Below are 115,343 nucleotides of genomic sequence, written 5' to 3'. Positions count from 1 at the left end.
ATGTTCTTTCCAGTGTTTAACTGTTGCATAAAATATCTGATCTACTTTACATTTAATTTCTCGTGCATCTAATTTATCAACTAATTTTAAAGCTAATTGACCAAAACGATAACCAGTCTCAATGTCTCCTATAATACCACATAAGAAAAAACCATATAGAACATATCCATAAGCACCTATTGAAGAATTACCGTATTGAAGACAAAGATTTACCATTGTAAATATAATTGACGGTAATAAATGAGGAGCGACAAAATAAGCAGGAGGGAAAATGATGTTCAAAATTCTCATTGCTGCCAATTTACTACTGTCAGTCATTAATGGCAGATTGATTAAATCTTCAATAATTAGCTCTCCCGGTGGTTTTGTCTCTAAACCTACCCCTAACATTTCCAATACTTGCAACCCAGTATCTACTGCTACCTGTACCTGGTTTTGTGCAATATAAAATTGGATTAACACCTCATACAGCTTAACCTTTTCGCAAAGTGTTTTTGCTTTTTGTATTGCTAATTCAGCAAGATGTTTTGCCCGAGCAAAATTAGTATTTAAATACTCAGCCTCTACTATCTCTAGATGAATATTCAAAGTCAATTCATACTGATAATTCCAACTATCTTCTGCCAACAGTTCTAAACTCAGATTTAAATATCTAGCTGCTGGTTCATAAGCAGTTGCCACCTTTGCTTTTTTACCTGCAATCAAATTAAGAGAAGCTAACTCATATTTTTCGGAATCAGAGGTAATTGATTCAACACCAAAATTCAACTGATTGACAATATCAAAAATATTAGCTTCTCGTTCTTGTAGTGGTGTATTCTTTAGTAGTAGTTGACCAATTTTCAAATGAGTTTCTTTTTTCTGTTCTTCTGGAATCAGCGAGTAAGCAGCTTGCTGCACTCTATCATGTAAGAACTTGTAGACAATTGGGCGGTTATGAGAAATTAGTGATTGAGAATTACCTAATTCCCAATCCCAAAGTAGGGGAATCTTATAAGCATTATTCAGAGGCAGAATTAACCCAGCTTGTAATGCTTCCCACAAATCAGTAGCGGTTTCTCTTAGAGATTTTTCATGAACGATCGCCAGCACGTCTAAACTAAAAGTGTTGCCAATACAAGCAGCCAGCTTGAGAACTTGCTGCGTATCATTACTCAACTTTTGAATATTACTAGCGACTAATTCAACTACAGTTTTATCTGTAATGCCAATTGATTGAGTAAGCTGAATATTCCATTGCCACTGTCTCTTATTGAAATCAAATGTTAACAGCTTTTCCTGATATAGTGTTTGTAGTAGTTGAGTTAAGAAGAAGGGATTGCCAGCAGTTTTATGGAAAAGTAGAGACGCAAGATTTTGCGTTTCTGTAGTTTCTGTTTTTCCTAAAGTATCAGTAATTAATTGGTTAACATGAGCTTTACTTAAAGGTTTAAGGATAATATTATTAAAAGTTCCGCCCTCTTTTTGAAGATGAGCTAAAGTTTGGCTTAAAGGATGAATTGCATCAACTTCATTATCTCGATACGCGCCAATAAGTAATAGATATTGACTATCTGGAGCAGTAGCAAGTAACTGAATTAACTTAAGAGAAGCGGAATCTGCCCATTGTAAATCATCTAAAAATAAAACTAGAGGATGTTCTTGCTGTGTAAAAACATGAATAAACTCTTTGAATACGCGATTAAAGCGATTTTGCGATTCAGTTGCTCCAAGTTGTGGTAGCTCTGGTTGAGAACCAATAATCAGAGATACTTCGGGAATAACATCAATTATTACACGTCCGTTATTACCAAGAGCTTTGAGTAATTTTTCTTTCCAAATAGCTATCTGTGCAGAGCTTTCTGTCAGTAACTGCTGAATTAATACTCGAAAAGCTTGAATAATAGCAGCATAAGGTACATTACGCTTAAATTGGTCAAATTTGCCATTAATGAAATACCCATTTTGCTTAACTATCGGTTTATGTATTTCATATACTAAGGAAGATTTACCAATACCTGAGTAACCGGAAACTAACACAATCTCGAACCCCCCCTGATTAAGGGCAGGCAGGGGGGGTGCGGCAACTCGCTCAAATGCTGCTAATAAATTTTCTACCTCTTTTTCCCTACCGTATAGTTTTTGCGGAATCAGTAGTTGACCGGATAAATCTTGCGTTCCTACTATAAAATAGGGAATATTACCCGTTGCTTCTAATTGTGCAATACAAACTTCTAAGTCATACTTGATTCCTACAGCGCTTTTATATCTATCTTCAGCATTTTTTTCTAGTAATTTCATGACAATATCAGAAACCACAGCCGGAATTTCTGGATATAATTGATGAGGCGATACTGGTTTCTTGGCAATATGACAGTGAACCAACTCCATAGGATCGTTGGTTGGAAATGGTAGCTGACTAGTTAGCATTTCATAAAAGGTAACGCCTAAGGAGTAATAGTCAGTGCGGTAGTCAATTGCACGATTCATCCTACCAGTTTGTTCTGGTGAAATATAGGCGAGGGTACCTTCTAGTAAGTTGAGATTACCTAGTTTCTGATTTTCTTTAGATAAGCGTGAGGCAATGCTAAAATCGGTTATCTTTACTTGAAGAGTTTCTGGATTAATAATGAGATTTTGCGGTTTAATATCTTTGTGAATAATTTGCTTTTGATGCAGTTTATCTAAAATTTCGATAATTTGTAATAAGATATGTAAACAAGTTAATAATTCTAATTTTTTATTATTTTGAAATGCTTGAATAGATTGTCCGCCAAAATCTTCTAATATTAAAGCTAAGCCATTACCATAATTCAACAAATCTATTGCTTGCACAACTCCTGTTAAATTGAGGTTTTTGATAATTTCATACTCATGTCTTAATCTATTAATTTCCTCCAGTGAAGGATACACATTTGTTAATGTTTTGACAATAACTAGTCGCTCGTCTTGCTCTTTGATTCCTTGATAAAGTACTGTATTACTTCCTTGGTGAATTATTCGTATAAGTTTATAGCCGGCAATTGTAATCATTTACGAGTTTTAACTCTTGTTGTATAGTTCTTATATTATGAGCGCTACTCCAGCTTTATCTGTGATCTAGATCACAGTAAAAAACTACGTATATTTATCAGTATTAAAATCATCAACATAGGGTACTCATCATGACTGATTCACCTGTTGCTACATCGCTCACAGAGATTAAATTGCAACAAGCCAAGACAGTCGAAGCATCTCACAATTGTGCTTACTACTTTCCCCTGGAGAATGGACGATATGATGTTAAGCCTGGTTTGATTCGGTTCGGTTCTTGCTTTGGTAACGGTGATGCTGACAAAATGGTATTTCAATTTGATGAAAACTTTGCTCACTATCGTGAAGTTAAACTGTTAGCTCGTGCTGAAAGGTTAAACAAATACTATCTAACTAACAATTATTCTGATCCTGTTGCAGGTGCAGTTGCCCATTTAATTATTAACCGCCTCACCCAAGAACATCCACAATATTTTCAGTACGATCGTGACAATAACAACAAAGCATTTCACAGCCAGCTTACCAAAGAAACCCTTTACTTCAATGCAGATTGGCAGCTACAACAAGTTGCAACCCAAACTAACCAGATTGTACCACCATTAATCTCCACTCTCGATGCATTAGCTACACAGGTACAGGAAGACATCACCGTTGTCTGTCGCTCTGGTTGTGCCAACTGGTTAAGTGCTATTCATCTATGCTACCCCAACCACTGGTCAGCCGAGGAAAAAATTGGCAAAGACTTCGCCACAATTCATGCACCCGTCGCCGGTATGGAAAAAATTAATCAGCGTGGTAGTGCGATCATTAACACGATGATTGAGCGCAAACCGATGGTGCGCTTTGCTTGGGGTTTGAGTACCGACACCCGCTTAAACCATCACCCCAAACCGCCAAGAGAAGTACCAGTTAACGAGTGGCAAGGTAGAAATTTTGACTTAAACAACCCCCGGCTATTCCTGAGAATTGAACGCCAAGTAATTTGGGGACTACCAGAGTATAATGCAGGAATGTTCACAATTCGTACCTACTTTAGAGATTGTAGCATTATCAAGCAAGACCACATGCTGCGTTCTCAGTTATGCAGTGCCATTCAGTCTATGACTAAAGAATCTCTTGTTTATAAAGGATTAGCAGAAAGTAGAGACGATATTCTGACATGGTTGCTTTGATTTTCCACAGATAACAGAAATACGGCGTTGCTGAATTCGAGTTGCCAGCCGCTCCTGAGTAATGGTATTGTTTCTTAAAGGTAGGAGATATTATATATCCAATGAGCAATAGTATGACTTACGCCAAAGCCGTATAGATATTACTATGATTACCTCATAGTGTTGGCTGTTTTCACAAAACTCAAATGTTGCGCCTTCTTCTTATTGATGATAACGAAAATGACCGTACCTTGATTATTTACACATTAAGGCGTGAATTCCCTGACCTTAAGGTGGAAGAAGTTACAAAAGCTGAGGATTTTCAGCAAGCATTGGCAGCAGGTGACTTTGAGTTTGTCATCACTGACTATCGTTTGCGTTGGAATGAGGGATTGACTGTTTTGCGCGATATCAAGTCCCGCTACCCCAACTGTCCAGTCATTATGTTTACTAATAGCGGTTCTCAGGAGATTGCAGTCGAAGCAATGAAGCTAGGGCTAGATGATTATATCATTAAATCAGCAAAACACTATGTTCGTTTGCCCGTTGCAGTTCGCTCAATCTTACAACGATTGGAACAACAGCACAGAGCACAGAGAGCTTTGCAAGAAGCTAATCAGCGTTGTGTCGATATTCTTGAAAGTATTACGGACGCTTTGTGTGCTTTAGATGAACAGTTTCGATTTACTTATGTTAATCAAAAATCCGAGCAAATTTTGCTCAAAAAGCAGGCAGAGCTTCTCGGCAAGAACATTTGGGAAGAGTATCCTGAGATGGCTGGCTCTGTGTTTGAGCAAAAGTATCATGAAGCGGCGACAACAAAACTTCCTGTCCAATTTGAAGCGTTTTGTCCGCATCTTGATATATGGTTGGAAGTAAGAGTTTATCCCCGGACAGATGGATTAACTATTTATAGCCATGATATCAGCGAGCGCAAACTTACTGAATTAGAAAAACAGCAATTTCTTGCCCGCGAGCAAGCCGCCCGTGCTGAAGCCGAAGCCCAAGAAAGACGTTCCACTTTCTTAGCTGAAGCAAGCCGCCTTTTAGCTTCTTCGCTCGACTACCGTACTACGCTCACTAGTGTGGCAAGCATAGCAGTGCCAACTTTTGCCGACTGGTGCTTTGTTGATATTGTCGAGAACAATTTGACCGTTTTTAATGAACCAATCATCGTTGCAACCAACCCAGAAAAGGAAGCGCTGATCCGAGAACTCAGGCAAAGATATCCGCCCCCAACCGATGCAGATTTTGGCGCACCCAAGGTTTTACGAACAGGACAGCCGGAAATAGCTACTGAAATTCCAGAGTCACTTGTACTATCCATAGCACAAGATGACCGACACTTGAGCTTGATGCGCCAGTTGAATGCACAATCTTATATGATTGTACCACTGATTACTAATAAGCGTAAGCTCGGTACAATCGCTTTTGTGTCAGCACAGCCAGAACGCCGATATCAAAAGGCAGATCTAGCGATGGCTACTGAACTTGCTCAACGGGCTGCCATTGCCATTGACAATGCACGGCTTTACCGAGAAGCTTGGGAAGCTAACCGGATCAAAGACGAGTTTTTAGCGATAGTCTCCCACGAACTACGCACGCCACTAAACTCCATACTTGGCTGGGCGAAGATGCTTCGGCAAAGGAATTTAAATGAAGCTACTGCTACCAAGGCTCTAGAAACCATTGAGCGCAATGCCGAACTGCAAAAGAAACTGATTGAAGATATTCTTGATGTTTCACGAATTGTCCAAGGCAAAATCCGCCTGAACCTTTGCCCCCTTCACCTAACATCTGTGATTGAAGCCGTAGTCGAAAGTATACGTCCTACTGCTCAAGCCCAGGCAGTTCAGTTTGAGTTAATACTTGACCCCAATGTCGGTCAGGTTACAGGTGATCCAGATCGCTTGCAACAGGTTGTATGGAATTTGCTTTCCAACGCCGTCAAATTCACCCCTTCTGGAGGAAGGGTGGAAATTCGCCTCCAAAAGGTGAATTCAATGGCTCAAATTACGGTAAGCGATACAGGAGCGGGTATTAGTGCTGAGTTTCTTCCCTACGTCTTTGAACGTTTCCGTCAGGCAGATGCTACAACAACCAGAGCAAATGGTGGATTGGGATTGGGATTGGCGATTGTGCGTCATTTAGTTGAGATGCACAATGGCACTGTTTACGCAACGAGCGATGGGGAAGGCTTAGGCACAACTTTCACGGTGCAAATACCGATAAGAGAAGTACAAATAGTACAACCAAATAACTTACAATTAGCTCCTAATAATGAGTTTCCATCTCTCAATGGCTTACGGGTTCTCGTTGTAGACGACAACATTGATACTATCGAACTGATTGCCTTCATTTTGTCACAGTGTCAGGCACAAGTAAAAACTGCGACAACCGCAAGTGATGCGATCGCTACGTTCTCACAATTCAAACCTAATGTTTTGATTAGTGACATTGGTATGCCCGGTGAAGACGGTTATTCGCTCATTCAAAAAATCCGAATTCTTCCACCAGAGCAAGGTGGGCAAATTCCAGCTGCTGCTCTGACGGCGTTTGCTGGAGAATCCGAACACGTCCGTGCGCTTGCTGCTGGGTTTCAAATACACATCCCCAAGCCAGTTGATCCTACTGAGTTAGTTGCAGCTATTGTAAAGTTGACTACAAATTGCTAATTAGCTATAACTATATGAGTCAAATCAGCAATGCCTCTATTAATTAAATTCTCAACAGTAGAGAGAAACTCCTGCTCTTGATAAGGCTTAGTTAAATAAGCAGTTGCTCCCAATGCTTGAGCAAGTTGGCGATGTTTTTCTGCACTGCGCGAAGTAAGGATTACTACAGGTTTTTCTGCTAAATCTGGGTTTTTTCGGACATTAGACAAAAGCTCAAAACCATTCATGCGCGGCATCTCCAAGTCAGAAATTACCACCCGAACTTCAGGATGCCGTTGCAGTTGTTCTAACGCTTCTACACCATTTTGTGCCTGTAATACTTGATAGCCAGACTTTTGCAGGGTGAGAGATAAAGTTTGGCGCAAACTCATTGCATCATCTACTACCAAAACCATTTTTGATGTGTTATTATTCACATCATTAACAGCAGTGGGAGCAATTAAAGGTGTTGATGGCACACTAGATGACATCGGCAAGGCTTTTTTTTTGTCCCCGATTATTGGTAGTGGTATAGTATCAATTACTGCTTGCATTTCACTGTTGTCAAACAGCAGAGTACTATCAATTACCAAAATCAAAGTTCCGTTGGCTAAGTTACTGCAACCATAAACATATTTTGGTGCAGTAATCGTTTGACTTAAAGGTCTAATTACCAATTCTTGTTCACCAATGATTTGGTCAACTTCTAGAGCTAAAAGTTCCTGATTGCTGCGTAGGACAAGCACAGGATTCGTCATGGCTCCTGTGTCATGGGTTGTTGATTGATTTTGTAGAGTAGCTCCGCTCAGTTTATGATTATAGTGCATCAACTGCTTGAGTTGACGAATGCCGATCATGCGTTCATCATTGCCGATGTTCCAGTGCAAAACTTTTTTGCCGTCCAATTCCTTGATAGCAGCAGAAGGTAGTAATATTTTTTCAATACTATTTAATAGCAAGGCATAAACAATACCCCCTGCTTGGACAAGCATTAATTGATCGGTAGTCATAGAAAAAGGAATTTTGAGTACAAAGGATGTTCCTTGATTGGGAAATGATTGAACTGTAATTGAACCGTTGAGTGCTTGCAGTTGAGAACGAACAATATCTAACCCGATACCGCGCCCAGAAATTTCACTAACTTTACCTGCGGTGGAAAATCCTGGTGCAAACAAACACTCTAACAGTTGATCTTGAGTTGGGGTAGTATTGTCATCAGGTATGAAACCAAGCTCAACAGCTTTTTTGTAAATCTTGTCTAAATTCAAGCCTTGACCATCATCTCGGACTTCAATTACTGTTTGACTACCTCGATGATAAGCACAAATTTCTATTAAACCTTGTTCTGCTTTGCCAAGCTCACGCCTAACTTCCGTCCGTTCAATCCCGTGATCGAAAGCATTACGTACTAAATGCAGTAAAGGATCGTAAAGCTTTTCGGCGATCGCTTTATCCACTAGTACTTCAGTACCATTAAGTTTGATATCTACATGTTTGCCATACATATTACCGAAATTGTGTACCATCTGGGTGAAGCGATTGAGAATATTCCCCAAAGGCAACATCCTTGCTTCTACTAAATTATCGAGAATATCAGTTGCTAAACGCTGTTTTTTGTCGTGATTTTGAGCGGATTGCTTGAGAAGTAAATCAAGAGACTCCGTAGTTTCTTGTAGTTGCAAAGACTCTTCCATCGCTGAGTGCAATGTGAGATGAAATTCTGTATATTCATCCATTTCCAAAGAGTCAAAGTCCACCGATACAACCTTTTGTCCACGTTGAGACACAAAATCTTGAATCTGTAGTGGTAATTCACATAGTTTATTTAAAGTATTTTGTTGCCGTCGGATTTGCTGAAATAACTGCTCTATGATTTCCTGGAGTTGTTCATCTTGCACAGTCTGCTGTTTTTCGTAAATCAGCAATTCCCCAGCTAAATAATTAAGAACTTCTAATCCTTCTACATCTACGCGCACAAATGAACGCTGATGAGAATTTTTAACAGTAGAATGCTGAGATTTATCTTCTACTTGAATATTGAGTTTGTTTTCATAATCTGGTACGACTATATCAGTTATACCGCCCTGTTGGCTGACTGCTAATGATTTAGTTTCAGCTTCTCCAAATTCATTTGGAATAAATTCATTATGAGTTAATTGGACAATATCTTCTCCCCATATTGTCTCTACTAAATTATCATCTGATTGAAAAGGTATTGCTTTAATTTCTAAAAGTTTTTGTAGTTGGTGACTATCAAGCCAATTTTTTTCTTGTTCAGTTACCGGAGGATACTTTTTATATTCTTGTGCCAAGTACGTAATTTTAGTTTCCAGTAATTGGATATTCGAGAAACCCGGCTTCTCACATAAGCCGGGTTTCTGCTGCTGCTGAAACTTAGCTACAGCAAGCAAGATTTTTAAAATGACACCTTGGCGATAAAGGCATAAGCTTTGACTATCTCCTTTATCTTGTACAAACTCAAAAAATTCACTAAGCCAATCTAAATTGTCAAGCAAAGCTAGACACAATTCTGAATAAGATATTTCCTTGTAGTGATTAAACCAGCCGAAAATACAGCGGATTACTTTTAAATAAAAACCAGCTACAGTCGGTTTTAAACGCTGATTTTTATCGTTACCGACGTTAATTAAAAATTCATATAGTTCATATATTTCTCCTCGATCATCGGCTGGCGTGCCCTCCCAGGATCGGGGGGTTGGGGGGATATTAACGGTTGTGAACTCTTGCCAAGCAGAATTCGGTTCTCCACCACTAGTGCGATCGCCAGCCAACACAGCTATTTGAGCTTGCTGCAAATCAGAGAGAGCAAGTTCTGCAATCTTCAGCACTTGAGAGGGATAAGCATTTAGTGCAGCAATAATTGTTTGGGCAATTTTGCGAAAACCCGATAAGTTTAGCGATTCTGCCAAACCAAGAAATACCTCAGCCTGAGAACGTAAAAAATCAGCAAGTTCGGCAGGTTCTTGTACATTATTGATGGCTTCAACAATACTTTCTATCCTTTGCGTTATCCCCGTTTCAAAAATAGAAAGTACAATATCAAAACCCAATTCTTCAGATGTAGGAATATGAGCTTCAGAGTTTAGAGCACCACCCAGTTTTTCTTGTAGCTGTGCAAACACCGAAGCTGCTCGTTGGAGAATTTCCTCATCATTAATACTACTTTCTGTAAGTTCAGCCGTTAAAGGTAGACTGAGACACTCATAAGCTTGTAGTAAAAGCGTTTGCAATTCAGTATCAATCTGAACCTCTGGATTGTACAGCGCATTAAACACATCTTCTAAAGAATGAGCTACCTTGTTAATCACCTCTAGCCCAACATTAGCGGCTCCCCCTTTAATAGTATGAGTTGCCCGCATTAAGTTATGGACTTTGGCAGTGCTAAAATCTGTTGGTAAGCTAAAGAGTTCTTGCTCAATTATTTGTAATAATTCTGGTGCTTCACTCAGGAAGTAGATGTATCCTTGTTCACGAATTGAAGAAACGTCCATCATATTTAGTTGACTTTGAATTTGCTTGCACTTGCCAATAACTGTTGCACCATACTAGATGACTGTTGGAAAACAGCCGCAATTTCATTCGCTTCAGCAAAAGTCTTGTTAGCAAGTTCTGCTACATCGTTCATTGATGTTGTTACCAATACAGATTGCGACTTCTGTGATTGAGTAGCTGAAGTAATCTGCTGTAGTAGTTTACTAATTTCTGCAGTTGCAGTAACGATCGCATTCAAGTTTTGCCGCGTTTGATTCACTAGATTTGTACCTTCCACCACCTGTTGAATTCCCGTTTCCATTGCTACTGCTACTTCCCCTGTTTCAGCTTGAATCTCCTGGACTAATTTTTCAATTTCTATAGTGGCTGCGGCTGACTGGCGAGATAAAGAACGTACTTCATCTGCCACCACAGCAAAGCCCTTGCCATATTCACCTGCACGAGTAGCTTCGATAGCTGCATTTAGAGCCAGTACGTTTGTCTGTGTAGCAAAATTGCTAATCAAATTCACCACTTTGGAAATCTTTTGCGAGGATTCACTCAGGCGTTTAATTTTCTTACTAGTTTGAGCAACTGTTTCACGAATCCCTTGGATGGCTTCAACCGTCAGGTTCATTGCTGCATCACCAGACTCTACAGTTTGGTTTGCGCTTTTCACTGCAACTTGTACTAACTCAGCGCTAGTAGCTACCGCTTGAGTAGAATCTACCATCTGTTGTAATTCGCCTAAAGCTTCGGTAATTTCTTCAGACTGTTGTTGTGCTAAGGCAGTCAGTTTGGCAAGGGAAGCATCACTGCTACTGTTAGTTTGTGCCACTTGTTGTGCCGCTTGTTGTACTTGGATCACAATTTCCCGGAGCGCTTGCAACGTATTATTATAAGCATCAGCGATTGTGCCTAGCTCGTCTTCGGTAATTTCTACTCGTACCGTTAAATCACCGTTAAGAGCAGGTATTACTGCTTTGATAAGTTGAATACATCGTTGTTGCAGTAACTCTTTGGCTGTTTTTTCCCGTGCTGCTACTTCTGCTAGTTGTGCTGACTGCGCCTGTAGTTTTTGCAAATATTCAGCCTGTTGTAGTGCTAGCCCCAACTGATCGCCAATACGTGATAACATGCTAACTTCCCAAGCTTGCCATTCTCTGGTGTTGGAGTTTTGATAAGCTGCTAGCAAGCCCCACAATTTTTCCCCAGATAATACCGGAACAATCATGTAAGCTTTGATTTCAAACTGCTCTAAAATCTCAATATGGCAAGGAGCATGACCGACTTGATAGATATCATTAACAGCAAAGCTTTCTCCTTTGGCATACCTGCCTCCCTGAGTTTCTTGCAAGTGGCTATCTTCCCAAACTATCTTGATATCTTGCCCTACCAGTCGTACCCAACCACTTCCCACTGATTCCGTCACAAACTCTCCACCCCAGTCAGGGTTGAATCGATAGACGGCAACGCGATCGCATCTTAATAATTGGCGTACTTCTTGAGTGCTTGTTTTGAAGATGGTATCTATATTAAACGATTGTCTGATCCGATTGATTACCTTTGCTAAAGCTTTCTCTTGATCAGCTATATAAGCTAGTTGCTCTGATTTGAGCCGCAATTGTGCCAAATATTCTGCTTGTGATATTGCTACGCCGAATTGCAGCCCAATTTGAGACAAAAAGCTAACTTCCCAAGCTTGCCAATTTCTAGTGTTGGAGTTTTGATAAGCTGCAAGCAAGCCCCACAATTTTTCTCCAGAAAATACCGGAACAATCATGTAAGCTTTAACTTCAAACTGCTCTAAAATCTCAATATGGCACTGAGCATGACCGACTTGATAGATGTCATTAACAGCAAAGCTTTCTCCTTGAGCATACCTGCCTCCCTGAGTTTCTTGCAAGTGGCTATCTTCCCAAACTGTTTTGATATCTTTTTCTACCAGTCGTACCCAACCATTTCCCACCGATTCCGTCACAAACTCTCCACCCCAGTCAGGGTTGAATCGATAGACGGCAACGCGATCGCATCTTAATAATTGGCGTACTTCTTGAGTAGTTGTTTGGAAAACCTTATCAACATCCAATACACGTAAAATTTTGTTGATAACTTTGGCTACTGCTTTCTTAACTTGAGTCTGCTGTTGTAGTTCTCTTTGAATTTCAAAACTTTGCAATCTGTATGTCAGTTCTGTTGTAATTTGAGATAGTAGGCTAATTTCCTCCTCCTGCCACTGCTGTCCTGAAGAACAATTGTTTACTGCAAGTACGCCCCATATTTTACCATCAACTAAAATCGGGAGACTCAAGCTTGCTTTGACTTGAAATTTTTCTAGAAGTTGCTTTTGATATGGACTGAGTTCTATCTGATTTATATCATTGATAGCTGTATATTCTAAATCATCTTGTCTTGCATCTAAACCAAAAATAATACTGGGAAGATTTTCCCCCAACGTCGGTGTCCAACCTGTTGTTTTTGATTCTCCAATCACAACACCAGTTTTATCAGAATTAAAACGATAAATGAGGACGCGATCGCTATTAAGTTTTTCTCTAACTTCTTGTGTAGTTACTTTCAATAGCGTATCTAGATCTGATGCTTGGCGCATTTTAGTGACAACCTCCTGCAACTGCCGCCGCCAAGTTTTAAATTGCTGAGAAATTTTATTACCATTGTTTACTTCTAATCTTTCCACATCAGCAACTATATGTGTGTTTTCTTGCCCATTTTGATATAAAGTTGTCATAAAATAAACCTCAATTTTTTGATTTTAAATCTGGTTAATTATGAATTGCCCACATGGGCGAATGAATAATTTCTCTAGCATCCAAAGAGAGAATAGTCTCCTCGCTAGCATTAATAAAGTATCCTGGCAAGAAAGATGAAATTTCCGCATTAAACAATTGACTATCTTGAAATTTTATATATTTGGCATCCAGTGATTCAATATCTATAAACTGCCGCACTAATAGTCCCAAACGTTTTCCCTCATTATGTAGCACCATCACCATCATTTTTGCCAGTGAAGCCGCTTGATACAGCGGTGGATAACCCAGCATTTCCTCAGTATCAATCAACCAAAGCATCTCACCACGCCAGTTGTATATACCCAAAACGCAACTGGGCATTTGAGGGACACTACATATTTCCCCCCACGAGACTGGAAAAACTTCTACGATGTGTTGTAATGCAACTACACCTATATTTTTTTCACTCAAATGAAAACTTAAAAACTTTTGCTCTGTTTCCATAGCCAAAATGATTTTTTTAATTTTTACTATATAATTTCTGCAATACCATGAGTAATTCTTCTCTATTTACAGGCTTAGAAATATGAGCATTAGCACCCAACATATTTCCCCACATCTTATCTACTTCACTATTTTTAGTAGAGCAAAAAACAATAGGTATTTTACTGTTGGCTGGATTATTTCTGATATCTCGACAAATTTCAAAACCACTTTTACCTGGTAAAATTATGTCAAGAAAGATGAGATCTATCTGGTTTTTTTGAATCTTTTCCTGAGCTTCTTCGCTAGATTTAGCACTAATGACAGAATAGCCTGCCTGCTGCAAGTAACCACTGAGAATTTCCATATCTGTTAAAGCATCCTCAACGACTAAAATAGTATTCATGGTAATCACCTGATAACCTTTTACAAAATGTAAGCAAAAACTGAGATGATCAAATCAAAGGAAGTAAAAGTGAGTTTTTATCTTTGCACAATCTTAATGGATTATTATTTAATTGAGTTGCGTAAAACTACTTGTTTTCATCATTAGAACTAGCTTAAGAATGCCCATAAGACAAATTCTGTTTAGATCCGCTCTTAACGGAAGATGGATGCTGCAAGTATTTACGTACTACACCCATCACTTTATCAGCAGTTACGGGTTTGTTGATAAAATCTGTAGAACCGACAACCTTAGCACGAACTCTATCAATCAGACCTTCATTGCCTGTTAAGATAATTACAGGTATGTTAGCCAAAGCAGAAACTCGCCGTACCTGAGAGCAGATTTCATAACCGTTGGCAATCGGCATGATCAAATCCAAGAAAATTAGGTCCGGTTTATGTTGAATTAGGATTGGTAAAGCTTGTACTGCATCTTGAATCTTAATTAACCTCATTCCATTTGAATTGAGAATCTGCTCTAGCATTTGGCATACCTGTAAGCTATCATCAACACAAGCGATCAGTGGACCAGTTTCCAGTGTTGGTTTTGTGACGCTATTATTTTTGACATTAGTGTTACATAAGGGTAAGTCAGGAACTTCCACCAGTTCAATCATTTCTTTGAGAACATAAGGTTGCAACGAACGGGCGATTTGTAGCACGCTCTGCTTCATTTTGATAGCTAAATCCCGCAGAGTGTATTTGCCGTTCATCAAACTGAGGAAATTCTTGTAGACACCTGCACTAACATGCTGTTGCAATTGCTCTGGTTTTTGCAGCATTGGTGCTAAATTCGGCGAAATCTTTGCCAAACCTGCTTGCGCCCAAGCTGCCCACGAATCTTCCACCAGCTTCACAGACATATCTGTACTTGTGAAGCTTATTGGTGCTTCTAAAATGACTTGTTGATTGCGCTCGCAACTGATATTCGTAAAATTTGCCTGCTGATTTATGTCAAACAACACTTCTGTTATTGTGTTTTCGACGATGGCTTTAATTTGTTCTCGCTGAATATTTTGTTCTTGATGCAAAATCGCTAACAAGCGATAATCCCAGTAATCGATTGATAAGTTTTCTTTGCTTAACCGTATTTTATCAGCATTAATGGACGGACAATGTTGAGCCATCTGTCTACGCCAACGCCGCAACGGATGAGTTCCTCCGGTTGCCCAAACTATTCGTCCCAACCGATAGTATAAAGTCCATTTATGTCCCTTGGCACTCTCAATGTCTAACTTCCCACTGTATTGCAATTGCGTACATTGTTTCAGTTCGCTAAGCAGTTGATTCAATACAATCAGTTCTGGATGATTCATTAGTTTGTTCCTTTGATGAGTATATTTGTGCTTTTGAAGTCTAGATTGGCAATACAGTTGTCAATACACATTTCAATGAGTGCAGAGAATTTGACGAACAAATATTGATCGCTGCAATTTATTTCTTATCCATTGGTATTGAGCTTTCCTAATTCAGAACTAAGAATGACTGGGAATGCAAGGGAACAACAAATATCTTGCTCATATTAGAGTTGACTACAGCAGCATTTTTCCTTGGTTAACCGTGCAGTTATGCTCAGACTTCACCAACAACTGAGATTGCCATACTCCAAATATAAGATGTACTGATTGATATCTTATAATTTTAGGCACTTGCTGTCAGGATTAAATCAGTATAATTTCCGATATCAAGAGAAAAATTAGTTTGAGATGCCAATGCTTTTATTGCTTAAGTGCCAGTTACCAAGGCTTCTCTTTGTTTTCTACAAAAAGTTTAACTTTATATACGAAATGTAAACAAATGTAAATTTATTAACTTTGTTAAGGTTTTTGCTTGTCAACACCGGGACAATGTAAAACTAAAGATTCTTTATAACGGTTCTCACGGACGTAAGCTACAGGAAAAAGTAATTAACCACAGATCAACACAGATCAACACAGATAAATTTGTACCTGAGCAGACGCTTGAAACGCTATATTTTTACTTTTATCTTTTTGCTTCAACAGCTGCCCTAAGATTACCGTGGTACTCTGAGAGTAGCTTTAAACCCTCATCTTGATCCAAACCAGTCCAATGCATTAATAGCGCCAACTTTACTCGCTTTCCACTACGTTCTAGTAGTAAACTAGCATCTTCACGACTGATACCTGTGAGATCTTGCAAAATCCGCAAAGCGCGATCGCGTAACTTATCATTAGTCACCGCCACATCCACCATGCGATTGCCGTAAACTTTTCCCAGCTTCACCATCACACCAGTAGAAAGGATATTCAAAGCTAACTTTGTTGCCGTACCAGCTTTCAAACGAGTCGAACCAGCTAGCACTTCTGGTCCAGTTAATAAGCGGATATCAACATCAACATCAGCACTTACTTGTTCTGTGGGGACACAAGCGATAAAAATAGTAGCAGCTCCCCGCTCGCGGGCAGCTTGTAGTGCGCCGTGTACAAAAGGCGTTGTACCACCTGCGGTAATCCCTACTACTACATCTAGTTGAGTAACTTGTCGTTGTGCTATCGCCGCCTCACCATCTGCGCTCTTATCTTCTAAATCTTCTGAACTGCGTACCAACGCACCCGCACCACCTGCAATAATTCCTTGTACCAAATCTGGTGGAGTACAAAAAGTTGGTGGGCATTCAGCCGCGTCTAGCACTCCCAACCTACCACTTGTCCCCGCCCCGACATAAAACAGGCGTCCTTTATGGTGCAACCGCTGTGCAATTAACTCAATTGCTTGTGCCAACTGTTCTTTCGCTGCGGAAACCGCCAAGACTGCTTTTTCGTCTTCAACATTGAACAGTTCCACCAATTCCAAAGAACTGAGTTGATCCAAATTATGACTATTAGGGTTCACCTGCTCGGTCATCAAATGACCACGTTCTTGCAAATTTGTCATTTTTTATTTGTCCTTTGTCCTTTGTGACCAATGATCATTGACCATTGACCATTGACCAATGACCATTGACCAATGACCAATTACAACAATCCCTCTAATTTACGGCGAAACCGATCCAGTTCAGCATCAGAAAATTCTTGCTCTTGTTGTGAATCTTGATTCCCGGTTTTATCTTCTGGCAGTGCATCTGGTTTCCAGTCGGTTTCTTCTACGTTAATTTCGGGGGGAACAACTAAACCAGTGTCTTGGGGAACCAATTCCCAATCATAATCAGCCTGTTCGCAAAATTGCTTAACTTCCACATCATCTATTGCCTCTACTGTGGGGATGGCAAAATCTTGAGCTTCTAGCATCAAGGCAAAGCGTGTGGCATCGTCTTCTGACTCGAACATCAGAATTTTATTGCGATCGCCTGAACGTACAGTATGAATTCCTTCATTCTCGGTTCTAGCATTGAACAGTAACACAAAAACACGCATAGGTACAATTATCTATTGTTTTTTCTGGGATCTATTTTTAATTAAAGTTCCCAGTGGTGTCTAAAGCAAAGCATAAACAACAATTCTCACCTTCTTCATATTTCTTCAGCTATAAAACGATAATTATAAAAGTTTTATTAACCCAAGCGGCTAACAGTCGGTTATCCTAAAGTAGATACATAGTTTGGCAGCTAAGTTCGCTCTTGTCATCAGTGGTAAGACTAAATGGCTAACCCCTCAAATCCAGAGCCTAACTCTAATTCTCGCAATAGAAACCGTCAACTGTTGATGGTTGTAAGTCGTGGTGGCATTGCCTTAGGTGGGCTACTGCTGGTTGGACTCGTGGGCGGTGCTTGGCGATTATGGATGTTTGTTGACAAAGAGTTAACTCCATTAGTCGCTAAAAATCTTACCACAACACTTAACCGTCCCGTCCAACTAGGGGAAATTGAAGAAATTTCTCTGGTAGGAATCAAATTTGGTTCGTCCAGCTTACCACCAACACCTACAGATCCAGATAAGGCTACAGTAGATGGTGTCGAAGTGGGGTTTGACCCAATACAATTATTATTTACGCGCAGATTAAAGTTAGATGTCACCTTAGTTAATGCTGATGCTTACCTTGAACAGGATCAACAAGGACGATGGATCAGTACTAGCCTAGCAGCACCAGGACCATCCGGAATAGTAAAAATTGAATTAGACAAAATTCGTCTACGCAATGCCAAACTGGTACTAGCAGCGCGTCAAGCGGCGGCAAAAAATGCTGTACAGACGCCCCAGGCGGTATCACCTCCACTGGATACGCCAGTGGCTATTGCCCAACTTGATGGCACTGCCCAATTTCTGGAAAACAATCAGTTAGTTAGGTACGAAGTAGCAGGAAAACCCGTAAATGGTGGTAGCATTTCTATTCAGGGAGAAACACGAGTTAAGTCGCTAGATACTAATTTACAGTTACAAACTCAAGACTTTCTTGCCGCTGATATCACTCGGATAATTAAGTTACCTTTAACATTACAGGCAGGTCGAATTAATAACAGTAACTTGAAGTTACAATGGCGACAACAGCAAGACCCTTTGTTGTTTGGTAGTGCTAATGTACAAGGGGTTAGGCTTCAAGTACCTCAACTGCCACAACCTTTTTTGAATTCTCAAGGAAATTTAAACTTTCAAGGAACTCAAATTCAGTTACAAAACGTCGGTACTAGTTACGGCAAAATACCTTTGATCGCTAACGGTATCCTGGATACGAAAGCAGGCTTTAAGTTAGCAGCGCGTGTAAATGCAGTATCTTTAGCAAATGCCCAAGAAACTCTCAAAATTAATCTACCTGTACCTGTAGCTGGGGAAGTACAAGCTGATGTGCAGGTAGTTGGACCAACAACCAAGCCAGTTGTTTCTGGTACAGTTGTTAGCAATAAGCCTGCGAAAATTGACAAAGTTGATATTAGTAGCCTCCGCAGTAAGTTTGAGTTTAATACCGAGAAGAGTGAAATTAACATTAGCGACGTTCAAGCTCGCGCAACCGTGGGTGGCGAAGTTACAGGCGGTGGAAGAATTAAACTGGGTACAACACCTCAACTGAATTTTAATTTTGCGGCTGCTAATTTTGCCGGAGATGCGATCGCCACTGCATACGAAACCCAACTCCCCATTAAAATCGGTACTGTTGCCGCAACAGCCCAATTGAGTGGCACGAGTACCACTGTACAAACATCAGTACAATGGCTTGCACCAAACGCCACTTACCCCGCACGTGGTACAATCATCGTCTCCCCAGACAAAACCGTCTTGTTCCGTAACGTTGCTCTCCAAGTTGCTGGTGGAACAGTACAAGCTTCTGGTAGTTGGGCAAATCAACGCTATTCAGCAGTAGCAGATACGAATCAAATCCAAGTTGCCCGCCTAGTCAAACCAGAACAACTGCAAAATGTTTCTCTTGATGATGCTAGGTTTAATGGTAGAATTATAGTCTCAGGAACCACCGGACCATTCAAAATCGGCTCAATTCGTACCAGTAATGCCAGAGTGCAAGTAGGTGGAGGTGCGATCGCTATTTCTAACGTTCAGTTGAGTGACCAAAATTTCTCGGCTCAACTAGTAGCTAATGGTGTACAGTTAAGTCGAGTGTTGAAAACCAAGTTACCAATAACACCAGGACCATTAGCCGGAACTTTCCAAATAGCCGGAAATACAAGCGATATCAGTGTCAAAACCTTACGTGCTACTGGTAACGCACGTCTAGGTATAGGTGGCGGCACAGTTACCGCCTCAAACATCCAACTAGCCGATGGTATATATCAAGCACAAGTACAGGCAGCAGATGTAGCAGTGCAACAATTAGCACAAGTGCCTAAGCAATTTCAAGGAAGGTTAAATGGTCGATTTAATGTAGCAGGTTCGGCTGAATCAATCAGTCCACAAACCATCCAAGCCACAGGTCAAGCACGAGTCAACATCGCAGGTGGTACAGTAACAGCATCGAATATTCAACTAGCAAATGGACGCTATCAAGCGCAAGTTCAAGCAAATAAAGTGCAAGTGCAGCGTTTAGCACAAGTACCACCCCAGTTTCAAGGCGCTTTAACCGGTCAATTTAACGTTGCAGGTGCGGTAGATTCTTTCAGTCCAAAAAGCATTCAAGCCGCAGGTAAAGCACAGTTGAATGTAGCAGGTGGTACAGTAACAGCATCGAATATTCAACTAGCAAATGGACGCTATCAAGCACAAGTACAGGCAAATAACGTACAAGTACAGCGCTTAGCATCAGTACCACCCCAATTTCAAGGCGCTTTAAATGGTCAACTGAATGTAGCAGGTACAATTGATTCGTTGAGTCCGCAAAGTATCCAAGCTACAGGTGAAGCACAACTGAGTAATGTTGCTGGGGGTAAAGTTACAGCGTCGAATATTCAACTAGCAAATGGGCGTTATCAAGCTTTAGTTGATGCAACGGGAGTGCAATTAAGTCGGTTGTCGCAGCAGTTAAAGGGTCAGTTTGGTGGTAAGTTACAAGTTGCTGGGACATTAGAGCCGCAAAATTTAGCTTCTTTACAAAATATCAGCGCCGCAGGTGAGGTAGAGTTTTCTCAAGGTGTTGTGGGAATCGAGCAACCACTAACGGCTCAAATAGCTTGGGATGGACAAAAGCTGAATATCGCACGAGCAACTTCCCCTGATTTAAATGTCAGTGGTTATGTATTAGCTAACGCCAAAGGTGTGGGTATACCTGAAATTACTGAGATAAACCTCAACGTTCAAGCACAAAATTACAATCTACAAAAAATACCTTTTCAGCTTCCGAACGCAGTAGCGTTAGCGGGTATAGCAGATTTTAATGGACAAATTACTGGCAAACTACCTGTGCCAAATGTTCAAGGACAAGTCAATTTGCGCAACTTGGTGGTAAATAGACTGGCGTTTGAGCCAGTGTTGACGGGAAATGTCAAGTCGGTACAGGGAGAGGGTGTGAATTTTGATGTGGGAGGTACTAGAGATCGCATTGCGGTAAGCCTTAATAGTAATGATTCTCGTCAAGGCATTCCATTTAACGTCTCTTCATTTGTAGTCAGGTGGCAAGACGCATTGGCAACAGGTCAAGCTCAAGGGGATAATTTGGCAGTGAAAGTAGATAACTTCCCCTTGGCGGTGTTGAATATCAAACCACCACCAAAAACTCGCTTGGGTGCTGGTGTTGTGGCTGGATTGTTGACGGCGAATTTGCAAGTAAATCAAAAAACATTCGCAGCAGCAGGAGATTTGGCGATCGCCAAACCACAAGTAGGTAGAATTAAAGGCGATAGCTTAAATGCTCAGTTTAGCTACGGTGATGGTGCAGCGACAATCACCAGTAGTCAATTTGTTAAAGGTGAAAGTCTCTACGCCCTTGCTGGTACTTTCAATCAAACTGCGAATGGTCCACAAGTCAAAGGCAAAGTTAACATTACTCAAGGAAAAATTCAAGACGTATTAGCAGCAGCACAGTTATTTGACTTACAAGATTTACAAAATGACATGACTCAAGAGCCAAACTACGGCTCGGCTGCTGACTTAAAAACTACGACAGTAGGTTTGCCCAACCAAACGTTATACACCCAGCTTCAACGCTTCTCTGAAATTGATGCACTGCTAGCGCAGCAGCAAGAACAACAGCGTGATTCATCTATATTACCGCGCTTAGCAGAATTAACAGGCACTTTTAACGGTGAAATAGCAGTAGATACGACAACAGCAAGTGGATTGGCAGCTAATTTTAATTTAAACGGTCAAAATTTTGTTTGGGGTAAACAGAATTCACCTAACCCTCTTTATAGAGCCGATCAAATCATTGCTCAAGGCAACTTTGCCAACGGTGTATTAACATTACTACCTTTGCGGATTGAGTCGAAAGACAGGTTGATTGCTTTTACAGGTAATGTTGGTGGTAAAGAACAGTCAGGGCAATTGCGGGTGACAAATTTCCCCATACAAGTCCTGAATAATTTTGTCAAACTACCAATTAATGTCACAGGTAATCTCAACCTTGCTGCTGCTTTAGCTGGTAACATTCAAAATCCCCTAGCTAAAGGGGAACTACAAATCGTAGACGGTACTCTCAATCAAAAGAAAGTAGACTCAGCTACGGCTAGTTTTAGTTATGACAATGGACGCTTGAACTTTGGTAGTACTTTAGTAGTTGCCAGTCCAGAACCTGTTACCGTCACAGGTAGCATCCCCTACAAGTTACCATTTGCTGCAGTTGAACCAGCAAGCAATGAAGTTAACTTAGATGTGAATGTGAAAAATGAGGGATTAGCTTTATTAAACCTGTTTACTAACCAAGTAGCCTTTGAAAACGGAGAAGGACAAGTAAACCTTACCGTGCGAGGAACATTAAAAGAGCCACTGGTAACTGGAGTTGCTAGCGTTAATAATGCCACATTCTCGGCTCAAGCTTTGCCAGGACAACTAACAAATGTCACAGGCAGAGCGCTGTTTGACAGATACACAGTAAATGTAGAAAATCTCCAAGGTAATTTTAGCCAAGGTAAGATTGCCGCACAAGGGGAAATTCCCATTTTTAGTCAAGAGCAACAAATCACTAATCCCCTGAGCGTTACGTTAGACCAATTGGCAGTAAATATCAAGGCACTTTACCAAGGAGGTGTTACTGGCAAATTACAAATTACTGGTGCTGTCCTTAATCCCGTAATTAGTGGTCAAATACAGGTAGCTAATGGTCAGGTGTTACTACCAACTACAGGAAATACTACTACAGTTGCTAGCAACAATATTGATGTTGCCGGAGTGAAACAGCTTCAACCCCAAAGTCCTGACAGTAACAACACAGTCCCAGAATTTGATAACCTACAGTTAACTTTAGGCAATAACGTAGAAATTGCCAGTCCACCTTTACTTAGTTTCCGTGCTACTGGAGATCTTACCGTTAATGGTCCATTAAATGCTCCAGTCCCAGAAGGAACTGTCCGGTTACGGGGAGGAGGTGTGAATTTATTTACTACCCAATTTAACCTTACTCGTAATGCCGCGAATACTGCAACTTTTAGAGCCAATCAACCTCGCGATCCCGATTTGGATGTTAGTCTAGAAGCTAAGGTGCTAGATTCTGGTCCTAGACAAATTATTAACACGCCCCTAGCAACATCTGAAATTAACGAGCAAATTATTGCAAACATAGAACCTGTGAGAACTATTCGTGTTGAAGCTAGAGTAGATGGTCCTGCTAGTCAACTAAATAATAATCTTGAATTGAGAAGTTCTCCCTCTCGTAGTGAAACAGAAATTGTTGCCTTGCTTGGAGGTAGTTTTATCGAAACTTTAGGACGTGGCGACAGTACGCTGGGACTTGTCAATTTAGCAGGTTCGGCTCTAAATATTCAGCAAACTTTTAGTAAGATTGGCAATTCTTTGGGTTTGAGCGAGTTTCGTTTATTCCCTACTTTATCGTATCCAACTGAAGGAGATGAAAAGGGAAGTTCTTCCTCAAGTTCTACCTTGGATTTAGCAGCGGAGATTGGCGTTGATATTTCTCGCAATTTTTCCCTTTCAGCTCTGAAGATTTTGACAGCCGATAACCCGCCCCAATTTGGTGTTAACTACCGATTTAACCCCGAATTTCGTCTGCGTACTTCCACTGATTTAAATGATGATACTCGTGCTGTAGTTGAGTATGAAAGCCGGTTTTAGTTAGATGTTAATCATTGTTAGGTTAAAATTTTTAACCTGTAGACAAAGAATGAACAAGTATTTTGGTTACAATAGTCAGTAAAATTGAGATAAATAATGATTAAGCCTAAAAATGTATATCGTGGACACGCAATAGAAAAAGTAGGTCACGGTAAAAGAGCCTTATTTAGGACAATTATCAACGAAAAAGAGTGGTCTGCCATAACTGAATTAGAAGTAAAAACAGTCATTGATGTTTGGATTGATGAAGGAGTGGAGCCCCAACAGGACAAGTAAAGTACTCTTGACTAAACCCTGATCGGAAACTAGTAGATGAAATGTTTATTAGTAACATAAATTGCCGCAATTACCCCGATACCTTTTATAGTTAAGTTATTTTTTGTCAAGCTGCGATCGCCACCTAATCATAAAGTTTTGTAAATAATGGATGAATTTTAACGAAAACTATGCGTTTGAAACTGAGAAGTAAGTAGAGGTTTCTTTAACTTCCACAGACAAAGAAGAATTAGGGGTGCGACATATGAGGATAACAACATTATCTTTAGTAACGATTTTAGTTCTGACATCGGCTCCGACATCGGCACAACTACAAAAGCAACAAACTCATAACTTAACAGTAACAACCGAGCCACAACTAGAATCCGAAAAATTGTTACAAATATCTATTAACCAGCAACTGATCAAGTTTAATGTGCGCTTACCGCGTGTGCTTGAAGAAACACAAGCACTCAAGCAGTTTAGTACACCATATGAGGCCGAGTTTCAGAGGAGAAACGATCTAATCAGACAAAATCGAGATGTTCAAGGTTTGCCGCGCCCTTAGAGGAACGCTTGACAACTCAAGTTACAACCACAACAAACGGACGTTCCGTCACAGTTGTCCGCGCATAGGTAGTATTTCTACAATTGTAGAGACGTTCCATGCAACGTCTCTACAGATATCTGTTGATCGATGCATCAGTTAATTGGAGTGACATCTATTTAAATTCAAGTCCAAATTGTAGCGATTAGGTGGCAAGACAATATCTTTAAAGTTATCCTCAAACCAGTACAATTGAGTTGTATCCATGACTGCATCACAAAGTAATTTAAACTCAGTTACTGATAACTTAGACCCTATAAGGCAAGAATATCAGTACAACTACACGCGGATTCCACCGCTGGCGATGATCTCGGAGCTTCCTCCGAGCGAAGAGTTCTCCAAAGCTTGGTATCGTTTATTAGCCAAGGAAATACGGGTTCTTTTCCTCAATACCCTAATTACCAACCGAGGTAATCGCGGTTCCGCTTCGCTACGGGATGATGTGAGAAATTTTATCTTTGAGGTGGTGCGCGAGGAGGCTCTCACAGTTCAACTTACCATCTTTACTAAAATTCTGCAAATTGCTCCGCAGCTATTGCTCAAAAGACTATCCAATGATTACCGCGAAATTGATGAACTGTTGTTTTCAATTATTAAGGATGGTGGATTGTCAATTTTCCGAGATCTTTTCCGTCGAATTAACGATCGCCTCGACAGAGGACAACCTACGGGACATGCAACCAGCGTAGATGACTACAGAAAATTATACCCAAGAATAAATCTACCACCCATTGCTAAGACTTTCCAAGAAGACGAAAGCTTTGCCTACATGCAAGTAGCGGGCTTCAATCCAGTAATGATCGAACGGGTATATAGCTTGAGCGATCGCTTCTCACTCGAAGATACCCAGTATCAAGAGATCATGGGGAGTGACGATTCATTAACAACAGCACTCCAAGAAGGAAGACTTTACCAAGCAGACTATCAAATTTTAGAAGGTGCACTCAACGGTACTTTCCGACAATATCAAAAATACCTAAGTGCGCCAAGAGCGCTATTTGCAGTTCCCAAAGGCTCAGAGCCGTCACGGCTACTGCGCACGGTGGCAATTGAAATTGGGCATCCAGGCGCAAGCCAAATTTTCACTCCCAAATCTCCCAAATACGCATGGTTATTTGCCAAAGCCCTTGTGCAAATTGCCGATGCCAACTACCACGAACCCATCACCCACCTTGCTCGAACTCACCTGTTTGTGGGTGCGTTTGTGATGGCAACTCATCGCCAATTACCGAAAACTCATCCCCTAAGCTTACTGCTACGCCCGCATTTTGAAGGCACTTTAGCCATCAACGATGCAGCGCAAAGAGTTCTCATCGCTCCTGGTGGCAGCGTTGATCGATTGCTGTCATCGACAATCGATAACTCACGAATATTAGCAGTATTCGGAGTGCAAAGTTATGGCTTCAACTCTGCAATGTTACCCAAGCAATTCAAGCAGCGTGGAGTAGACGATCCCAACTTGCTGCCCGTTTATCCTTACCGAGATGATGCACTACTAGTTTGGGATGCCATTCATCAGTGGGTATCAGACTACCTGAACCTTTACTACTCAACGGATGAGGATGTTTACAAAGATACCGCCCTCCAAGCATGGGCAGCGGAAGTTCAGGCTTTAGATGGAGGGCGTATACCAGATTTTGGCGAGAATGGAGGGATTAAGACGCGGGATTATCTAGTTGATGCCGTAACGCTGATTATTTTTACTGCTAGCGCCCAACACGCTGCAGTTAACTTCCCGCAGAAAGATTTGATGAGCTACGCCCCTGCACTACCATTAGCTGGGTATTTACCGACATCAACGCTATTGGGTGAAGTAAGTGAACAAGACTACCTTAATTTGCTCCCACCCTTCGAGCAGGCGCAAAGGCAAATAAATTTGCTTCAATTACTTGGTTCGGTTTATTATAACACACTAGGCAAGTACTCAGAAGCACATTTTTCCGACCAGCAAGTAAAACCTTTGTTGCAGGCATTCCAAGAAAATCTTCAGCAGGTTGAAGATACCATCAAACAACGCAACGAAAACCGCCCACCTTACGAATATCTACTTCCTTCTCGAATTCCGCAAAGCATAAATATCTAAAATTATGGAAACGACAAAAATACTTAAAGCTCACGATCGCCAACTCCAGGTTTCACCTGAAATTGCCAAAGTTGGTTATGACTCTCCCAAGGGTAAGCGGCTACGCTTGCGGCTATATTACATGGATGCTTTCATCATACTGAGGGCGTGGACAGACTTTCTCAAAGTCCGTAAGCAACATATCGGTAATAAATATTACGCTGTAGACCAAGCGATTATGCATACCGATCACGCTGATGTGAAAAAACTGATGCACGTCGAGCCGCAACTACGGGGAAACGATTTAGGTATCATCAGAATATTAGCTCCCAGTTACTTGCTCAACAACCCATTAACCTTGGGAATGAACGGGAATGAACATACGGGAAGTCGCGCTGTCATCTTACAAGCTTTGCCGCAGCACAATGAAAAGACAGATATTTTAGGGCAGTTGATCGATCAAGCCTTAGTAAAAGCAGCAGGGCAAGGCAAATTGCATGTCGGAGACGATATACCTGGGATAATGGTTTGGGTATTGCATCAACTAATTTTCCAGATCTCATTATCTGACGAAGAAATTAAAGCATCGCGTGCATACATCAAAGGATTAGCTCTTGCATCCTTGCCAGATTTGATCAGTAAAATACTCTTGGCGATTAAAACTAGACCAAATATTCAACATCGCAAACGTTTAATAGAGAAATACAAACAATCACCTGAGTGGGCTGCTTATTTTGAAACAGGCGCTCAATATCAGTTGAACCCTGATCAAATTGCCAACTCTCTTTTTGATACGATTCACATTGCTGGCACAGCAGGGACAAGTGCGCTTCTGGGATCGGTAATTGGTGTTTTATGCTTGAATGACGCCTTAAGGAATGACGTAGTAGCAGAGATTAATGCTGCGTGGAATGGTTCGGAAACTCCAAATGGTTCTTTACTGGAACAGTTACAACTACTCGATAAAGTGATTTTGGAAACTGCCCGTCTCTACCCACCTGTGCGATTTGTCAGCCAACTTGCAACTGTTCCTGGTGAAGTCACAATTGGCAACCAGAAATGTCCAATCCTCAAAGGTACTCGATTGCTTGGCTCCATCTTTACCGCGAATCGCGATGCCAACAGATACGAGAATCCAGATAATTTTGACATTAACCGAGATTTTTCCGATATTTTATCATGGAACGGCAAGGATCATGAGCGTGCTTGTCCCGGCACATCATTATCAGTCGGCATCATCAAGATCTTCTGTTTGTATCTGTTCAAAAAATATCAGTGGAGTTCAATTACAGAAGTCAAGTGGGATTTCGAGAAAGTAACTGCTGTTACTCCAAATAACCTTGTTCTACAAGGCTTTACTCAGCAAAAGTGATTATACTACACCCCAATCAGAAAATAAGCCATGAGTGTATCAATTGAGATCAAGCAACTTGACAATATCGCAACTTGGATGATTTCTGTCATCCCAACCAACTTACCATCTGTTCTCAGAGGTATATTTTATATGGATGGCAATCCGCTTCCAGATGATTGTTTCACGTTCTACAACTTAGAATGGGACGAAAAGAACCTAACCTTATTTTTACCTGTATCTGCCCCACTACAATGGACTTTTCATAAATCGCTTTTGGGAGCGTTATTACTTCGTGCTGCGCAAATTTCTCGATTCACCTACAAAATCCAGTTTGAAGATGATGCTCTGCTGTCTGCCCAAATCATCCCCATTGGGTTTGGAATACCCGTACCAAGTTGGATTGTATATCCCACCTTGTGGCGAGACAAAAGTAGTCAGAATGGGAATACATGGCAACGTAAAAACGTTTGGTTTGGCGGAATTCCATATATCGGCGAATATACACTCCGCAAAATTGTGGATGAAAATGGTAATTACACGGATGCATTCAATGACATGCTTGCCGAGGTTAAAAACGATTGTTTAGTGATTGTTTGAGCAAACTAGATACCCGACTTCGTAAAAGTTGTCGGGCATCTTAAAGAGTCATGATTAAGTGCATAATTTGATTTTGTTTACACCTATTAATAATTAAATGGATCTTTTCACCTCACTAAAACTTAACTCATGATTATCAATTTATTTGATGTTGTCAATCGATATCGAGATGTCAATCTTGACGTTGCTACCGCTCCTTCAATCAAAGAACGTTCTTTTGAATCAAGTCTGATAAGTGGACTATTTAATGAAATTTATGTGTTTGGAGATAGTCTCTCAGATATTGGCAATGCTTTCGATGCTACGCGCAAAGGCTTCAAAGAGGGGCTTCCACCAGCACCACCTTACATTCAGGGACGCTTTTCTAACGGTGCTATCTGGGTGGAATATCTTGCACAATTATTAGGACTAACCTCTAAGCGAAAAACCAATTATGCCATAGGTGGTGCAAATACAGGAAACACTAATACCTTTATTCCGAACAATCCCCTGAATTTACCCGGATTGCAACAGCAATTCACCAGCTTTAAAACACAATATCCACAAGCGGATCGAGAAGCACTTTACATTATTTGGGCTGGTGCTAATGATTACCTCAGTGGTAGCTTACAGGATTCAACACAAGCGATCGCCAATCTTTCAAATGGTGTTAAGTTACTAGCTACACTTGGCGCTAAAAATATCATGGTAGTTAATTTACCTGATTTGGGAAAACTTCCCGCTACCAGGCAAGATCCTCAAGTATCCAAATTCCTAAGTGATATCACCCAGAAACATAACTCTGGCTTAGCTGAGTCACTCAAAGCTTTATCGCAATCTTTAGGTAATTGCGTCAACATCATTCAATTTGATGTGTATTCATTATTTAATCAAGTTTTTGCTTCACCACAAAAATTCGGTTTCACAGTAGTAACAAACTCTGAACTTGAACAGTTGTCTCAACTTCAGGGTTACACTGAAGAGTTTTTCTTTTGGGACGATATACATCCAACCACAGCGGTTCATAAACTTTTGGCAAAATATGCCTTTGAGGTACTTTCAGCCAAGAATAAATTATATCTGTTGGTTGAAAATTGAGACGGTAAAGGTACGTTTTTTAAACAAAGCCTAGAACTTCAGTTCTAGGCTTATAACTCAATTCGGTTAAAACCGACTAAACAGTTGCTTTTTAGTCCGTTTTAACGGACTTCAGCTATTAGCCATGTACTTGAGTACATGGCGTTCGTGTATAGAATGAAATAGCCCTGGTATTTAATTATTCCTAATTTGTTAACGGTTCTCCTGCTTTTTTGCTAAGTAATAATCTTAAAACTGATAGTCCGAAAATTATCAAAAACAACACCAGCCCAATTGTACAAGCATAGCTAATTTCTGAGTTTTTAAATGCTTGTTCATACAAATAATAAACAATTGTTTTCGAGCTATTTCTTGGTCCACCTTTAGTCATGATATAAACTTCTTCAAATACTTTTGTCGCAGAAATTGCTGAAATTACCGCAACTAATGCTAGATAAGGTTTCATCAAAGGTACGGTAATATCCCAGTGTTTGCGGATACCATCTGAACCATCGATCGCAGCTGCTTCATACACATCACTAGGGATAGATTGCAACCCAGCCAGATAAATCACCATATAGTAACCCAATCCCTTCCACACCGTCACAGCCATCACACTGTAGAGGGCAAAGCGCCTGTCGGTGAGCCAGGGAATTCCTTCCGGAACAATGCCCTTGAGTAGTTGATTGAGTAAGCCGTTTTCTGCATATAGCGATCGCCAAGCAATTCCCGCCACTACTATTGAAATAATCACAGGCACATAATAAGCAGCTCTAAACCAGTTGATCCCGCGTAGTTTCTGATTGACTAAAATTGCCAGTGCCAAGGGAATAATTACTAAAATCGGCACTACGCACACGAGATACAGCAAGGTGTTTACTAAAGTTTGCCAAAAAACTGGGTCACTCCACAAACGCTGGAAGTTGGCAAAACCTACCCATTGCGGTTGTTGAGTTATATCGTATTCGTAGCGCGTAAAGCTAAGTAAAAACGCTTGTAGAGCGGGTAAAAATACGGTTAAAACTAAGAGAACTAGAGCAGGCAATAAAAATAGATAGGGAGTTAGTTGTTGTTGGCTGGGAAGCCAATTTTTGGACGTAAATATACTCATAAAGGCTTTTTTTAATTCTGTGGACAGATGGTTTCTCTACTGAAGTTCCGCAAGATATAGTATGCGATCTAATTCATTTGTCGATCTTCATCATAGAACCAGGGTGGCATCTACAAAAAATTAGAGTTAAGGTAAGATTTAATACATTAGAAAAGCTATGATTGTTAACCAAGACCAGAAAGGTTGGGAAGTAATTTACCATCGCGCCCATGCTTTACTTGCGGCGGAAATTGCCGGACATTGGCATCCCAATCAACGTCCATTACGCTGGCTAGAGACAATCGCCGCAATTTCCCATCACGACGATTTGGAAAAAGAATGGGAAGGTAATCACCTGACAGAAGCAGGCGCACCACTCGACTTTACCCTACAGACGGAAACCGATCTAAAAAAGATACAGAATCTTGCGCACAACGCCCGATATCGCGGACGATGGGTAGCAATGTTGATTTCTATGCACCTCAGCTTTCTATTGGAGGGTAAACGCGGAGAGTCACCAGAATTGGATCGCTTTTTAGACGAGCAACTACAGCATCAAGAGCAATGGCGTCAGGGGTTGAATATTACAAAAGACGACGCAACATCCGCTTATGCGTTTTTTCAATGGTGCGATCGCCTCTCCCTGATCCTCTGCAACCGCATGTTACCTGCTGGTGAACGTGCTTTAGAAATTGCCAAGACAGGGGATGGTCAACGCTATGATGTGCTGGAGCGTAGTGATGGCACTGTCACTGTCATGCCTTGGCCCTTTCAAGAAGACCAGTTTACTGTCAAAGTGGAAGCTTGCTATCTAGAGCAATTGAAATTTGACAGTAACGACGAACTTACAGAAGCGCTACAGACTGCACCGATAAAAACATTAGAGTGGAATTTTGTCAAGTAGCTCTATAGACATCTTCACTACGCTAAACTTGTTTAGAAAGGATTGCATTCATCAGTATTGCTGTTAGGAGGGTTATATTGTGGCGATCGTGATTGAGTTGAAACCAGAGATTGAAGCTCAGTTGATTGCTCAAGCCGCATCTGCTGGTATATCAGTAGAAGAATTTTTGCAAATGGCGATCTCCGGCTTGTTGAGTGCTTCACAACCATCAGTAGTGCCTACCGTTCTTTCTCCCCAGGAACGCGCTCAAGCATTTGTCAAATGGGCAAAAAGTCATTCGATACAGGCACCACCCCTCTCGGATGAAGCAATCAGTCGTGAGAGTATCTATACCAGAGAAGATGAAATGTTATGAGTTATTTGGTAGACACAAATGTATTACTACGGAGTGTTCAAGAAACTCATCCAATGCATGAAGCTGCTGTTGATGCAGTGAAGAGTTTGCTTGAGCAAGGTGAGGAACTTTGTGTCATTCCACAGAACTTTATTGAGTTTTGGGTTGTTGCTACACGTCCTACTACAGTTAATGGGTTGGGGCTATCTGTTACAAGAATCATATACGAATTAGCTCAATTGAAGAGTCTTTTTACATTGAAGCCAGATAATTCAGCAATTTTTTTAGCTTGGGAGAATTTGGTCGTTAAGTATCAAGTCATGGGAAAGCCGACGTAGAAGCAGCGGTTCCAAACGCTTTGAACAGTGCGAGCTTTTTCTTCGCTGATATTCAAAACAACCAAGTAGACATGGCGGGACTAGCTATACTGCGCTTGATTGCAGCACAAGGAGAAGGGGCAATAGTTAGCAGCAAAACTTTATCACAACAATTGTCTGATACGGCAGACAACGCTCTAAAATTACTATTGCAACGCGAGTTAATTGAGGAAGCAGGCGACGGCTTTCGCTTCCAAGTAGAGTTGATTCGGCGGTGGTTTGCCCAATCCTTGAGCTAACAGAATCTGCAAACAACTTAAATTGTTAATGTTCGCTTGGATAATTCTAATTCAAAACGATCGCCACTTTTCGGTTCAATTACCCGTGTGGAAAGGTGATTTTTCTCTAGTAACAGACGAAATTCCTCAACAGTTCCCATAGGATGAAGGAGTTTCGACAACAATCCCTCAAACACCACATCTCCTCCTGCCGCTGTGGGTAAGATTACTTGAGGTTGCAACAACTTCGCCACTTCCAAAGTGCTGTTATTTCCTTTAATAATTGAACCTAGCAAAGGCAGTTCTATGCTAGTAATCGGTGTAATCACCACATCAACTGGTGCATCTTGCTTGAGTTGTGAGGAATGATACCCGTGAGGCTCGTAGTAGAGAGTAAAACCGCTCTGCAAATCCTGGAGTAAATAACCATTTTCCAACAAAGTAGGTCCAATGGGTGATCCGGGAGTAGCTTTAATTTTTACACACTGATTTAAAGTGAAGGTTTCACCATGAGCAAGTACTGTAACCTGAGCGTAACCCAGCTGCTGTACTACCTTGGCAGCATTGGCAGAAGCTACAACCGGAATATTGCTGTCAAGCTGCTTGAGTGTTGGTGGATGAGCATGATCTTCCAAACCTTGGGACAGTAAAATTAAGTCAATGTTCTTTGGTATTGAGTGTTCTTGCGATCGAGAAGCTTTAAAAAACCAATCCAAATTACCAAAAGTCAACGAACCGACTAGCCAAGGATCAATTAGTATTCGTTTTCCTGCGATTTCAATTAACCAACTGTTACTGTCTAAGTACGTTAAGTGCATAACAAGAGCAAAAATAACACCTGTCTTTATTATCAATGGAAAAACCGATGAACATTCAAAAAATTCCCCAAACTGATTCTATACAAGAGTTGGCTCAATTCTGGGATACGCACGATCTTACTGATTTTGAAGACCAGTTAGTTGAGGTTACAGAACCCATTTTTGAACGAGAAACTTTGGTGCAGTTTCGCTTGCAACCCACTGAAGTAGAAGCAGTTAAAGAGGTTGCTAGATCGAGAGGGATTGATTACGTTGATTTGATTCGGGAATGGGTTTTGGAAAAGGTTCAAACTGCTTAATTATGAGAGCAGTGGCGAGTAGAAGCAATTTAACATCGGGCTGCATCAGCCTGTAGATCATGGCTACAGGCTTATAGCTGCCCTTAGGGAAATTTTATGCTGCCGACAAACAAATAGGGGCAGGTGTTAAACCCGCCCCGAATGTTTCTGATATACTGCGCCCAACAGATGCTGCTACAGGGTTTAAGCTATGAACTAAATTCACCATATCCTCTAAAGACAGTGCTTGACGTGCATCAGAAACTGATTTTTCCGGTTCTGGATGACACTCAATAATTAACCCATCTGCCCCACAAGCAACTGCAGCCCTAGCCATAGGTGCTACTAATTCCCGTTTACCTACTGCATGGGAAGGATCTACAATTACTGGTAAGTGAGTGATTTGCTTGAGTGCTGCCACTGCTCCTAAATCTAGGACGTTACGGGTGTAATTATCGAAGCTGCGAATACCTCTTTCACATAGCACTACATCTGGATTGCCGTGGCTTAAGATATATTCTGCTGCCATGACGAATTCTTCAATTGTTGCCGCTAAGCCACGTTTGAGAAGTATCGGTTTACCTGCTTGTCCTAAAGCTTTGAGTAAATCGAAGTTCTGCATGTTGCGGCTACCAATTTGAAGCATATCAGCATGGGCAGCGACTATTTCAATTTGGGTAATGGACATTACCTCGGTGACGACTGGGATTTTGTAACGCGATCGCACTTGAGCCAAAATGTCTAGTCCTTCTTCTCCCATGCCTTGGAAGGCGTAGGGAGACGTGCGGGGTTTGTAGACACCGCCGCGCAACGCTTGTACAGGCGCAGCCGATAGATTTTCGGCTACTGTTTCCATTTGCTCGATGCTTTCAACAGTGCAAGGTCCACCGATAATCACCAATTCTGTACCACCGAAGGCGACACCCTCTCCTAGATTGACAATTGTTTGATGGTGAGGATGAGATTGTGCAGCTAGTTTAGCATTAATCATGATTGAATTCTCCTTTTTACAGTTACTGTTGCCTAATTTACAAAAAAGCCCGGAACTTAAACTTTCAAGTTCCGGGCGCTCAAGATTTCTCTGCATGACGCTATTTACCCGGAACTTGATCTGGGCCAAAAGTAAAAGCCATAAAACCAGCTATGGAAATAGGTCGTCACCATGAGATTCTCCTGAAAAAAACAAAAACCGCAGAGTTCGCTCTGCGGTTCACCGGGTGGTTTCCGTGAGGAAACTTAATTCACTCCCGGTGAACCACCCTAAACCAAAAATAAAAGTAGGAACTATAACGGATCATTTGTCTGGCGCTCTGCTAGAAAATTTGATTTATACTTATGTACAATGAAGATAGCAGACAAAACCATCCGCGTCAATAGCTTCAGCTAAATCCAGTAAGTTTCTGGAAATTACTTAGAAGTTGTAACCAATACCAAACCGTAGCCCAACATCAGTGTCATCAAGGAAACCAACGTTTAAACCAGCATTGGCGGTAAATTCATTTGATAAGCGCACATCGACACCGCCAGTCAGCAGAAAGCCGATGTTGCTATCTCCACTTGTGGAAATTGCCGCTCCTGCGCCAATGTAAGGAACAAAATTTATTCGTTGTTCGCCAAAGTCTGTGATTGATTGCAGTGGATAGTCAAATGTTACAGGTAGAAGAATCACAGCATCGTCCTTCACTAAAAAAGCAGGACGAAAAGAGAAGTTATTTGTTAAACCAATTTTACCAAAGATAGTGAAGGCACTTTCCCCCAGAGTTGTATCGCCATCTAATCCAATGTTTGCACCGATCCCAACATAGTTAGGGGTTAATCTAACTGGTGACAGTCTTGATGCTGGTTGTTGTCTTGGTGGTGTGGGTGTCGGCTGGATTGGTGTGATAACTGGCGGTGTTGGTTCCGGTGCCGTTGGTAGTGTTGGTGTGATGACTGGCGGTGTTGGTTCCGGTGCAGACGGTGTGGGTGTAATGATGATTGGGGTTGGTTCTGGTGTTGGTTGTGTTGGTTCCGGTGCAGATGGTGTGGGTGTATTTACTGGCGATCGCCTTGGCGTTGGTGTGGGTGTATTTACTGGCGATTGCCTTGGCGTTGGAGTTGGAGTTAAGGTTGGGGTTGGGGTTAGGGTTGGTGTAGTAGGTGTTGGTGTTGGGGTTGGCGGTCTGGTTGGAACTGGTACAGTAGGTGTTGGTGTTGGGGTGGGGCTAAGCGGATTTTCTGGCGGTGTGGGGGTGAGGGGATTTTCTGGCGGTGTGGGACTTGGGATTGAAGTTGGAGATGGGGTAGGGCTAAGAGGGTTTTCTGGCGGTGTGGGGTTGAGGGGGTTTTCTGGCGGTGTGGGACCTGGTGTTGAAGTTGGTGTTGGGGTGGGGCTAAGCGGATTTTCTGGCGGTGTTTGGCTGAGCGGATTTTTCGTTGTTGGCAATTGATTAACAGATGTAGATTGCGCTAGGGATGGTAGTAGACAAATAGCTACATTTGTAATACCTAGTAAAGAAGTTTTCGAGAAAACTAATATCAGTTTTGTCAGTAATTTTTGATTCATTTCTCACTCCTCTAAATATCAACACACCAAATACTAAAATCAACCTATTAAAGGCTGGTACTTGAAGTTAGAAAGGAAACCACAAAAAGTAAACGTATTAATTATATGGCTTATAAGACTATATTCTGATATAATATTCCTGAAAAATTATTGGCAACTAAAAGCCTTTCCTTGCAATTTTCCTTGCTGCCAAATTCCACTCGAACGCGAACCATCTTTAGATATCCACGTACCTTGACCATCAAACTGGTTGTTTTTAAATTCTCCTACATATTGACAACCATTTTTCCAAGAATATTTTCCTATACCTTGAAAAGAATTATTCTCAAACTGACCTAAGTAGCGCTCACCATTTCCACGAGTCAAGTTTCCACAACCATTGAACTTTCCATCTTTGAATTCTCCATCATATCGAACAACACCACTAAACTTGCGATCGGGAAAGATCATAATTCCTTTACCTGTCGGCGATAGAGATGAATCGTTTGGAAAACCATAAACTGTGACTGGACCAATTTTCCTCCCTGAATTACTTGGTAGAGGTGGTATTGGTATTTCTGGGCAAACCAGTTGTACATCTTGTACATCATCTGTAGCTTGTACTGTATCTTTGGTAGTTTCTTCGGGTTCGAGTGTGGGTTGTACCGAACTAACTACGGTTTTTTCCGGTTCGGGTGTGGATTGTGGCCAAAAACTCATAAATAGCAATCCCACTCCAAGTAGCATACCTGCCCCAACTACAGCACCAATTAAAAATTTCTGGTTCGCTACCAATTCTCGGATTATGAAATTTTGTGACGGCTGTTGTAGCGGTGATGGCGGCGGGAGTAGTGGTGATGACGATAGCCCTTTGAGGGCTTGCAAAGCTTCGGCTGCTGTTTGATAACGTTGATTAAAGTGATAGCAGACCATTTTATCTAATACATCTGCCAGTTTCGGGCTAACCGAAACCAAATTTCGCCAAAAAATTTCACAACTGCCACTATCTCTAGGCAGATCCTGAGGTTTGATTCCTGTTAAAGCATAAATTCCTAGCATCCCCACGGCATAAACATCGCTGCTTAATTTAGGCAGCCCATTTAATTGTTCGCTGGGCATATAGCCAGAAGTCCCAACAATAACAGAGACGTTTGTTTGCCCTTGAGCATTAACTACTAATCCACTAATTTGTTTAACAGCGCCGAAGTCTATCAACACTATCTTGCCATCTGTCTTACGACGCATTAAATTTTGTGGTTTTATATCTCGATGAATAATATTTTGATTATGAATAAATGTGAGAACTTCTAAAACTTCCTGTAATAACTGTGTGACTTCAGCTTCACTCCACCTCTTCCCAGGAAAAATTTCCTCACTTAAATTGTGTCCATCGATAAACTCTTGTACTAGGTAAAATTCCCCTTTTTCTTCAAAGTGAGCGAAAAGCCTGGGAATCTCCTTGCAGTCACTGCCTAATTGATATAAAACCTTTGCCTCTCTGTCAAATAATACTCTGGCGAGACGTAAATATTCAGGGTTATGGCTTTGCTTGAGATTTTTGACAACACATACAGGATGATCGGGTAAATCTAAATCTTCAGCTAAATAGGTAACTCCAAAGCTACCGCTTCCTAAGAGACGGGTAATTTTATAGCGCTGGCGGAGAATTTGACCGACGAGCATTACTAGTTAACCAATAATAATATGAATTATCTTTAATTTTGCCACATATAACCTTATCTCCTAGCTATCTGTACCGTAAGGCAGCAGACACAAGTCAGTCGCTTCTCAAGAGTCACGCATTCAAAAGTCAAAATTATTACGGATACGCTGATGTTTCAACGGGAACAAGAGCTAGTTTGACAAATGGGAATTTCAATGCAAAACTCAGTTCCTTGCCCTGGCTCTGAAGTACAGCTTAAAACACCTTGATGTTCTACTACTATTTGATAGCTAATAGATAAACCTAAACCAGTGCCACTGCCCACAGGTTTGGTAGTAAAAAACGGATCGAATACTCTTGCTTTGATATCTTCACTCATTCCTACACCGTTATCTGCTATGCGCACACGTACATGACGAGGAGGAGAAACTTCTGTGCGAATCCAAATAGTGGGCATGGGGTATGGGGAATTGGAAATTTTCTCATTTTTGATTTGCCATTCCCTATTTGTCAAAGCATCGATCGCATTATTAATAATATTCATAAATACTTGGTTAAGCTTGCCTGGGTAGCACTCGACAGCAGGCAAGTTGCCGTAATCTTTAATAATTTGAATTTCGCGATGGCGATCGCCAAACTTGAGTCGATGCTGTAATATTAACAAAGTGTTGTCGATGCCTTCATGGAGATTGACGCTTTTCAAATCAGCTTCGTCTAAGCGAGCAAAATTTCTCAGAGAAATAACAATCTGGCTAATGCGCTGAGCGCCTACCTGCATTGATGTTAAAAGCTTGGGCACATCCATCAACAAAAAGTCCAAATCAATATGATCTGATAGCTGTTGAATAGTTGGTGCAGGTTCAGGATAATATTCTTGATACAGGTGCAAAATATCTAGCAATTCTAGTATATACTGGTTAGCATGTGCTAGATTGCCAGAGATGAAACTAATAGGGTTGTTAATCTCGTGAGCGACACCAGCAACTAATTGACCTAGCGATGACATTTTCTCACTTTGAACGATCAAACTTTGAGCTTTTGTCAGTTCTTCTAAAGCTTGCTGCAACTTTTGACTGTGTTGCTGGGCGACGGCAGCAGCTTCTTGCGCTTGAGCGTAAAGATGAGCTTGAGCACGCTGAGCAGCAGTACGTTCAGCAATTTCTACTAATAATTGTTGATTTGCTTTTTTTAAAGCCTTTGTTCGTCTTTCTACTCGAATTTCTAATTCTTCTTTAGCTTGTGCGAGATGCTGCTGTGCTAATGCTCTTTCTAAATGTAGCGAGATGGCAGCGACGGCAGCGCCAAGCAAATCTATTTCTAATGCCTCCCACAAACGTGCTTCTACACAATTGTCAAAGCCAATAAAACCCCAAAATTGGTTGTTCACCTTTAAAGGCAATACCAAGATGGAAAGAGTTTTTTGCCTACTAAGAATTTCTCTTTCTGATTCTGGTAACTCAGCAACGATGCTAGCAATGATTTCACCTTTTCCTAAAACTTCTGCCCACCGAGGTAAAACGGATGCTAAGGTAAATTTTTCTGCTGGGTTTGCGAGCGCATAAATATCTTGAGCGTACCACAGGTAACTTTGACTACTCAAAAAGTCTCTATTCGGAAAATAGTAGTTTTCAAATAGATAAACGCGACTCGCGCCGGAGGCGAGTCCTAGTTGTTCGATAATTTGTGCATAACAATTGCCATCACTATGCTCGGCAAGCAGCAGTCTTTGCACTTCTACCAGTGTTGCTAAGTAGCGTTCCCGTTTTGCTAATGTTGTTTGTGCTTTTTGACGTTCACTAGCTTCCAATGCTAAAGAGATTAAATCAGCAATGCAACCTGCAAAATTTTGTTCTGCCAAAGTCCACTGGCGTATTGTTCCAGTATGTTCATGACATATCACACCAACCATTTCACCTTCTTGCCAGATTGGTGCATCTAATAAAGATGTTACTCCCAAAGCCGGAAGATATTCTACAGCAAATTCGCTAGTACGAGGATCTGTATAAGCATCGTGAGCAGCGATGGTACGCTGTGTTTCTAAGGCTTTGAAGTATGCAGGATAGCTAACTGCTTTTAGCTGCATACCAGACGTGTAGCGGTTAAGGCTTTTTTCGTAGAGTTTAAGGCAGTGAATTTTAGAGCGATCGCTATTATATAACCACACACTCACTCGCTCTACTTTAAGAGTATTGGCAGCTGCAAATGTAATTTCGTCTAAGGCACTATTCAAATCACCTTGAGTTAAGGTCTTACTTTTTGTTAGAGTAAATAACACATCATTCATTGGTACAACTGTTAGCAAGCACAAATGTCTGTGCTGCTATTTTATAGTTGAAAAACCAATATAGCAGCACGTTAATGAAATACAGTTGTTCGTTCCAGCGTTACGGATGAAATCTGTGTGGATAATATCAGTATTAATACTGGTAGTTAAATCAACAAACTGATTTGGGAACCATCCTGAGTTTTATTCACCTCAATCCGAGCTTGAAAGGCTTCTTTGAGGTGAGGCATGTGAGTAACAGCGAGTATACAGGCGAAATCAGCAGCGATCGCATTAATTGCAGCAATCAGGCGATCACATCCTTCTGCATCTTGTGTACCAAACCCTTCATCAATAATTAGTAGTTGCAACGCCGCCCCTGCTCGCTGCGCCAACAATTTCGCCAAAGCCAAACGGATGGCAAAATTAATTCTAAAAGCTTCTCCTCCAGAGTAAGTTTCATAAGCTCGTGTTCCTCTGGCATCAGCAATTACAATATCTAAAGTCTCAATTAGCTTAGCATTTTTCTTTGTTGCCTTACCACTCCGCCCCGCCTTTTGTGTGACAAATTGAACATGCAATTGATTAGCACTCAACCGCGATAAAAGTTGATTTGTCTCAGCTTCTAATTGAGGTAAAACATTTTCAATCATCAATGACTGGATACCATTTTTACCAAACGCTTGCGCTAATTCCTGATAAATACGGTATTGCCGCTTTGTTTCTTGGAGTTGTTGCAGTTGTTGCTCATACTGAACTTGTAGCATTTCTAACTGGTGAGCAAGCTGCTGTAAGCGTCCAAATTGGGTGATTTGTTCATCAAGTTCTCGTCTACGTGTTGCCATCTGCTGCTCTATAGCTTGAATTTGCGCAGTTGGGTTGGCTACTTCTTTCATTTGATTGACAAGACTTTCGAGTTGACTCTTAAATTTTTGCCGTTCACTTAATCTTGCCTGTAAAGATACCTCGATTTCTTGCACTCTTCTACTTAACTGTGGATATTGCTGTTGCGCTCCTTGCAGGTGTTGATAGCGTAACTGCCAAGATTGAGCTTGACGTACAGCCATACGTAGTTTGTTATGCTGTTCTGTGTTGTAACCAATAGACGCAATGCGTTCCTCCAGAGCAGCTATTTGTCTGGCACAGTCTGAGTTGATTTTCTCCTGTTGAATTTTGACTTGTATTGCAGCAATTTGTGCTTCAATTTCTGGTTTTCTTACTGCTATCTGCGCTTGTCGCTTAGCCGCATCTTTAACCTGCGAGAGTCTAATCTCTGCCCACCGCCACCGTTCAACTTCATTCCGAGCTAGAGCATGATCTTGTTCACTATAATTGAGTTGTTGCAGATATTGTTCTAGGTGTTGTAGTTCTGCTTGTTTGTCATGAGCATAATCACCAACTTGTAGACAGCGCTCTAATTGCTGCTTTTGCGCAACTATTTGTTGTAGTTGTTGTTCAACATCAGTTGTAACTTCTAACTGTGCTGCTAGTTGACCTCGTTGTTCACGTAGAGTATCATAAGGGGATAAAAGTTGCGATATTTCCCGGTATTCTTGGCGAAGTACTTGAATTTCTCTATCAGAAACTGCCATTCGTTCCCGGATTATCCATAGTTCGTCCTCAGTGTCTTTATACTCTACTTTAGTTTTATCCACTACGCGATTCCAATGATGTTCATCTAAAGGACGTTCACACAAAGGACAAATAGCATTGGGATTCTGGAGCATTTGCAGCTTTTGCTGTAATTCTCCTAGTAGTTTTTCATACTCCCGTTGATGATCTTGCAAACGTTCAATTAAGCGACGCCTATCCTGTCCTTTTTCCTGTACTCGTTGTAGATAAACCCGTTTTTTCTCTAGTTCTTCAATTTGTACTGCTACTTCCATTACTGCTTGTTGCAGTTGTGGTTGGCGTCTTTGTTGCCGTTGCAGTTGGTTTTCTGTGGCTTGAATTTGTTCTAGTCGTGCTACTAAACTAGCATGAACGCGATCTATTTGACTTTGCAAATTGGAGCGCTGTTGTAGGAGTGGTGATACTTGTAATTGTAATTGATCGAACCGAGCAACACGCTCTCGTGCCGATGCTAGTTGTGCTAAAGCTGCTTCTACTTCATCTGATTTACTCAGAGTTTGCTGAACTTCTGACTCTTGTTGCTCTAAGGTTTCTAGTTGGGCTTCTGCGTGTTGCAGTTGTCGCTCGATATCATTAATTTGTTTGGTAAGTTGCTGTGATAAACGTTGACGCGCTCCTTCTGCTTTGGTGTATTCTTCAAATTTAGTGGCAAACGTTTCTTCTTGAGATTGGAGAATTTGATATTGATTGTATCCGGCTTGAATTTCTGCTTGCACAGAAGTGAGTTCTTCTAGTAAGGCTCGCTGGGTGGTAATTTCTGAGTGTTCTTGTTGGAGGCGATCGCAATCTGAGGTAAGATTCTGATATTGCTGCCTGACAAAGTTAAGTTGTTCTTCCCAGGTTTGGCGTTGGTGCTGCACAACTTGCAAACTTTGTAATTGGATGTTGTCAAATTGTTGTGTCTGTTGCAGTTGGTTAATTTCTGTTTCTAGCTCTGTTCGTTGTTGGGCGATGGTAGAGTGCTGCTGTAGTTGAGCTTTCATCGTCTCGAGCGATCTTTCTAGCTCTTCCGCTCTAGCTTTAAACTGACGAGACAATTCTTTTGCCCGTTCTTCCAACTCATCATATTGATTGAGTTTCAACAACTCTGCTAAAATCTCCTTGCGTTCGCTGGGGCGTTTGAGCATGAATTCATCTGCTCGACCTTGACGCAGGTAAGCAGAATTAATAAATGTATCGTAATCCAGCTTGATATGTTCTAGAATCAAATCTTGTGTCGCCCTTACGCCTTTGCCCGTAATTGCGCGAAACTCATTTGGTGTTTCTACTTGAAATTCTAACGCACCACTACCACCTCGTTGGCGAGTACGAATAACTCGGTATTGTTGCCCATTGGTTTGAAAGATGAAATCTACCCGAACTTCTTTTGCGCCAGTATGAATCACGTCATCTTCTGTTGCTGCTCTACTTTCACCCCAAATTGCCCAAGTAATCGCTTCAAGTAGAGAAGATTTACCAGCGCCATTTGCTCCGCCAATGCAAGCCGTATGCAAACCGCGAAAATCTAAAGTTGCATCACGGTAACTGAGGAAGTTTTTTAGAGTTAATTGTATTGGAATCATTCAGAGTTTGACACCACACCTAACTTTTAATAAATACAAGTACATATGCTCTATTCTGCCAGTTTTACTACGTAAAAATCAAGTTTTTAGCTTTTTATCCAGCAAATTTACAAATATTTACAATAAATTGAATAGATTTTTCTTAGTAGGCTAAAAATTTTACCAAAATCGGATTCAAGTTAAACTTTCTTGACGTTCAACCTGCTTTTACTTGCTTGAATTGGAGACGAAAATGAGGGTAACAGCAAATTCTATTCATTTATATTCAAGACGACAGCCAAAACTTCGCTAATTTCTTGCATCGCTACATCATCCATTCTTCCCAATTGCTGGATGAACCTTTCTTGTGAGATTGAGCGCACTTGAAAAGTGTCAGCAGCGGAAAGTTTAGTCAATCCATTTTCTGCACTTTCGTCTATTTGTACCATCCAATCTCTAATTGCATAACGTTCTTTCCATTCAGTAATAGGGACAATTACCTTTAGTTGTAAAAGTCCCACTGTTTCATCACTCACAATCACTACTGGACGAATCTTGCCAATTTCATCACCAACTGTAGGATCAAGTCGGACAAGCCAAACTTCACCTCTATGCATCGGTTTTTACTCCGGCTCTAAGAGCTTCTTCTTCAGAAGCGTAATAGTCTTCGCTATCAGATGACCATAAATCATACAGTGCACCTCCTGGCATATAATCTGGGATGGCTTTCTCAACTGCTTCCCTCAGTCGCTTCTTCTTCTCGGCTTTGCGTTGTGCCTTTTCTTCTATCTCTTCGCGCATCATCCGAGAAGCCGCTTCGATGATTTCCAATCGTTCTTCAGTTTTCATTTGCTTGAGTGCTGCCAAGATTTCAGTTTTTGTCATAAGTTTTTCGCGCTTACAGGTTAGGGTGGAATCGCACTATAATATATAGCAATTCTAAATGATTTACGAAAATTCTGTAGTAGAGAAGTAACATGTAACCTCTCGGAGTGAGCGATCGCTGATTAAGCATGTAGTAAAAAATAATTATGTGTCAATTCAAACCCTTGTAGAGACGCGAAATTTCGCGTCTCTACCTACATTTTCACCAGATGTCTATTCTAGACGCACTTCAAGTATTCAAACCTGCGATCATCGCGGGTTTTTTAATCTAGCCGTGACTTCTATTCTTCAAAATTTTTGCGATAGTGTGGCTTTTGCAGTAACCAGTCTAAGTAAAGCACTAAAATTTGAAGTTTAAACGAAGTGACCAGACGTTTAAGATTATCATCACTTAGCACCCACTCCCAAAATTTTTTCAGTAACAACTCTAAGATAATCTCAGCAGACTTTTCCACAATGACAAGCAAGACGAGAGAAATTACATCAACGCACATGGCGATAACCTCATTTGGATTCAGTAAATCCACTGTCTCAACTACATCTGGGAGATTTCGCTCAAACTTAGGCTGACATAGCCTAACATTGCCTTACATAACTGTAATTCTTAGCTATACTGGCTTTTATGAGATTATGAGTTTAGCCAATGCAACCGTTACCGCGTGATTTTTTGACACAGATGGCGCGTAATTATCAACTTTCTCCAGAACAGGAGGTGGCTTTTGTAGAACTGTTTAGTGGCGACAACGATGACGAACTAGAAGTTGCAGAAGCACTTCATATCTCTCACAATGCCTTTCGCACTCGCATGACAGGAGTTTATGCTAAGTTTAGTATCGGTGGTAAAGGACCAGGTAAATTTTATCGGCTGCACAATTTCCTAGTTAAGGAGTATCAGAAATCAAATCCTACTACTTCCAAAAAGGAAATAGACGTAGATGCGTTAGTGCAAGAGGTACGTGACAAAATAAAACTCAGTATTCAAGAACGCTGTGGCACGATGCGGGTGCTAGATATGACTCACCCCATCGGTTTGAATGATATCTACACTAACGTCAATATCCTAGAGAAAATCACCGGACGGCGGCGGTTAAAAATTGATGAACTTCTGCAAGAGTTTACGAGCGAGGATTTCGAGCGCTTTGGACTGGGTAGAATTACTGAAAAACGAGTGCCTGGACTGGAGGCGGTCAATAAATATCCCAAGCTGATAATATTGGGAAAGCCGGGGGCAGGTAAAACCACATTTTTGAAATACCTAGCAATTCAATGCATTGGGGGTGAGTTTCATTCTCATCTCGTACCGATTTTCATCACCCTTAAAGACTTTGCTGAAGCAAAAAATGAACCGGGATTACTGGAATATATCACTTTTCTTGTGGAGCAGGCATCTTGCCTGCCAGAGACAAAGGGCGCTCCGGATGCCCACCCCACAAATACCTCATTATTAATTGAACAATTGTTAAGTCAGGGTAGAATGCTGATTCTTCTTGACGGCTTGGACGAAGTTAGACAAGAGGATAGCAGTCGCGTTTTGAAGGAGATTCGGGAGTTTTCTGACCAATATCTGGACAATTACTTTGTCATGACCTGTCGCCTTGCAGCGCAGGAATATACTTTTGAGAAATTTACAGAGGTTGAAGTTGCAGATTTTGATAATGAACAAATTGTCACCTTTGCAACTAAATGGTTTCAGGGTAAAGCTGTAAAATCAGAAAATTTTATTGAAAGACTTAATGATAATCATAGAATAAAAGAACTTGCTACTAGTCCGCTACTGCTGACACTGCTTTGTTTGACATTTGAAGAGTCAGGAGATTTTCCGGCGAATCGTTCTGAGCTATATAAAGAAGGACTGGATGCTCTGCTGAAAAAATGGGATGCCAAACGAGGAATTTATCGTGACCAGGTTTACAAAAAGCTATCAATTCAACGGAAAGAAGATTTACTTAGCAAAATTGCCCTAACTACCTTTGCAAAAGGTGACTATTTCTTTAAGCAGAAAGTAGCGGAACAACACATAGTAGATTACATTCTTAATTTGCCTGAGGCCAATACTGACTTAGAAGCATTGCAACTCGATAGTGAAAGAGTTTTGAAGTCAATTGAGGCACAGCACGGGTTATTGATGGAACGAGCCAAGGGGATTTATTCGTTTTCTCATCTGACATTTCACGAGTATTTCACTGCTAGAGAAATTGTTACTGTGAAGCAGTCATCAGAGGAGGTGTTACAAAATCTAGTTTGTCACATCACTGAGAAAAGCTGGCGGGAAGTATTTTTGCTAGCGGTTGAGATGCTGCCTAATGCAGACCATTTGTTGCAGTTGATCAAAGACAAAGTAGATGCGATCGCTGCGAGTAGCGCTCAGTTGCAGCAGTTCTTAGTTTGGGTAAATCAGAAATCTAATTCTGTAGAAGTTCCTTACAAGTCAGCAGCTGTTAAAGCTTTTTACTTTACCCTCGCCTTAGACTCCCACCACGTCCTTATCAAAGTTCGCGGTCAAGCACTTTACAAAGCCCTCGATTTCGATAGCAACCACTATCCCGCCCTCGCTCTTGACAGCAACCTCGACAGCATTCTCAATCTCGCCCTCGACCTTGACAGCATTCTCGACACCGCCCATGCTCTTGATCGCTTCCTCTACAACGCCATTTCCCTTACCAGCCACCTCGATAGTGCCCTCGCTAGCGCCATCGATGACTTCGACGCTGAATTCCATCAATCACTGCAACAACTTAGAATTCAACTCCCTCACCTTGAAATTGATTGGGAGGTACGCAAGCAATGGTGGAAAGCCCACGGTCAAGCCTGGACGAAGAAATTAAGAGCAGTGATTATTGAATATGCTAATATTGGTCATAATTGGCAGTTCAACAAGCAGCATAAGGAATTACTTCAGCAGTATTACGATGCCAATGTCTTACTGGTGGAGTGCCTAAATAGCGATTGTTATGTTAGTCGTGAGGTACGGCAAAAAATTGAGGATGAGTTGTTATTACCGATTACTAAGATTGAGAAGCGTCAGCAACAAATTGTGTAGCGGATGTAGCGGATGGTTTGTCTGTTATTCCCGCAGATAACTAACTCATCCATTACATATATTATCCTGTTTGTTACCAATTAGGACTCGGCTTCAACTTGCTCTTTGGTGCAATGGTGAGTTCTCAGGTAACTGCCAAGAACGCCCTTGACAATGGACATAACCATCTTTGATAACTACACCAAACATTTGTCGCATGATTCCAGCAGCTTCTTTCCTCTCTTCATCTGTTAAGTAGTCTTTACCTTTGAAGCCTGCTCGATAACCTCGTTGATTACCAGTAGCTTCTATGTAACGCTGCTTGCCCATCTCTAAAATTTCGTGGAATCTAGCATACTTTTGTTTTTGCTCTTCAGTCCAATTTTCCATAATTACAACTCCCAATTAGTCGGCACTATATCGCCATTTTGTAGAATCATCGCCGTTGACAGTACAGGACTAAGTGTATTAATGTACCAGTTACCACTATCTTCATCATAGAATGAATTCTCCAGTAGATCCAGAGTTACTAAAGCATTAATTATTAGATATTGTTCTTCGGTTGGTTCCATTACACACTTTTCCTGCCAATTGACTTAAGTAATTTTACAGGAAAGTGCTTTGGATCGGTTTATCTGCTGTGGTGATCGCGCAAAGTGCAGCGGAAAGCACTCTGGTGATCGCGCTCTCAATTCCCAACCTATTTCACCAATGGCGAGTTGTCAGGTAACTTCCAAGAACGTCCATGAACGTGAGCATAACCATCTTGGACATAAAATCCTGAAAGTTTGCGCCCTAACTCAGCTAATTCTTTGCGCTCCTCTTGTGACAAGTAATCATTACCGTGCAAACTACCATTTGAACGCTGTGGATCGCCGCCTGCATCTAGGTAGCGTTGCCTTCCTAACGCAAACAGTTCTTTGAATCTTTCGTATTGTTGTTTTAGTTCTGTTGGTTCTGTCATAGTTTTAATCACTGTGTAATAGGAACAATTTCACCATTTGGCAAAATCTTGGCAATTGGTAATACAGTGCTTGGCGTTTCAATATACCAAATTCCATTATTCTCATCAATGAAATTATATCCCAGTAGCCCTAGAGTGTCTAAAGCGTTAATTATCAAGTATTGTTCTTCTGTTGGTTCCATTAGTAAAGAGAAGTGTAAATTGACTTTAGCAATTTTACTGTATATAGATAATTATGTATTACATTTCACGAAAGTATATCAGTATTTATCCTTGGATAATGAATTTTACAACTTCACTCACTCAGAACTTTCCCACATTTTTAACGATTAGCAATACAATAGATATGTAGGCTTGAATCTCACAAATTGTCCCCAATTGATTGGCGTATATCTGCGGACATAGGCAATGGAAAAAATATGAGGAACAATTTTACACACTTCACGTCTATGAAGTTCCTATCCTTCAATTAATTGCAGTAAAAAACTGTATAAAAAGTCGTGGAACAATTGTAAAAATCTACCGTCATCAGAGATATTAGCCTTCGGAATATGCCTATAGATAGGTTGGAAAACAATCAGAAACAATCTCAGTAAGTTAACGTCATAAAAAACTATAAAGCGACAAAGGAAACCCAAACAATGACTCACTTTCATCGGTGGAAAAATGCATCTGCTGCATTGATGGCAATGGCAATTACAACTGGTGCGATCGCACCAATGTTTGCCCCCACTCCTGCTAGCGCACAACTCTTGCGTGGACAAAACGGACAATATAATCAATACAATCGATCAATCTCAATTCCTTCTGGTGTAACAATTCCCATTACCTATGAAAAAGATAGAATTGTTGTGACTCCAGATGAAACAACATCTCTAACAGTAAGAGTTGCAAGAAACATCATTGATAGAAGCGGAAACGTATTAATCCCAGAAGGTTCGGAAATTATTGGGCAAATAGAACCAGCGAGAAACTCTGACAGAGGCGTGCGATTCGTAGCGCGAGAGTTAGTTCTTAATGATGGTAACCGCATATCAATTAATGCAACTTCTCGAGTTAACAATAGAAGAGAAAAAATCAAGAAAGGAGCCAGCACTGACAGAATTCTGACAGATGCTGCGATTGGTGCAGGTGCTGCTACTGCTATTTCTCTTCTCACTGGTAACCGTAGAGTTGAAGTGTTAGAACCTATAGGTGGTGCAGCCGCTGGTGCTTTAGCAAGTACTTTATTGCGACGTAAAGAAGCTGACGTCATCGTTATCCAACCTCGAAGTGGTGAATTAGATGTTACACTGCGTTCTAATTTGCTACTATCTCGCAGCTACTATTAATCAGCTTGTGTTGTGTCATTAGTAATTTTACTTATGCTCGTCAGAAATCGATCTGACGAGCATTTAATTTTGGGAATATTTAGATGCCCGACTTCTTTAAGAGGTCAGGAATCTGAGAATATACTGAGAAAAAATGTATTTATCTTTAACATATCTATATATAAAATGTTACACCAATCAAGGAACTTTTCTAGTAAGGGAAGTATCTATTTAGGTAACACAAATAAATACAATTATTGGGTAAAAAGTCAATGTTTAATCATCAACGGTGGCATTCAGGTTGTGCAGCACTTTTAGTTTTAGGTATGACAGCAGGTACTGTTGCTCCTCTAGTTACATCAACGCCTTCTTTTGCGCAAAATTTCGCTCAAGCTTCTTTTTCTGATGTTCAATCTAACTACTGGGCATCACAGTTTATTCAAGCACTAGCACAACGAGATGTCATCGCTGGATTTCCTGATGGTACATTCCGTCCAGAAGAACCAGTAACACGCGCTCAATTTGCGGCGATGTTGCGCAAAGCTTTCCAAAAAGCACCACAAAGACAAGCCACCAGATTTGTTGATGTGCCAAGTAACTTCTGGGGAGCTAGTGCGATTCAAGAAGCTTACACCACTGGGTTCTTGTCAGGGTATCCGGGTAATCGTTTTCAGCCTAACCAAAATATTCCTCGTCAGCAGGTTTTAGTTTCTCTTGCCAACGGTCTAAATTACACTGCTACCAGCAACGACGTGCTGCAATATTATAATGATGCATCTCAAATTGCTGATTATGCCCGCAGTCCGATCGCCGCTGCAACCGAAAAGCAAATTGTCGTTAACTATCCAAATGTTCAGTCTTTAAATCCACAAGCAACGGCAACACGGGCGCAGGTGGCAGCTTTTATCTATCAAGCTTTGGTGAGTAACAACCAAGCCTCAGCAATTAACTCTCCTTATATTGTCGGTGCGCGTGAACAGACACCACCAAAACCTGTAGCGGTAACAATTCCGCAAGGAACTGTAATTCCAATCAAGTACGATAAGGCAGAAAAAATTCTGGTAACTAAGGATGAGACAGCACCTTTAACATTAACTGTGGCGCAAAACGTTGTTACAGATAAAGGAACTGTAGTTATTCCCGCAGGTAGTCAGGTTGTTGGGCAACTTAAACCAGTTAAGGATAAAGGTGGTTCTCAATTCGTTGCCCAAAAACTGATTTTACCAAGTGGACAAGAGTATCAACTCAATGCTAGTTCTGAGGTAATTACTAAAACTGAAACTGTGAAAAAAGGCACTAGTGCTTTAGCGATTGTGAAGAATGCTGCCTTGGGTGCAGGCGCTGCTGCTGCAGTGTCGGCTGTGACAGGCGATCGCGCTATTGCTACAGAAGAAGTCTTGGGTGGTGCAGCGATTGGTGGTTTAGTTGGTTTATTCTTTGGCAAAAAGAGTGTTGACTTAATTGCTATTGACCCCAATACCGATTTACAAATGACTATTGGTCAAAGTTTTCAGGTTTCACTCAAGTAGTTAATGGTTGATTGTTAATTGTGAACAGAACAATTAACAATTAACAATTAGCTATTAGCTATCGGTAACCAAATAATAAATGTAGTTCCTAGTGTATCAGGTGAGGTAATGGGAGATTTTAAGGCAGGGCTGTTCACTTGTATTTCGCCCTGCATTTGCTCGATGAGTTGTTTGGCGATCGCTAAACCTAATCCTGTGCCGGGAATTTCTGTTTGCGCTTTTACTCCTCGGTAGTGCCGTTCTCCGAGATGATCTAAATCTTGTGGTGGAATTCCATCACCTGTGTCGTGAATGGCAATTCCTTGAAAATTTGGTTTTTCTAGCCCTGCTTGAATTAAAATTTTCCCTGAATCTGGGGTGTATTTTAGGGCATTGTCAATAATATTACTTAATACTTCCCGTAATGCCTTAGTATTTACTCTTACTAAGGGTAGATGCGGGGGGATTTTTGCTTGAAGCTGTATATTTTTTTCTTGAGCAATTGCTTTGGCTGACACCAACAATGGTTCTAATACATCTTCTACCAAGCAATCAGTTTCTTTTTCTCCAGATCCTGGCAATAGTAATGGCTCTTGTTGGTTTTGTTGTACAGTTGCCTCGACAAATACCTCATTTTGTGGTTTTAGTGCATTCAAATCTGCTACCGATAGGTCAATAACTTCCTCAAACTTTTGTAATAATTCTTGGAGGCGATCGCTTTCCCGGACAATACTTGCTGCCACTTCACTATTTGCATCGACTGAGCGCAGTCGCTTGAGCAGCAACTTACCAAAAGTTCGTAACGCTGTTAACGGATTACGAAACTGGTGCATTAGATTATGTAGCAGATCTGCTTGCTTTTCTTGTAGTATTTGTTGTTGATGTAATTGAGAGTGCAACCATGCGCGACGCTGATCTAAAACACAAGCTAACGCCATAGTTTGGACAATCCGTTCTATTTCATTGCGCTCTTGTTCATTCCACGGTCGGTCTTCTCTGCCTGTAACTAGTAGACCCATCATTACACCTTCATGGATTAAAGGTAAAACAATTTTGTCACCGCTCAGCAAAGATTCTTCTTCATAGGGTTGAGCATGTTGTTTAGTTTGCCTGACAGTAGGTGATTCCTCTGCGGCTTTGAGTAACTTCTGATTGAGATGAGGAAATGGTAAGGCGATCGCCTCTGGAAATTCAACTACTTCTGGATACACCACTACAGGAATCAGTTTCGCCTCGCTGGTTGAAGTTTCTACCAATTCTTGTGTCAAATATAACACGCTCAAGGATGCTCCTAGCCCTTGGGCTAACAGTGCCATTTGTTCTTGGCACAAAGCCACAAACTCAGAACTGGCAGACAATAACATGTTTTACTCTTTGTTGCTTTTGGTTTACAGACTATACAGCCTTACTGTAATTGTGGAATGAGTTTTTCTTAATTTAACAAAGCTTAGCGAAATTGTGTCCAGTATTAATTCGTCCCAAAGCATTATTTACTTAACCACTGACAATTTTTTATCTTTAAATAAATTATCCCTCATGTATAGAAAGGTTAAAAACTGTTGATCTTTTGAACTAGAACTTTTATAATTACGACGGATTTTGTAGCTATAACTACAATATATAGCTTTCAAGAGGAGGACAATAGGTTGGCAAGGAGACGCAAGCGCAAGAGTCGTCGTCGTCAAGAAGGACGGCGAATTCTAGAACATGTGCCTCAATATAGCATCGAAAGTGGTGAAGATAAACCTGTGACAGCAGCGCGAAAATTTATTCAAGCTGAAGGTATCTTGCCCCCTGCATTGCTACTCGTGAAACGCAATGAACATACCACAGATCGTTATTTCTGGGCAGAAAAAGGACTGTTTGGTGCTCAATACGTTGAAGAAAATCATTTCTTATTTCCCAGCCTGAGAACTTTAGAACCTTCTTCAGTTCCGGAATCTCTAGCTGTGGCAAATCGTTAAAGTCTCAAAGGCTATATTACTTTTGAGTGTGACTTTTGACAATGGCTAACTGGCAAGAGTGCTAAGTTTATTCAAAAAATTCATTTTTTTTTAAGTTTCCGGCTATTTTGCCAGTAAAACTAGTACATAACAGCGGAAATAAAGCAAAAATATAAGTCTTTTGACTTTTGACTTTTAACTTTTGACTTCCGCGCTGCGGTGCTAGTCTGTTTAACAAGAATGAGCAACTCCTTAATTTGCTTTTTGTGATGTGGGAGTTGAGCATCACAATTAAGTATGCACAAGGGAGTAGTTATGAAGCAACTTTGTTCTCGGGAACTTTTAGTAGCACCTTTTCTTCTCCCTTACGTGCATTTCCTGATTAGTCCTTCACACATAAACCAGCTGCTCCAGGAAAAAATTCAGTAATTTTTTGATTTTCAGTGAACGATTTTGGATTAACTTTAATCCAAAATCTGAGATACCCCATCGGGTATCATTCACTTTTATCTAGCTGTAACGCTGTTTGTAACTCCAAGAGTTCATCTCGGTGAGCAACTACAGTTATTTTACTGAGTTTGTTTTGTTCTCCGTGGGTTGGCTCCACCATCAATTTAACCTTCTCAGGTCTTCCAGCTTTTTGCCAATAAAAAATACCACTGAACGGAGACAGTAGAACCGTTGCGAACAATACTGTACCCAGATGAGGAAACAGCAAGGATAAAACTAGTGATATGCAAATAAGACCAATAGCAGCAAGCAGTGTTAAAAACACTGCTAAAAACCAGCTAGGTCGGACAAATCCTTCAAAGATCACACTGTTTTGTTCTCGGTCTACCGCTGCCACTCGGTAAGACCTGGAGAGAAAATACTCCTGTAATTGAGGCATTAAAGTAGCTTCGTCTCGCGACGACACCAGTTGTACCTGCTGTGTGCGGTCTTTAGTCGAGGCACGAATAAAGAAAAATAGCCCGACTGATAACAACATAGTTAGCAGCAACGTGGATGGCAGGATAGCAGTATCCATAACTAACTGTTAATGTTTTAGTGGAGGGGACTTATTCATTATCAATTATTCGTATCTTCATGTTTTCCTCTAATTGATGTACTGATGCCACAAATGGGCTAAATCCTGCGCTTTTTGTTGCCAATCTGGAGAAACTTGATACATTCGCCTTGGGCGTCCGCGTCCTTCGAGTTTTTTCCAATAACCAGTAATTGCTCTCTCGTCTTCGAGAAATTTAATCGCACTGTAAAGTACGGTATCTGAAAGCCGATAGGTTGGGTATTCAATTTCTAGTCTTTGAATCAACTCAGTGCCGTAAGATTCTCCTTGTAGTAAAACGTACAAGATATAGCAAACAGCTAGTTCCTGACAGAGGTAAGTTGGTGGAGGATTTTCAAAGAATTGATATATATCCTCAAGTTTCATGGTTTGTGAATGGCTAATAATATGCCCCAGGGTTGAGCCTACAACCCTTTTTGAGAGTATATAGTGCTTACCCCTGATTGGTTAAGTATAGAAGACTACTTAAGCTTGATTTATTAAGCGTCAAAATAAAATAGCAGCCACGTTTTTAGTCGTGGAATGCATACGCTAATTTTAGAGACGTAAAAGATTACATCCCTGACCAAGCTTATAGGCGGTTTGGTGAGGAGCGAATATACAGCAAAATAGTGCCGCCATCGCGTTTTAAGTGATGCCGAGCCAAGCACGTGAGGTTTGCTTAAGCATAAAATACCGCCTAAGCAATTTTATATGTAAAATGATTATTTTTCTATAAAACTTAATAAACACTCTACAAGACAGTGATTATTCTAGGTGTAGAGACACGCCATGGCGCGTCTTTATGGAAAAATTATGTACAGACGTGCCATGATACGTCTCCACAGTGTCCCAGATTCATGCGCTGATAAATACATATTAGTCAGCCAAGGATACTTAGCTATTAATCTAAAGCATCCTCAATTTCTACTCAAGAAGTGTAAATGTATTAAAAGGAGCAATCCTGTGTCAATGATCTAGTTACAAGTCCAGCATAATCAGCAGTATGTCAGATTCCTCTCAAATACGGGCAATTGCCCAATTATTTCGCCTAATCGGTTGGATTAGCTTTTGGACTCAGTTAGTGCTGGGTGTGGTTTCTGGCGGAATTTTGCTTGTAGCAATTGTGTTTCAAAGAACTGGTAGCAATAATCCGGGAACTGGGTTGGGAATCTTTTTAGCCGTATCAGGGCTAATTACCTTGGGTGTAAGCATCTACTTGGCTTTCCGTTACACAAGAATTGGCAGACAACTTGACTCCAACAATCCCAACAACCGCCCAAGCAAAATTGAAACTGTTCAAGCTGTACGCTTGGGATTAATCGTGAATTTAGTGGGAATACTGTTAACTCTTTTGGGCGCACAGGCGATCAATGGTACTTTGATTGTCAAGTCGCTAACTGTACCACAATTTGGCGGTCCTGGAGTTTATACTCAAGTTGATCCTAGCCGAATTATCCAATCTTTGGATATTTTTGTCGTACAGGCAAACACTAACACGGTTTCCGCTCACTTTGCCGGACTTGTAGCTTCAATTTGGCTGCTCAATCGGGTTAAACCTTAGTAGAGGCAGAGGGCAGAGGGCAGAGGGCAGAAGGTAGAGCGAAAGAAAGGACACGCCGCGCTATACATCACCTAAGTCCGGGCAGGATATGCTATGCGTGTTGAAGTAGATGATACTATAGTAACCACTAAGAAAAATCAGTGCTAGACATTAAGCAAATACGGGAAAATCCACAAGTTGTGCAGGCTCGGTTGAATACTCGTAGTGGTAACTACGACATTCAGCAAATTTTAGAGTTGGATCAACAACAACGCGAATTAGAGTTAAAGCGAAATCAACTCCAAGCACGTAGCAACGAAATTGCCAAATTAATACCTGAAAAGATTAAAGCAGGTAGTGACCCCAAAGGAGAAGAAATTCAAGCTTTGCGAACAGAAGGGAGTTCGGTTAAAGCCAACATTAGTACCATAGAACCCCAAGAAAAAGAGCTTTCTACTCAAATAAACGAACTTATACTCGCACTTCCGAATCTACCCAGTGACTCTACACCTATTGGTAAAAGTGAAGAAGAGAATGTAGAAGTACGTCGCTGGGGTGATGACTATATTAAAGACAACCCAAAGATCTTGCCTCACTGGGAAATTGGTGAAAAATTGGGTATTCTCAACTTTGAGCGGGCAGTAAAAGTCGCACAAAGTCGCTTTGTCACTTTAATGGGAGCAGGTGCAGCGCTGGAGCGGGCATTAATTCAATTTATGCTCACTCGCCAGATAGCCGCAGGGTACGTAGAAGTGATTCCCCCATTTCTCATTAATACTGAATCAATGACAGCTACCGGTCAACTACCCAAGTTTACCGAAGAAAGCTTTAAATGCGGAGAAGATGATTTGTGGCTAGCCCCTACAGCAGAAGTACCAGTCACCAATCTCTACCGTGGGGATATTATTGATGCCGCCAATTTACCCATCTACCATTGTGCTTACACTCCCTGTTTTCGTAGAGAAGCAGGAAGTTATGGGCGCGATATGCGGGGATTAATTCGCCTGCATCAATTTAACAAAATTGAATTAGTGAAACTTGTTCATCCTAGTACTTCTAGTACAGAATTAGAAAAATTGCTCTTGAATGCAGAAGCAATTTTACAAGAACTTCAACTACCTTACCGAGTAGTAGAGTTATGTACAGGGGATTTGGGTTTTTCCGCTGCCAAAACTTATGACTTAGAAGTTTGGCTTCCCTCATCAGGCAAATACCGAGAAATTTCCAGTTGTTCCAATTTTTTAGACTTTCAGGCGCGACGCGGACAAATTCGCTTTAAAGAAAGTGGTAAAAAGGGAACACAACTGGTACATACTCTTAACGGTTCTGGTTTAGCAGTAGGGCGCACGATGGCAGCAATTTTGGAAAACTATCAACTTGAAGATGGCACGGTACGGATACCCGAAGCGCTGCAACCCTATCTTGGACGGGCAATATTGTGATTTTGGTTAATGGCTGATGGAAGACTGGCTAATAGTTTCTTTAACCAGTCTTCTATTAACCATTAGCGATGAGCAAAACCCGAAAATATGCCCAAAGGGCAAAAGCCTAAACATCGTCGCAATATCTAGAATAAAGAGAAGTATTGTTAAATAAGTTAACCAATTTTTATCTATGTCAGTTTTAGCGGCGATCGCAGTCTTGGCTGTTCTAATTGTGGTACATGAAATGGGACATTTTATTGCAGCAAGGTCCCAAGGTATTTATGTTAACCGTTTCTCTCTGGGCTTTGGTCCAGTTCTTTGGAAGTACCAAGGAGAACAAACAGAATATGCTCTCCGCGCCTTTCCCTTAGGTGGTTTTGTCGGCTTTCCTGACGATGATCCTGATAGCGACATTCCTGAGAACGATCCGAATCTGCTGCGTAATCGTCCCGTTTTAGATCGGGCGATCGTCATTAGTGCTGGTGTAATAGCAAATTTAATCTTTGCCTACTTCCTCCTAGTGGGACAAGTTGGCTTTGTAGGCATAGCGCAAGCAACCCAACCAGGGGTTTTAATTCAACAGCTAGCCCCAGATGTTAGTGATGTCGCTGCTAAAGCAGGAATTAAAGCTGGAGACGTTATTATAGCAGCAAATGGCAGAGAATTTGGTCGAACACTCCAAGAGATAGAAGCTTTAAGGGAAATCATTAAAACTAATGCAGGCAACCCAATTCAACTAGAAATTACCCGTGGCGACGAAAAGCTACCTTTGACTGTAGTTCCTGAAGCAAAAGCCAACGGTGCTGGTAGTATTGGCATTGGACTTGCGCCTAACGGCAAAGTTGAGCGTCATCCAATTACAAATCCCCTCAAAGCTTTAAGCGTTGGCGCAACAGAATTTCAACGGATTCTCTTTTTGACATTTAAAGGATTTAAGCAACTAATTACCAACTTTGGTGAAACTGCAAGCCAAGTAGCAGGTCCAGTTAAAATTGTGGAAATTGGCGCTAATATTGCCCAGAATGATACAGGCAGTTTGTTCTTTTTTGCCGCACTCATCAGTATCAACTTGGCGGCAATCAATATTTTGCCTCTACCTGCACTAGATGGAGGACAACTGGCATTTCTACTTATAGAAGGGTTGCGTGGTAAACCTTTACCTTCTCGCGTCCAAGAAGGTGTCATGCAAACTGGTTTGGTGTTACTTTTAGGATTAGGAATCTTTCTGATTCTTAAAGAAACTACCCAACTAGAGTGGGTGCAAAAACTATTCCAGTGATTAGTACTCGCAAAAAGTCATCTCAAAAGCAGCGGGCGCTAGAACTTCTCGTTCGCCTGAAGCGTCTTTATCCAGATGCAACTTGCTCTTTAAACTACGCTACCCCAGTGCAACTCCTGGTAGCAACGATTCTCTCCGCTCAATGTACTGATGAGCGGGTGAATCAAGTTACACCCCTGTTGTTTAGTCAGTTTCCAGATGCACCAAGTTTGGCAAACGCTGACTTAACAGAGCTAGAAAATTTAGTCCGTTCGACTGGTTTTTACCGTAACAAAGCCAAGAATATCAAGTCCGCTTGCCAAATGATTGTGACAGAGTTTGGTGGCGAAGTACCAAAGCGGATGGAACAATTGTTACAACTTCCTGGTGTGGCGAGGAAAACCGCAAATGTAGTCCTCGCCCATGCCTATGGAATTAATGTCGGGGTAACAGTTGATACTCATGTGAAAAGACTCAGCCAACGTTTAGGTTTAACAGAACAAACAGATCCTATCCGTATAGAACGAGATTTAATGCTTCTGTTACCTCAACCAGACTGGGAAAATTGGTCAATTCGGCTCATTTATCACGGACGCGCTATCTGTAAAGCGCGTTCTCCTATGTGCGAACTGTGTAAATTATCTGACATCTGCCCCCAAAAAATCGAAGGCAAATTGTAGAGACGCCCCGGCGGGGCGTCTCCACGCCAGCCAAAACATCAACACCCCAGAAATTCTGCCATTGTATATAATAGAAAACGCTGTCCCTAAATAAAACACAGATTTTATGGCAAAAAAAAGCATGATTGAGCGCGAGAAAAAACGCGCCAAACTGATAGAAAAGTACGCCGATAAGCGATTCGCATTGCTCGAAGAATTCAGACAAGCAGAATCTCCTCTTGACAAACTCGAGATTCACCGTCAAATTCAACAGCTACCCCGGAACAGCGCCCCTACCCGTCACCGTAACCGTTGCTGGTTAACAGGACGTTCTAGAGGAGTTTACCGCGATTTTGGGCTATCTCGAAATGTCCTCCGGGAATGGGCGCACGAAGGACTTTTACCAGGAGTGGTTAAGTCTAGCTGGTAGTTATTGTCCACAACATCTATCAACTCCCAGACTATCTAAAAGTAGATCGCTGACAGCGTTGGCGATCGCAAACTCTCCATAAAAACTTTTGGAAAAATCAAACGATTGCATCTCAGTAACAATGGCAATTACCAGAGAACCCAAGTCGTTTTCTCCTTCCATCCGTTGACGCATAAAAATCTGTGCCGCACGTTCGGCAATATAAGCATTAGCAACTTCAGGAAGAAATTCTCGATCTAGCAACTCATGCAAACGCTGTTGCAACCATTTTCCCTCAAGATTGGGGTTTTGAGACGGTGGTAAGGTGATAGGTGGAATTGGTTCAGCCATATATTTATATGAATTATGACATTACAGCTATTATTAACGGCTATGCCCAAGGATATTTTCTCATGGCTGATGAGGATGAAACCTTGGGATGGTATAGTAGTCGCGATCGTACCCTCATTCCCCTAGACAACCGCTTTCGCTACCCTAAATCCTTACAACGTGTTCTCAATCAAGAACGTTTCACCACAGCAATTAACCGTGACTTTAAAGCTGTAGTAGCTGGGTGTGCCAATCGAGAAACTACTTGGATTTCACCTCAATTAGAACAGCTTTATTGGGAGCTTTACCAACATGGTTGGGCATACAGTTTTGAAACCTGGCAGGGAGATGAACTAGCTGGAGGAATTTTAGGCATAGTCATTGGCGGCGCATTTATTGGGGAATCGATGTTTTACCGTATCCCCGACGGCTCAAAAGTAGCGATGGTAAAGTTGGTAGAAAAACTGCGAGAACGTCAATTTGTCCTCTTCGATGCCCAAATGATGAATCCCCACTTAGAAAGATTTGGTGCTTACCGAATCAGTGATGAAGAATATCAACCCCTACTCATGAAAGCTTTGCAACGTAACTGTTCTTTAGATCAGTTTGGATAAACTAATTCATATAAATCAACTCAAGTCGAATGAGTTTCTAACCAGTTATTTAAATCGCCCATATTAGCAAAATTCAACAAAGCCTACACCCTTTTCCTCGCCTTTGCTGGACAGTTGACGGTCTTCTTTTACTAGCTCAAGGGGGCGGCGAGCGCTGAAACAATCCCCTCACTGCATCAGAGCTTCCGCCCAGCTTTTGTGTAAATCATGTGACGATCAATTCTTGCCAGTCTAAATGTTTTCTAGCAGCAAATACTCTAAAATGTCCAAATCAATCTGCTTCAATTCAATGCAACCCATGAAAACCTTAAGAACCTTAGCTCCTATCACACTAGGTTTGTTAACCCTTACAGTGACGAGTTCTGTTAGCGCTCAAGCTGTGATTGATCGTTTAAACAATGGTAATTTAAGTGTGACTGGTATGACCCCAGGAAGTGGCTGCACTGTACTTTTTAACCCTCAAGGAGAACTCCTTCAAAATGGTCAATCCTGTAGTTCAAGAGAAATCGGTAAAGCACAGACAGCGATCGATAGCTATCTGCGGGAACAAGGCACATTTAACGGCAGTTCGTCGCGCCAAGAAGGTCTGACGTTGATCTGCTATGGGGAAGGTCGCAAACCGAGCATCGAAAGCCGCAATGGGTATGAATGGAACGAACGCCGCCACCGATACGTACTGCGTAATCGCATAGAATCGTCAAAGGAAGACTTCGATTCCCAGGTTCAAGTCGAGATTCGCGACATGCAGGGGAGAATCCATCTGACCGGAAAGCTGATCGCGCCGATTAATTCGGGCGGTAGCAATGGATGGTGGACTCTCGACGACCTCAAGGTCACGCCTGAGCGGATTACGGGAAGATACCGAATGAACGGGCTAAATAAACCGCGTGTCACTATCGATCGACGTAGCGGTCAGATTGCCATTGATGGTATCGAACGTTTTCGCGGCACCTGCGACTCAGGCGATTGGGGCAGTAGCAGGAACCGATTTTAGATCGGCATCCTTAACTTGAGCGAGCTACTTATGCGTAGACTGTTATTTCATCGTCCTTCTGGGACTATCATTCACTTTGCCTTAATCAGCGTGTTCACCTTCAGCTTGGCTTTGGGCTGGACTCCGCCTGCCCAAAGCCAACTGCCCTCATTGCCAACGAATTCTGTCAATCCTTCGTTCAATTTACCAGAAGGGGTGAGTCGCTATGGGGAGTATGAAACGGCTCCGATTCGATCGCCCCTGGATAATAAAAACTTGTTTGAGGTCACCTCTGCCACTATTTTTAATCGGGACAAAGTCCCAGAAGGTAAGCTCCCGATCGAAGTTCGGGCACAAGAGGTGAATGAGCGGTTATGGCGAGTGTTTAATCGAACGATCAGTGCCAAACAAACACCAACGGTAACGATCTCCACTCTGAATAACCGCCCGATTATTCAAATTAGTAACGATCAATCCACCCGCCCCATCCGATTAGTGACGGTGACAGAACCGGATGCTGACTTTAATGGCAAAGCCTTGGATAAGTTGGCTGAAGAATGGCGAAAAATTCTTCAAGATGAGATGGTTAGGTTCAAGCAGTTGACTGCACCAAAGGTAATCTTACAGCGGGTAAGGCAGGTATTGCAAATCTTGCTGGGTTTGCTAATTGCGAGTGCGGTGATCTGGTTTTTGCGACGAGTTTTGACTCATCGGCAACAAATACTGGAAACCCGTTATCAGCAACAATCGGCTGCGCCTGCAGAAGCGGAAAAAGTGCAGAAATCAGAAAAAGTCGCCTCATCACAGATCCCCGAAAACGAAGAAACGGAAGCGAGAGAGATTGCGGATCTGCGATCGCGTTTTTTGGCAACCCTGCAACACCAATTTAGTCTGAAGCGCCAATTAGACGTTGACAAGTTTCTCAAATGGGCACTGTTCTGGATTTTCATTCTGATGTGGTATATCGGCATTGCTCGAATCACCTCCCTAGTCCCCCTCTTGATGCGCTGGAGTGTTAACGTATGGGCAACGCCATTAGCACTACTGGTACTCTGGTTTGGGATTAGTTTAACGATCCGCATCAGCAAAAGTTTGATTGATCGCGTGATGCATTCCTCGAAAGTCAATCCATTCCTCTCGTTTGGAGAAGCCCAGCGCATTGCCCTGAGAAGCACCACTGTTGCTGAAGCCTTGAAGGGATTTGTCAGCGTTGTGTTGGTAGTCGTTGGCATGATTTGGACACTGGGTTTATTCAATGTTCCCACCAGTTCAATTTTGGCGGGCGGGGCTGTCATTGGTTTTACAATTTCCTTCGGCACCCAAAACCTAGTGAAAGATCTCATTAATGGCTGCTTGATTTTGATGGAAGATCAATTTGCTGTGGGAGATGTGATTCAGATTGGCGATAAAGGCGGATTGGTGGAAAATCTCAACTTGCGGGTGACTCAACTGCGAAATGGTGAAGGTCAACTGATTACGATTCCCAACAGCACGATCACCCATGTCTCCAATTTAACCCGCCTCTGGTCACGGGTTGATTTTTCTGTTGTGATCGCCTATGAAAACGACCCTAAGCAGGTGCTCGATGTTTTGAGGCAGGTATCGCAGCAGATGTATAGCGAACCAGAATGGCACCATCGCTTACCCGAACTACCTGAAGTGCTGGGCATTGATGACCTATCCCACACGGGAATGCTGGTGCGCGTCTGGATTAAGACGGTACCAATGGAACAATGGAGCGTTGGAAGAGAGTTCCGTCTACGGGTTCGCCAAGCCTTTGAAGCAAATAGCATCCAGATTGGTAAACCTTAACTAAAACTAAGATAATTCAATTTTCGCCCTTTGTGAGATACCAAACGTCAAATCAACACAAAGCACCGAATAAAAATTTATAATTTATAACAGTGATTATCTATCTGTCTCTTGCCACACCATGACCACTGCACGCCGCTACCACATTACTACCTTCGGTTGCCAGATGAACAAAGCCGACTCTGAGCGCATGGCTGGCATCTTAGAAGACATGGGCTTTGAGTGGTCAGAAGACCCAAACCAAGCAGAGGTAATACTTTACAACACTTGTAGTATCCGAGATAATGCTGAGCAAAAGGTATATTCATATCTAGGTAGACAGGCAAAGCGCAAGCATGAGCAACCCGATTTAACCCTGATAGTAGCAGGTTGTGTTGCTCAGCAAGAAGGTGAAGCACTGTTGCGGCGAGTGCCAGAGTTAGACTTGGTAATGGGACCACAACACGCCAATCGTCTCAAAGATTTATTACAACAAGTTTTGGATGGGAACCAAGTTGTAGCAACCGAGCCAATTCATATTATTGAAGATATTACCAAACCGCGCCGGGATAGTGGTGTTACTGCTTGGGTGAATGTAATTTACGGTTGTAACGAACGCTGTACATATTGTGTAGTTCCGAATGTGCGGGGGGTAGAGCAATCTCGTACCCCAGAGGCTATTCGCGCAGAAATGGTAGAACTGGGACGCCAAGGTTATACAGAAGTTACTCTACTTGGGCAAAATATTGATGCATATGGACGGGATTTACCCGGAGTCACGCCATTCGGTCGTCATCAAAATACCTTGACAGATTTACTGTATTATGTACATGATGTACCGGGAGTTGAGCGCATTCGCTTTGCTACTTCCCATCCGCGTTATTTTACAGAACGGCTAATTAAAGCTTGTGCTGAGTTACCTAAAGTGTGCGAACACTTCCACATTCCCTTTCAATCAGGAGATAATGAAGTACTCAAACGCATGGCGCGGGGTTACACTCACGAGAAATATCGTCGCATCATCGACAATATTCGGCGGTACATGCCAGATGCTTCAATTAGTGCAGATGCAATAGTCGGTTTCCCAGGGGAGACAGAAGCACAGTTTGAAAATACCCTGAAACTGGTAGAAGATATTGGCTTTGATTTGTTAAATACAGCAGCCTATTCCCCACGCCCAGGAACACCAGCAGCAGTTTGGGATGAACAATTGAGCGAATTGGTGAAGAGCGATCGCCTACAAAGATTAAACCATCTAGTGGCTATTAAAGCAGCCGAGCGATCGCAGCGTTATATGGGACGCATAGAATCCGTTTTGGTAGAAGATCAAAATCCTAAAGACAAAACTCAAGTAATGGGGCGTACAAGAGGTAATCGTCTCACCTTCTTTACTGGCAACATCCAAGAATTCAAAGGCAAGATTGTTGAGGTAAAAATTACCGAAGTCCGTGCCTTTAGCTTAACAGGTGAACCAGTCCAAGTACCCTCAGTAGCATTATTATGTACAAAGGAGCCATCATTAGCAACCCACTTGCCAGTGTAAATCTGTTGCTGTGCGCTCAACGGCGATTTACTTGCACAACTAACAACAATAGGGATCATGGCAAGACTTGCAGCCAGAGTAGATAGAGTTGATCTGGTGAACATTTTCAGTACTTGATTGTATTACTTACATTCAGTATTCCCCAGGTTTGGTAAAGAATATCATCTGCTCAAGCAGTATTGGCACTGTTTACTATTGCTAATCAAAAATTTACTAAAAATTAATAATCTCTTTATATATTCGCTTGATTGTTTAGTTTAATCTCAGAAAAGAAAATGTAACTGTGTGTTTCTGCTTAACAATTCAATCACAAATCAGACTAAGTATGCGTAAGTTAATCAGTATCAAACTTGCATAGCTAGTCCAACTTTTCAGTTGTTCGTACACAAAATTTAATAAAAATGAAGAGTTTGAAGATTTTTCCCATTCTACTAGCGGCTACTCTACTACCCATGATTGGAATAACACAAAAAGCAAAAGCTCAAGAGGTTAGCGAGAATTATTGGGGAAATAGTTTAGATATTGGCTGGTACTGTCGTAATATTGGGGCAAATAATGCTGTTTTGGTAAGTAACGATGTGTTTGGGTGGAGATGTCAAGCAGGTGACAACATAATTAACATCAGTATTGAACAAGTGTGTAACTTAACTTATGGAAGTCCCTACCCAATTGGGTATGGTATGTTTGATAATCCTTCTTCTTGGTTTTGTGGCACTCCTAAACAATCAGCAGAATTTGTAAAAAATTCTGATTAAGCAACACAACCAAATAAATGTGGTACGCTATCAAAATTTGACAAGTGATAGAGGTACTTCAGATGACCAAACTAAGAGTGGGGTTGTTGTTTGGGGGTTGTTCGGGTGAGCATGAAGTTTCAATCAGTTCAGCACGAGCAGTTGCCCAAGCTTTGAGTGCAGAGCAAAATGCCCATAAATATGAAGTCATACCCTTCTACATTCACAAAGATGGACGTTGGCAAGCTGGAGAAATACCGCAAAATGTTTTAGATGGCACTTTAGTAGAATTTCAGCACTCAACATCCCCTCAAAGTCAAACTTCGCACAAATGGCAATATCCTGTTCAAGTTACTGAAGTAGATGTTTGGTTTCCCATTCTTCACGGACCAAATGGTGAAGATGGTACAATTCAAGGTTTACTCACCTTGATGCAAGTCCCCTTTGTCGGTTCTGGAGTATTAGGTTCGGCATTGGGGATGGATAAAATTGCCATGAAAATGGCTTTTGCCCAAGCAGGAATACCACAAGTCAAGTATATGGCGCTCAACCGCGCGCAAATTTGGTCGAATCCCTGTGTGTTTCCTAAACTATGTGACGAAATTGAAGCGACGCTTGGTTATCCTTGTTTTGTGAAACCTGCTAACTTAGGTTCATCGGTGGGGATTGCCAAAGTGCGATCGCGCAGTGAATTAGAAACGGCATTAGATAATGCTGCTAGCTATGATCGCCGTATAATTGTGGAAGCTGGAGTCAAAGCACGAGAATTAGAGTGTGCTGTCTTAGGAAACGATGCGCCCAAAGCTTCTGTTGTCGGTGAAATTACGTTTAATAGTGATTTCTATGATTATGAAACTAAATATACACCGGGAAAAGCAGATTGGCTGATTCCTGCCCCAGTATCAGACGCAGTTAGCAGTCAAATTCAAGCAATGGCGTTACAAGCCTTTGCCGCTGTTGATGCTGCTGGTTTAGCAAGGGTAGACTTTTTCTATGTGGAAGCTACAGGTGAAGTTTTAATTAATGAAATTAATACCTTACCTGGTTTCACTGCCACAAGTATGTATCCTCAACTTTGGGTAAATACTGGTATTTCCTTTCCAGATTTGGTGGATGAGTTAATCGAAAATGCCATTTCAAGACATTCTGGTTTTAAAGAATCTCAAACAACTTAATTTACAAAACTCAGAGTTTAAAAGTAGCAAAAAATACTTTTTACCCTAATTTAACGGATTTAAGCAGAAATAAATTGATAAAAAAACTACTTAAATCCGTAATTATAATACGGATACATGATATTAACTCCTCCAGTAAAATCAAGGATCAAGAGGGGCAAAAATCTGACAATAATCATGGAAAATAATCAGAGTGTACAGCAGCAATCTGAAACCAAGCCTGCTGTGGAGCCGGAAAAAAGTAAATTGAACAAAGGTGGCGGCAATCTTCTGATACATTTACTAGCTAATCGTCCAAGTCTATTGGTGATTGGTTTGTTAGGGATTTTTTTTGGTAGCGCAGCCTTGGCTGTGTACAGTTTAGGCTATGTAGGGCGAGTAGAAAAGACGCAGATTGAAAAAGAATTAGAGGCAGTAGCACAGCTTGAACAACCAACTATTGCACCTGCACCTGTGGAAACTACTAACCCCATACCTTTATGGATGGTAGGTGCGATCGCACTTAGTTGTGCTAGTGGCTGTTTAATCATATTACGACTGGTAAATGCAAATAAGCATCGGAGTGTACGCAAAGCTTATCATGTCCCCTTGGTACGTTACCAATCTCAAACAGAGCCAAGCCCTTCCAAAGATTTACCAGTTTTTGTCCCACCATTACCGCATAAGCCTGTTGCTGCGCCATCATCTAATAAAGCAAAACCTATAGTCACCGTTTTGCCACCAGAACAAAATCTGAGTTTAGATGAAGATTCACTGGCAAATATGCTGGATATTCGTAAACAGACACCTTTGTCTACGATTTTGCGCAAGTAATCATAGGGTAGCCAATGCCCACCTAATCTGTTTGATATATAAATTGTAGGGGCGAACAACCGTTCGCCCCTACTGTTTTTTGGCAAATTGTAGAAACGTGCCAATCTGGCAACCAAGCTTTAAATAACTAAGTTACTTTATAGAAGGTAAACGACTTCAAGGGTGTTTTTTATCGGGGTGTATCACAATAAGATTATATCATAAGTGATACACTTTTCTACAAATTATTTTGCGAAAAAATAGAAAAGTATATCTACTCATGATATGCGAACTATTTGCGTGCACAAATCAATCATCGGGTTTGCATTTGCCGCACAGGAATATTAAAGCCGCACAGGCGTTGTCGTTTCCTACACATTAGCCCCCTGAATAACGGGCAACGTCTGTGTATATTCCTGATTCTCTTCAGCGGTAAATGTAGGGTGGGAGCATTAAAAGCGACTGGTATGCTTGCTCCCACTCTTTTTTTTAGGATACAGGAGACAGGAGAGTTTATTCTGACTCCTGACTTCTGACTCCTGACTTCTGGTCGTACTCCACTTTACCATAGTCAAGTTTGACGATTCTGTCTGCTACATGAAAATAGTGATCGTCGTGGCTAATTACCAGCACTGTTTTCCCTTTATCTCTTAATTTTGGTAGCAACTCAGTGTAAAATATATCCTTAAATACTGGATCTTGATCTGCCGCCCATTCATCAAATAAATAAATTGGTCTATCTTCTAAGTATGCTGTAAGTAAAGCTAGTCTTTTCCGCTGTCCTTGAGAAAGAGCAATAGTGGAAAACTTACCATTCTCAATTTTCACTTTACGATCTAGTTGAAGTTGCTTGAGGTATTTTTGTGCTTGATTGTCTATATCATTACGTTCTAATCCCAACAGTTCGTCAAATAAATAGAAGTCAGAAAATACGGTAGAAAAATGCTGGCGATACCACTCTCGATTCTGTTCGGTAATTAACTCTTGATCTAAACGAATTTCCCCTGCTGCAGGAATGTACAGTCCAACTATTAGTTTAGCCAAAGTGGATTTACCACTCCCATTACCGCCAACAATGAATACTATTTCTTGGGGAGAAAATGTTAAGTCAATAGAACCAAGGATAAAGTTACTGTCTTCTTGATCTTGGTGGTAGATGTGAGTTACTCCTTTTAAATCTAAGCTTTGCCATTCGGACTTAATTGCTGGTGGAACAGTCACTACTTCGGTGCGACTTGCTAAAGATAAACCTAGCGACTCAATTTTTTGCAAAGCAACGCTGGCTCTACTCATATGGGGAATATCGTTCATAATATTCTCCATTGGCAACATCAAGTAAGTGAATGTCAAGATGTAGCCAGAGAGTGTTTGAGCGTTAATTGTCAGTAGATGTGGAAGTGCGAACAAGACAAAACCAATTGCAAAAAAAAACAGAAGTTTACCCCAACTAGAAGTTGTGGCGAAAAGGGTTAAACCGTGAACGTTGTGACGACGGAAAGACACGGCACTGGAGTGGAGTTGTTTTTCTAGAAATACTTGTCGCCTATGGTAGTGTAGCTTGAGTTCTTTGATTCCTTCGGTGATAGTACGAAAGTGTTTAAACATTAAATCTTGCTCGTCACGAGCCAAAGATATAAATCGCTCTGCTCTTTTTGATATCACCTGACTAATGGCGATCGCTACTACTAAAACACCAATAATCATCAACAACACTACCCAAGATAGCCAAGTTATATACAGTAAACAACCGACAACAATGGCAATGTCAATGCACAAAAAAGGAATCAAAAAAACAGCATGAGCAACTGCTTGAACATCCTCAGTAAGGGTTGCTAATAGTCGAGGATTCCCTAGCTGTTCGAGATAACTTAATTCTGAAGAGAGTATCTGACGACTCAAGCGCATTCGTAATTTCAAGATTGCTGCTTGAGAAAGGCGAATCAGCATTACTTGAGAAATTACGCTAGTAACTAGAGCAACTGCTGCTAGCCCGACAAAACCCCATACTATATATGTTATAGACGAACTAGAACTGCGACTTGATGCACTGCTGATGAGGGCAATTAGGCTAGCGCTACTACCGCCACTTAAGAATCCAGTGACGATTGCTAGTGCTACCATCCCCCAGGAAGAACGCAGAAGAAAGTAAATCAGACTCATAGCGGTTAATTACAGACTTATTTAGTATGCGCTTCTTCCGGAGTGACGGAAAAACTTACTTATTTGAGTCTTTTATAATATCATCTCAAAGTCCCAGATCCCCGACTTCTTGAAGAAGTCGGGGATCTTAAATCTTACCAACTTCCCCAAACAATGGTAATTACAGCAACTGATTATTTCAGCACGCTTAACCCAAGTATTCTTGATTTGCTACTGCTCATCCTTTGCGTAGCAGCAATCTTGTTTTACTGCTACGCAATTTATGCGGCACGCGCTTTCTTCCGTCATCCCTATCCCGTCGATGCAAATTTCCACCCACCCGTTACCATCCTCAAGCCAATTTGTGGGCTAGATGCTGATGCCTATGAAAACTTAGCTTCCTTCTGTAGACAGCAGTACCCTGTTTACCAAATTGTCTTTAGCGTGCGTGATGCTCAAGACTCTGGTATACCGATAGTTAAGCAAATTATCCAAGATTTTCCTGAACTCGATATTCAATTAGTCATCAACGATCGCATCATCGGTAGTAACCTGAAAGTCAGCAATTTAGCTAATGCTGTCGTCAAAGCTAAACATGAAATTTTAGTAATTGCCGATAGTGATATTCGAGTTAAAAGCGACTATTTACACCGAGTAGTTCAACCACTACAAGATAAGAGTGTTGGTGTTGTCACCTGTTTGTATCGTTCCTTAGCTCAGGGATGGGTAGCAGCTTTAGAAGCTGTGGGAACATCGACTGACTTCCATGCAGGTGTTTTAGTTAGTCATAAACTCGTTGGCATCAAGTTTGTCTTTGGTTCAACTATTGTAATTCGTAAAGAAGTACTGGAAGCGATTGGGGGATTTAGTGCGATCGCTGATTATCTTGCCGACGACTACCAACTCGGCTACCTCCCAACTCAAGCAGGCTACAAAGTTGTACTCTCCGATTACGTAGTCGAACACGTATTAGCACCAAGCACCTTAGCTGATGCTATCAAACATCAAATCCGTTGGGCGCGTTGTGTGCGAGTTTCTCGTCCTTGGGGTTATCTCGGACTAATTTTTACCTATGGTACTGTTGCTAGTTTATTCTTACTGATTACTACAGGTGGGTCAATACCAAGTTTAGTTGTGTTATTAATTACTTTTACAACACGCTTGACAATGGGCTGGATTGTTGGTGTTCAAAATATTCAAGATTCATCAGCGCAAAAGTTTTTCTGGAGTATCCCTGTGCGAGACTGCATCAGCTTTTTCATCTGGTGCTACGGCTTTTTTGGCAACTCCATAGAGTGGCGGGGACAGCGACTAAGATTAACTAAAGGCGGTAAGCTAGTATAAAGTCAAATTTAATCACTATTGGGAAGCTCTCAATGGAAATTAAAGATTTGAAAGCACTAATCAAAGAAAGTATGCGGGAATTGCAAGAAGAAAGACTTCGCCTGTGTCAGATTCTCATTCCTTATGTAAGTGATGAAGAACAAGACGAACTTGAAGCATTTGGTTCACCTTTAGATGATGATGACGATGATCTAGTTGATCTAACTAATTGGGTAAAACATGGCAATAAAATTTCATAAAAGAGCCAATAAGTAATGATTACAGCAGGAGGTTGACAAAAGGCAGTAAGTTGGTGTTAATTACTACTGCGTCATGCATTGTCAAATTAGCGGCACAGGTTGTGGGGAGACTGCGATGAATGTCCATGTTAATCTTTTAGAAAAGCCTCTTGCTCCTGAAACTAGTAGGAGAACTCGCTACATACCGCGCCATCATCGACACATCCTTTGTATCTTTCCCAAGTACAGCCGCTCATTTGGAACTTTTCACCACGCCTACCCGCTGATGGGTAATGTGCAAGCTTTTATGCCACCCCAAGGTATTTTAGTGGTGGCGTCCTACTTACCGCAAGAGTGGGAAGTACGGTTTATTGATGAGAATGTGAAATCTGCTTTAAGGGCTGATTACCAGTGGGCAGATGTGGTGATTGCCAGTGGAATGCATATCCAGCGACCACAAATTAATCAAATTAATGAACTTGCCCATCGAGAAGGTAAAATCACAGTTGTAGGTGGTCCTTCTGTGTCTGGTTGTCCAGAATATTATCCTGAGTTTGATATTTTGCATCTGGGTGAATTGGGTGATGCAACTGACAGTATGATTGAGTATTTGGATCAACATACTGAACGTCCCCAAGCGCAAATTCGCTTTGAAACTAAGGAACGGTTGCCTTTAGATGAATTTCCAATTCCTGCATATAACTTGCTTAATATCAATCAGTATTTTATTGCTAATGTGCAGTTTTCCAGTGGTTGTCCTTACCGCTGTGAGTTTTGTGATATTCCTGAACTTTATGGACGCAATCCTCGGTTGAAGACGCCAGAGCAAGTTTTAGCTGAATTGGATGCTATGCTGGTATCTGGGAATCCGGGGGCAGTATATTTTGTTGATGATAACTTTGTTGGCGATCGCCGTGCAGCGATGAAGTTACTTCCTTACCTCATTGACTGGCAAAAGCGCAATGGCTACCCCGTACAATTTGCTTGTGAAGCTACTTTGAATTTAGCACAAACTCCCAAGCTTTTAGAAATGATGCGTGAAGCTTATTTTTGCACAGTTTTTTGCGGTATAGAAACACCAGAAACAGATGCACTTCAAGCCCTGTCTAAAACTCACAACTTGAGTATGCCGATTCTAGAAGCTGTGAAGGTTTTAAATAGCTATGGTATGGAAGTAGTCTCAGGTATCATCATGGGATTAGATACAGATACACTAGACACAGCCGACAGAATTCTAGAATTTATTCGTCTGTCTCAAATTCCGATGTTGACAATTAACCTGCTTCATGCATTACCAAGAACTCCATTATGGCGCAGATTAGAACAAGAAGGAAGATTGATTTATGATGGCGATTCTCCTTCAAAGACGCTTCGCGAACGCGAGTCTAATGTCGAGTTTTTAATGCCTTATGAACAGGTGGTACAGATGTGGCGTCGCTGTATTACCACTGCTTATGAACCAGAATTTTTGTATCAGCGCTTTGCCTACAATATAGAACATACTTATTCTCAACGTATCGAAGTTCCTAACAGTCCGGCTCGCGTTTCTTGGGCTAATATTCAGAAAGGTTTAACTCTTTTAAGCAACATTATGCTGAGAGTAGGTGTTTTTGGTAACTACCGGAAAACTTTCTGGAAAATAGCATTACCAGCACTGAAAACAGGTGATATTGAAAATCTCATTCATGTTGGATTGGTAGGGCATCATTTGATTAAATTTGCCACTGAATGTGCTACAGGTGAAGAGTCTGCTTCATTTTACTCTCAGAAAGTGCGTTCTGTGACACATACATAACGAGAGGTTACATAATGAATATCTCACTTAACTCAGATCAGGAACAATTTATTCAAGAATTACTCAAAAGTGGCGAATACGAAACGATTGATGAGGTAATTGCACAAGCATTTCGACTGCTAAAAGACAATCACACAGAATATCAAAAATGGATAGAAGAAACGAGGGAAAAAGTTGATAGTGCAGTGGCGCAACTTGAACGGGGAGAAGGAATCGATGGGGAAGTAGTTGTCGAAAGATTAAGAGAAAAATTACGTAAAGCACGAGAAAAACAGGCATGAGTAGATTTATTATCTCTCCAGATGCAATACAAGATTTGGAAGAGATTACTGATTATTTTCTTAGTCGTAACATAGAGGCAGGTGATAGATTTATTGAAGACTTCAATAAAAAATGTCGTAATTTAGCGCAGTTTCCCAGTATAGGACGCAGTTACAAATTTATTAGATCGTACCTGCGTGGTATTCCGCTTGATGGTTATATCATCTTTTATCGAGTACTGGATGACGGGGTGGAAATTTTGCGTGTTGTAAGTGCGCGTCGAGATTTAGAATCTTTATTTTCAGATTCAGATAATGAATGAGGAATTGGACATTTAGAATGCTGAGCCGAGAAATCGGGAAGCTGTACATACTTGTCTAGTAACTATCTAGTCTTCTAAAGAAGACTTTAGCTATAAGAAAAGCGATTTGAATCGCAGGCTCAATCACGCAACACACAATCTATAAGGTAAGCTATCGCAACCAATCCGGAATTATCATCTAACATCGTGTATTATAAAAAGTAAGCAACCCAAAATTCACGGAGGAACCCTAAATTCTCCACTTTATCCACAACGCCTAACAATAAGGTAAAATACTTAATCACTAGCGCACTGCCCTATATCAACGGTATCAAACACTTGGGCAACCTTGTTGGTTCGATGCTTCCGGCAGATGTATATGCTCGTTTCTTGAGACAGGAAGGCGAAACCGTTCTCTTCATCTGCGCCACTGATGAACATGGTACACCTACTGAAATCGCAGCAACAGAAGCAGGAGTGGATGTAGAGACTTTCTGCCAAAGAATGCATGAAGCTCAGGCAGAAATTTACAGAAACCTTGGTTTGTCCTTTGACTATTTTGGGCGCAATTCATCAGTTTATAACCACGAACTCACTCAGGATTTCTATCAGTCTTTGGACGAAAACGGTTTTATCGAGGAACGGGAAATTAGTCTCGTTTACTCTCTTGATGACGAGCGTTTTTTACCAGATAGATACATTGTTGGCACTTGTCCCCATTGCGGATATCAAGCAGCAAGGGGAGATCAGTGTGAAAATTGTACCACTTTACTCGACCCAACAGACCTAATAGAAGCGCGATCGGCAATTTCCGGTAGTCAGCGTTTGGAAGTGAGAAAAACCAAACACCTGTTTTTAAAGCTTTCCGCACTCGCCCCTGAAGTAAAAGCTTGGGTTGAGGAACATCCAAATTGGTTGAACCTCACCAAATCAATTGCCATGAAGTGGTTAAATGAAGGACTTCAAGACAGATGTATTACTCGCGATTTAACTTGGGGAGTTCCTGTTCCCCGTGCAGGGTTTGAGGGAAAAGTTTTCTATGTTTGGTTTGATGCGCCCATTGGATATATTTCTGCAACTAAAGCATGGGGTATAGAAAATAGCCAAGATTGGGAAACTTGGTGGCGCGATTCAGAAAATACCCAGTACGTGCAATTTATGGCTAAGGATAACTTGCCATTCCACACTATCATGTTCCCAGCGATGATTTTAGGTACGCGAGCAAATTGGAAACTAGCCGATCAAATTAGAGGATTTAATTGGTTGAATTATTATGGTGGCAAATTTTCTACTAGTGCAAAAAGAGGGGTTTTTCTCGATCAGGCACTCTCGCTTTACGAAGCAGATTATTGGCGATATAGTCTTTTGTCAATGATTCCTGAATCAGCAGATTCTGCTTTTACTTGGGAGTTATTTCAAGTTAAGGTTAACAAAGAGTTAGCTGATACATTAGGCAACTTTGTGAATCGAACTCTCAAGTTTACCGTCAATAATTTTGGTGCAACTGTTCCAGGTGGTATTAGTACAAGAGAGCAGGAATTAGAAAATACCTGCGTACAACTTGTGAACAAATACTGTAATTATTTGAAAAATATGGAGTTTCGCAAAGCAATAGAAACTCTCTATTTTTTATGGTGTGTTGGCAATCAATATATTGACGAAAAAGCGCCGTGGAAACTGATTAAACAGAACTATGAAGAAGCAGCGCAAGTGGTAAGAACTTGTATTCATTTAATTAGAATTTACGCACTTGTTTCTGCTCCAATTATTCCATTCACTTCTGCAAAACTTTTTGATGCATTGCAATTGACTCAAATTGATAGAATGACAAGGATTAGCGAGTGTGTAAATTTTAATGCTTTGCCTCCTGGACATTTAATTAATTTGATTCCGCCCTTGTTTCGTAAGTTAGAGGAGGAAGAAATTAAAAAACTAAGTATTTCAACATAAAAAACAAGGCGACACCTGGATTTGAGCCGGGGGATGGAGGTTTTGCAGACTGATGGGAAGGCGCAAAAAGCTTTATTCGTAAAGATTTTTGCGCCTTGCTTATGTTTGCATGACTAAAATCCGGACTAATATCTCGTGTTTGCTTCTACGTTACGTCTATTTTTTTAATTTTCTTTTCTTATTTTTGCTGAAAAGTGGTGCGGGTGGTGCGTTCGTCTTGATTTTGCGTTGTTTTTGGTGCGGGAACTGGTGCAGAAGTGGTGCGGGTAATATCCAGAGCGGTGCGGGTAAATCATACAGGACGCGATCGCTCAGGTGTGATAAATCCATACTTAGGTAGCCGTAAAGAAAGAAATAGATGTCCTTTTCGTTTAACTGGAGAAGAATCTACAACCTGAAATCTTTGACATGGTTGTAAAGGCAACTCTTGCAAATATTGATAATAACTAGTGTTGTATCCAGCTACGGTTAAGTTTTAACAAAGTCAATGTTAATCTCTTTCTCAGGGGAAGCATTTACTTTAAATGTTGTATTAATTACAATAAAATAAGAAAAATACGTAAAAAATTAGTTAAATCAGTGCTTGTGATAGCGTCCGTAACCGAAGGTGTTTTAAAAAACCTCATGCAGAACTTTGAGTATATATGTACTAGTTGGCTCTCACCGAACATTTTTATCTCACAAATTAAAATCCTGTTTTTCCCTTTAATGAAGAAAAGTTTAGCTATATCCTTAAAAAAACCATGACAAAGATTTCATAACGAAACATGCTACGCAGTGAGCGAAATAGGAAACGTTCAAAGAGACGGGCTATCTACTGTCCAATTCATGGATGCTATCTCGATAGCGTCAGCCAAAAGTCTTCCTTGCCTGCAAATTTCGTTGCCTACAGTCAGCAGCAACGAATGAAAGTTCCTACAGAAAGCGAATGGTTGGAAGCATTTTGGTGTGACCAGTGCTTGGGTGTTACATGGTATCACGTAAAAAAGTGTGGAAGTGCTTATTTGGTGACTTACGCTAATCATGACAGCGCTCATGCTTTATGCCCTAAGGCGTTGATCAATCGATAATGAGTGTTTTCGATATCTTGAGTGCTTTAAATAACCCGATCTACTATCGGGCTCGCTGCCCATTCCGGAAAAGATGTCAAGGGTTGTCTAAGAAATTTGTTTCAGTTCCCTGCCCCCTAGTGTTGTGCTGGAGGGCTTGATCTGTCTATATTTCCTTGAAGGCGACACCCGGATTTGAACCGGGGGATGGAGGTTTTGCAGACCTCTGCCTTACCACTTGGCTATGTCGCCGTAACTGACTTTTGACTTACTATTAGCTATACGTTAATAGCTGTTTGCTTGTCGATTGAGTCAATTATTTATTCATAGTACCATAACTTACGCTCTTTGACAATAGAAGCGACAGGTTTAGTAATTAATTTACTCACACAAGGAGCGCAAGCACTTTCATGCCAAGTTCCTCTTTCACGGCGACTAGCATTACAGGCGTGAACAAGTGTTTTCTTTCTTATGAAGTTATGTTATAGTAATTCTTAACATTTCTTTAATATACGCCATAACTGCTAGATCCCTACTAACTCTTGGTTAGTGGGGTTTATTCTTTGACGCTGATTTTGTTCTAGTTGTCCATACCTTATAAATATAGTGATGGTAGGTCTTTCGTCATATATAATACAAAAACTTGTTTAAACAGTATTTTTACTTTTTACATAAGTATCACAAAATACTATAAATATAGTATCTATCTTAAGATTGATGACAGAAACAAAACTAGTTATAATGTGGAACCTGTATGAACATATGAGCAGTAATTAAGTAAATACGGAAAAAATAAAGGAAACAATAGTTACCCGTAGCATGGTGTTTGATTCATACACTTATTGGTGTATTTACTACTAAGCAAGTGTTATGTACTGTAATTTAAATCAGTTATTTACTACAAGGAGATTTGGATATTAAGACGCACATATTGCTATCAGCAAAGATAAATCAAGTTTCTCCCATATTGGTAGGGCAGCTAACGGATTTGCATCTGTTCGCAGATGAAAATCAAAAACTGATTGGAATGCCTACTGCACTATCTTTGCAGGCAGTTATAGAGCGTTTAAGGGTGCTGAAACCTGAGCTTGATTTACTACTGCTAACGGGAGACTTGTCTGGTGACAGTACGCACCAATCCTATGAAAACTTACTTAACTTAATCGACCAAGTACAAATACCTACTTATTGGATACCGGGAAATCATGATTGTGCGATCGCCATGAATCAAGTCCTCAATCTGCGACTGGTTTCTCAACGCAAATCCTTTGAGCGTGGAGGATGGAATTTTATCTTACTCAACTCCTCTGTACCTGGGTGCGTACATGGTTATCTCTCAGTAAAAACTTTACAATGGCTCGACTCTCAATTAAAGATGGTGGGCAGCAAACCTACCTTGGTAGCTTTACACCATCCACCTTTTTATATAAACTCTGATTGGCTAGATACTAGTCGGTTGCAAAATGCTGAGGAGTTTTTTGCCATACTTGATAACTACCCGCAAGTCAAGATAGTTTTGTTTGGTCACATACACCAAGAATTCCATTACCAAAGACACAATATCAACTACCTGGGAACACCCTCAACTTGCATTCAGTTTAAGCCAGAGAGTTCAATTTTTGCAGTTGACAAAAAACCGCCTGGGTTTCGTCTGCTGAAACTTTATCCCAATGGTACTTGGGAAACCCAAGTTGAGAGAGTTCCTTACTATCATGCAGTGGATTTGGCAGCGACAGGATATTAGGATTGGGTGTTAGGAGTTATGAATTTTTACTCATGGATGCTAACGCCTAAAGTCAGGAAATCCTTCTGTGGCGTTGGCTGTTTTAGAGACGCTCCGGTGGAGCGTCTCTACTGAATGTGGGCTGTTGTACAGACTTCTGCCGGAGCGTCTCTACTGAACTTTTACTTCGTCGGCAAAACTACCCCAACGGACAAAATAAAATGGTCCAGCGACAGAACCCCAAATATGCTCATCAGTTTCTGGATCTCGTCCTCGATCTAAACTAATAAATTTATCTGCGTCAATCTCAAATTCACTATCAAGATATGTTTTTTTCCCTTTGCGAAACACGAAACAGCTTTTTCCTGGTTCAACTTTACCTTTGAAACTGTGACCTGTCCATTCTACAATCATGTTGCAGCCTGGTAATTTTTCTAAATCGGCAGCAGTTAAGGTTTTGAGGCGTTGAAGATCGCGGGATGCTCCGTAGAACTGTTTTTCTTCTTTGATGCTGTAGTTCTCAATTTCAATGTGATCTCCTACTTGTACTAACTTTAACACTCGCACACGATAGGGATCGCTAAGCATGTAGTCATAAGCTTGTTCTACATAAAGACCTACTCCTGACAATACTTCTAGAGGTAGGGGACGCATACATACTCTAATGTGAGCATAAAAAGGAGGGTTTTCAAAAGCTTGTTCTTGATTGCTGAAATCAGATGCCATCCAGCGGGCTAAAGTAGCAATATCCGTAGAATGAGTCATTACAAATGATACACCAATTGCTTGAAATAGTATTATTTTAAAGCTTGAGGAGAATTTTTTGTTAAATTTCGTCAAATGGTTAATAGTTAATTGTTAATGGTTAATAATTGATAACAATTAGCAATTAACAATTAACCATTAGCAATTAAGGTAAAATCCCTATGTTACGGCGCTTAAGTGTAACTATTACTGCCACTGCTACATTATGGCTGCTTTGCAGTTCATTAACGCTAGCACAAACTAAAAAGCCTAAACAGCCGGATAAATTTCTTCCTAATCCCTTAGAGATTACCACTCCAGATCCACTATTACCACAACCGCAACAGCCGTTAACTCCAGCAGAGCGTCAAAAGCTAGAAGCGGCGCTGGATGAGTTGAATCAACAAGCAACAGCTAAACTACAAGCAGGTGATCAGGTAACAGCGTTTGAAATTTGGAACCGGGAACTACGCCTGCGCCGCGCCTTCGGTGCCATCGCAGAAGTGCAAGCACTTTCACGAGTTGGTGCGATCGCATGGCGTAATAATGAGCGTCAACAATTACAATACATCACTCAGCGATTGCAAACAGTTCAAACCCAAGCTAAATCCCAAAATACTTTAGACTTACAACTTTTGCAAGCTTTGGGTCAAGCTTATCAACAAGTGCGCGAACCTAAACTTGCTCTGTCAGTTTATGAGCAAATTTTAGCAACTGTGAGAACTTCTCAAGATGCCGCAGCAGAAATTGAAACGCTAAAACAGATTGGAGAAATACATTTGAGTTGGTTTGACTATCCCTCTGCGGCAGCAACATATGAGAAACTACTTAGTAATGCCAATAATAGCGGCGATCGCATGGGAGTAATGACGTACCTGCAACAGCTAGCTTACATTTACGAGCAGGCAAAACAACCCCAGCAGTCTGTAAACATACGTAACAAACTCGCCGAAATTTATCTCCAGGAAAATAATCTTACCCAGTTAGCAGCATTGAAGCTGGCGATTGGTTCAGATTACGAATCCTTAGCACAAAAAGACCCAAGTTTACTACAAAACGCTTTTAAGAATTATCAAGAAGCGTACACCACTGCTTGGCAATCAGAGCAGTACGTTCGTGCTGGTGAAGCTTTGCAGAAGTTAATTGCGCTGTATCGTTCTCAAGGACAAATAGAAGAGGCTTTGCAAACTAGCCAAATTTTGATCAAAACGCAAGAGTTAGCAGGAAACTTTTATGGTTTAATGAACGCCTATGACCAAATCGGACAAATAAATTTGCAACGCAAAGACTATCCACAAGCACAAGCAGCTTTTCAAAAAGGGCTACAATTAGCCCAACAGTTAAAGTATGATGAAACATATTTTACTGAACAGATTCAAAAGCTGTCTGGGCAAACTTTAAAGTAACAGAAAAAAAAGTGTGGGGAGTGAAGCTCCCCTACTCCCCTACTCTCTCCTAGAAGCAGAAACCTGTTTTTGCCCAGAAGCTTGTACAAGCTCGTAGAGTTTGTTCTCAAACTTCTTCATACACGCTGTCCAATCAAATTCGAGTATGGAGATCCGAGCTTGTAAAGACATTTCTGCTTTAAGTTCAGGATCTTCTAAAATCGTAATCACTTTGAGAGCAAAATCCTCTAAGTTGTTAGGTTCTGCTAAAAAGCCGTTATAACCTGGTAACACCTGTTCTTTGGTTGAAGGTGCAATAAATGCAACCACAGGTGTTCCAGAAGCTAAAGCTTCATTATTTGTCGTGCAAAAGTTTTCTGTAACAGAGGGGTTGACAAATACATCGGCACGAGCAAACCAGCCCAAAAGTTCCGTTCCGTGGGATTCACCCCATACAGTAATACCACCAAACTCTCTAGCACGCTCATGAATTTCCCCATCTAGGGGACCACTACCAATAATTACTAAATGAACGTTAGGAATTTTAGCGGCGATCGCCGGATAAATATCCAACAGTTGAGTGACATTCTTTTCTGCGGTAATGCGTCCGACAAAAAGTATAGTTGGTCTGTTATCGTTAGGAATAGGGTTATAACAAATATTTCCCGGATTAAACTTTTGACAATCAACTCCTTGATAGGGCAAATATTCGCTCTTCTTAGATTTCATCTGTTGATACTTAGTCAGTTGTTCTTGAGAAGAAAAGAAGTTGACATCATAAGCTTCGCTAAACTGCTTGATTATCAGTGGAATAATTGGACGAATAAAGCTGAAAAACAAATCTCCCATGTAATACCTGATATAAGCAACAATATCAGTATGAAATAATGATATTGTTGGTGTACCTGTGAGCTTGGCGTATTCAGTGGCGATGGGACGACCATAACCTTGTAAAAAAAGTGAGTAGAAACCTCTCATTTGTGCAGCTTCTTCAACTACCACAATATCAGGTTGAAAGGAACGTAATAACTTGGTATCACTCCAGTGTCGATAGTGTAGTGGTTGAGGAAGAGACTTGTAGAATATGAGCGGTTGTGTTGGGAAAGCAAAAGAGGAAAAATTAGGGTAAGACTGTAACTCATCTAGCCCTGACATCGGGCGAGAGCTAACATGTTTCGGGTAGCGATCATTAATTTGTGGGTGAATGAGAAAGACTTGATGTCCTTGCTGTAATAACCAACGAACTCGCTGGTGTACGGCAACTGTTACTCCTGATAAAAACGGAGCATACAAACTTGTAAAAATTGTAATGCGCAGAGGTTGTCTCATAATTCACACTGTTTGTTGTATATTTGTAGAGACGTTCCGACGGAACGTCTCTACACAAATTCGGTGTTATGACTGTCAAACCACATTTTCAGTCATGATTATTACTAACTACTGCTGAATAAAATTGTGGTTGATTTAGTGCTATTCTATGTTTTTAAATAAGCCGCAACTGTTAATTTGCAACTAAATCAAAATAGCTGTATTTTGATTTCACAATATAATCAAGTTATATTGATGTACAAAATACCTAAAAAAGTATTAAAAGTACTATTTTTATAATTGAATTTAGCTAAACTAACGATTAATCGAAAAAAACAGGCGTTGCATACTAAATCAATAATTCTGTAGACTAAGACGCAAGAAAAAACATTGCGACGAGTGGGATTGGGCTGGAAATTTAACTAAATTAACATTATGGACATAGCAGGTAAAACAGTGCTATTAACTGGAGCATCCGGCGGTATTGGTGTATATATCGCTCGTGCTTTGGCAAGAGAGAAAGCAACTGTGGTGTGTGTTTCTCGTTCTCAAGTACAGTTAGATAACATATGTGCTGAAGTTGAAATTGCAGGAGGTAGAGGAGTAAGTATCCCCTTTGATATTAGCAAAGTAGCAGAATTACCTGCTTTATTACAGCAGGTTAATCAACTTGTCGGTTCAGTCGATATTTTGATTAATAATGCTGCAATTGAAAAATACCGACCTTTTCAAAATTACTCTTTTGAAGATATTCAGTCAATATTGACGACTAATTTAATTGCAGGTATGGAGTTAACTCGTTTGATACTACCAAGTATGTTAGCATGTAATAGTGGTCATATTGTGAATATTGCATCTGGTTCAGGTAAAAAGGGAGCGCCTTACAACAGTATTTATTCAGCTAGTAAAGCTGGTTTAATTATGTGGACAGATGCAATCAGGCAGGAGTTAGCAAATACAAATGTAGGGGTTTCTGTCGTCTGCCCAGGATATACAAAAGCAGGAATGTTTCTGAAATTTGGCAAACCAGCTCCCAAGTTAGCGCGTGTCTCTGAACCGACAGAAGTGGCGATCGCAGTGTTAAAAGCCATCAAGCAAAACCAAGGTGAAGTAATCCTAGATGGAATTTTGACTAAACTTTTATTTTCCAATATACAACTTTTCCCACAATTTGGGGATGCAATTTTCCGGTGGATTGGTGTAACCCAGATCAATCAAGCCTGCGCATAAAATCAAACTTTAATCACTTGATTAAGCGTTGGAATCAAGTGTTAAAATCAATCGAGCCACCGAAAAAATTTGGGTCATTTTCATTAAATCTTACATCAAAAATGACGTGGAAAGAGGTTGCACATGTTGCACATCAATGTGGTACATGCCGTTTTGGGGAAGATGCCAAAACTTCGGTGCTTAATATTAATTGCCGTACCCATGATGTGGATAACCTTTACATTGTTGATGGTAGTTTTTTCCCATCTAGTAGTGCTGTGAATCCGTCCTTAACTATTATGGCCAATGCTTTACGAGTTGGAGAGCATTTACTGGAAAGATTAATTTGAAGGAGTCAGGAGTCAGGTTCTGTCTCCTGTCTCCTGATTTTCAAAGCGAAACCTTAGGATCATCTGGTTGAGCTGACAACCGATATGGGCGGTAGTCGAGCAAACGAATATTCCAAGGACTTTTGATTTGATAAGTCACACCTCGCCAGTTGACTTTTGTCATAGTTAGAGAGGATATCATTGCTAAGCCGTAAACCCACTGACTTAAAGGTATTCCTATGAACATTTTTAACAGTGTAGGAACTGATAATTTTGTGAGTCGTTGATCGTGATTGCGCAGGATCGGCTGTACTCCTTTTTCTAAAGCGCAAGCCAACAAAAGTGCCGCTAGTGTATAACCACCAAGGCTGTCAAAAAACACAGTTGCCGCATCCCATTGTCCTGTTAACAATGCTAAGATCAACAATACTAATATTACGTTCGGAAGCAAAACGCTTAAAATTGCGTCTACAATTATACCCCACCAATGAGGGTGGTAAAGTCGAGAAGAAAGCAGTTGTCGCTTGAACCAGTGGTAGATGCTTTGTAAAGTACACTCTTCACGGTTGAGAATTATTAAAGAAGGTACAAATACAACTCGCTGACTATGTTTTGCCAGAATACGGCTAATCATCATATCTTCGCCATAAGCTTGTCCCCACTTATCTAGCAATCCGGTTTGGTGAATTACTTCTGTTTTCAAAGCCAATGTACCACCCCAAGCAATGCGGAAAAAGTGCATTTGTACTACTGTGGATATATTGCACATGTACCGCACTAAAGATCCCCAGTACCTACCTGGTACATACCAATGATTTCCTGTTGTTGCTCCGACTTTAGGATTGGCTAAGGGAGTGACTAATTCACGTAGCCAGTTAGGATGAACAACTGTATCAGCATCTAATAAAGCAACTACTTTGTAAGAATCATCTAGTTCGGAAATAGCCTGTATGAGAGCATGACATTTGAGACTACAATTAGGGTTAGGTGTCTGTAGAAGACTAACATGTAAGTTAGTTGCTCCGTTTTTGCGAATTATATCCGTAATAATGTTCCAAGCTGGGTCTTCTTCACTATCGACAATCAACTTTAAATCATACTGTAGGTAGTTCTGATTTAATAGTGCTTGTAGACAATTGGAGAGATAGGGATCGGCTCCACGTATGTAAAGAATGACTGCTGTTTTGGGTAAGAGATCGTCTGGTAATGATTTTTTGCGGTAAAAGCGTAGGTATAGCAAGAACAAAAGTGAGATAATTACCTGATCCCCCCACCAACCCAGTAGAATCTTAGAGAGAAATATTGCTAAGTCTTTCATTGTGTATTATGCATCGACAGAAATTAAACATGCATTATTCAGAATCTTTGTAGAGACGTTCCGGCGGAACGTCTCTACATGTTTTTTCGGATATATGTATTATGTGTCTAGTGAATATTTCATCTGAATTTTAATGGTTGCATTTTTCACTAGCGAAAAACTAGCAGTGCGGAACTTTGGTGTACCAGTTTGTATTGATACAGTAGGATTGTTAGAAATCCCAAAACCTTCTTTGGGAATACCGAAAAAGTCTGTATTTAGTTTATTATCTCCATTTTGATCGTCAACTACGGCAACAGCATAAGTTCCTGGCTTCAAGCCGTAGAACTGCTTAGTTACAGAATTTCCTTTTATTTGCGTGCAGCCACTTTTTACTTCACCGCGATTTCCCAGCGGAAATCCTTGTTCATTGGAGAATACTCTTAGGCAAATTTGACCTTGTTTGTGACTAATTCCATCAACTACAACAGTTAGTGTTGGCGTAGCTTGTGCATTTACTGTTTTAACTAAGCTGAAGCTGAAGACAGTTGCAAGTAATAAAGTGCTGATTTTGGAGATTTTTAGCATAATCTAGTTACTCGTTTTGAAGGCAGCTATGAGTCACGGGCAGAGAGCAGAAAGTAAGTAGTTGTAGGTTGAGTTAAGCGAAAGCGAAATCTAACAAATGCCTTTGAGTGTTGGGTTTCGTAACCTCAAACCAACCTACTAATTTCTTAACTCCGTTTGCTTCAAGAAACGCTAACGTGTTGGATAAATTTATTTTGCCAACGTTTCCACAAGATTTGAGCTACTATTAGCAAATCTTTGAGTAAAAGATATTCTGTTCCTTTTAGCTGCTTGAGCAAACTAATAAAACACCATGTTTGCTCGTTCCACTTGAGTGGAAACAACCATATAGAGAATAAATACTCCCAGAATATTCTCCAATGTGGAAACAGAATTTTACCCTCTTTTGTCGAATCAAACCACACTGTATAAGCATAAAAATCAGGCAACATATTCAATGAGTATTGTGGATTGTTATTGGTAAACACCAAATAATCGGGACAAAACATACTCAATGATTGTTGCTGATGGTGGCGAGCAAAGAATAAGTATTCGGGGATTTCATGAAACCGTCCCAAAAGACCAAGTCTTAACAATAAAATTGCGTCTGCAGCACCGTAACCGCCCATAGGTGGTGTCATTTTGAGAACGCTGGCGCGGATTACGCCATAACATTGATAGCATAGATGCTTAGTAAGCAGTTCATGAAAACGCTCATGTGGTTTGGGTGAATCGGTTTTGAGCGTGATATCATAGTTCTGTAAAAATTTACCTTCTTCATCAATGAAGTAAGTTTTAGAGTGACACAAAATTACGCTCTTGTCTTGATCGAGTACTTCTATGCACTTCTGAAGAAAATTAGGAGCGTGTAGATCATCATGAGCTACCCATTTAAAGTACTCGCCTGAAGATAATTCAAAGACACGATTAAAGTTGCGAGCACAACCGATGTTCTTTTGATTGCGGTAGTAACGAATGCGTTGATATTTTTCAGCGTATGCTCTACAAATTTCCTCAGTTTTGTCTGTTGATGCGTTGTCAGAGATGATTAACTCGAAATCTTCAAAGCTTTGAGCCAAAATTGAATCTATGGCTTCTTTGATAAATTTCTCCCCATTGTATACAGGTAGTCCAATACTCAATCTTGGTTGATGATTGCTCATAAGATGTTAACGTGGATTTACGTGGACTATTGCTTCAATTTTTGAATATCAGTTGTTTGTAGCCATGCCTGTATGTGCCGCATTCCTTCTTCTAAATCTATGGTTGGTTCATAATTTAATACGCTCTTTGCTTTAGCGATCGAATAAGCATGGGGACGAGACATAAAATCTACAACTTCTGGAAGAATATCTGCTGGTTGTCGAAAAAGCTTCTGTCCTTGATAGCGCAACTTCAAAAATAGTTTGAGTTCATCTTTGGGCATAGAAAAAGGCGCAGGTAAATCAGCAATGTCAGCTAAGCGCGTAAAATAATCTTTCCAAGAAGTTTCTTCTCCGTCAGTGACATTAAAGATTTCACCGTATGTTTCTTTTTCTATTGCCAGAAATATGGCTTGGATCAAGTTGTCAACATACACATGGTTAATGACTCCGCGTCCTTCATTTGCATATGCAAATAACTTTTGGCGCATCAACTGTAGAGGTCTGACTATCCACGGGAAGCATCCTGGTCCGTAAACATCTCCTGGTCTAATGATGATAATGCCAAAATCTGGTGGAGCATTGTGTTGTAAAAGTGCTTTTTCTGCTTCTATTTTCGTCTGACAGTAGGGATTATTTTCACTGGATAGGGGTCCAGTTTCTGTGATACCATTAGGATAGTTAAAGCCGTAGACTAGAACACTGGAGATATGAACAAAGGTTTTTACTCCGGCATTCTTAGCAGCTTGAGCCATGTTGACTGTTCCGCCAACATTTATCTTCCGAAACTGATCGAGTGAACCTCCTTCTTTGGCTACTTCAGCTGTATGCAACACAATGTCTACCCCGTTGCAGGCTTTTTTAGCAGTAGCGGGATCGGTTACATCACCAACAATCACTTCTGCACTCAAGTTTTGCACTTTTATGTTCTGCTGCGTGGGGCTTTGCAATCCACGGACTTTCATTCCTTGTGCGTGAGCTAGCTCAGCAGCACGCATGCCGATAAAACTACCAATTTCGGTGATGAGGAGGGTTTTGTTTTGAAGGTTCATAGAAGATAACGAATGTAAGCGAGAGATTTTGAATCTGTGTCATTTGTCATTTGTCATTTGTCATTTGTTTATTACTTTCTTCTGGCTCCTGACTCCTGACTCCTGACTCCTAGAAAATATCTACTGGATCTGCTGAGTAGAGTTTGTTCATAGCTAATGCTCCAGAAGTCATACACATCAAAATTGTCGATATCAACACAATTACCGCGTTATTTAAAGACATCATAATGGGTAACTTAGTAGCTTGCATGGCAAAATCGTATAATAACCAAGAGATTACAAATCCTGGTATATAACTTAAGACTGCAAACATGAAAGCCTGGAGAAAAACTACTCTCAATAAATAATTATTGGCATAACCTATTGCTTTTAAAGTAGCGTAAGCTATCAATTGAGTGGAAATATTGCTGTAGAGAATTTGATAAACAATAACTATACCGACAACAGCAGCCATCGACAGCATGAGATTAAGTATAAAACCAATTGGTGTTCTATTTGCCCAATATTGTTTTTCAAAATCAATAAAACCTTGGCGGGTGAACACAATCACATCATCAGGTAAGTTTTGCTGCAAATTTTTCATGACTATTTGTGCATCAACACCTGTTTTGAGGGAGATTGCACCTACATCTATCATCTCGGCTGGACGACTATTAGGAAATATTCTGAGGAAAGTTGTGTCACTAACAATTAAATTTCCATCTACCCCAAATGAAGGACCTAATTTGAATAAACCTCCTACTCTAACTCTGTAACCAGTCATGGAGTTAAAGGGAAATATTTCAATGAACGGCTCAGTTTTCTCTTTAACAAATCTTTCAGCAACATTTCCAAATTCTCGTCGAGAGTTTTGGTCAAATAATACTACATCAGGAATCTTAATTTTATCCAAATTCTGCTCAACTTCTGGCATATTCATTACAGGTTTTCCTGGTTCAAAACCCATAACATATATTGAGTATTTTTCCCCGGTAACAGGATTTTTAAATTTGGCAAATCCCAGGTACATGGGGCTGACTGACTCTACGCCATTAAATCCTAAAGCTTGATACAAACGAGTCCGAGAAAAGCTTTGGTTGGCTGTCAAAGCTTTATATTGAGAACTGACTAAAAATAAATCTCCTTGGAGGTGACGATGTACTTGGGTAGCACTAGAATACAGCGCATCTTGAAAACCAAGTTGCATAAACATCAAAATTACAATAAAAGCAATACCAGCTACAGCTACTAAAGAACGAACTTTGTTGCGGACAAGTTGTAGCCATGCCAAGGGAATTTTGACAATCATGGTGCAGATTTGGGAAAATATAATTTTTAGTACAGTTAGCTGTTAAGTGTTGACTAGATCTGAATCGCAACATCCACCTGTAAGTTGGTTAATCCAGAAACTTGTTGACTATCTGTTGGGTTATTAATGCGGATTTTGACTTCAACTACTCGGCGATCTGTTTCTGCAGTTGGATTCACACTTAAAATATTTTGTCTGTCAACTTGCAAACCGATCTCGCTGACAGTTCCTTGTATTTTTTTAGGAAAGGCTGTGCTGGTAATGGTAGCTTTTTGACCTAAACGTACTTTGTTAATATCAGTTTGGTAAACTTCTGCCACTACAATCATCTGAGATGTTTTACCTATCTCTATAACTCCTTGATTACTACTTATTTCTCCTGTTTTTGTGTTGACTTTCAGAACTTTTCCATCTATGGAAGATTTAAGATAAGTTAAGTCATAATCCGCTTTTGCCTGTTTGACAGCTGTAATCGCACTTTGAACTTCTGCTTGTGCTAACTTAACGTCTACAGGACGTACTTCTTTAATACTCCCTAATTTAGCTTTTGCCTCTGTGATCTGTTGATTAATAGAGTTTAATGTACTGTTGAGGTTTGCTCTGGCTTCGTTTAGTTGCTGTTGTAGAGTATTTTGTTGTAACCTTTTACTATCTGCTGTGGTAGCGGCAATAGCTCCTTGTTCGTATAGTTGTTGATACCGATTGTTCTCTGTTTGGGCATTTGCTAACTCAGCTTCTAAACGTGCGATCGCCGCTTGCTGAGTGGCTGCTTCACCTTGTAGTTGAGACTCCAAGCGAGCGATTGTTGCTTTTTGCGCATTAATGTCACCTGTTTTTGCCCCTGCTTGTACTTGTGCTAGGCGAACTTGAGCAATTTGAACTTTGTCTGTAGCTTGTTGCAAAGCTGTTCTAGCGCGAGTGTAACCTTCTAGCCACGCTATAATCTGTCCTTGCTGAACGCTCGCGCCTTCTTTTACCAATAGTTTTTCCACTCTAACACCGCTCAGAGAACTAGGGGCAGATAATTTAGTAACTTCACCTTGAGGCTGTATACGCCCTAAAGCAGTAATAGCAACTTTAGCTGGGATAGCCTTTACAGGTTTTACTGGCTGATTAACATTTGACTGCAATCGTGAAATACTGTATATAGAGACTAACCCAGCGATTACAGTGAGTAAACCCGTCAAAATTATGATTCGCCACCAAAGAGAAGGTTTTTTGTATAATTGGCTTTCTTGATCTGCTGCCATATTTTCATTCCTATTGTGCTATGTCAAAAGATAGCTGAGAATAGCTATGTTAGTCGGTTACAATTGACTCCAGAAGGAAACTAATTGAAAAAAGAAGAACTTAGCACCTCTATCTGAGTGCCTTGAACTTCAGTTCAAGGCTAATAGTTGAAGTCAGCTAAAAGCTGACTAAAAGAATTATGTAGTGGTGTAAGATTTGAGTTAGCGTTCTTCTTAGCCTCTGGGCGTAGAGCGTGAGACAAAACTTTACTTACCCTAATTGCTGTAAATTGCCAAACTTGCTTCCTACTATTGCAAAAAACTTTGATTTTGTCAACTCAATAACTATAGGTTACATCTAAACTGGAAATTTGATTGTTCATTTTGGGAACAAACTAGTAGAGCCATTAGGTCGTTTACAATTGAACATAAGCATTTGAGGGCGTGAAAACAAAATACTAATTTTATTTACACCCCTTGGGGCAACGCCGAAGGCAGAGGAGCCATAATTATGCCCATAGTACCCATAAACCAAATTGAAATTGGTTCTAACCGCCGTCCAATCAGAGACGACAAAGTAGCAGAGTTAATGGAATCAATCAAGGTTAATGGTTTATTAAACCCGATTACAGTAGATCAAAACCTCACCTTGATTGCTGGATTGCACCGTCTCACAGCCTGTAAACTGTTGGGATTAAAGGAAATTGAGTGCAATACTGTTGTTTATGAAGATGCCGATCAAGCTCGACTAGCTGAAATTGATGAAAATTTCATCCGACATGAATTAGAACCGCTGGAACGAGGAAAGCTTTCTTTAGAGCGAGAGGAAATCTTGGAGCGCATGGGTAGGAGAGCCAAAGCTGGGGATAACCAATATACGCGCAAAGGTGGTGAAAGCAATTCGCCACCAGCCAAAACTACTTTGGAGTTAGCTAAAGAAGCTGGTTACAGCGAACGTACCTTGCAGCACGATAAGCAGATTGCCAGGGACATTATCCCTAAAATTCAAGAGTTAATTAAAGGTACGCCACTTGCCAAAAACAAAACAAAGCTCTTGCAAATAGCTAGGACTGGTAGTAAAGAACGCACCCTAGCAGAGCAAGCACAAAAATTTTCTGAAGAAGCTTTAGCTAGAGGAGACGAGGAAGAAGCCGCTCACCAAGCAAAACTAGCGGCACAAGCTAAAGCTATGCAAGAAGAGTTACAAATGCAGGCATTTCAAAGTGCTTTAGCATCTAAGGAATCTAAGCCACGCAAGAAAGTCAAACCAGAACGGCAAAAAGAGGTTTTGATCGTGACTACGAATCAAAGCGTAGTCAAAAACGGTGATGAATGGTTTTTAGATCGGCATTTAGTATACTGTGGCGATACTTCTAGTCAAGAATTTATACAGATGCTACCGAGTAATGCTGCTTTGGCGATCGCCACCCTGTCATCCACTTGGAATCATGATTACTTAGTCGATGAAGCAAAAATTGTCGCCGTAATACGTTCGCAAGGTGAAATTTATGAATTTTGTCGCCGTCAGCGGATGCCTTTTCAATACGAATTATTAATTGGCAATTTATATGTAGGTATTTTCTCACGCCAATCAGTAGCCAAACCACAAACTCCAATAAATATTGAAGGAGTAGAGGGAATAGTCTCCTACTTATTAAACTTGTACACAAATCAAAATAATTATGTCATTGCTCCTTTTATTGGACATGGTGAAATTTTAATTGCTTCCGAAAGGATGGGATGTACCTGTTTTATTGGAGATGAGAATCCTGAATTAGTACATCAAGGAATCATTAGGTGGCAAAAATGGACGGGAAAGCAACCAAAAAAAGCTATTTAATCATAAAGCTACTTGTATTACTCAGAAAGTGTTTTAAAATGCAGATTTTTGTGAGAAATTCAAAGTTTACTTTTCTAAAAATTACCACTAATCAAAATGTTAATAAACTTTGAGTTCACAAAAACTTTGAAAATTATAGTAGTCAAATATACTTTTTTATTTCTGGTAATCTTTACTTTGCTAAAAATCTATTTTTTTTATAAAAATACCAAAAACAAACTATTCAATTTCTACCAGTTGTGCTAGTGTTTGTATTAATTCTAATGCTTTAAGGCAATTAAGCACATCCGGGAGCATTAATAGCGAGTAAAAAACTAAAAAAGCCTAATTGCCATTAATAAGTATTACTTGAATTGTGGTTTCAAGTTTTTCAAGGATTTGGATGAGGAGTGCTGTTTCTGTAACGGATTTGTCAAACTTTGTTTGGTCTAAGTCCCTAAAATATATTATCTTGGACGCTAAAACTGGCCATGCCATTTATCAAAATACAGAACGTTGTGATTAACACTAGCTACGTTGCCGCAGTTAAATTTAATAATCAAACTGCTTCTGGCGAAAAAAGCGTTTCTGTTCTCCTAGCTACTCCCAAGTTTCCATTGATCCAGTGTGAAACCATAGCGCAGAATCTGTATCATTACGAATGGGTTGAGTTTACTGGTCAAGCAGCCAACGCACTGCAAGACTATTTTAGTAGCTTCAACAATGTAATTGATCTACTACCACAACAGGATACGAGTGTTGTATAACATACAGCGCTACTGGCAGATAGGATAGCTGCTGTAAAAAAGAGATAGTTCAAACATAAGATCGCATCACAAATTACAGCAGCAAAACAATCCACTGTACTAAAACTTAATCTATACCTTCTTATGTCTGCTTATTCAATTGATACTGCCTTAGCCCAGCTAAAAGCTCAAATAGATAGTTTTGAAAAGGCAGTGTTTAAGGTTATTGAGGAGAAAAAAATGTCGGAGAAATCTTCTGTGTCAATCAACAAAATTAACAGAAAACTGCAACATAACCCTATCGCCATCGTTGGTATGGCTTCTCTTTTTGCTCAAGCAAGAAACTTACAACAATACTGGCAAAACATAATTAATAAAATTGATTGCATTACTGATGTTCCTTCCTCTCACTGGAATATTGAAGATTATTATGACCCAAATCCGAGAACACCAGAAGACAAAACATACTGTAAAAGAGGCGGATTTATCCCTTACGTAGATTTTAACCCAATGGAATTTGGCATACCTCCGAGCATTTTAGAGGTAACAGATGTTTCCCAACTATTGAGTTTGGTAATTGCCAAAGAAGCAATGGAAGATGCTGGCTATGGCACATCCCGTGACTTTAATCGCGACACTGTTGGAGTTATCTTAGGCGTAGCAATGGCAAAGCAACTGGGAATGCCACTTGCTGCTAGGTTAGAATATCCTGTCTGGGAAAAAGTACTCAAAAGTAGTGGCTTATCTGACGAGGATACCCAAAAAATTGTCAAGAAAATCAAAAGTGCCTACGTTAACTGGGATGAAAATGCTTTCCCTGGAATGTTAGCGAACGTAGTTGCTGGCAGAATTGCCAACCGTCTCAACTTGGGAGGGATAAACTGCGTAATTGATGCAGCTTGTGCTAGTTCATTCGCAGCTTTAAAAATGGCGATTAGTGAACTTGTAGAGTATCGGTGCGACATGATGCTAACTGGTGGAGTTGACACCGACAACACCATCATGGCTTACATATCTTTCAGCAAGACACCCGCTGTTACTCCTAGTGAAACTGTCAAACCCTTTGATGCCAAATCCGATGGAATGATGCTAGGCGAAGGCATTGGCATGATTGTCCTTAAACGTCTAGAAGACGCTGTACGAGACAACGATAAAATCTACGCAGTGATCAAAGGGATAGGTACTTCTAGTGATGGGCGCTATAAGAGTATTTATGCTCCCCGTCAAGAAGGGCAAGTAGCAGCATTAAAGCGTGCTTACGATGATGCGGGCTTTCCAGCAGAGACTGTGAGTCTGGTTGAAGCTCACGGCACTGGCACTATGGCAGGAGATCCTACAGAATTCGCCGCCATCAAAGAATTCTTTGCTGAAAAGGGTACACAAAAACAACAAATTGCACTTGGTAGTGTTAAATCTCAGATTGGACACACAAAAGCTGCGGCGGGTGCAGCAAGTCTAATCAAAACAGCTTTAGCGCTACATCACAAGATATTACCACCCACAATCAACGTTACTCAACCCAACCCCAAACTCAACATTAAAAATTCGCCGTTTTATTTGAATACGGAAACTAGACCTTGGATTCGGGCCGAAGGAGAAGCACCAAGACGAGCGGGTGTCAGTTCTTTTGGTTTTGGTGGCACAAATTATCACGTTGTTTTGGAAGAATACGAAGCTGAACATCAAAGTGCTTACCGCATCCACAATACTTCTAATGAAGTGTTACTGTATGCCCAAAATCATGCACAATTGTTGAGCAAATGTGAAGATATTCAAGGTTTGTTGCAATCTGATGCGGGTGACAAGCATTATCTGGAACTGCTAGAGGAATCTAAATCCACAGATATTCCTCAGAATGCAGCTAGAGTGGGGTTTGTCGTAGATTCTCGCGTTGAAGCTTGCAAGTTACTACAAATCTGTATTGATTTACTCAAAAATAAAGCTCAAGATTTGCATTGGGAGCATCCTCAAGGAATATACTACCGCCAAAGTGGTTTGTCCTTAAGTGGAAAAGTCGTCGCTTTGTTCTCAGGACAAGGTTCTCAGTACTTGGATATGGGGCGGGAATTAGTGATGAATTTCCCGCAGATGCGACATATGTATGGCTATATGGATAGCCTTTTACTTAAAGATAATTTGCAGCCGCTATCGCAGATAGTTTTTCCCCAACCTGTATTTGAGGAAGCAGAAAAAAATGCCCAAGTAGCTGTATTGCAGCGTACAGAATACGCTCAGCCCGCTATTGGGATGTTAAGTGCTGGACTTTATAAAATACTGCAACAAGCCGGGTTTAAGGCAGATTTTTTGGCAGGACACAGTTTTGGCGAACTAACTGCTCTGTGGGCTGCCGGGGTTTTGAGTGAAGAAGATTACTGCTTTTTAGTTAAAGCTAGAGGGCAGGCAATGGCGGCTCCCCAAGATCCTGATTATGATGCAGGAGCTATGCTGGCGGTGAAAGAAGAAGTCGGCAAAGTAGAAGCAGTTCTCAAGCAATTTCCCTCAGTGGCGATCGCTAATCTCAATTCTCCCCGTCAAGTTGTCTTAGCAGGACCTGTAGCCCAAATTGAGAAAGCACGGCAACATTTACAAGATCAAGGATACACTGCTGTTGTACTACCTGTATCAGCAGCTTTTCATACCCCACTAATTGCTTTTGCACACAAAGCCTTTGCCCAAGCAATTAAAACTGTTAATTTCCACAATCCGCAAATTCCTGTTTACACCAACGTCACAGGAAAGCAGTATCCCCAAGACTCAGCAGCCATTCAGAAAATCTTAGAAACTCATCTGAACAACCCCGTACTGTTTAAGCAAGAGATTGAGAATATCTACGCATCTGGCGGTTATTGCTTTGTTGAAATCGGACCAAGAAAAATTCTCTCTAACCTCGTCAAAGATATTTTAGGAGAGCGCCCCCATATAACTGTAGCTTTGAACCCCTCTGCACAAAAGAATAGCGATCGCTCCTTACGCTCCGGCGTTGTTCAGTTGCGCGTAGCTGGTTTATCTCTGAAAAATCTCGATCCTTACCAACTACCACAACAACCACCTTCAACCGAGAAAAAAGCTCTGAGCGTCAGCTTAAATGGTATTAACTACGTTTCTGAGAAAACAAAACTCGCATGGGAGCAAGCTTTGCAAGATGGGCATCAAGTAAAATTAGCAGCTCCCCAATCTCTCGAAAACGTGGAGAAAGTGAATACCGCAAAACAAGATGAGACGGAAATCCGAGTAGAAGAACATACGAACGTAGGAACACAGGAGCAGCAAAGCACAGGAGAATTGAAGTCTACTCTCTCTCCATCATCCTCCTCCCCCCCTGCCTCCCCTGCCTCCCCTGCTTCCCCTGCCTCCCCTGCTTCCCTTACTCTCCTGAACCCCACTCCAGCACCTCAACTAGCTCCTGTGAAAATGCCAGCAACACCTGACAAACTTGTAAATTACCAACGGCTTTTAGAAAGCTTAGAATACGTCTTAACACAGTTTCAGCAAAATCAATCTGAGAATTTACAAGTTCACGGACATTATCTCAACCATCAGCAGGAATATGCTAAAACCTTTTTCCAACTGATGCTGCAGCAAAATTCCTTGTTCGCCAACACTCCATCTTCAACAGAAGCAGAAGAATTCAAGCCAGTGGCGATGGAAAGCTTAGAGCGTAGCATGATGCAATTTCACTCCCAACAAAGTGAAACTCTACGCATTCATGAGCAATATCTTCAGCACCAGTTGGAATACACTAAAAACTTTTTCCAACTGATACAACAAGAGTATTCTCAGCTAGTCACGGGGTCTGCTGTAACATTACCTGTAAGTAGCGATCGCCTTCAGATTACTTCTGAAATTACTACTCAACACCATACCCCTGTCCTTGCACCTGTAGTTGAAGAACCTTCTGTAACAGAATATACCGTAGAGCCGTCCCGGCGGGACGGCTCTACTCCGAACCCCATTACCCCATCTATTGTTGAGACATCCCAGCCGGACGTTGCTGCTTTACCCATTGTACAGCCGTCCCAGCGGGACGACTCTACTACCTCATCTGGTGCAAGTATAAATTTGACAGATTTGGGTAAAAATTTGTTAGCTATTACTAGTGAGAAGACTGGTTATCCAGTGGAGATGCTGGATTTAGATATGGATATGGAGGCAGATTTAGGTATTGACTCCATTAAGCGGGTGGAAATTATGGGTGCAATGCAGGATATGTATCCTGATTTGCCTAAGCCTAATGTGGAAGAGTTGGGAGATATACGTACTATTGGGCAAATAGTGGAGTATCTTCAATCTCTTGCTTCTGGTTCTGTGGGAGTGGAAGTTGCTGTTTCTACTGTAAGTGAATCAGTGATTGGTTTGGAAGTGAACGGCCAAGACGCCAAGTACGCCAAGGAAGAGGAGAAGGAGAAGATACGGGTAGAGGAAGAGGTATTTGTATCTCCCGTTCTTTCTGTATCTCCAGCTTTAGTTGAAGAAAGTGTAGTAGTTGGTGTAGATGAACCAGTTGGGGTTGATTTGCCTGATTTTAGTCAGTCTCTGTTAGCCATTACTAGTGAAAAAACAGGTTACCCAGTAGAAATGCTGGAACTGGATATGGATATGGAGGCAGATTTGGGGATTGATTCGATTAAACGTGTGGAAATTTTGGGGGCGTTGCAGGAGATGTACCCTGATTTACCTAAACCTAATGTGGAGGAATTAGGGGAATTACGCACTATTGGTCAAATAGTAGAGTATCTTGAAAAGTTAGTTGGGGGTGAAAAAAAAAAGTCTCAGCCCCCGTCTTGCAACCCACCAGCTAGTTTAAATAGTAATCCTCTACGTCGTCAGATCAAACTTAAGACTCTACCTCAACCAGATTTTTTGGATTTTGCTTTGCCGGAGGGACACGTTATCTTACTTACTGATGATGGTTCCCTCACTACTTCTAAGTTAGCTCAATCTCTAGTGGCGCAAAATTGGAAAGTAGTTATTTTCAATTACCCACTATCTCTTGTTCCCCAAAGAGCGCCTTTACCAGCAGAAGTTTATCGTTTAGAGTTGGCTTCTTTGAGTGAAGAGCATTTGCAAGAACAGTTACAGTCTGTTATTGTTAACTACGGACCGATTGGAGCTTTTATTCATCTTAATCCTGTGTTTGAGTTGAGTCGTAATGGTAGAATTCCTTATCTTGAAGAGGAAAAAGCAATAGTCAAGCATGTCTTCTTCATGGCGAAACATCTGAAAAAATCTCTCAATGAAGCGGCGCGTCGTGGGCGTAGTTGTTTTTGTACCGTAGTTCGTCTTGATGGAGCCTTTGGCTTAGAACATACAATCAATTTTGGTCCAATTAGCGCTGGATTATTTGGATTAACTAAGACTCTTAACTGGGAATGGGAACAAGTATTTTGTCGAGCGATCGATCTGAGTCCCGTCATTGATGCACAAGACTCTGCACATCATATCATAGCCGAGTTACACGATCCCAATCGTTACATTACCGAAGTAGCTTACGGTTCACAAGGACGAGTTACCCTCATCAGTACCCCCTGTTAAGTATGCGGGAACCGTAGAGACGCCCCGTCGGGGCGTCTTTACTACAAATTATCCCATCAGCCCCAAGCATCAATTTCACAACCAATTGGATATATGCCCAATCATAAAAAAATTAATTTTCTTGGTCGTGTTATTGATCAAGAAAAACATGCTCCAATTAGTGGAGCTAAAGTTATACTCAATTTTCCTGGTTCTCCACCCGTTGTTTATACAGATTTAGAAGGAATTTATAGATTTACTGTCAATGCAGATAATCACAATATTTCTCAAGGACAAATAACAGTAGAAGCTGATGGCTACAATACTTCTAACTCAATCATTCAATTATCACAAAAAAGTAAAGATTTAGGTGATATTAAACTTGTTATTCCTTCTGCAAAAAGTAATAACAACATCACTTATTCTTCAAAAAAAAGTGATAATAGTACTAGTGACATGTTAATGCCCATAATGACGGCTTTGATGATAGCATTAGCGACGATTATGATAGCAGTGCTCATCCAACCTTCAACGAGGTCAACACCTCAAGAAATTCTTGAACCATCTAACAATTATAGAAGTTACATACCTGCTCAGTAATTGATTGCGCTCCTCATAAATTTTAGTAGGTAGGGCTAAAGCCCACCATTACTTAATTTGGTGGGTAATGCCCACTCTAATTTAATTGTGTCCACACTAAATAGTTAGCGGTAATACAACTAACTACCTGATTAAAAGCTTAACTAGGATAATTTATGACTGCTACTCAAATTCGTACCTCATCAGTTTTTCTTGTTAGTGGTGGTGCAAAAGGTATTACAGCAAAATGTGCTATCAAATTAGCACAGCACCATCCCTGTAAATTTATTCTTTTAGGTCGTTCAGAACTTCAAGAAAATGAACCAGATTGGGCTAAAAGTTGTTTAGAAGAACCAGCTTTGAAAAAAGCCATCATGGAAAATCTTCTCTCTTTAGGAGAAAAGCCCACACCTATTAGTGTACAAAAGCTGTATAACAAAATTACCTCTAGCCGTGAAATCAAACAAACTTTAGCGGCAATTCAACAAACTGGAAGTCAGGCAGAATATTTAAGTGTTGATGTTACTAATTTAGAGGCTTTACAGCAGAAACTTACCGCTGTGATTGAGCGCAATGGACAAATTACAGGTATTATACATGGTGCTGGTAATTTAGCTGATAAGTTAATTGAAAAGAAAACAGAACAGGACTTTGAGAAAGTTTATACTGCCAAAGTTAAAGGGCTAGAAAATCTTCTTACTTGTGTAAAACCCAGTCAACTTGAATATTTAGTTTTGTTTTCTTCGATTACAGGTTTTTACGGCAATATCGGTCAGTCTGACTATGCAATTGCCAATGAAATTCTCAATAAATCAGCCCATCTCGTCAAGCAGCGCTATCCAGCATGTCATGTAGTAGCTATCAATTGGGGAGGTTGGGATAGCGGTATGGTGACACCAGAATTGAAAAAAGAGTTTGCCCGACGAGGTATTGACATTCTTCCTGTAGAAACTGGGACACAAATGTTAGTCAATGAACTGCATCCTTCTAATCAGGAAACGGCACAAGTCATCATTGGTAGTCCTCTCATACCACCTGCGATCGCTCTAAATACCGAACTGCGCACCTATCGTATCCGTCGTCAACTATCACTCACATCCAATCCTTTTCTACTAGATCATGTAATTGCTGGTAAACCAGTTTTACCAGCTACTTGTGCAGTATCATGGATTGTTGATTCCTGCGAACAGCTTTATCCTGGCTATAGATTTCTCAGTCACACAGATTTTAAAGTTTTGAAAGGAATTACCTTCAACGAAACCCTAGCAAGTGAATATATATTAGACTTGCAAGAAATAGCTAAAACTGATGCGCAAGAAATTGTCTTTCAAGCAAAAATATGGAGTAAAACTACCGAAGGTAAAATCAACTATCATTTCAGTATTGCTCAAGTTCAGCTAGTAAAAGAAATCCCCAATAGCCCCACCTACGAGCAATTAAATCTCAACGAAGACCAAATTATCACTATTACAGGTAAAGACTTTTATCAAACACAAACACCCACAATATTTCCATTATTTCATGGTGCATCCTTCCAAGAACTGCAAAGAGTCTTAAACATTAGCCCTGAAAAAATCACTACACAATGTACTTGGTCTGAAATCAATGATCAACAACAAGGACAATTTCCTGTAGGATGGGTAAATCCTTATTCAATTGACCTAAGTACCCATCCTCTCTGGATATGGATGCAGCATTTTCATCAAGAAATATGTTTACCAGCAGGAATACAAAGATACGAACAATACTCACGTACTCCCTACAACACACCTTTTTACGTTTCTTGTGAAGTTAAAACAAAAACAGCAAGTAGCGTCACCGCCGACTTCATCGTACACGACTCTCAAGGCAAAATCTACTCACGTCTTTTAGGCGGCAAAGGTACTATCATACCCACCCAATCACTGAAAAAGTAATCTCTCTGCGCTCTCTGCGTCTGTTGCGGTTCATCAAAACAAATTCAAAAAGGAAACCACCAGTGGAAAAAATAGCAATTATCGGATTCTCATGCCTATTTCCTGACGCCAAAAACCCCGAAGAATTTTGGCAAAATCTGATCCAACAGAAAAACTCAATATCATCAGTTACTACGAATGATATGGGAGTAAATCCACAAGTGTTTTACGATCCAATCAAAGGTAAATCAGACAAAATATACTCCCTAAAAGGTGCATTTATCCGTGATTTTCAGTTCAATGCCAATGGATACAAACTGCCAGCAGAATTTCTCCAAAGTTTAGATAATACCTTTAAATGGTCACTTGATGTTGCCAAACAAGCTTTGCAGCACAGTGGTTATTTAGACAACGAATCTGTACTTGCCAAATGTGGAGTGATATTAGGCACTCTCTCCTTACCTACCAAATCTTCTAACCAACTATTCGCTCCCATATATGAGCAGGTACTAACATCTGCTGTGAGAGAGCTTTTGCAGCATGAAGAATTTGATTTGCCTTCATTAAACGTAGCTGAAAAAGCCTCGCCACATAATGCGATGATTTCTGGCTTACCAGCGGCGATAATTGCTCAAGCTCTTGCCTTATCTAATATTAATTTTTGTATTGATGCAGCCTGTTCTTCACCATTATATGCTGCAAAATTAGCATCTCATTACTTATGGACGCACAAAGCTGATTTAATGTTGGCAGGAGGAATTAGTTGTGCAGATCCGCTGTTTTTGCGCATGTTATTTTGCGGTATCCAAGGATATCCAGAAAATGACATCAGCAGCCCTTTGGATAAATTGTCTAGAGGGTTGGCGACAGCAGATGGAGCAGGAATGCTAGTGCTAAAACGGCTTAGTGATGCGATTCGAGATGGCGATCGCATTTACGCTACTATCACAGGTAACGGACTCTCGAATGATGGTAGCGGCAAACACCTGCTTAGCCCTAACGCGAAAGGGCAAACGCTTGCTTTTGAACGCGCTTACCAAGAAGCCCAAATTAGCCCGAAAGATATTGATTACTTAGAGTGCCATGCTACAGGCACATTGTTGGGCGACACCACCGAATGCAACTCAGTAGAAACCTTCTTTAGTAAACATCAAGCAAAACCACTTGTTGGTTCTGTCAAAAGCAATGTTGGTCACTTGCTCACAGCGGCTGGTACAGTAAGCATAATTAAAGTACTTTTAAGTATGTCCAAGGGAGTAATTCCAGCCACGATCAATATTACTGACCCCATAGGCGAAGAGAACAATGTAATTTCTCCACAAAGAATTGTGAGAAGTACTACAAACTGGCCTAATAACAAATCTCCAAGACGAGCAGCTATTAGTGCTTTTGGTCTTGGTGGTACAAACGCCCACATGATTCTCGAACAAGGCGCAATTCCCCACTCACAAACTCACCAACTCACAAACTCACCAACTCCCCTAGTGCCTGTCAAAATGGCAATAGTAGGCATGGATGCCTTTTTCGGTTCCTGTAATGGATTAGATGCTTTTGAACGCAGTATTTATGATGGCACACAGCATTTTATTCCCCTACCGCCTAATAGGTGGTACGGTATAGAAGAGCAAGAAAACTTACTCAAAGAGTATGGTTTGGCAGACGGTAAAGCACCTCTTGGGGCATACATTAAAGACTTTGACATCGATAGTGTATCTAGTAAAATCCCCCCTAACGAACTTGCCAAACTCAACTCGCAACAGTTGTTAATGCTTAAGGTTGCGGAACGAGCATTAAAAGATGCGGGAATTAAAGAAGGGGCAAATGTAGCAGTTATTCTTGCCGCAGAGACGGAGTTTTCGGTTCATCAGTTACAGCAACGATGGAATTTGTCTTGGCAGATTAAAGAAGCATTGCTGGCACAGGGTGTCTATTTATCTGATGAAGAACTTGCTCAACTAGAAATCATCGTTAAAGACGGTATTCACAATCCTGTAGAGAGTAGTGAATATGTGAGTTATATTGCCAATATTATGGCAAGTCGTATTTCTTCTTTATGGGATTTTACTGCTCCTACATTCACCATTACTGCTGGGGAAAATTCTACATTTAAGTTATTAGAAGTAGCTCAACATCTACTGACAACGGGCGAAGCAGATGCTGTGTTAGTTGGGGCTGTCGATTTGGCAGGCGGAGTAGAAAATGTTTTGTTGCGCAACCAGTTAGCTCAAGTCAATACAGGTGTACCAACCTTGAGTTATGACCAAAAGGCAAACGGTTGGTTGGTAGGCGAAGGTGCAGGGGCAGTTGTGCTTAAACGTCACGAAACAGCGAAACAAGATAGCGATCGCGTTTATGCTGTGATTGATGCCATTAATTATGATAATAATGCACATAATGTCTGTGAACAAGCTTTGCAAAAGGCTGGTTTCCAACCGACAGATGTTGAATATCTAGAAGTTTGCGGTAGTGGGATTCCTCAAGAAGATGAAGCAGAAATTCAAGGTTTACTTCAAGCTTTTCCTGGTGGTAGTGGTTTAAGCTGTGCGATTGGCAGCGTCAAAGCTAACATCGGTCATACTTATGTGGCATCAGGAATAGCTAGCCTGATCAAAACTGCTTTATGTCTTTACTACAGGTATATTCCCGCAACTCCTAAATGGACTGGGGTCAAAAATCCAGAATTATGGCAGGATAGCCCGTTTTATGTTTCCCCAGAATCTAGACCTTGGTTTTTAGGCAAAGATTCTCAAAAGAGAGTAGCGGCAATTAACAGTATCGGGTGTGATGGTACTTATTCCCATTTAATCTTATCAGAAGAACCTGTCCAGCCAGAACGCAGCAGTAGGTATTTGGAACAAACACCTCTTTATCTGTTTCCAATTGCTGGTAGCGATCACACCGATTTACTAGAGCAACTCAACGCTGTTCTAACTCAGATCGAAAATTGTACAAATTTAGCTCAGACAGCAAGTAAAACGTTTACGAGCTTTAAAGAGCGATCGCCAGCAAATTACGTCCTCACGATTCTTGGACGCAACAAAAACGAACTAGTAAAAGAAATAGAATCAGCCATAAAAGGTGTGAATAATGCCTTTGAACGTGGAGAAGATTGGCAAACACCGCTAGGCAGTTATTTCACCGTTAAACCATTGGGCAAAAGGGGAGGAGTCGCTTACGTTTATCCTGCTGCCGTCAATTCTTATTTGGGTATTGGGCGTAATCTCTTCCGCTTATTCCCTAGAGTTCACAACGACTTAGTAATCAAAAGTCTGTACAGCCTTTTCGCTGAAGTGTCCAAGCTAGTCTTTCCCAGAAGCTTAAATAAATTATCACCCAGGCAATTAGAAAATCTCGAACAGCAATTACTCAATGATTCCTTGGCAATCTTAGAAACTGACATGGCATCTGCCCGATTAATTACAACAATTATCCGAGATGATTTCCAAGTTAAGCCAAAATTCATCTTTGGATATAGTCTGGGCGAAACTAGCATGATGTCTTCTACTGGAGTATGGAGTGACTTTAGCCAAGGGATTAAAGCCTTTCACCAATCCCCTCTGTTTGCAGATAGAATATCAGGACCTAAAAATGCTGTACGTGAGTACTGGGGATTACCACCAGTACAACAAGCGCCGGAAGATGATATCTGGAGTACATACTTGCTCATGGCGACTCCAGAGCAGGTGAGAGAATGTCTCAAACATGAGCCACAAGTTTATTTAACTCAAATTAATACACCAGAAGAGGTATTAATAGCAGGTGAAACAGCCGCCTGTCAGAGAGTAATTAAAAAACTGGGCTGCAACATTTTCCGTGTTCCCTTCAACCACGCAATTCATTGCGAACCGATACAGGCAGAGTATGACGAAATAGTCAAAGTCAACACCTTACCATCTCAAAACATCTCAGACGCTATCTTTTATTCCAGCGCTGGGTATAAACCCATTACACTAGATAGTAATGTAATCGCTCATAGTCTAGCGACAACTCTGTCTCAACAAGTTGATTTTCCTCGACTAGTAAACCGAGTCTACGAGGATGGAGCAAGAATCTTTATCGAAGCAGGATCTGGGAATGTCTGTTGTCGATGGGTTGATAAAATCCTCGAACATCAAGAACACATTACAGTAGCTTTGAACAGAAGAGGTACTGACGACCATACCTCTATTGTCAGAGCATTAGCAAAACTCCTCAGTCATCAGGTTTCTGTAGATTTATCTCCACTATATCAAAAGGTACAAGAAACCTCTAGTGCAAGTAAATTAACTACTAGAACTGTAACTTTAGGTGGAAACAGAATTGCTGCCACAATTTTAAGCGAAAATAACCGCCTACTTTGCCAAAATTTAGCCAACAAACTACCGCTATCTTCAACAGAAATCTTCACAAGTGTGCAACAAAGTCCTAGTGAGATTAATAGTAGTAGTAATTTACAACACATTCCCGCATTCAACACCGAAGTAAAGGAAGTTCAAATGAAAGATAGCGACAATAACAATTTTGAAACTGAAGATAAGTTACAATTTTATGAGTCATCCGCAACTCAAGAAATAACTTCAAAAACCATTACATCTTCATCTATTGCCAATCAAAACTTTAATTACCTAGACAGCGTACACGAAATTATCAACTCTCAGTATCAACAATTAAATGCTAACAACTCCCGTGTTACTAAATCCCACGCTGCTTTCTTAAAAGCTAGACATGAATTTAGCCAACAAATCAGCGAAATCATTGAATTACAAATCGCCTGTGCGGAAAACTTGCTGAGACAATAGTTAATAGCTAATAGCTAATGGTTAATAGCTAATGGTGCAATTAGCTATTAACTATTAGCAAACTAAAATTCAAAATAGCTACATCATTCAAGGAATAACTGTCGTGACAATAGATACTGTACTAAGTAAACATGATAATGGACTAAGTTATGCTAACTCCTTCAATCAAAATCTGATTTGGAAAGGTGCTTTAGATTGTGTATCTTTTGAGCCAGCAGATGTTAAAAAAAAGTTGCAAATTTTGCACAAACCTTGCTACATAGTTAGAGTAGCAGGAAAAATTGGTGTAACAAACGTTGGTTATTTGTGTTCTAGCGATAATGGTACAGGACAAGTAGAGCTACTAATAGCTGTTCCTCCAATTTCAACTCAAAATTTGGGAGAGCAAAGTTTTCTTTCCTTTTATGGTGTAAAATACGCTTATGCTACAGGAGCAATGGCTGGTGGTATTGCTTCTGAAGAAATGGTTATTGCTCTTGGGAAAGAGAAAATTTTGAGTTCCTTTGGTGCAGGTGGTTTAAGTGCAGAACGTCTTGAAGCAGCTATTAACCGTATTCAAGCAGCCTTACCTAATGGTCCTTATGCTTTTAATTTAATTCACAGTCCCAATGAACCAACTAATGAACGTCGTGCGGTAGATTTATATCTCAAATATGGAGTAAGAACAGTAGAAGCTTCTGCATTCCTAGATTTGACTCCTAATATAGTTTATTACCGTGTTGCAGGGCTGAGTTTGAACGCCGCTAATGACATTGAAATTAAAAATAAAGTCATGGCGAAAATTTCCCGGCGCGAAGTTGCTACTAAATTTATGCAACCAGCACCAGCAAAAATTCTCAAAGAACTCGTTGAACAAGGACTAATTAGTGAGTTACAAGCCAATCTTGCCGCTAAGATACCAATGGCAGATGATATTACTGTCGAAGCTGATTCAGGTGGTCATACAGACAATCGCCCCCTAGTTTGTCTGCTACCTTCTATTTTAGCTTTAAGGAATGAAATTCAGGAAAAATATCGTTACTCAACACCCATTAGAGTTGGAGTAGCAGGAGGAATCGCCACACCACAATCAGCCATAGCTGCTTTTATGATGGGTGCTGCTTATGTTATGACTGGTTCAATTAATCAGTCTTGCGTTGAAGCCGCAACTTGTCAACATACAAAGCAAGTGCTAGCTCAAGCAGAAATGGCTGATGTCATGATGGCTCCAGCAGCAGATATGTTTGAAATGGGGGTGAAGCTTCAAGTTTTGAAAAAAGGAACTATGTTTCCTCTCCGTGCGCAGAAACTATATGAGATATATAGGGGTTATAACTCAATTGAAGAAATCCCGCCTGCGGAAAGAGAGAAATTAGAAAAACAAGTTTTTCGTCAGAGTCTTAATGAGGTATGGGAATCTACTGTTGCTTATTTATCTAACAAAAATCCCGCCAAACTAGCGAAAGCAGCTAACAATCCCAAAATGAAAATGGCTTTAATTTTTCGCTGGTATTTAGGGTTATCTTCTCGCTGGTCTAGTTCTGGAGAAAAGGGTCGAGAAGTAGATTATCAAATTTGGTGTGGTCCGGCTATGGGTAGCTTTAATGATTGGGTACGAGGTTCCTATCTTGCTGATGCAAATAATCGTCGAGTAGTAGATGTAGCTAATCATATCATGATTGGATCTGCTTATTTGTACCGCATTCAAAATTTAAAAATTCAAGGACTACAAATCCAAGATTACTACAGTCAGTATTTTCCAGTTTGTTCTACGGGGGAGATGTAAAAACTATGAGTCCAAAACAGTCTTATACGGCAGAAGAAATTCAAGCATGGATGGTATCTCATCTTGCTAATATACTTAAAATCCAACCAGATGAAATAGATGTTCAAGCATCTTTAGACAATTACGGTTTGGACTCAACCCAAGCAATGCTTCTTGTTACCCAAGCTCAAAAGAGGTTTGGCTTTGAAGTGTCTCCGATGCTGCTTTGGCATTACCCAAATATAGAAGCACTTTCACAACGTTTAGCCGAAGAGTCACAAGAAGCACAATTGGACACAGAGGTTCAAGATACAGATAATTTGCACAAAACAAATCTTTCTGTAGTTAAGAATGTATCCCTGGATTTAAGTGCTGAAGCTGTTCTTGATGAGTCTATCCGCCCTAAATCTACTTATAACCCAGATAAACTGGATAACGTCTTTTTAACCGGAGGAACAGGCTTTTTAGGAGCTTTTTTAATTCATGAACTGCTACAAGAAACTGATGCAGATATCTATTGCTTAGTGCGTGCTGCAAATCAAGAAGAAGGTAAGCGTAAGCTAAAAGAGAATTTGCAACAATACTCAGTTTGGGTAGAAGAATACAGTCCTAGAATCATCCCTGTGATTGGAGATTTATCTCAGCCACTTTTAGGTATTAGTACTGAAGGATTTGAAATGTTGGCAACTAATCTTGATGCCATCTATCACAGTGCTGCTACGCTTAATTATGTTTTTCCTTACTCTGCATTGAAGAAACCCAATGTTCTGGGAACTCAGGAAGTGTTACGCTTGGCTTGTACATTTAAAGTCAAGCCTGTACACTATGTTTCTAGTGTGGCAATTTTTGAATCACCTGTTTATGCTGGTCAGGTTGTTAAAGAACAGGATAGTTTTGATCATTGGGAAGGTATCCATTTAGGCTATTCCCAAACTAAATGGGTGGCAGAAAAGTTAGTTAAGATTGCGGGTGAGCGTGGACTTCCTGTTACTATTTATAGACCACCATTAATTGGTGGGCATAGTGTTACAGGTGTGTGTAATACTGATGATTTTATTAGCTTGATGGTTAAGGGTTGTCTGGAGATGGGTGCTTTTCCAGATGTTGATTATATGATGGATATGTCTCCGGTTGACTATGTGAGCAAGGCGATCGTTTATCTATCTAGAAAGAAGGAATCTTTAGGTAAGGCTTTCCACTTGCAGCATCCCCAACCTGTGGCTTTGAAAACGTTAGTTGATTGGATGCGCTCTTTTGGTTTTCCTATTCAGGTGATTCCTTACGATCAATGGCAGGCTCAGTTGATTAATAATGTGTCTTCTGTTGATAATTCTCTGTATACATTGCGACCATTCTTGCTAGCGCGTTGGTCTAAAGAGCAACTTACTATACCGGATTTATACTTGCAAGCTCAAAGACCGATAATTAGTTGTCAAGATACGCTCTTATCGCTTGCTGGCAGTTCTATTGTTTGTCCTCCTATCGATGCGCGATTGTTTATGACTTATTCTTCTTACTTGATTGAGAGTGGTTTCTTTAATGTAGCTTAATGTTCATCCGCCTGCAGTCAACTGCAGGCTAATAGCTAAAGTCTTCTTTAGAAGACTAAATACTTAATAGACATAGCAGTGAAAAACTATATATGAACGTGCGGCGTTCTACAAGGGTTGAAGACAACGCATAATTAATTTTTGGAGATATCTAATCAATGTTTTCAGTCCACTTAAGTGGACTTAAGCTATTAGACCGGAAATTTATTTCTGGGCATTTTGTGTATAAAATAAAATAAGTGTTTGTATTTCATTCCCTGACGATCGCCAGGGAATAATAATATTAATACTGCCAAGTTGATAGTTGCAAATCAGTACCTTCTACAGCAACTGCTGCAACAGCATTTTCATCTGGTACAAGCTCTAAAAGAGTCCATTGTTGTTCGGTAATTAGTTTTGCACCTTCTGTTGGAGTTAATGCAACTTCGATTTGCTCTAGTTGAGCAAGTCCGACTCCTGTTGCTTTTAAGTATGCTTCTTTGCATGTCCAATAACGGAAAAACATTTGTTGCATTTGGTGGGGAGGAAGCTCGCGCATTGTTTCATACTCTCTGGCACAGAAGTATCGTTTGGCGAGGGTAAGAACGTCTGATACTGGACGGATATACTCTAAGTCTACGCCTACAAGGCGATCGCAACTTACTGCACATAAAGCTAATCCTTGAGAGTGAGTTAAGTTAAACCATAGCTTACTCTCATTTATGGTATCATCTAACACTGGTTTGCCCAGTGGTTCATAACTAAATTGCAACTGTTGTGGGGCAATATTTAGGTATTGACCGAGTATAGTTCGCAATATACCACGACCAGCAATGAAACGCTGTCGATGCTGTTCTTTATAGAACCGCTTAGCCCGACTAAGTTCATCACTAGAGAGAGTTTCAGTTAAAGAAAGCAATTGTGCTTCCGTTGTGTCTAAGTCAATTCGCCAAACATGGACATGATTCTGCAACAAGGTTAAATCTGCTGGTGCAGGCAGCCACGGATAATTAACAGCAGTCATTGAGTTAATAGTAAAAATAGCCAATAAGTGGATTGTGGAGGAGATTGATAAGGTTAGTTTCCCTGACGCGCCGCCATACCCGTCCCCTGTCAATTGTCGTCTTCAACAAAAGTGTTCGCTGATTCATTGTCCCCGTGCAAGAAATGCAGATGATGGTTAGATTGATCTCACTTTCCACCATTCGGGTACAAACTGGAAAACCTTAATCTAAAATCTCGAATCGTAGGTTAAGCAGCGTTGTGGAAATCAGATTTGCTGTTTCACTTTCCCGTAATTATACAATTTTTTCCTCTCTTGCTCTCATAGTATTTTTGTAAAGGATTGTAAATTGTTATGAGGAGACAGGAGTTAGTCGTAGAGACGCTCCGCCGGAGCGTTTGTACAGGAGGCTGGAGACGGAAAAAATCCATTTTGGGTTGAGTGAGAACTGTTATGATATAAAGATTGAAGAGTATCAGCTGCTTGGCGGTGTTTCTCTACAACCTGGGGTGGAGAAAGCACTTGAGCTTTCTCGATGTAACGATTCACCCAGATACTAAATTCATTGAGAGAGCAAGGCGGCAATGGTACTGTATAATCAACGTATTCAGGTTTGGTAAAACTATCCCAGCTGGGGAATGTTACCTCAAGCAAGCACAGAGTCAGAAATTTTGGCTACTGTTGAAGCGGTGGCTTCGGGGTTAGTGGTGCTGCACCCAGATGTTGTCGAGTATTTACTTCCTTTAACAGAATCGAGTTGGCGCTCAAAAGTGGTGATGAATCCCGTACCGAAGTTGTTACTTTTGGTGTATGACTATGTTAAATTATGCTTTAAAACGTCGATACTCACCTGGAGATTGACCGAGTAGACGCTTGAAAGCTCGGCTAAATGCAGCTTCTGATTCGTAGCCAATCAACGTAGCGATCGCACTCAAATTCATATCACTCGAATGCAACAGCCTCACCGCCTTATGCATTCGCCAACGGCTCAAGTATTGCACGGGAGATTCACCTACCAACGCCTTGAACCGAGCGGCAAATGCCGAACGCGATAAATTGACTTTTTGCGCCAGCGATTTCACCGTCCAAGGTTCCTCTGGTTTTTGATGAATCAAGCCCAGTGCCAAACTAATCTGGGGATCAACTAAAGCACGCAGCCATCCACCCTCATGTTCATCCAAACTAGTTATGTACGCTCTGACTGCTTGAATGAAAAGAATACTGGATAGATGGGCAATCATCATCTCAGCACCAGGGCGGCTTATACTACTTTCACACGCAATAAATTGTAGCGTAGTATCAAGCCATTCAACGGGTCCTTCTTCACCTTTGATATGGATGAGGGGCGGCAGAGCCAATAGGAGCGGATTTGTTTCTCGTTGTGCAAAGCTGGCTCGACCACATAATACTGTAGCAGGTACGCCACCACCGCCATAACTTAAGCTAAGTTGTCCTTGACAGGGACGATTCGCTAGTAACTCTGGCAGGGTAACAACTGTACTATCTAGGGCATCGCGCAATGTATGTCCGATTCCCATAGGAAGAACAATCAAATCTCCACCTGCGAGTGGGATTGGCTTCTCCATACCATCGACTTCTAACCAGCAACTACCACGAGTTACCACATGAAACGATGCATCCTTCATGGGATCAACGCGAATGCCCCACGGTGCAGATAGTTCTGAGCGACAGTGAACTGTGCTGTGGAGTTGAACAGCTTTGAGTACTTCCGTCAGGGCATCCATTACTGAATTATCTAAGCACAATCTAAAACTGGACTATCTGCAATAAATTATAGCTTTTATATCATGGTTAGTCCATAGCTTTAAGAGTTACAGATATATATAAGTTAAGTTTTGGAGCATTCTCAAATGACGATCGCGATCGCAACTCCAACAGGAAATATCGGTAGTCGAGTCACTCAACTTTTAATCAAAGCAGGTGCAAAGATTACGCTGTTGGTGAGAAATCCCGACAAGCTAGATCAAGTAGTACGTGAATATGCCACAGTACATCAAGGTTCTTTACAAGATGTAGACTTTGTGGTGGAAGCAACGCAAGGAGCAAAAGCTTTGTTGTGGGTGACTCCCTACAACTTTGCTACAGACAATCTGCGGGCTTGGCAAAGTCATTTGGGTGACTGTGTGGCAAAGGCTGTGCAAAAGAATCAGATTCCCTATGTTATGAATATCTCTAGTAACGGCGCACAACTGGCAGAAGGAATGGGACCAATTTCTGGACTTCATGCGATCGAACAAAAGCTCAACCAAGTGGCAACAAACATTATTCATCTGCGTCCAGGATTTTTTATGGAGAATTATATTACGCAACTTGAAGCATTACAGACGCAAAACAGTGTATTTATGCCGATTCCAGGCGCTCAACGTATTTCCATGATTGCAACTCGTGATATTGCTGAAGTTGCGGCAAACTGGTTACTGAATCGTTCATGGAGTGGACAATTAATTTTAGGGTTGCATGGTCCTGCCAACATCAGTTTTGACGAAGCTGCTACCATTATTGGAAAGGAACTTGGCAAACCAATTACACATGTGCAAATTACTTTGGATCAGTTTCGCCAGTCATTGCTGAACATTGGCGCAACATCTGATGTCGTCAATCAGTACGCTCAGATGTGGCAAGCCATTAGCCACCCTGATTATACGCCGGCAGAACCCCGCACCGACGAAACAACTACTCCCACAACACTGGCTGAATTTGTGCGTTCAAGGCTATGCTAAGATTTGTGTTGAAATATGGAGGAAAGTAATGCGATTACTACTAGCAGGAGTGATTGCCAGTTTTGGATTGTCGTCACTACTAGTAGCTCAAGCACAACAGCAAGTGTCTGATACCCAAGTTGCTGCGATGGTAGAAGCACTGCGACAGGCTGCACCGAAAAGTGGTCCTAGTAAAGGATATTACAGTGCATGGCAAGTCAAGCCAGAAACTCTCAAAGGCTGGGCAAAATTTTGTTTCAAACAGGAAGTCACACCCACGCAGTTTGAAAACGATGCCGCTTTAGCACGTAAAGTTGTATCATGCATTACCCGCCGTGAGTTAAATAAGCAGTTTAAGGGGAATAATGAAACTGCGGCTGTGCAAGGTGTAGCCTGTTGGTGGATGACTGGCAACTACACGGGTTGTAACAGTGGTTTCACGGCTGATTATGTGAAGCAAGTTGCTAATTTTTACAAGCAACAGCGTTCTAAACCTGTATCTAACGCACCAAAACCTGCGGCTAGCCCATCCCCAGTACAATAATATTTGTAGAGACGTTGCATGCAACGTCTCCACAGAAATTTGGGGTAAACAAATTATTGTGCGCCTGCTGTAATGATTTGTTGTACAGTTAACCGTAATTCTGGAAAAGTGGAAGAAGCGATCGCCATGTTTCCTTCATATACTGTTTCTTCATAAAGTCCCTCAACTAATATCAGCACGCTCACTCTGTTAGTTTGTGGGTTAACAATCCAATATTCAAAAATTCCCCTAGCGGCATACTCTGAACGTTTGTAACGGTAATCCCTATCTTCGTTTACTTTCCCAGGAGAGACAACTTCAACAACCAAGGCTGGAGGCGGCATATCCAAAGTGATAGTGGAGCGCGTTGCACCTTGTAAAGCTGTTGCAAGTTCTTCAGTTAACACAATTAAGTCAGGGATGCGAGTTGTAGCACGATATCCACTAACAACTATTTCCGCTTTATTGCTCAATCTGTTAAGAGGAACAAACTTGAGCAACTGTGAGAGCAAAAATAGAGCGATTTGAACATTTTTCGGACTTTCTGGTGGCATTGCAACTAACTCTCCTGCCACCAGCTCATATCGGGTGTCAGTGCCATCGTCGTAATTCAGGTACTCCTCAAGAGTCCATCGTTTGGAGGTTATGGTCATTTTTGGCGGGGAGTTACATACTGAGATTTTACCAAACGCTCATCCCAAGTGTTGTAATTCCTTGGCGATCGCTTCTTCTATACTCTGGTTTTCTTTGATTTTGCTTAAGGCAACAGCTACGATTGAAGCAAGTTCTGCCGCTGTTTGATATGCTTGTTTAATATCCGCTTTTTTTTGCTTGCTCATAACCAAATTTGGAAGTATACTGCTTGTTGCCATATAGAATACAATTGACAGCAGTTACTACACTTCATCCAGTCGGCTCACCCAATCGGGTGATATTCATGATGTAGAGACGTTCCATGGAAAGTCTCTACAAATACAATTGGCTATAACGCCAAATGTCAAACATTCACTGGCTGTCTACCTTTTTCTTTTGAATAATAACCTTCTTCAACTGTTACCTGTGGCAATGTTTCTTTGCCTGTAATTAATCTTGCACCACGATTGCGGGTGAAATAGTTCCAACCCCACTGAATCATTACCACTAACTTGTTATCAAACTCAATTAAAAAGTAGATATGAATTAACAACCAAGATAGCCATGCTAAGAAACCTGTAAATTTGATGAAGCCCAAATCTACAACTGCAGAGTTTCGCCCAATCACTGCTAAACTACCTCGATCAACATAATGGAATCGTGGCATTGTGTTACCTTTGAGTCGTTGTTTAATTAGTGACGCGACGTATTGCCCTTCTTGCATCGCTACAGGTGCAACACCAGGTAGAGGTTTACCGTTTTGATGGGCAAAATTTGCTAAGTCACCAATGACGAAAATATTGGGGTATCCTTTGATACTCAAGTCTGGTTCCACAATTACTCTACCAGCGCGATCGCATTCTACACCTGTACCTTGAGCCAGTACTTTTCCTAGTGGTGAAGCTTTGACACCTGCTGCCCATAATACAGTCTTAGCAGCTATCTGCTTGACCTCATCACCTTGTTTGAGCGTGATAATATCTCCTTCAATATTTGTTACCAAAGTTTTTGTTTGAACGGTGACACCCAACCGTGTCAGGGATGCTTCTGCTTGTTGTGATAACTCTGGCGCAAAGGGAGGTAAAACGCGATCTAATCCTTCCAGTAGCAAAACTCGTGTTTCGTTCGTGTCAATGTTGCGGAAGTCTTCTTTCATTGTGTGGTAAGCTACTTCTGCGATCGCACCTGCTAATTCCACACCAGTAGGGCCACCACCAACAACGACAAAAGTTAACCAACTACTACGTTTTTCTGGATCGGTTTCCTTTTCCGCTGCTTCAAACGCCATAAAAATACGGCGGCGCATTTCAATCGCATCTTCCACAGTTTTTAAACCAGGCGCAAATTCTTCCCACTCATCTTTGCCAAAATAGGAGTGCTTTGCCCCTGTCGCCACAATTAAAGAATCGTAAGGTATTTCTTCCTCGCCCATGATAACTTTTTGTGCTTGAGGGTCAATATCATTGACTTCTCCAAGTAGCACTTTCGTATTCTTGCTTTTACTCACTATGGAACGCAGTGGGGACGAAATATCAGCAGGGGATACAGTACCTGTAGCTACTTGATATAGCAGTGGTTGAAATAGGTGAAAGTTACGTTTATCAATCAGAGTAACATTGACATTAGCATCACTTAATGCCTTTGCCGTATAAAGTCCACCAAAGCCACCGCCAACAATGACTACTTGATGTGGTGGTTGATTTTCGCCTGCCATCATAAGATTGATGTCCTAGTATTGAAGTTTCTACATCATTTTTAATAAATTTTAAACAATTTCGCCAGATCATTTTGTTTGTTTTTTACTTTCTTTTCAATTTAAATGTATTTAAAGATACGAATAAATTATCATGAATTTTGCATAAACTTTAGTTAGAGCCAAGACTGGTGGTGTAGGTTTAAACCCTTACTTAGCAAGTAGAAGATGTGATTGAGCGGCTGATCCACTGTTTACAAAAAAACAGAGGGTTTTACCGAAAGATTTTATATTGTCTCTGTGAGTAACTATATCTAATGTAAAAATAACTACTTACTTTAATAGAGATAATAGTTGAGTTTTGTAAAGATGATGGCATCTTGACAAAACCATCAAGTATAGATTATGAAAAAATTCCGCAAAATCAAAACAGTACTTATTGCAAGTATGGTTGCTGCCCTGATCGTATTTGGATCTCCAGCAATGTCTTATAGTGTAGAATGGGCATCTCATCAGATCCGTAAAGACAGTAATTCATCAAATCAAGCTAATTCTGTTCTTGTTCCCATCAACAGCAAACTTCTCATGAGCAACAATATTCCTGCATCTGGAATAAAGGTGAGAAAAAACGTTGTTGACTTGACACCAAAACAGAGAAAGGCATTCGTTGATGCTGTGCGAACATTAAAAAATACAGTTCCCTCTGGTAGCAAACTAAATAGGGCTTGCTGACAAAGTAGAAAAAGGTAACACTGTGCGGATTGTAAACCTTATACGTCTTGTTAAGTGCAAGAAA

Annotated in this window: 93 protein-coding genes, 1 tRNA gene and 2 pseudogenes (1 of these 96 running past the window's edge); 54 read left to right on the top strand and 42 right to left on the bottom strand. The window is 40.9% G+C overall.

All coding sequences use genetic code 11. From position 1 onward, the window contains the following. Positions 1–3,012, bottom strand: partial view of a trifunctional serine/threonine-protein kinase/ATP-binding protein/sensor histidine kinase gene (locus tag ICL16_RS01375; RefSeq protein WP_190825100.1) — the 5' portion only. 2,337 nt of this gene lie to the left of the window's left edge; the window shows 3,012 of its 5,349 coding nt (coding positions 1–3,012); its start codon is at positions 3,010–3,012; its stop codon lies beyond the left edge, outside the window. A gap of 131 nt (positions 3,013–3,143) precedes the next feature. On the opposite strand from ICL16_RS01375, the gene ICL16_RS01370 reads away from it, so the two are divergent. Further along, the gene (locus ICL16_RS01370; RefSeq protein WP_190825099.1) at positions 3,144–4,184 is read left to right on the top strand and encodes a heme-dependent oxidative N-demethylase family protein; all 1,041 of its coding nucleotides are present in this window, start codon (positions 3,144–3,146) and stop codon (positions 4,182–4,184) included. Between the two features lie 185 nt (positions 4,185–4,369). Further along, positions 4,370–6,838: a hybrid sensor histidine kinase/response regulator gene (locus tag ICL16_RS01365; protein WP_190825098.1), complete on the top strand. Its 2,469-nt coding sequence runs from the start codon at positions 4,370–4,372 to the stop codon at positions 6,836–6,838. Here the strand turns inward: ICL16_RS01365 and ICL16_RS01360 are convergent. The 7 genes from ICL16_RS01360 to ICL16_RS01330 all read right to left on the bottom strand — a co-directional run bounded on the left by ICL16_RS01360 (position 6,835) and on the right by ICL16_RS01330 (position 17,375). After that, the gene (locus ICL16_RS01360) at positions 6,835–10,332 is read right to left on the bottom strand and encodes a hybrid sensor histidine kinase/response regulator (RefSeq protein WP_190825097.1); all 3,498 of its coding nucleotides are present in this window, start codon (positions 10,330–10,332) and stop codon (positions 6,835–6,837) included. The two genes, ICL16_RS01365 and ICL16_RS01360, sit on opposite strands and share 4 nt — an antisense overlap. Before the next feature lie 2 nt (positions 10,333–10,334). Next, on the bottom strand, positions 10,335–13,058 hold the full coding sequence (locus ICL16_RS01355) for a GAF domain-containing protein (RefSeq protein ID WP_190825096.1): 2,724 nt from the start codon (positions 13,056–13,058) through the stop codon (positions 10,335–10,337). Between the two features lie 34 nt (positions 13,059–13,092). Then, on the bottom strand, positions 13,093–13,563 hold the full coding sequence (locus ICL16_RS01350) for a chemotaxis protein CheW (RefSeq protein ID WP_190825095.1): 471 nt from the start codon (positions 13,561–13,563) through the stop codon (positions 13,093–13,095). Between the two features lie 16 nt (positions 13,564–13,579). Next, positions 13,580–13,948, bottom strand: coding sequence for a response regulator transcription factor (locus tag ICL16_RS01345; RefSeq protein ID WP_190825094.1), 369 nt, complete (start codon positions 13,946–13,948; stop codon positions 13,580–13,582). 154 nt (positions 13,949–14,102) lie between these two features. After that, positions 14,103–15,305 (bottom strand): response regulator, encoded by a 1,203-nt coding sequence (locus tag ICL16_RS01340; RefSeq protein ID WP_190825093.1) that lies wholly within the window; start codon positions 15,303–15,305, stop codon positions 14,103–14,105. Positions 15,306–15,972: 667 nt separating this feature from the next. After that, a complete protein-coding gene (gene murQ / locus ICL16_RS01335; protein ID WP_190825092.1) occupies positions 15,973–16,884 on the bottom strand; it encodes an N-acetylmuramic acid 6-phosphate etherase in 912 nt (303 codons plus the stop codon). An 80-nt stretch (positions 16,885–16,964) separates the two neighbouring features. Next, entirely contained in the window at positions 16,965–17,375 is a 411-nt protein-coding gene (locus ICL16_RS01330; RefSeq protein WP_190825231.1) for a DUF3110 domain-containing protein, read from the bottom strand. Between the two features lie 213 nt (positions 17,376–17,588). On the opposite strand from ICL16_RS01330, the gene ICL16_RS01325 reads away from it, so the two are divergent. The 7 genes from ICL16_RS01325 (at position 17,589) to ICL16_RS01295 (ending at position 29,504) form a co-directional block, all read left to right on the top strand. Continuing rightward, positions 17,589–23,552 carry a translocation/assembly module TamB domain-containing protein gene (locus ICL16_RS01325; protein ID WP_190825091.1) on the top strand — a complete coding sequence of 1,988 codons (5,964 nt, stop codon included), beginning with the start codon at positions 17,589–17,591 and terminating at the stop codon, positions 23,550–23,552. 96 nt (positions 23,553–23,648) lie between these two features. Beyond that, positions 23,649–23,828 carry a hypothetical protein gene (locus tag ICL16_RS01320; RefSeq protein ID WP_190825090.1) on the top strand — a complete coding sequence of 60 codons (180 nt, stop codon included), beginning with the start codon at positions 23,649–23,651 and terminating at the stop codon, positions 23,826–23,828. Between the two features lie 244 nt (positions 23,829–24,072). Beyond that, positions 24,073–24,375, top strand: coding sequence for a hypothetical protein (locus ICL16_RS01315; protein WP_190825089.1), 303 nt, complete (start codon positions 24,073–24,075; stop codon positions 24,373–24,375). Positions 24,376–24,619: 244 nt separating this feature from the next. Beyond that, positions 24,620–26,497 (top strand): lipoxygenase family protein, encoded by a 1,878-nt coding sequence (locus tag ICL16_RS01310; RefSeq protein ID WP_190825088.1) that lies wholly within the window; start codon positions 24,620–24,622, stop codon positions 26,495–26,497. A 4-nt stretch (positions 26,498–26,501) separates the two neighbouring features. Next, a complete protein-coding gene (locus ICL16_RS01305; RefSeq protein ID WP_190825087.1) occupies positions 26,502–27,848 on the top strand; it encodes a cytochrome P450 in 1,347 nt (448 codons plus the stop codon). A 30-nt stretch (positions 27,849–27,878) separates the two neighbouring features. After that, complete coding sequence (locus ICL16_RS01300; RefSeq protein WP_190825086.1) at positions 27,879–28,427, top strand: hypothetical protein; 549 nt, start codon at positions 27,879–27,881, stop codon at positions 28,425–28,427. Positions 28,428–28,556: 129 nt separating this feature from the next. Continuing rightward, complete coding sequence (locus tag ICL16_RS01295; protein WP_190825085.1) at positions 28,557–29,504, top strand: SGNH/GDSL hydrolase family protein; 948 nt, start codon at positions 28,557–28,559, stop codon at positions 29,502–29,504. A 184-nt stretch (positions 29,505–29,688) separates the two neighbouring features. Here ICL16_RS01295 and ICL16_RS01290 read toward each other — a convergent pair whose 3' ends face one another. Continuing rightward, positions 29,689–30,594 carry a carbohydrate ABC transporter permease gene (locus tag ICL16_RS01290; protein WP_190825084.1) on the bottom strand — a complete coding sequence of 302 codons (906 nt, stop codon included), beginning with the start codon at positions 30,592–30,594 and terminating at the stop codon, positions 29,689–29,691. Between the two features lie 157 nt (positions 30,595–30,751). Here ICL16_RS01290 and ICL16_RS01285 point away from each other — a divergent pair, with 157 nt between their 5' ends. The 4 genes from ICL16_RS01285 (at position 30,752) to ICL16_RS01270 (ending at position 32,427) form a co-directional block, all read left to right on the top strand. After that, entirely contained in the window at positions 30,752–31,477 is a 726-nt protein-coding gene (locus ICL16_RS01285; protein ID WP_190825083.1) for a DUF3891 family protein, read from the top strand. A gap of 79 nt (positions 31,478–31,556) precedes the next feature. Continuing rightward, on the top strand, positions 31,557–31,832 hold the full coding sequence (locus ICL16_RS01280) for a hypothetical protein (RefSeq protein ID WP_190825082.1): 276 nt from the start codon (positions 31,557–31,559) through the stop codon (positions 31,830–31,832). Beyond that, positions 31,829–32,149: a type II toxin-antitoxin system VapC family toxin gene (locus tag ICL16_RS01275; protein WP_190825081.1), complete on the top strand. Its 321-nt coding sequence runs from the start codon at positions 31,829–31,831 to the stop codon at positions 32,147–32,149. Before ICL16_RS01280 ends, ICL16_RS01275 begins: the two co-directional genes overlap by 4 nt. A gap of 20 nt (positions 32,150–32,169) precedes the next feature. Beyond that, a complete protein-coding gene (locus tag ICL16_RS01270; RefSeq protein WP_190825080.1) occupies positions 32,170–32,427 on the top strand; it encodes a hypothetical protein in 258 nt (85 codons plus the stop codon). A 17-nt stretch (positions 32,428–32,444) separates the two neighbouring features. Here the strand turns inward: ICL16_RS01270 and ICL16_RS01265 are convergent, their stop codons facing one another. Further along, a complete protein-coding gene (locus ICL16_RS01265; RefSeq protein WP_190825079.1) occupies positions 32,445–33,224 on the bottom strand; it encodes an MBL fold metallo-hydrolase in 780 nt (259 codons plus the stop codon). Between the two features lie 47 nt (positions 33,225–33,271). Here ICL16_RS01265 and ICL16_RS01260 point away from each other — a divergent pair, with 47 nt between their 5' ends. Beyond that, complete coding sequence (locus tag ICL16_RS01260) at positions 33,272–33,523, top strand: CopG family antitoxin (RefSeq protein WP_190825078.1); 252 nt, start codon at positions 33,272–33,274, stop codon at positions 33,521–33,523. A 94-nt stretch (positions 33,524–33,617) separates the two neighbouring features. Here ICL16_RS01260 and aroF read toward each other — a convergent pair whose 3' ends face one another. From aroF to ICL16_RS01220, 8 genes are all read right to left on the bottom strand, one after another. Further along, positions 33,618–34,589, bottom strand: a complete 972-nt coding sequence (gene aroF, locus ICL16_RS01255) for a 3-deoxy-7-phosphoheptulonate synthase (RefSeq protein WP_273038034.1) — start codon at positions 34,587–34,589, stop codon at positions 33,618–33,620. 324 nt (positions 34,590–34,913) lie between these two features. After that, the gene (locus ICL16_RS01250) at positions 34,914–36,047 is read right to left on the bottom strand and encodes a hypothetical protein (RefSeq protein ID WP_190825076.1); all 1,134 of its coding nucleotides are present in this window, start codon (positions 36,045–36,047) and stop codon (positions 34,914–34,916) included. 147 nt (positions 36,048–36,194) lie between these two features. Then, a complete protein-coding gene (locus ICL16_RS01245; RefSeq protein ID WP_190825075.1) occupies positions 36,195–37,709 on the bottom strand; it encodes a protein kinase domain-containing protein in 1,515 nt (504 codons plus the stop codon). A gap of 155 nt (positions 37,710–37,864) precedes the next feature. Then, positions 37,865–39,973, bottom strand: a complete 2,109-nt coding sequence (locus tag ICL16_RS01240; RefSeq protein WP_190825074.1) for a GAF domain-containing sensor histidine kinase — start codon at positions 39,971–39,973, stop codon at positions 37,865–37,867. Between the two features lie 146 nt (positions 39,974–40,119). Next, positions 40,120–43,146: an exonuclease subunit SbcC gene (sbcC, locus tag ICL16_RS01235; RefSeq protein ID WP_190825073.1), complete on the bottom strand. Its 3,027-nt coding sequence runs from the start codon at positions 43,144–43,146 to the stop codon at positions 40,120–40,122. Positions 43,147–43,397: 251 nt separating this feature from the next. After that, positions 43,398–43,742, bottom strand: a complete 345-nt coding sequence (locus ICL16_RS01230; RefSeq protein ID WP_190825072.1) for a type II toxin-antitoxin system PemK/MazF family toxin — start codon at positions 43,740–43,742, stop codon at positions 43,398–43,400. Then, positions 43,735–44,010, bottom strand: coding sequence for a hypothetical protein (locus ICL16_RS01225; protein WP_190825071.1), 276 nt, complete (start codon positions 44,008–44,010; stop codon positions 43,735–43,737). Before ICL16_RS01225 ends, ICL16_RS01230 begins: the two co-directional genes overlap by 8 nt. A gap of 281 nt (positions 44,011–44,291) precedes the next feature. Next, a complete protein-coding gene (locus ICL16_RS01220; RefSeq protein WP_337906881.1) occupies positions 44,292–44,537 on the bottom strand; it encodes a hypothetical protein in 246 nt (81 codons plus the stop codon). Between the two features lie 116 nt (positions 44,538–44,653). On the opposite strand from ICL16_RS01220, the gene ICL16_RS01215 reads away from it, so the two are divergent. After that, positions 44,654–47,050, top strand: a complete 2,397-nt coding sequence (locus ICL16_RS01215; RefSeq protein WP_190825070.1) for an NACHT domain-containing protein — start codon at positions 44,654–44,656, stop codon at positions 47,048–47,050. 93 nt (positions 47,051–47,143) lie between these two features. On the opposite strand, the gene ICL16_RS01210 is transcribed toward ICL16_RS01215, so the two are convergent. The 4 genes from ICL16_RS01210 to ICL16_RS01195 all read right to left on the bottom strand — a co-directional run bounded on the left by ICL16_RS01210 (position 47,144) and on the right by ICL16_RS01195 (position 48,175). Then, complete coding sequence (locus ICL16_RS01210; RefSeq protein ID WP_190825069.1) at positions 47,144–47,419, bottom strand: hypothetical protein; 276 nt, start codon at positions 47,417–47,419, stop codon at positions 47,144–47,146. A 2-nt stretch (positions 47,420–47,421) separates the two neighbouring features. After that, on the bottom strand, positions 47,422–47,601 hold the full coding sequence (locus ICL16_RS01205) for a hypothetical protein (RefSeq protein ID WP_190825068.1): 180 nt from the start codon (positions 47,599–47,601) through the stop codon (positions 47,422–47,424). A 128-nt stretch (positions 47,602–47,729) separates the two neighbouring features. Continuing rightward, on the bottom strand, positions 47,730–47,993 hold the full coding sequence (locus tag ICL16_RS01200; RefSeq protein WP_190825067.1) for a hypothetical protein: 264 nt from the start codon (positions 47,991–47,993) through the stop codon (positions 47,730–47,732). A gap of 8 nt (positions 47,994–48,001) precedes the next feature. Next, on the bottom strand, positions 48,002–48,175 hold the full coding sequence (locus ICL16_RS01195) for a hypothetical protein (protein ID WP_190825066.1): 174 nt from the start codon (positions 48,173–48,175) through the stop codon (positions 48,002–48,004). Between the two features lie 459 nt (positions 48,176–48,634). On the opposite strand from ICL16_RS01195, the gene ICL16_RS01190 reads away from it, so the two are divergent. Continuing rightward, the gene (locus tag ICL16_RS01190; RefSeq protein WP_190825065.1) at positions 48,635–49,324 is read left to right on the top strand and encodes a TraB/TrbI/VirB10 family type IV secretion system protein; all 690 of its coding nucleotides are present in this window, start codon (positions 48,635–48,637) and stop codon (positions 49,322–49,324) included. 251 nt (positions 49,325–49,575) lie between these two features. Further along, positions 49,576–50,832, top strand: coding sequence for an S-layer homology domain-containing protein (locus ICL16_RS01185; RefSeq protein WP_190825064.1), 1,257 nt, complete (start codon positions 49,576–49,578; stop codon positions 50,830–50,832). A gap of 47 nt (positions 50,833–50,879) precedes the next feature. Here ICL16_RS01185 and ICL16_RS01180 read toward each other — a convergent pair whose 3' ends face one another. Further along, on the bottom strand, positions 50,880–52,175 hold the full coding sequence (locus ICL16_RS01180; protein ID WP_190825063.1) for a sensor histidine kinase: 1,296 nt from the start codon (positions 52,173–52,175) through the stop codon (positions 50,880–50,882). Positions 52,176–52,457: 282 nt separating this feature from the next. Between ICL16_RS01180 and ICL16_RS01175 the strand changes: the two genes are divergently transcribed. Continuing rightward, complete coding sequence (locus tag ICL16_RS01175) at positions 52,458–52,775, top strand: DUF3155 domain-containing protein (RefSeq protein WP_190825062.1); 318 nt, start codon at positions 52,458–52,460, stop codon at positions 52,773–52,775. Between the two features lie 475 nt (positions 52,776–53,250). Here the strand turns inward: ICL16_RS01175 and ICL16_RS01170 are convergent, their stop codons facing one another. Next, positions 53,251–53,781, bottom strand: a complete 531-nt coding sequence (locus tag ICL16_RS01170; protein ID WP_190825061.1) for a cofactor assembly of complex C subunit B — start codon at positions 53,779–53,781, stop codon at positions 53,251–53,253. 69 nt (positions 53,782–53,850) lie between these two features. Further along, complete coding sequence (locus ICL16_RS01165; RefSeq protein WP_190825060.1) at positions 53,851–54,186, bottom strand: PadR family transcriptional regulator; 336 nt, start codon at positions 54,184–54,186, stop codon at positions 53,851–53,853. A gap of 619 nt (positions 54,187–54,805) precedes the next feature. Between ICL16_RS01165 and ICL16_RS01160 the strand changes: the two genes are divergently transcribed. From ICL16_RS01160 to rpsN, 5 genes are all read left to right on the top strand, one after another. Then, positions 54,806–55,363, top strand: coding sequence for a DUF3611 family protein (locus tag ICL16_RS01160; protein WP_190825059.1), 558 nt, complete (start codon positions 54,806–54,808; stop codon positions 55,361–55,363). 140 nt (positions 55,364–55,503) lie between these two features. Then, entirely contained in the window at positions 55,504–56,784 is a 1,281-nt protein-coding gene (gene serS / locus ICL16_RS01155) for a serine--tRNA ligase (RefSeq protein WP_190825058.1), read from the top strand. A 172-nt stretch (positions 56,785–56,956) separates the two neighbouring features. Continuing rightward, the gene (rseP, locus tag ICL16_RS01150; protein ID WP_190825057.1) at positions 56,957–58,045 is read left to right on the top strand and encodes an RIP metalloprotease RseP; all 1,089 of its coding nucleotides are present in this window, start codon (positions 56,957–56,959) and stop codon (positions 58,043–58,045) included. Beyond that, positions 58,021–58,704 (top strand): endonuclease III, encoded by a 684-nt coding sequence (nth, locus tag ICL16_RS01145; RefSeq protein WP_337906880.1) that lies wholly within the window; start codon positions 58,021–58,023, stop codon positions 58,702–58,704. Before rseP ends, nth begins: the two co-directional genes overlap by 25 nt. Positions 58,705–58,810: 106 nt before the next feature. Further along, complete coding sequence (gene rpsN, locus ICL16_RS01140) at positions 58,811–59,113, top strand: 30S ribosomal protein S14 (RefSeq protein WP_190825055.1); 303 nt, start codon at positions 58,811–58,813, stop codon at positions 59,111–59,113. Here the strand turns inward: rpsN and ICL16_RS01135 are convergent, their stop codons facing one another. Continuing rightward, entirely contained in the window at positions 59,114–59,443 is a 330-nt protein-coding gene (locus ICL16_RS01135) for a hypothetical protein (protein ID WP_190825054.1), read from the bottom strand. Between the two features lie 8 nt (positions 59,444–59,451). Between ICL16_RS01135 and aat the strand changes: the two genes are divergently transcribed. The 7 genes from aat (at position 59,452) to ICL16_RS01100 (ending at position 67,065) form a co-directional block, all read left to right on the top strand. Then, positions 59,452–60,036, top strand: a complete 585-nt coding sequence (gene aat, locus ICL16_RS01130) for a leucyl/phenylalanyl-tRNA--protein transferase (protein ID WP_190825053.1) — start codon at positions 59,452–59,454, stop codon at positions 60,034–60,036. A gap of 289 nt (positions 60,037–60,325) precedes the next feature. After that, a complete protein-coding gene (locus tag ICL16_RS01125) occupies positions 60,326–61,030 on the top strand; it encodes a hypothetical protein (protein WP_190825052.1) in 705 nt (234 codons plus the stop codon). A gap of 30 nt (positions 61,031–61,060) precedes the next feature. Continuing rightward, positions 61,061–62,821 carry a mechanosensitive ion channel family protein gene (locus ICL16_RS01120; protein WP_190825051.1) on the top strand — a complete coding sequence of 587 codons (1,761 nt, stop codon included), beginning with the start codon at positions 61,061–61,063 and terminating at the stop codon, positions 62,819–62,821. Positions 62,822–62,942: 121 nt separating this feature from the next. Continuing rightward, positions 62,943–64,343, top strand: coding sequence for a tRNA (N6-isopentenyl adenosine(37)-C2)-methylthiotransferase MiaB (gene miaB, locus ICL16_RS01115; protein WP_190825050.1), 1,401 nt, complete (start codon positions 62,943–62,945; stop codon positions 64,341–64,343). A gap of 401 nt (positions 64,344–64,744) precedes the next feature. Next, positions 64,745–65,098, top strand: a complete 354-nt coding sequence (locus tag ICL16_RS01110) for a hypothetical protein (protein WP_190825049.1) — start codon at positions 64,745–64,747, stop codon at positions 65,096–65,098. Positions 65,099–65,160: 62 nt separating this feature from the next. Beyond that, positions 65,161–66,252: a D-alanine--D-alanine ligase family protein gene (locus ICL16_RS01105; RefSeq protein WP_190825048.1), complete on the top strand. Its 1,092-nt coding sequence runs from the start codon at positions 65,161–65,163 to the stop codon at positions 66,250–66,252. A 177-nt stretch (positions 66,253–66,429) separates the two neighbouring features. Beyond that, complete coding sequence (locus ICL16_RS01100; RefSeq protein WP_190825047.1) at positions 66,430–67,065, top strand: hypothetical protein; 636 nt, start codon at positions 66,430–66,432, stop codon at positions 67,063–67,065. A gap of 492 nt (positions 67,066–67,557) precedes the next feature. Here ICL16_RS01100 and ICL16_RS01095 read toward each other — a convergent pair whose 3' ends face one another. Further along, entirely contained in the window at positions 67,558–69,204 is a 1,647-nt protein-coding gene (locus tag ICL16_RS01095; RefSeq protein ID WP_190825046.1) for a cyclic peptide export ABC transporter, read from the bottom strand. Between the two features lie 153 nt (positions 69,205–69,357). On the opposite strand from ICL16_RS01095, the gene hpnI reads away from it, so the two are divergent. The 8 genes and pseudogenes from hpnI to ICL16_RS47580 all read left to right on the top strand — a co-directional run bounded on the left by hpnI (position 69,358) and on the right by ICL16_RS47580 (position 76,122). Then, positions 69,358–70,527: a bacteriohopanetetrol glucosamine biosynthesis glycosyltransferase HpnI gene (gene hpnI, locus ICL16_RS01090; RefSeq protein WP_190825045.1), complete on the top strand. Its 1,170-nt coding sequence runs from the start codon at positions 69,358–69,360 to the stop codon at positions 70,525–70,527. Positions 70,528–70,559: 32 nt separating this feature from the next. Next, a complete protein-coding gene (locus tag ICL16_RS01085) occupies positions 70,560–70,766 on the top strand; it encodes a hypothetical protein (RefSeq protein WP_190825044.1) in 207 nt (68 codons plus the stop codon). Positions 70,767–70,839: 73 nt separating this feature from the next. After that, positions 70,840–72,540, top strand: coding sequence for a B12-binding domain-containing radical SAM protein (locus ICL16_RS01080; protein ID WP_420485242.1), 1,701 nt, complete (start codon positions 70,840–70,842; stop codon positions 72,538–72,540). A gap of 14 nt (positions 72,541–72,554) precedes the next feature. After that, a complete protein-coding gene (locus ICL16_RS01075; RefSeq protein ID WP_190825043.1) occupies positions 72,555–72,821 on the top strand; it encodes a ribbon-helix-helix domain-containing protein in 267 nt (88 codons plus the stop codon). Continuing rightward, the gene (locus ICL16_RS01070) at positions 72,818–73,123 is read left to right on the top strand and encodes a type II toxin-antitoxin system RelE/ParE family toxin (RefSeq protein WP_190825042.1); all 306 of its coding nucleotides are present in this window, start codon (positions 72,818–72,820) and stop codon (positions 73,121–73,123) included. The genes ICL16_RS01075 and ICL16_RS01070 overlap by 4 nt, the downstream gene beginning before the upstream one ends. A 246-nt stretch (positions 73,124–73,369) precedes the next feature. Then, positions 73,370–75,052, top strand: a pseudogene (metG, locus tag ICL16_RS01065) (methionine--tRNA ligase); the annotation flags it as partial. A 257-nt stretch (positions 75,053–75,309) separates the two neighbouring features. Further along, a complete protein-coding gene (locus tag ICL16_RS01060) occupies positions 75,310–75,450 on the top strand; it encodes a hypothetical protein (protein WP_190825041.1) in 141 nt (46 codons plus the stop codon). A gap of 507 nt (positions 75,451–75,957) precedes the next feature. Next, a complete protein-coding gene (locus ICL16_RS47580) occupies positions 75,958–76,122 on the top strand; it encodes a hypothetical protein (RefSeq protein ID WP_190825040.1) in 165 nt (54 codons plus the stop codon). 159 nt (positions 76,123–76,281) lie between these two features. Here the strand turns inward: ICL16_RS47580 and ICL16_RS01050 are convergent. Further along, a tRNA-Cys gene (locus tag ICL16_RS01050) sits at positions 76,282–76,353 on the bottom strand. 694 nt (positions 76,354–77,047) lie between these two features. Between ICL16_RS01050 and cpdA the strand changes: the two genes are divergently transcribed. After that, the gene (cpdA, locus tag ICL16_RS01045; protein WP_190825227.1) at positions 77,048–77,845 is read left to right on the top strand and encodes a 3',5'-cyclic-AMP phosphodiesterase; all 798 of its coding nucleotides are present in this window, start codon (positions 77,048–77,050) and stop codon (positions 77,843–77,845) included. Between the two features lie 150 nt (positions 77,846–77,995). On the opposite strand, the gene ICL16_RS01040 is transcribed toward cpdA, so the two are convergent. Then, positions 77,996–78,589 carry a chromophore lyase CpcT/CpeT gene (locus ICL16_RS01040; RefSeq protein ID WP_190825039.1) on the bottom strand — a complete coding sequence of 198 codons (594 nt, stop codon included), beginning with the start codon at positions 78,587–78,589 and terminating at the stop codon, positions 77,996–77,998. A 161-nt stretch (positions 78,590–78,750) separates the two neighbouring features. Between ICL16_RS01040 and ICL16_RS01035 the strand changes: the two genes are divergently transcribed. Further along, entirely contained in the window at positions 78,751–79,974 is a 1,224-nt protein-coding gene (locus ICL16_RS01035) for a tetratricopeptide repeat protein (protein WP_190825038.1), read from the top strand. 39 nt (positions 79,975–80,013) lie between these two features. Here ICL16_RS01035 and ICL16_RS01030 read toward each other — a convergent pair whose 3' ends face one another. Beyond that, on the bottom strand, positions 80,014–81,285 hold the full coding sequence (locus ICL16_RS01030) for a glycosyltransferase (protein WP_190825226.1): 1,272 nt from the start codon (positions 81,283–81,285) through the stop codon (positions 80,014–80,016). A 408-nt stretch (positions 81,286–81,693) separates the two neighbouring features. Here ICL16_RS01030 and ICL16_RS01025 point away from each other — a divergent pair, with 408 nt between their 5' ends. Together ICL16_RS01025 and ICL16_RS01020 are read left to right on the top strand one after the other, a co-directional pair. After that, positions 81,694–82,491, top strand: coding sequence for an SDR family NAD(P)-dependent oxidoreductase (locus ICL16_RS01025; RefSeq protein WP_190825225.1), 798 nt, complete (start codon positions 81,694–81,696; stop codon positions 82,489–82,491). Positions 82,492–82,499: 8 nt separating this feature from the next. Next, positions 82,500–82,820 (top strand): annotated as a pseudogene (locus ICL16_RS01020) (GMC family oxidoreductase); the annotation flags it as partial. Between the two features lie 40 nt (positions 82,821–82,860). Here ICL16_RS01020 and ICL16_RS01015 read toward each other — a convergent pair. The 6 genes from ICL16_RS01015 to ICL16_RS00990 form a co-directional block, all read right to left on the bottom strand. Continuing rightward, a complete protein-coding gene (locus tag ICL16_RS01015; RefSeq protein WP_190825037.1) occupies positions 82,861–84,117 on the bottom strand; it encodes a glycosyltransferase family 2 protein in 1,257 nt (418 codons plus the stop codon). Between the two features lie 99 nt (positions 84,118–84,216). After that, a complete protein-coding gene (locus ICL16_RS01010; RefSeq protein WP_190825036.1) occupies positions 84,217–84,684 on the bottom strand; it encodes a DUF2141 domain-containing protein in 468 nt (155 codons plus the stop codon). 161 nt (positions 84,685–84,845) lie between these two features. After that, a complete protein-coding gene (locus ICL16_RS01005) occupies positions 84,846–85,826 on the bottom strand; it encodes a glycosyltransferase family 2 protein (protein WP_190825035.1) in 981 nt (326 codons plus the stop codon). 26 nt (positions 85,827–85,852) lie between these two features. Further along, entirely contained in the window at positions 85,853–86,857 is a 1,005-nt protein-coding gene (locus ICL16_RS01000) for an NAD-dependent epimerase/dehydratase family protein (protein ID WP_190825034.1), read from the bottom strand. Between the two features lie 109 nt (positions 86,858–86,966). Then, positions 86,967–88,145: an ABC transporter permease DevC gene (gene devC / locus ICL16_RS00995; RefSeq protein ID WP_190825033.1), complete on the bottom strand. Its 1,179-nt coding sequence runs from the start codon at positions 88,143–88,145 to the stop codon at positions 86,967–86,969. Between the two features lie 53 nt (positions 88,146–88,198). After that, on the bottom strand, positions 88,199–89,395 hold the full coding sequence (locus ICL16_RS00990) for an ABC exporter membrane fusion protein (RefSeq protein ID WP_190825032.1): 1,197 nt from the start codon (positions 89,393–89,395) through the stop codon (positions 88,199–88,201). Positions 89,396–89,885: 490 nt separating this feature from the next. Here ICL16_RS00990 and ICL16_RS00985 point away from each other — a divergent pair, with 490 nt between their 5' ends. From ICL16_RS00985 to ICL16_RS00950, 8 genes are all read left to right on the top strand, one after another. Next, on the top strand, positions 89,886–91,214 hold the full coding sequence (locus ICL16_RS00985; protein WP_190825031.1) for a ParB N-terminal domain-containing protein: 1,329 nt from the start codon (positions 89,886–89,888) through the stop codon (positions 91,212–91,214). Between the two features lie 470 nt (positions 91,215–91,684). Further along, on the top strand, positions 91,685–91,960 hold the full coding sequence (locus ICL16_RS00980) for a hypothetical protein (RefSeq protein ID WP_190825030.1): 276 nt from the start codon (positions 91,685–91,687) through the stop codon (positions 91,958–91,960). A 123-nt stretch (positions 91,961–92,083) separates the two neighbouring features. Further along, positions 92,084–97,471, top strand: a complete 5,388-nt coding sequence (locus tag ICL16_RS00975) for a type I polyketide synthase (RefSeq protein WP_190825029.1) — start codon at positions 92,084–92,086, stop codon at positions 97,469–97,471. A 93-nt stretch (positions 97,472–97,564) separates the two neighbouring features. Further along, positions 97,565–98,050, top strand: coding sequence for a carboxypeptidase-like regulatory domain-containing protein (locus ICL16_RS00970; protein WP_190825028.1), 486 nt, complete (start codon positions 97,565–97,567; stop codon positions 98,048–98,050). Between the two features lie 155 nt (positions 98,051–98,205). Further along, positions 98,206–99,945: an SDR family NAD(P)-dependent oxidoreductase gene (locus tag ICL16_RS00965; RefSeq protein ID WP_190825027.1), complete on the top strand. Its 1,740-nt coding sequence runs from the start codon at positions 98,206–98,208 to the stop codon at positions 99,943–99,945. Between the two features lie 62 nt (positions 99,946–100,007). Further along, entirely contained in the window at positions 100,008–104,702 is a 4,695-nt protein-coding gene (locus tag ICL16_RS00960) for a PfaB family protein (RefSeq protein WP_190825026.1), read from the top strand. Between the two features lie 103 nt (positions 104,703–104,805). Further along, positions 104,806–106,467, top strand: coding sequence for a PfaD family polyunsaturated fatty acid/polyketide biosynthesis protein (locus ICL16_RS00955; protein ID WP_420485241.1), 1,662 nt, complete (start codon positions 104,806–104,808; stop codon positions 106,465–106,467). A 5-nt stretch (positions 106,468–106,472) separates the two neighbouring features. Further along, complete coding sequence (locus tag ICL16_RS00950) at positions 106,473–107,996, top strand: thioester reductase domain-containing protein (protein ID WP_190825025.1); 1,524 nt, start codon at positions 106,473–106,475, stop codon at positions 107,994–107,996. A 283-nt stretch (positions 107,997–108,279) separates the two neighbouring features. Here the strand turns inward: ICL16_RS00950 and hetI are convergent, their stop codons facing one another. After that, a complete protein-coding gene (hetI, locus tag ICL16_RS00945; RefSeq protein WP_190825024.1) occupies positions 108,280–108,999 on the bottom strand; it encodes a 4'-phosphopantetheinyl transferase HetI in 720 nt (239 codons plus the stop codon). A gap of 348 nt (positions 109,000–109,347) precedes the next feature. Beyond that, the gene (locus ICL16_RS45165; RefSeq protein WP_238360533.1) at positions 109,348–109,527 is read right to left on the bottom strand and encodes a hypothetical protein; all 180 of its coding nucleotides are present in this window, start codon (positions 109,525–109,527) and stop codon (positions 109,348–109,350) included. An 89-nt stretch (positions 109,528–109,616) separates the two neighbouring features. Between ICL16_RS45165 and ICL16_RS00935 the strand changes: the two genes are divergently transcribed. Further along, on the top strand, positions 109,617–109,847 hold the full coding sequence (locus tag ICL16_RS00935; protein WP_190825249.1) for a hypothetical protein: 231 nt from the start codon (positions 109,617–109,619) through the stop codon (positions 109,845–109,847). On the opposite strand, the gene ICL16_RS00930 is transcribed toward ICL16_RS00935, so the two are convergent. Further along, positions 109,803–110,723, bottom strand: coding sequence for an AraC family transcriptional regulator (locus ICL16_RS00930; RefSeq protein ID WP_190825023.1), 921 nt, complete (start codon positions 110,721–110,723; stop codon positions 109,803–109,805). The genes ICL16_RS00935 and ICL16_RS00930 overlap by 45 nt on opposite strands. 111 nt (positions 110,724–110,834) lie before the next feature. On the opposite strand from ICL16_RS00930, the gene ICL16_RS00925 reads away from it, so the two are divergent. Both ICL16_RS00925 and ICL16_RS00920 read left to right on the top strand, forming a co-directional pair. Further along, positions 110,835–111,719, top strand: coding sequence for an NmrA family NAD(P)-binding protein (locus ICL16_RS00925; protein WP_190825022.1), 885 nt, complete (start codon positions 110,835–110,837; stop codon positions 111,717–111,719). Positions 111,720–111,747: 28 nt separating this feature from the next. Beyond that, positions 111,748–112,242 (top strand): hypothetical protein, encoded by a 495-nt coding sequence (locus ICL16_RS00920; protein ID WP_190825021.1) that lies wholly within the window; start codon positions 111,748–111,750, stop codon positions 112,240–112,242. 53 nt (positions 112,243–112,295) lie between these two features. Here the strand turns inward: ICL16_RS00920 and ICL16_RS00915 are convergent, their stop codons facing one another. The 3 genes from ICL16_RS00915 to ICL16_RS00905 form a co-directional block, all read right to left on the bottom strand. Continuing rightward, positions 112,296–112,874, bottom strand: a complete 579-nt coding sequence (locus tag ICL16_RS00915) for a Uma2 family endonuclease (protein ID WP_190825020.1) — start codon at positions 112,872–112,874, stop codon at positions 112,296–112,298. Between the two features lie 39 nt (positions 112,875–112,913). Then, positions 112,914–113,060, bottom strand: coding sequence for a hypothetical protein (locus ICL16_RS00910; RefSeq protein WP_190825019.1), 147 nt, complete (start codon positions 113,058–113,060; stop codon positions 112,914–112,916). Between the two features lie 158 nt (positions 113,061–113,218). Continuing rightward, on the bottom strand, positions 113,219–114,571 hold the full coding sequence (locus ICL16_RS00905) for an NAD(P)/FAD-dependent oxidoreductase (protein WP_190825018.1): 1,353 nt from the start codon (positions 114,569–114,571) through the stop codon (positions 113,219–113,221). A gap of 381 nt (positions 114,572–114,952) precedes the next feature. On the opposite strand from ICL16_RS00905, the gene ICL16_RS00900 reads away from it, so the two are divergent. After that, positions 114,953–115,279 (top strand): hypothetical protein, encoded by a 327-nt coding sequence (locus tag ICL16_RS00900; protein WP_190825017.1) that lies wholly within the window; start codon positions 114,953–114,955, stop codon positions 115,277–115,279. Positions 115,280–115,343: the final 64 nt, after the last annotated feature.

Origin of the sequence: Iningainema tapete BLCC-T55 (assembly GCF_014698965.1) — a bacterium.
In the GTDB taxonomy this organism is placed as follows: domain Bacteria; phylum Cyanobacteriota; class Cyanobacteriia; order Cyanobacteriales; family Nostocaceae; genus Iningainema; species Iningainema tapete.
Note: the sequence above shows the minus strand (reverse complement) of the source record. Positions and strands in the feature narration are given on the sequence as shown.

What these genes read in the sequence shown, in the direction of transcription:
- ICL16_RS01370 (WP_190825099.1), top strand. Translation starts at nt 3,144, where the DNA reads ATGACTGATTCACCTGTTGCTACATCGCTCACAGAGATTAAATTGCAA.
- ICL16_RS01365 (WP_190825098.1), top strand. Translation starts at nt 4,370, where the DNA reads ATGTTGCGCCTTCTTCTTATTGATGATAACGAAAATGACCGTACCTTG.
- ICL16_RS01360 (WP_190825097.1), bottom strand. Translation starts at nt 10,332, where the DNA reads ATGATGGACGTTTCTTCAATTCGTGAACAAGGATACATCTACTTCCTG.
- ICL16_RS01355 (WP_190825096.1), bottom strand. Translation starts at nt 13,058, where the DNA reads ATGACAACTTTATATCAAAATGGGCAAGAAAACACACATATAGTTGCT.
- ICL16_RS01350 (WP_190825095.1), bottom strand. Translation starts at nt 13,563, where the DNA reads ATGGAAACAGAGCAAAAGTTTTTAAGTTTTCATTTGAGTGAAAAAAAT.
- ICL16_RS01345 (WP_190825094.1), bottom strand. Translation starts at nt 13,948, where the DNA reads ATGAATACTATTTTAGTCGTTGAGGATGCTTTAACAGATATGGAAATT.
- ICL16_RS01340 (WP_190825093.1), bottom strand. Translation starts at nt 15,305, where the DNA reads ATGAATCATCCAGAACTGATTGTATTGAATCAACTGCTTAGCGAACTG.
- murQ (WP_190825092.1), bottom strand. Translation starts at nt 16,884, where the DNA reads ATGACAAATTTGCAAGAACGTGGTCATTTGATGACCGAGCAGGTGAAC.
- ICL16_RS01325 (WP_190825091.1), top strand. Translation starts at nt 17,589, where the DNA reads ATGGCTAACCCCTCAAATCCAGAGCCTAACTCTAATTCTCGCAATAGA.
- ICL16_RS01320 (WP_190825090.1), top strand. Translation starts at nt 23,649, where the DNA reads ATGATTAAGCCTAAAAATGTATATCGTGGACACGCAATAGAAAAAGTA.
- ICL16_RS01315 (WP_190825089.1), top strand. Translation starts at nt 24,073, where the DNA reads ATGAGGATAACAACATTATCTTTAGTAACGATTTTAGTTCTGACATCG.
- ICL16_RS01310 (WP_190825088.1), top strand. Translation starts at nt 24,620, where the DNA reads ATGACTGCATCACAAAGTAATTTAAACTCAGTTACTGATAACTTAGAC.
- ICL16_RS01305 (WP_190825087.1), top strand. Translation starts at nt 26,502, where the DNA reads ATGGAAACGACAAAAATACTTAAAGCTCACGATCGCCAACTCCAGGTT.
- ICL16_RS01300 (WP_190825086.1), top strand. Translation starts at nt 27,879, where the DNA reads ATGAGTGTATCAATTGAGATCAAGCAACTTGACAATATCGCAACTTGG.
- ICL16_RS01295 (WP_190825085.1), top strand. Translation starts at nt 28,557, where the DNA reads ATGATTATCAATTTATTTGATGTTGTCAATCGATATCGAGATGTCAAT.
- ICL16_RS01290 (WP_190825084.1), bottom strand. Translation starts at nt 30,594, where the DNA reads ATGAGTATATTTACGTCCAAAAATTGGCTTCCCAGCCAACAACAACTA.
- ICL16_RS01285 (WP_190825083.1), top strand. Translation starts at nt 30,752, where the DNA reads ATGATTGTTAACCAAGACCAGAAAGGTTGGGAAGTAATTTACCATCGC.
- ICL16_RS01275 (WP_190825081.1), top strand. Translation starts at nt 31,829, where the DNA reads ATGAGTTATTTGGTAGACACAAATGTATTACTACGGAGTGTTCAAGAA.
- ICL16_RS01265 (WP_190825079.1), bottom strand. Translation starts at nt 33,224, where the DNA reads ATGCACTTAACGTACTTAGACAGTAACAGTTGGTTAATTGAAATCGCA.
- ICL16_RS01260 (WP_190825078.1), top strand. Translation starts at nt 33,272, where the DNA reads ATGAACATTCAAAAAATTCCCCAAACTGATTCTATACAAGAGTTGGCT.
- aroF (WP_273038034.1), bottom strand. Translation starts at nt 34,589, where the DNA reads ATGCAGAGAAATCTTGAGCGCCCGGAACTTGAAAGTTTAAGTTCCGGG.
- ICL16_RS01250 (WP_190825076.1), bottom strand. Translation starts at nt 36,047, where the DNA reads ATGAATCAAAAATTACTGACAAAACTGATATTAGTTTTCTCGAAAACT.
- ICL16_RS01245 (WP_190825075.1), bottom strand. Translation starts at nt 37,709, where the DNA reads ATGCTCGTCGGTCAAATTCTCCGCCAGCGCTATAAAATTACCCGTCTC.
- ICL16_RS01240 (WP_190825074.1), bottom strand. Translation starts at nt 39,973, where the DNA reads ATGAATGATGTGTTATTTACTCTAACAAAAAGTAAGACCTTAACTCAA.
- sbcC (WP_190825073.1), bottom strand. Translation starts at nt 43,146, where the DNA reads ATGATTCCAATACAATTAACTCTAAAAAACTTCCTCAGTTACCGTGAT.
- ICL16_RS01230 (WP_190825072.1), bottom strand. Translation starts at nt 43,742, where the DNA reads ATGCATAGAGGTGAAGTTTGGCTTGTCCGACTTGATCCTACAGTTGGT.
- ICL16_RS01225 (WP_190825071.1), bottom strand. Translation starts at nt 44,010, where the DNA reads ATGACAAAAACTGAAATCTTGGCAGCACTCAAGCAAATGAAAACTGAA.
- ICL16_RS01215 (WP_190825070.1), top strand. Translation starts at nt 44,654, where the DNA reads ATGCAACCGTTACCGCGTGATTTTTTGACACAGATGGCGCGTAATTAT.
- ICL16_RS01210 (WP_190825069.1), bottom strand. Translation starts at nt 47,419, where the DNA reads ATGGAAAATTGGACTGAAGAGCAAAAACAAAAGTATGCTAGATTCCAC.
- ICL16_RS01205 (WP_190825068.1), bottom strand. Translation starts at nt 47,601, where the DNA reads ATGGAACCAACCGAAGAACAATATCTAATAATTAATGCTTTAGTAACT.
- ICL16_RS01200 (WP_190825067.1), bottom strand. Translation starts at nt 47,993, where the DNA reads ATGACAGAACCAACAGAACTAAAACAACAATACGAAAGATTCAAAGAA.
- ICL16_RS01195 (WP_190825066.1), bottom strand. Translation starts at nt 48,175, where the DNA reads ATGGAACCAACAGAAGAACAATACTTGATAATTAACGCTTTAGACACT.
- ICL16_RS01190 (WP_190825065.1), top strand. Translation starts at nt 48,635, where the DNA reads ATGACTCACTTTCATCGGTGGAAAAATGCATCTGCTGCATTGATGGCA.
- ICL16_RS01185 (WP_190825064.1), top strand. Translation starts at nt 49,576, where the DNA reads ATGTTTAATCATCAACGGTGGCATTCAGGTTGTGCAGCACTTTTAGTT.
- ICL16_RS01180 (WP_190825063.1), bottom strand. Translation starts at nt 52,175, where the DNA reads ATGTTATTGTCTGCCAGTTCTGAGTTTGTGGCTTTGTGCCAAGAACAA.
- ICL16_RS01170 (WP_190825061.1), bottom strand. Translation starts at nt 53,781, where the DNA reads ATGGATACTGCTATCCTGCCATCCACGTTGCTGCTAACTATGTTGTTA.
- ICL16_RS01165 (WP_190825060.1), bottom strand. Translation starts at nt 54,186, where the DNA reads ATGAAACTTGAGGATATATATCAATTCTTTGAAAATCCTCCACCAACT.
- ICL16_RS01160 (WP_190825059.1), top strand. Translation starts at nt 54,806, where the DNA reads ATGTCAGATTCCTCTCAAATACGGGCAATTGCCCAATTATTTCGCCTA.
- rseP (WP_190825057.1), top strand. Translation starts at nt 56,957, where the DNA reads ATGTCAGTTTTAGCGGCGATCGCAGTCTTGGCTGTTCTAATTGTGGTA.
- rpsN (WP_190825055.1), top strand. Translation starts at nt 58,811, where the DNA reads ATGGCAAAAAAAAGCATGATTGAGCGCGAGAAAAAACGCGCCAAACTG.
- ICL16_RS01135 (WP_190825054.1), bottom strand. Translation starts at nt 59,443, where the DNA reads ATGGCTGAACCAATTCCACCTATCACCTTACCACCGTCTCAAAACCCC.
- aat (WP_190825053.1), top strand. Translation starts at nt 59,452, where the DNA reads ATGAATTATGACATTACAGCTATTATTAACGGCTATGCCCAAGGATAT.
- ICL16_RS01125 (WP_190825052.1), top strand. Translation starts at nt 60,326, where the DNA reads ATGCAACCCATGAAAACCTTAAGAACCTTAGCTCCTATCACACTAGGT.
- ICL16_RS01120 (WP_190825051.1), top strand. Translation starts at nt 61,061, where the DNA reads ATGCGTAGACTGTTATTTCATCGTCCTTCTGGGACTATCATTCACTTT.
- miaB (WP_190825050.1), top strand. Translation starts at nt 62,943, where the DNA reads ATGACCACTGCACGCCGCTACCACATTACTACCTTCGGTTGCCAGATG.
- ICL16_RS01110 (WP_190825049.1), top strand. Translation starts at nt 64,745, where the DNA reads ATGAAGAGTTTGAAGATTTTTCCCATTCTACTAGCGGCTACTCTACTA.
- ICL16_RS01105 (WP_190825048.1), top strand. Translation starts at nt 65,161, where the DNA reads ATGACCAAACTAAGAGTGGGGTTGTTGTTTGGGGGTTGTTCGGGTGAG.
- ICL16_RS01100 (WP_190825047.1), top strand. Translation starts at nt 66,430, where the DNA reads ATGGAAAATAATCAGAGTGTACAGCAGCAATCTGAAACCAAGCCTGCT.
- ICL16_RS01095 (WP_190825046.1), bottom strand. Translation starts at nt 69,204, where the DNA reads ATGAGTCTGATTTACTTTCTTCTGCGTTCTTCCTGGGGGATGGTAGCA.
- hpnI (WP_190825045.1), top strand. Translation starts at nt 69,358, where the DNA reads ATGGTAATTACAGCAACTGATTATTTCAGCACGCTTAACCCAAGTATT.
- ICL16_RS01085 (WP_190825044.1), top strand. Translation starts at nt 70,560, where the DNA reads ATGGAAATTAAAGATTTGAAAGCACTAATCAAAGAAAGTATGCGGGAA.
- ICL16_RS01080 (WP_420485242.1), top strand. Translation starts at nt 70,840, where the DNA reads ATGCATTGTCAAATTAGCGGCACAGGTTGTGGGGAGACTGCGATGAAT.
- ICL16_RS01075 (WP_190825043.1), top strand. Translation starts at nt 72,555, where the DNA reads ATGAATATCTCACTTAACTCAGATCAGGAACAATTTATTCAAGAATTA.
- ICL16_RS01070 (WP_190825042.1), top strand. Translation starts at nt 72,818, where the DNA reads ATGAGTAGATTTATTATCTCTCCAGATGCAATACAAGATTTGGAAGAG.
- ICL16_RS47580 (WP_190825040.1), top strand. Translation starts at nt 75,958, where the DNA reads ATGAAAGTTCCTACAGAAAGCGAATGGTTGGAAGCATTTTGGTGTGAC.
- ICL16_RS01040 (WP_190825039.1), bottom strand. Translation starts at nt 78,589, where the DNA reads ATGACTCATTCTACGGATATTGCTACTTTAGCCCGCTGGATGGCATCT.
- ICL16_RS01035 (WP_190825038.1), top strand. Translation starts at nt 78,751, where the DNA reads ATGTTACGGCGCTTAAGTGTAACTATTACTGCCACTGCTACATTATGG.
- ICL16_RS01015 (WP_190825037.1), bottom strand. Translation starts at nt 84,117, where the DNA reads ATGAAAGACTTAGCAATATTTCTCTCTAAGATTCTACTGGGTTGGTGG.
- ICL16_RS01010 (WP_190825036.1), bottom strand. Translation starts at nt 84,684, where the DNA reads ATGCTAAAAATCTCCAAAATCAGCACTTTATTACTTGCAACTGTCTTC.
- ICL16_RS01005 (WP_190825035.1), bottom strand. Translation starts at nt 85,826, where the DNA reads ATGAGCAATCATCAACCAAGATTGAGTATTGGACTACCTGTATACAAT.
- ICL16_RS01000 (WP_190825034.1), bottom strand. Translation starts at nt 86,857, where the DNA reads ATGAACCTTCAAAACAAAACCCTCCTCATCACCGAAATTGGTAGTTTT.
- devC (WP_190825033.1), bottom strand. Translation starts at nt 88,145, where the DNA reads ATGATTGTCAAAATTCCCTTGGCATGGCTACAACTTGTCCGCAACAAA.
- ICL16_RS00990 (WP_190825032.1), bottom strand. Translation starts at nt 89,395, where the DNA reads ATGGCAGCAGATCAAGAAAGCCAATTATACAAAAAACCTTCTCTTTGG.
- ICL16_RS00985 (WP_190825031.1), top strand. Translation starts at nt 89,886, where the DNA reads ATGCCCATAGTACCCATAAACCAAATTGAAATTGGTTCTAACCGCCGT.
- ICL16_RS00980 (WP_190825030.1), top strand. Translation starts at nt 91,685, where the DNA reads ATGCCATTTATCAAAATACAGAACGTTGTGATTAACACTAGCTACGTT.
- ICL16_RS00975 (WP_190825029.1), top strand. Translation starts at nt 92,084, where the DNA reads ATGTCTGCTTATTCAATTGATACTGCCTTAGCCCAGCTAAAAGCTCAA.
- ICL16_RS00970 (WP_190825028.1), top strand. Translation starts at nt 97,565, where the DNA reads ATGCCCAATCATAAAAAAATTAATTTTCTTGGTCGTGTTATTGATCAA.
- ICL16_RS00965 (WP_190825027.1), top strand. Translation starts at nt 98,206, where the DNA reads ATGACTGCTACTCAAATTCGTACCTCATCAGTTTTTCTTGTTAGTGGT.
- ICL16_RS00950 (WP_190825025.1), top strand. Translation starts at nt 106,473, where the DNA reads ATGAGTCCAAAACAGTCTTATACGGCAGAAGAAATTCAAGCATGGATG.
- hetI (WP_190825024.1), bottom strand. Translation starts at nt 108,999, where the DNA reads ATGACTGCTGTTAATTATCCGTGGCTGCCTGCACCAGCAGATTTAACC.
- ICL16_RS00935 (WP_190825249.1), top strand. Translation starts at nt 109,617, where the DNA reads ATGTTACCTCAAGCAAGCACAGAGTCAGAAATTTTGGCTACTGTTGAA.
- ICL16_RS00930 (WP_190825023.1), bottom strand. Translation starts at nt 110,723, where the DNA reads ATGGATGCCCTGACGGAAGTACTCAAAGCTGTTCAACTCCACAGCACA.
- ICL16_RS00920 (WP_190825021.1), top strand. Translation starts at nt 111,748, where the DNA reads ATGCGATTACTACTAGCAGGAGTGATTGCCAGTTTTGGATTGTCGTCA.
- ICL16_RS00915 (WP_190825020.1), bottom strand. Translation starts at nt 112,874, where the DNA reads ATGACCATAACCTCCAAACGATGGACTCTTGAGGAGTACCTGAATTAC.
- ICL16_RS00910 (WP_190825019.1), bottom strand. Translation starts at nt 113,060, where the DNA reads ATGAGCAAGCAAAAAAAAGCGGATATTAAACAAGCATATCAAACAGCG.
- ICL16_RS00905 (WP_190825018.1), bottom strand. Translation starts at nt 114,571, where the DNA reads ATGATGGCAGGCGAAAATCAACCACCACATCAAGTAGTCATTGTTGGC.
- ICL16_RS00900 (WP_190825017.1), top strand. Translation starts at nt 114,953, where the DNA reads ATGAAAAAATTCCGCAAAATCAAAACAGTACTTATTGCAAGTATGGTT.